Origin of the sequence: Pseudomonas sp. 1 R 17 (genome assembly GCF_900067035.1) — a bacterium.
In the GTDB taxonomy this organism is placed as follows: Bacteria; Pseudomonadota; Gammaproteobacteria; order Pseudomonadales; family Pseudomonadaceae; genus Aquipseudomonas; species Aquipseudomonas marginalis.
The window spans coordinates 1-112087 of sequence record NZ_FKLB01000060.1 but is presented as its reverse complement, the minus strand read 5'-3'; the positions used below and the strand labels follow the sequence as shown (position 1 = coordinate 112087).

The window sequence follows — 112087 nt, the reverse complement described above, 5'->3', positions numbered from 1 at the left end:
GGCGCGGTACTGCGCGACCGCGAACGTCGGATCTTCAGCGACCCGAGCAAGATCCACGAGATCCGCCACGTCGGCAAACACTTCCAGGTGCCCGGCATCCATCTGTGCGAACCCTCGCCGCAGCGCACGCCGGTGCTTTACCAGGCCGGTGCTTCCAGCCGTGGCAAGCAGTTCGCCGCCGAGCAGGCCGAATGCGTGTTCGTTGCCGCGCCGTCCAAGGTGCTGCTGAAAAAGACCGTCGCCGACATCCGCCGCCGTGCGGCCGAAGCCGGGCGCGACCCGAAGAAAATCCTGATTTTCAACTTGCAGACCGTGATCGTCGACGAGACCGACGCCAAGGCCAAGGCCAAATTCGACGAATACAAATCCTACGCCAGTTATGAAGGCGCGATGGCGCTGATCTCTGGTTGGACGGGCATCGATTTCAGCCAGTTCAAGCCGGATGAGCCGCTCAAGCACGTGCACACCAATGCGATTCAATCGGCGGTGGAAGCTTTCTCCACGGCGGACCCGAACAAGGTCTGGACCCCCAGCGAACTGGCCGATTGGGTCGGTATCGGCGGCTTTGGCCCGCTGTTCGTCGGCGGCCCGGAAACCGTGGCGGACCTGTTGCAGGAGTGGGTCGAAGAGACCGACGTGGACGGATTCAACCTCGCCTATGCGCTGACCCATGAAACCTTTGTCGACGCCGTCGAATGGCTGGTGCCGGAGTTGCAGAAGCGCGGCGTGTACAAGACCGAATACGCCCAGGGCACATTGCGCGAGAAGTTGTTTGGCGACGGTGCAAGGTTGGGTGCGAACCACCCGGGCGCTGGCTATCGCGATCTATCGAATGCACATAAATCCAATGTGGGAGGGGCGGTGCGACGATTCGACTTGCCCCCGATGGCGTTGGCTCAGTCAAAGGTGTTCTAACTGACACACCGCCATCGGGAGCAAGCCGAATCGTCGCACCGCCCCTCCCACAGTTGTCCTGTGTCGATCCAAATAATCAAGCCAGCGGACCACCGCACGCACACCCCCCAATAGGAGCAACCCCCTATGAGCGTGCACGAACCAACGGCCCTCCTGGAACACCTGCGCCACTGGGCGCAACTCACACCGTTGCACATCGCCCTGCGCCACAAGCGCCAGGGCCAGTGGTACGCCTGGCGCTGGATCGACACCTTGCGCGATGTCGAACGCCTGGCCGATGGTTTGCGCCAGCAAGGTTTCAATCAACAGTCACGCTTGGTGCTCAGCGGCGCCTTTGAGCCGAACCTGCTGTTGCTGGCGTTGGCGGCCCAGTCCGTCGGCGCACAGGTACTGACGCTGGCCGATAACCTCGAGCCGCAGGCCTTGGAGCAACAGCTGTGGCGTATTCATCCCAGCCATGCCTACGTTCAAGGTCGCCAGCGCGATTGGACCTTCACCCAGCGGTTGGATTTCGCCCAACTGCTCGGCCCCGTCGACCCGGCGCAACACCTGCAGCGCTGGTGGCAGCCCGCCGGTGAAACCGCGTTGTGGAGCGAGGAGGGCACCCACTGGCAAGGCGGCCTGGCCGTGGTGCTGGAGCAGTGGCTGAGCAGCGGCCACGGCCTGGCCTTCCCGGAAAGCCTGGCCTCGGCGCGACGTGATCGCAGCGACGTCGCGCCCACCGGCCTGCTGCTGTCGCCCGCCCATTTGCTGCACCTGGCCGACGAGATCGAAAGCCGTCTGCCACCCCACGGCACCTGGCGTCGACGCCTGTGCGACTGGGCCATTGCCCACCCGCACAGCGGCCTGCGCCGCCTGCTGAAAAACCGCGTGCGCACACTGTTGGGCTTCCAGCGCCTGGCCTATATCTGGCAGCCCCTCAAATCCAATGCCGAGCCGACGTGGCTCGCCGAATTCAAACGGGAACGTGCATGAGCCAAGCCATTCTCCAGGTGCGGGACATCTCGCTGTCGTTCAAGGGCGTCAAGGCGATCAATGGGTTGTCGTTCGAGGTGGCGCGCGGGGAAATCTGCGCGTTGATCGGGCCCAACGGTGCCGGCAAAAGTTCATTGCTCAACGTCCTCAACGGCGTGTATCGCTTCGATGCCGGCGAGATCGTGTTCGAGGCGCAGCATTTCCAGCGTATCGACCCCCTGGGCGCCGCGCGTCGAGGCATTGGCCGTACCTTCCAGAACAACGCCCTGTTCAAGAAAATGAGTGTGCTCGACAACATCCTCACCGGCCTGTCGCGGCATATGCACACCAGCCTTATCGAACAGGCCCTCGGCTTGCCCCGCGCACGCCGTGAAGCCGACGCCTTCCGCCTGCGCGCCCAGGGCATCCTTGAATTCCTGGAGCTGCAAGCCTACCGCGATGTGCTGGTGGGCAACCTGTCCTATGGCCTGCAAAAGCGTGTGGAACTGGGCCGTGCATTGATCGCCGGGCCCAGCCTGTTGCTGCTGGACGAACCCATGGCCGGCATGAACGCCGAGGAAAAACAGGAAATGGCGCGCTTTGTCGCCGACGTGAACCGCGACCTCGGCACCACCGTGGTGTTGATCGAGCATGACATGGGCGTGGTCATGGGGCTGTCCGACCATGTTGTGGTGCTCGACTACGGGCGCAAGGTCGGCGACGGCACCCCTGCCGAGGTGCAGGCCAATCCCGAGGTGATCGCGGCCTACCTGGGAGTGACGCACTGATGACGTTCTTCTTCGAAACCCTGCTCGGCGGCCTGCTCGCCGGCACCATGTATTCCCTGGTCGCCATCGGCTTCGTGCTGATCTACAAGGCCAGCGGCGTGTTCAATTTTGCCCAGGGCTCGATGCTGCTGTTTGCCGCGCTGACCTTCGTCAGCCTGCACGACCAGGGCGTGCCGTTTGCCCTGGCGTTGCTGTTGACGGTGATCGTGATGATTGTCGGCGCCTTGCTCATCGAGCGCCTGGTGCTGCGGCCGTTGGTGAACCGCTCGCAGATCACGCTGTTCATGGCGACGCTGGGCCTGTCGTTCATTATCGAAGGCCTGGCCCAGGGCGTGATGGGCTCGCAGGTGCGCGCTCTGGACCTGGGCATCGACGATGTACCGCTGTTCGTCGGGCCGCTGATGCTCAGCCAGTTCGACCTGATCGCCGCGGCCGTGGCCGTGGTGCTGGTGACGGTGCTGGCGCTGCTGTTCAACAAGACCCGTATCGGCGTGTCGCTGCGCGCGGTGGCGGATGACACCACGGCGGCGCTGTCCATCGGCATCAACCTCAACCGCATCTGGCAGATCGTCTGGGCGGTGGCCGGCATCGTCGGGCTGGTGGCGGGGTTGTTGTGGGGGGCGCGCCAGGGCGTGCAGTTTTCGCTGTCGCTGGTGGTGCTCAAGGCCTTGCCGGTGTTGATCATCGGCGGCTTCACCTCGATTGGCGGGGCGATTGTCGGCGGGCTGATTGTCGGCGCAGCGGAGAACCTCGCCGAGGTGTATATCGGTCCGCTGATCGGTGGCGGCATCACGCCGTGGTTCGCCTATGTGTTGGCGTTGTCCTTCCTGTATATCCGTCCCGCCGGCCTGTTCGGCGAGCGCGCCATCGAGCGAGTCTGAAAGCATGTCGATCCCTGTTGCTGAACACACCGCCCCCTTGCTGCTGGTCCAGCGGCGCGTGCCCTGGAGCCTGCTCGGCCTGCTGGCACTGGCGTTTATCGTGGTGCCGCTGTGGGGCAATGACTATTGGCTCAACGCGATCCTGATCCCGTTCCTGGTGCTGTCACTGGCCGGGCTGGGCCTGAATTTACTCACCGGCTATACCGGGCAAACCTCGGTCGGTGCCGCCGGGTTCATGGCCGTCGGTGCCTTCGCCACCTATGGGTTTTTGCTGCGCCTGCCTGAGCTGGGCCTGCCGGTGGCGCTGCTCGGCGGTGGGATCATCAGCGCGCTGGTCGGGCTGCTGTTTGGCTTGCCCAGCTCGCGGATCAAAGGCTTCTACCTGATGGTCACCACGCTGGCCGCGCAGTTTTTCCTGGAGTGGCTGTTCGTCAAATTCCCCTGGTTCTACAACTACGGTTCGTCCGGAACCATTTCGGCGCCGAAGCTGGCGTTGTTCGGCCATGACCTCAACACGCCGCTGGGCCGCTACTGGCTGACCCTGGTCACGGTGCTGTTGTTGACCTGGGCCGCGGTCAACCTGGTGCGCAGCCAGGTGGGCCGCAATTGGATGGCGATCCGCGACATGGACACCGCCGCCGCCGTGGTCGGCATCCCGGTGGTGCGCTACAAGCGCCTGGCGTTTGCGGTCAGTTCGTTCTACCTCGGCATCGCCGGCGCGTTGTGGGCGTTTGCCTACCTGGGCACGGCCAGCGCCAGCAGCTTCGACATCAACCGCTCATTCCAGATCCTGTTCATCATCATTATCGGCGGCATGGGCAGCATTGCCGGCAACTTCGTCGGCGCGGCATTCATCAGTTTGCTGCCGATCTTCCTCAGCCATGCCGGGCAGGCGTTGTTCGGTGGTGCGGTGGATGCCGGGCAGTTGCAGAACCTGCAGAAAATCATTTTTGGCGTGTTGATCATCGTGTTCCTGATCAAGGAACCCGAGGGCTTGATTCGCCTGTTGCATAACCTTCGCGATCGGCTGCGTCAGTGGCCCCTACGTTTCTGACTGAATAAGAGAATCCCTATGCGTGCATCCTTGAAACGTTCCCTGGCCGGCGCCGCCTTCGCGCTGGCTGCCCTGGCCGGTGCCGTGCCCCAGGCGGTAGCCTCGGCCGACCAGCAGTTCTTTCCCCTGGCCACCTACCGGGTGGGTGCCTACGCCTCCAGCGGCGTGCAGGTGTGGGCCGGGATGATCGACTACCTGCGCTATATCAACGAGGTCGAAGGCGGCATCAATGGCGTGAAGCTGGTGTGGCAGGAATGCGAGACCGAGTGGACGGCGGAGAAGGGCATCGAGTGCTACGAGCGCTTCAAGAACGGCCTGGATGGCGCGCCGGTCGCGGTGTACCAGCCCAACGGTGCACCGGCGGCCTATGCGCTCAGTGAAAGGGCTGAGGTGGACAAGATCCCGCTGATCACCCTCGGCTACGGTCGCACCGAAGCCACCGACGGCACGGTGTTCCCGTACAACTTCCCGGTGATGCTGACGTTCTACAGCGAGGCGTCGACCCTGGTGAACTACATCGCCCAGCGCGAAGGCGGCTTCGACAAACTCAAGGGCAAGAAGATCGCCACGGTCTACCACGACTCGGCCTACGGTCGCGAAACCCTTGGCCCGCTGAAATTGCTGGCGGAAAAATACGGTTTTGAAAACATCCAGATTCCGGTGGCCGACCCGGGCAATGAGCAGTCTGCGCAATGGCGCCAGGTACGCCAGGCCAACCCGGATTGGGTGTTCCTGCGCACCTGGGGCGTGTCCACCCCGGTGGCGGTGAAAACCGCCGCGCGCTTCGGCTTTCCGGTGGACCATATCATCGGCGATATATGGGCCAGTTCCAGCGAAGACGTATTGCCCGCAGGCGCCGCCGCCAAGGGCTACCTGGCACTCACGCCTTACCCGGCAGGTGCGGATTTCGAGATCCACAAACGCCTCAAGCAATACATCCTCGACAAGGGCCACAGCGACCTCAAGGACCTGAAAAACTTCGGCAGCGTCTACTACAACTCCGGCCTGGTGAACGCCGCCGTGGCTGTGGAAGCGATTCGCACCGGCCAGGCCAAGTTCGGCAAGCGTCCACTCAATGGCGAAGAAGGCCGCTGGGGCCTGGAACACCTGAATATCGATGACGCGCGCTTGAAGGACATGGGCTACCTGGGCTTGATGCAGAACCTCAAGTTGTCATGCCGCGACCACGAAGGCGGCGGCTCGGCGCGCGTGCAGCAATGGGACGGCGCCCACTGGACGCTGATCAGCGACTGGATCGCCGCCGACCGCGCCCTGTTGCGCCCGCTGATCGATGAAAAATCCGCGGCTTTCGCCAAGGAAAAAGGCCTGACGCCACGCACCTGCACCGGGGATGAATAAATCATGAGCCAGCTCGCCAGCGAAGCCATGCGCCCGTCGTTGTTGACGGTCAACGATATTGAAGTGATCTACGACGGCGCGATCCTCGCCGTGGCCGGGGTGTCGCTGAGCGTGCCCAAGGGCGCCATCGTCGCCTTGCTCGGGGCCAATGGCGCCGGCAAGAGCACCACCCTCAAGGCGATCTCCGGGCTGGTGCGTGCCGAGCGCGCTGAAGTCAGCCGGGGCGTGATCGAATATGCGGGCGTCGACCTGGCCGGCGTCGACCCCAGCCAGCGCGTGCGCCAAGGCATGGTGCATGTGCTGGAAGGCCGCCATGTCTTCGGCCAGCTCAGCGTCGAAGACAACCTGCGCAGCGGCGGCTTTGTGCGGCGCCTGAGCCGCAAGGCCATGGAGCAAGACCTGGAGCGCATCTACGCCTGGTTCCCGCGGCTCAAGACCAAGCGCCACACCCGTGCGGGTCTGACGTCCGGCGGCGAGCAACAGATGGTCGCCATCGGCCGCGCGTTGATGACCCGTCCTACTTTGGTACTGCTCGACGAGCCGTCCATGGGTTTGGCGCCTATGATCGTGCAGGAGATCTTCGAGATCATCGCGCAGCTCAACCGCGAGCAGCAGGTGAGCTTCCTGATCGCCGAGCAGAATATCAACGTCGCGCTTAACTATGCGTCCCAGGGCTACGTGCTGGATACTGGGCGCGTGGCCTTGAGTGGCAGCGCCGCCGAGCTGTTGGCGCGGGGCGATTTGCACGACATTTATCTGGGTAAACAGTAAAGGCGAATGTGCATGACTGAATCCCTCCGCAACGCTGATGTGGTGATCATCGGCGGCGGCCTGAGCGGCACCATGCTGGCGGTGCAACTGCTGCGCCGGCCTGGGCAGCGCCGGATCCTGGTGATCGAACCGCGCGCCGAACTCGGCCGTGGCGAGGCCTACAGCGCCGTCGAACTGGGCCACACCTTGAACGGCAACGCGGCGCGCATGAGCGTCGACCCGGACAACGCCGATGACCTGACCCAATGGCTCACCGACTACATCGGCGCCGGCGGTTGGCCCGAGTCGGATCAGCAGCACGTGCCCATCAGCGAACTGTTCCCGCCACGCGGGATTTTTGGCCTGTATGCACAGCAACGGCTGGCTGAAGCCAAGGCGTTGTCGGCGTCTACCGTCGAGCATATCCGCGCCGAAGTCGTCGACCTGCAGGTCGGCGACGATTCAGTGGTGCTGACCCTCGACAATGGCCAGCAACTGCGCGGCGCCCAGGCGGTGTTGGCCACCGGCATGTTCCCGGCGGCACGCACGCCGCAGACCCAGTCCAGCGGCTTGAACGCCGCCGCCGTGGACCCCTGGGACGTGCAGGCCATGACCCGGATCGACCCGCAGGCGCCGGTGCTGATCATCGGCTCCGGGTTGACCATGGTCGACGCTGTGGTGTCCCTGGAACAGGCCGGGCACCGTGGGCCCATCGAGGTGTTTTCACGCCACGGGTTGTTGCCCCATGTGCGCCGGCAGCCGCCGGGCTGGGACGATTTCCTCGCCGCCGACCACGCCTTGTGCAGCCCGCGACAACTGCTGCGCGAGGTGCGGCGTCAATGCCGCCTGGCACTGGCGCAGGGCATCGATTGGCAGGCGCCACTGGACACCGTGCGCGCCCATATCGGCCGGCTGTGGAGCCAGGCCAGCGAAGGCCAGAAACGTCAGTTCGTGCGGCATGTGCGGCCCTGGTGGGAAAGCCATCACCACCGCTCGCCGCCGTTGAGTGCCCAGTTGGTGGCCCGGCTGCATGAGCAAGGGCGGTTGCGCATTCGCGCGGCGTCGTTCAAGGGGCTGGAGCCTTCGGGCGAGGGCGTGACCATTCGCTTGCGTTACCGTGGCGAGCAGGTGATCAGCCAAGTGTCGGGGGCGGCGCTGATCAACTCCAGCGGTATCGAATACGACTGGCGCCGCGTGGCCCGGCCGTTGCCGCAGCAGTTGCTCAAGCGCGGGCTGATCACGCCTGGGCCGTTGGCGTTGGGGATTGCGGCGGATACGTGCGGCGCCGTGCTGGATGCCCAGGGCCGGGTCAGTGCGCGATTATTCGCCATGGGCCCGCCGTTGAGGGGGATGTGGTGGGAGAGCACGGCGGTGACGGATGTGGCGCTTCAGGCCAAGGCATTGGCATTGAAGTTGGCGCATTTCTAAATGTGGGAGGGGGCAAGCCCCAATGCCAGTCAGTTAAGGGACAGAACGGGCAACCCGTCACCTGTGGGAGGGGGCTTGCTCCCGATAGCGGTGTGTCAGACACAGGTTTTTAACTGATCCACCGCCATCGGGAGCAAGCCCCCTCCCACAGGGGATCTTCATTTATCTTGAGGTCTTTACGAAGCCGGGTTTTAGGCCGAATACTTCCACCCCCTGCGGCGTCGATTGCCCGGTAGTCACCTTCACCCGCTCCACCGGCTTATCCATCGCTTCTCGATACTCCACCGTCCTGTCCGCCTGGATCGCCTCGCTCGGAATCACCATCGCCTGTGCATTGTTGTAAGTGACGATGGTCAACCGCGCACTCATCCCCAGCCGCACCCGCTGCAACTGTTGCGGGGTCAGTTTGGGGATCGACAACGTCACCGGAAACTGCGCGCTGCCCTGGCTGTCGCTGGCAATCGCCAGGCCGCTGACCACGCTCACCGAGCCGCTCAGCCGTTCGCCGTCAAAACCATCGCCCAGCACTTCCACCGCCTGGCCCTGGTGCAGTTGGTTGATGTCCAGCTCAGAGACCTTGGCGACGATTTTCAGCCGCTCGATATTGGCCAGGCCGAACAGCACCTGGCCCTGGCTGACCTTGCTGCCGGCTTGAATCGGCGCGTTGGTGTTGCCGCCGCCTTGGGGCGCATTGTTACCGGGGGCGGGCACCACGATGCCGGCGAACGGCGCCTTCACCTCCTTGCCTGCGAGCAGGGTGCGCAGGGCCTCGTATTTCACCGTGGCGTTGGTCAGTTCCATGTCGGCGATCTGGCGGTACTCGCCCTTGCCCTGGTCGAGGGCCTGTTGCAGTTCGCTGCGGGCGGAGGCGAGGTCCAGTTGCTGTTGCTGGGCCTGTTGCTTGAGGTCGTCCAGCTCATTGCGCGGGATGATGCCGCGCTTGAACAGGTTTTCGCTTTCGGTGAGTTTGCGTTGGGTATTGCCGGCGGTCATTTCGGCAGTGCGCAGGCTGCGGCGCGCACGGCTGACGGTGGGGCCGCTGTCCCAGTCCTGCAGCTCTTGCACGGCGCGGCGGGCCTTGAGCTGGGCGGAGAGGGCGTCGCGCAACTGCACTTCAAGGGTGGCCGGGTCCATGCGCAGCAGGACCTGGCCAGCCTCGACCCGCTGGCCTTGCTCCACCAGATTGGCCTGCACGTTGCCGTCGAACGGCGCCGTGAGGGTTAGGGTGGTGTCGGGTTCGATCTTGCCCACCAGGCCGATCTGGTGCACCAGCGGGTCGGGCTTGACGGCCAGCCATTGCTCGCCGGTGGTAGCCGGGCCTTCGGCCGGGCTGCGCAGGACCAGCCCGGCGCCGGCCAGCAGCACGATCAATACAGCGCCCAGCAGGCCTTTGTGTTTAATAGTCATTGAGGGCGATTTCCCAACTTTCCAGCGTCATGCCCAGGGTCAAGTCGAGCTGGGTCTGGGCGTTCAAATAAGCGATCAGGGCGTTGAGCTGCGCGTTTTCGGCATTGCGCAGGTCGGTCTCGAAACTCAGCACCTGGAAGTTGGTGGAGCGCCCGGCGCTGAGTTTCTCGCGTTCGATCTCGATCTTGCGCCGCGACAACTCCACCGCGCGCTGGGAGATTTCATACTGGCGCCAGCGGGTGCCGAGGTCGCGTACCACGTCGTTGACGTTGCGTTCCAGTTCCTGGCGTGCGTCGGTGATGCGGATCTCCTGGTCCTCCACGTTGACCCGCGCGCGCACTTCGGCCTGGCGCGTGCTGATGTCGCCGATGGGGATCTGCACCTGCACCCCGGCGTAGCTGTCCCAGGTGCGGTTGTTGGTGCTGCCGGCATCGTTATTGTAGGCGTCGCGTATCTGGTTCGCGCCGGCCACCAGGTCCACCTGCCAGCGCCCGGAGTCCTTGGCGATCACCAGGTTGAGGTCGGCCTGCTGGCTGCCGAGCAGGGCGGCGAGGTATTCCGGTTGCTGGGTCTGCGCCAGGTTGAAGGCCTGGCGTTTGTCGATCTGCATGGGCTTGGCCTCCAGGGCTTCGGTGGCGCGAATCGGCGTGGACAGGTCCAGGGCCAGCAGGCGCAGCAAGGCCAGGCGGTTGGTGTCGAGCTGGTTCTGCGCTTCTTCCACGCCCAGTTGCTGGGTGGCGATGTCGGCTTCGGTCTGCACGATTTCGAATTCGGCCATGCGCCCGGCGCTGATCAAGGCCTTGTTCACCTCCAGCAAGGTGCCGGAGCGCTTGAGGGCGTCCTGCACGATGCTCAGTTGCTCCTGGGCCCGCAGCAGTTCGCGGTAGGTGGCGATGATCTGGCTGATGGTCTGCGCCACGGTCGCCTTGAGGTTCAGGCGGTTGGCCTGCTCCGACAGGCGCGACAGGCGCAACGGTGCGGTGGTGGCGTCCCAGCCGGCGCCGCGCATCAACGGCTGGATGATCGCCAGGTCGAGGCCGTCGCTGCGGTAGCGCCCGGCGCGGTCGGCGTTGTTCAGCTGCTGGGTCCAGGCCATGCTCAGGCGAGTGCCGTATTCACTGAGCAAGCTGGTGGCCGGCGCCACGTTGGCATTGCGCGCACTGTCCTGGGAGCCGCGGGTACTGCGGTAATAACTGTTGAGGGTGAGCTTGGGGTTGAACACGTCTTCGGCGACGCGCAGGTCGAACTTCTGCGCCACCCGTTGCAGGTAGGCGCTACGGATCGCCGGGTTGTTGCGCAGGCCCAGGTACACGGCGTCACCCAGGGTCATGGTGGTGACCTGGGCATTCAAGGACACGCCCCGGTCGTAACCGCTGCGCGTGCTGCTGGGGGCCGACGGCTTGATGACCACCTCGGCGGCCATGCCGTGCAGGCTGATCAACACGAGCAACCCCAGCCATTTACTCATCGCGCAAGGCCTCCACCGGCTGCAACCGTGAGGCCGATACCGCCGGGTAGATGCCAAAGAACAAGCCCACCAGCAACGTACTGCCCACCCCCAGGGGCAGGGCGGCGACGGCCAGGTCGAATAGCCAGCCCGACAGCCAGGCATAGAGCCAGGCGGCGGTCATGCCAAGTACCGCACCGCACAGCGCGCCGACGGCGGTGAGGGTGACGGCTTCGAGCAGGAACAGGTTGCGGATGTCGCGCTGGCGAGCGCCCAGGGCCATGCGAATGCCGATCTCACGACGGCGCTCCGACACGTTCATCAGCATCACATTCATCACGCCTACGCCGCCGCCGACCAGGGAAATGGCGCCGAGGGCCAGCAGCAGGTAGGCGAAGGTGCGGCTTTGCCGGGTCATGCCGTCGATCATTTGCTGGGGCACCTGGATGTCGACCGTGTGGTCGGTGAGCTGGGCCTGCAAGGCGCTGGCGGCTTCCCTGGCAATGTGTTCCATGTCCTGGCCGGGCGCGGCGCGGATAATTACATTGCCGATCTGCGGCATGGCATGGATGCGGCGCATGCCTTCGGCGGGAATGAACAACGACTCGTTGGCCTGTACCGGCATCAGCATTGCCCTGGGCTGGTTCTGCAGAATGCCCACCACCAGGAACAGGTAGTCGTTGATGCGCACGCGGTCGCCCAGTTGCAGCGGATCGCCCGGCGCGCCGAGGGCCTGGGCCAGCTGGTCACCGATCACGCCATAGGTTTCGTTGGCGTCGAAGCTCGACAGGAAGCGCCCCTGCCGTACCACCAGGCGCATCGCTGCCTGGATGTCCGGTGTGCTGCCGACGAGGTTGGCGTTGGTGGTGCGGCCATGGAACACGATGGGCCCGCTGAACAAGGTCAGCGCGCCGATATGGGCGATGCCCGGCACGGCCTGGCGCACGGCATCCAGGTCGAGCCTCGCAGGCGCGGGCACCGTGCTGTTGCCCTTGGGCGGGAACTGGGCGACCAGGGTGTCGGTGCCCATGTCCTTGAAAATCATCGCGGCATCCACCGCGGCGTTATGGCCGATATTGATCAGCGCCACCACTGACGAACTGCCGATGACGATGCCCAGCAGGGCCAGCACCGAGCGCTTGCCCAGGGTGCGCAGGCTGACGAAGGCTTCATGCAGCAGTTGGCTGAAGCTCTGTTCGACCCGCAGGCTCATAGGCGCCCGGCCTCGTGCACTAGGCCGTTGCGCACCAGGATCTTGCGCTCCAGGCGTTCGGCGATATGCGGGTCGTGGGTGACGATGATCAGCGTGACCTGTTGCTCGCGGTTCAATGCCAGCAGCAGGTCCATGATGTCCTGGGCGGTGCTGCTGTCGAGGTTGCCGGTGGGCTCGTCGGCCAGGATCACCGACGGCTTGCCCACCAATGCACGGGCAATCGCCACACGTTGGCGCTGGCCGCCGGAGAGGTCGGCGGGGCGATGGTGGGCGCGCTCCGCCAGCCCGACCTGTTCGAGCATGCGCAGGGCCTGCGCCACCGATTCATGCCGCGATACACCGCGGTAGCTCAGGGGCAGGGCGACGTTGTCCAGGGCGCTGAGGCGCGGCAGCAGGTTGAAGCTCTGGAACACAAAGCCGATCTGCTGGTTGCGGATCGCCGCCAGTTCGTCCGGGGATGCACTGAAAATATCGTGGCCGGCAAAGTGGTACTGGCCGCAATTGGGCAGGTCCAGCAGGCCGAGGATATTGAGCAGGGTGCTTTTGCCTGAGCCCGAGGCGCCGAGGATGCCGCAGCTGTCACCGCGCTCGATGGACAGGCACACCTCTTTGAGAATGGTCAGTTCCTGCCCGGCGAGCTGATAGCGCTTGCCGATGCCTTGCAGGGAAATCAAGCCTGGGTGCGCGGGGGTATCTGTCATCGTGACTACGCCTGCAGTCTCGACGCTGCCGTCATGCGCCCTTTGTAAATCTTTGTAACAAGTTCGGGGGCTATCTGGTTCGCGTCACGGACTGGTTTTATTTCTTGTTTTTAAAATATTGTTTGAATACTAACCGTGTTCCCGGTGCTTCGCCAGCCGTGGATGTAGAGCGGTTTTACGCTTTGAAAAGATTTCCCTCGCCGGTACGGGGGTCTACCGAAAGGTCCCTGGCTTGCCTGAGAATCCCCATGGGCAAAGGCTTTGGATAGTATGGCGGTGTGTCACTACTTGCTTTCGACCGGCCACACCGGTATAAAAAATCAAATTATTTTTTAAAACAATATTTCCGCCGTGGAACCCTTATGGTCGCGAAGAAACTCAGCGCTCCAAACGTTACCAAGACTCGATTGCTGGATGCGACAGAGGCTCTCTTCATCAAATACGGCTATGACGCCGTGCTGCTGCGGCAGATTACCGAGCGCGCCCAGGTGAACCTGGCTGCGGTGAACTACCACTTCGGGGACAAGGACTCCCTGATGAAGACCCTGCTGATGCAACGCCTGGAGCCGCTCAACGAGCAGCGCCTGGAATTGCTGGCGCGCTGTGAGGCCGAATCCGACGGCCCCCTCGACTGCGACACCTTGCTCGGCGTGCTCTTCGCCCCGGCCATGGGCCTGGAACGCAGCGACCCGGCGAGTGGGGAAGGGCGTTCGTTCATCCGTTTCCTTGGGCGGGTGTACAGCGACACCTCGCCGTTTATCCAGGAATACCTCAAGGTGCATTACCAGCCGGTGTTCCAACGCTTCTTCGAAGCCTTCGCCCTGGCCTTGCCGGACTTGCCGCGCAACGAGCTGGGGGTGCGCCTGCAATTTGCCCTCAAGGCGATTTCCGGGGTCATGGCCGGTACCGAACTGCGCCTGCTGATGAACTCCATGAGCCTGGGCCGCCCGGCGACGGATGCCGAGGTGATGGCCAAGCTGATCACCCTGGTCTCGGCGGCGATTCGTGTGCCGCAGCAAAGCCCCGAAGCCGAACACGCGCTGGCCAAGGTGCTGGATACCCAGCGTGCCATTCGTGAACAGGCGACAGCGCCGGCCGCCAAGGCCTCGCGCTGAGAAATCCCAGGCAAAAAAAAGCCCGCTGGGGCGGCGGGCTTGATGTGCAACGTTTGTAACGGATGAGGCTTCACCCTACGTCCCGGGATGTGAATAAAACGTGAAAAATATGTAAGAGAAAGTGTGAAAGTGTTGATGTGAGTAAACCGGTCAACGGGCCACCTTTCTAGATCTTCCAGCGCCCGGCGCTTTTAGCCAGGCGTTGGCGCATCGCGTCCACATTCGCCGCCAGTTGCACGGTCAACAATCGATACCCATCCAGCGCGCTGTAAACCGGCGCATCCAGGCTGGGCTCGCCGCCGCTGACAGGGCTGGGGCGCTCCAGCCGCTCCGTAACCCCCGACTTCAATGCCCGCGCCATCCCCACCAACTGCACGCGAATCTGCCGATGCTCGGCTTTCAACATCACTTGCATGCGCGCCATCGCCTGTTCGTCCCGCGGGTCCGGGCGGGTGTTGCCGAGAATCTCCAGGGTGCTGATGCACATGCGCAGGTGGCGTTGGATCGCGTCCAGCTCGGTCATGGAGATGCGCACCTCCTTGGACACCGACGGCATCAGCGAGCGCAATTGCAGCATTGCCGCATTCAGGCGGTTGAGCAGCTTCAGGTGTTCATCGTCGGTGACCGACTGGCCATTGATGATCCGGCTGTAGATCTGGGCGCAATCACGCAAGGCGCTGGCCAGGTTGTAGCGCCAGGAATACACGGCATACAGCGGCAGGGCGAAGGAAAACGCCAACGCCAAGGCAATGCCGATCAGGATATCCACGGTGCGCCACAGCCCGTCCGACAACGGGTTGTCACCGTGCCCCGCGACGATAAACACCGTGATCGCGGACAACAGCGCCGTGTACCCGCCCTTGCCGATGGCGTGATAGGAAAAGAACCCGCACACCACCGACATCAGCAGGTAGGTGAGCAACGGCTGGCCGACATACGCCTCCTGCACCACCAGCAGCAAACCGACGCTGGCACCGATCAGCGTGCCATAGGCGCGCTCAACGGCCTTCTTGCCGATATTGCCGTGGTGTTGCAAACCGCCGATCACCACCAGCATGGTCACCGATGCCCATTCACCATGGGGCAGGTTGATGCCGGTGGTCAGCAGGATCGTCGCCAGCAAGCCGATGGATACGCGCACGGCGTGGATCAGTTTGGCGTGACGATAGCGGCGGTAGGGGTCGAGCAAGGGGCGCAGCAGGCGCCGGGCGAAGAGTGGCAGGTTCATCGGTAATTAAAGTGGCCTCGGTTTTGGATATGTACACAATCCAAATGTGGGAGGGGGCGGTCCCCTCCCACATTGCGATCGGCATTGTGCTTAGAAGATATAGTCGGTGGTCAGGAAGCTTGAGTCACGGTTACGCAGGATATCGCTGACCAGCGCCTTGTTGCTGTCCTGGAACTTGGTCGCCACCAGGGTGCGGATCGAAAACACGCGCAGCGCATCATGTACCGACAGCGTGCCTTCGGCCGAGTTCTTGCGCCCGTTGAACGGGAAAGTGTCCGGGCCGCGCTGGCATTGGGCGTTGATATTGATGCGGCCGACCTGGTTGGCGAAGGTGTCCACCAGGCGTCCGACTTCCACGGCGTTGGTGCCGAAAATACTCAATTGCTGGCCGAAGTCCGAGTCGAGTACGTACTCGATCACCGTCTCCAGATCGCGGTAGGGCACGATGGGCACCACCGGGCCGAATTGTTCCTCGTGGTACACGCGCATCTGCGGGGTCACCGGGTACAGCACCGCCGGATAGAAGAACGAACCACGATGGGTACCGCCATTGGCATTCACCACGTGGGCGCCGTGTTGTTGGGCATCGGCCACCAGGTCGTTGAGGTAATCCACCTTGCCGACTTCCGGCAGCGGTGTCAGTGAAACCCCGTCTTCCCAGGGCATGCCGGGTTTGAGGGTCTCCAGCTTGCGGTTGAATTTCTCGATAAAGCTATCGACCACGTCCTCATGCACAAACAGGATTTTCAACGCGGTGCAGCGCTGGCCGTTGAAGGACAGCGAACCGGTGACAGCCTCGCTGACGGCGTTGTCCAGGTCCACCTCGGGCAGCACGATGCCGGGGTTTTTCGCATCCAGGCCCAGGGCCGCACGCAGGCGGTGCGGCTTGGGGTGCAGTTTTTTCAAGTCACTGGCGGCCTTGTTGGTGCCGATAAAGGCAAAGATGTCGATCTTGCCGCTGGCCATCAACGCACTGACGGTTTCGCGGCCGCTGCCGTAGATCACGTTGATCACCCCGGCCGGGAAGCTGTCGCGGAAGGCTTCCAGCAACGGACGGATCAGCAGCACACCGAGTTTGGCCGGCTTGAACACCACGGTATTGCCCATGATCAGCGCCGGGATCAGCGTGGTAAACGTCTCGTTGAGCGGGTAGTTGTAGGGGCCCATGCACAGCGCCACGCCCAGGGGCACGCGGCGGATTTGCCCGAGGGTGTCCTGTTCCAGCTCGAAGCGGCTGCTGCGGCGGTCGAGTTCCTTGAGGGCATTGATGGTGTCGGTGATGTAGTCGCAGGTGCGGTCGAATTCTTTCTGCGAGTCCTTGAGGTTCTTACCGATCTCCCACATCAGCAGGGTGACCACTGCGTCGCGCTGTTCGCGCATACGTCGCAAAAACGCCTCGACGTGCTGGATACGCTCCACCACGCGCATCGTCGGCCATTCACCCTGGCCACGATCATAAGCGCGCACGGCGGCATCGAGGGCGGTGAGGGCGGTGTCGGCGTCCAGCAACGGCGTGCTGCCGATCACCACGCGGCGGTCGCCCAATTGCACCGGGCTCTGCACCTGGGCCAAGGGGCCGTTCCACACCTGCAACTGGCCATCCACCAGGTAGTCACGCTGTTCGATGGGCGCCGCCAGGCGGTATTGCTCGGGAATATCGGCGACGCTGGTGGGAAACAGCTGGGCGAGCAGGTTGCTGGTGGTCATGGCACTACCCCTGAAATAGTTGCAAAACATGACGAGAGAGTCACCCAACACAGGGCTCTATGGCAAGGCTTGTGCGCGTTGCATACACACCTGGGCGTGTCGCCTGCTCTTCGAGATAGTAGACTGCGCGCCTTTCTTGAAGGAGTTCACATGAGTCAGTACCAGCCGGGCATTCTTGCCGCACCGGTGCCTTTGCAGGCACGCCATCTGTTTTTTGCCGTGGACACCCTGGCAGCCGTGCCCGCTGCGCTGGACGCGCTGGTGCAGTTGGCCGATTCGGCGGCAGTGGTCGGATTTGGCGAGCCGCTGGTCAACGCGCTGGGTGCAACGATTGATGGTTTGCGCAGCTTTCCTGCCGTGAGCGCACCGGGTGCGCACAACCCGTCCACCCAGCAGGCACTGTGGGTGTGGCTGCATGGCGTCGATCGCGGTGAGTTGCTGCTGCGCAGTCGCGCTTTCGAGAAGGCCCTGGCCCCGGCGTTTCGCCTGGTGCAGTCAACCGAAGGCTTCCGCTACAAGACCGGCTTCGACCTCACCGACTACGAAGACGGCACTGAAAACCCCCACGACGACGCTGCCGTTGAAGCCGCCCTGACCGACAGCGGTGCCAGCTTCGCCGCGATCCAGCAATGGCAGCACGACCTTGATGGCTTCGCCGCGTTGCCCGCCCAGGAGCGCGACCATATCATCGGCCGCCGCCATGGCGACAACGAAGAGCTTGAAGACGCTCCCGAATCCGCCCACACCAAACGTACCGCCCAGGAAAGCTTCACCCCGGAAGCCTTCGTGGTGCGCCGCTCCATGCCCTGGGCCGAAAATGGCCAGGCCGGGTTGATGTTCCTCGCATTCGGCCATTCCTTCGATGCGTTCGAAGCCCAACTGCGCCGCATGAGCGGGTTGGAGGACGGGATTGTCGATGGCCTGTATCGCATCAGCACGCCGTTGACCGGTGGTTACTACTGGTGCGCGCCGGTCAAGGACGGACGCCTGGACCTGAGTGCAATCCTTCAAGGACCGCGTATCTAACGCTGTCCGGACTTGGGTGGCGAAGCGGTTTTTGCGTACGACTGCGGAACCACCCTGGCGTGGGTCGCCACAGAGACAACAGTCTGCTTTGCATATCCGTTTTTCGACGGTATGTAGAGCGGATTTGTCGAGTAATCAAGGAAACTCACTCATGGCTATCATTCATCAGCACCACGTGTCTCTTGTCCATAGTGCATCTTTCGCCACCCATGCCCCTGTTGTTGCCCATTGGCACCCTGCCAACCCTTATGCGGGGCTGTCCGACGCCGCGCTGGCGCGGGAGTTTGACAAAAATTTCGATGCATTCAGGCCAGCAGGCTCGCCACATGCGACGCTGGGGAAAATTCGTGAGGTCGCGAGGCGCCCGCTGACGGGAGATGCGCAACAAAACAAGTTGACAATGTTGGCCAGGGAAGTGCTCAAGCGTGACCAGGTGATGAATCAGCTGGATACGGTGGATGTTGCGGGTCGGGACGGTATTATTGGCCGCTGGAATCCGAAGATGGCCGCCGCCAAGTTATCGGACGTTCCCCCACAATGCTCTGCTTCAACTCCAGAAGCTTGGCGTCCCAGTCCCATCATTGCTGCGAGCTTGATTGTTTACTAAGGGATGACAGGCAGGCGTGATGCGCGATGAGGCGCACATTCCATGTTCATCAACATGAAAATTTTGACAGCGGCGCCATGGGCCACTGAAATCAATCCCCGTTGATCGTATGCTAGTGGACTTTGTTACCTGTCCGGATGGTTCATGTCTTCTGTCGTCGATGGGCTGCCCCTCAATAAACGCCTGCCGGCCGTGATCGCGATCTCCCTGGGGATCGGCATGGCGACCCTGGACACGGCCATCGTCAACACGGCGTTGCCGACCCTGGCCGAAGGGATTGGCACCGATTCCGCCTCGGTGATCTGGGTGGTCAATGCCTACCAGTTGGCGATTATCGCCACGGTTCTGCCGTTTGCGTCCCTCAGCGATGTGCTCGGGCACCGCCGCGTGTATCTCGGCGGGTTGCTGCTGTTTATCGTCTCGTCGCTGTTTTGCGGGCTGGCCGGCTCGCTGGTCAGCCTGACCGCCGCCCGTGTGGTGCAGGGGCTGGGGGCGGCGGCGATCATGAGCGTCAATACGGCGTTGCTGCGGCATATCTACCCGTCAAAAATGCTCGGGCGTGGCCTGGGCTATAACTCGCTGGTGGTGGGGCTGGCGTTTACCCTGGGGCCCACGGCGGCGTCGGCGATTCTGTCGGTGGCGACCTGGCACTGGCTGTACCTGATCAATGTGCCGTTGGGGCTGTTGGCCCTGGGATTGGGCCTGCGTTCATTGCCGACCCTGCCGATGGCCGGGCATGCCTTCGACCGCCTCGCGGCTGCACTGTGTGCCGGGTTGTTCGCCTTGCTGGTGCTGGGGCTGGGCACGGCGGTGCATGGTGCGCAGGGGGCGTTGACCCTGGGCTTGATTGCGGTGGCGCTGCTGTGTGGCGCGTTGCTGCTGCGCCGACAGGCCGGTCACCCGGCGCCGATGCTGGCGTTGGATCTGTTCAAGCGGCCAGTGTTTGCCTTGTCTTCCTTGACGGCGATCTGCGCCTTCAGCGCCCAGGGCCTGGCCTTTGTGTCGCTGCCCTTTCTGTTGCAGGCGGTGTTGGGGCATAGCCAGGTGGAAACCGGGTTCCTGATGACGCCGTGGCCGGCGGTAGTGGCGGTGATGGCGCTGGTCGCTGGGCGCCTGGCCGACCGTGTGTCCCTGGGCCTACTGTGCGGTATCGGGCTGTTGATGTTGAGCGTGGGGATGGCCGCGTTGGCGACCTTGGGCCACGGCGCATCGGCCTTCGATATCGGCTGGCGCATGGCGCTGTGCGGTGCCGGGTTCGGGTTCTTCCAGTCGCCCAACCTCAAGGCGCTGATGACCAGTGCGCCGTTGGCGCGCAGCGGTGGGGCCAGCGGCATCGTGGCGATTTCGCGGTTGCTGGGGCAGACGCTGGGGGCGTCGTTGGTGGCGCTGTGTTTCCACCTGTCCCTGGGCAATGGCCCGCTGTATGCGCTGTGGCTGGGTTGCGTGTTTGCGCTGGTGGGCGCCGTGGCCAGTGGCCTGCGTTTGCTGCCCTACGGGAAAAAGCCGTTGTAAAACCTGCGGTGGGAGGGCTACCGTGGCGACCTGAATATTTCGGGATGTTTCAGATTTATGTCAAGCCTGGCCCTCCGCACTGCTGATACCCATTCCCGCCGCGCTGCGTTGACCCTGGCCTTATGCCTGCCCAGTGACGTGTTGCTCTATCTGCTGCTGCCCATGGAGTCCCAGGCCTTCGGCATCACGCTCGCCCAGGCCGGGGTGTTGCTGGCGGCCAACCGCCTGGTGCGGATTTTCGGCTATCGGCATGTGTTGAATTTCTACGCGCGCAACGGTGATCGCCTGACCTGCATGATTGCCGCCGGCGCCGCAACGCTGTGCGCCTTGGGTAATTCGGTGGTGTCGGGCTTTGCCGCGTTGTTGGGGCTGCGGCTGGTGTGGGGCCTGTGTTTTGCCGCGTTGAACCTGTCGACTCAGGTATTGGCCACCTCCGAACCGGAGGGCGCCGCGCGCCGGGCCGGGCGTTCGCGGGCCCTGATCGCCTGGGGGCCGATGCTGGCGTTGCCGTTCGGTGGTTGGCTGACGCTGTGGGCCGGGCCGCGTCCGATCTTTGTGATCCTCGCCGGCTGTTGCCTGGTGGGGCTGTGGATGGCGCGCGGCCTGCCCAGCGCCGGGCATGATTTGCACAGCACCCCGGGGCGCCGTTTCAAATGGCCCGACAGCGTGGCGCTGTGGTCGTTTATCGAAGGCGTGGCGCTGGACGGACTGTTTATTTTCGGCCTGTCGATCCAGGCGCAGAAGCTGCTCGGCGGTAATGCGGTGCTGATCGCCGGCGGCTTGATGGCCCTGCGTTATGTCTCGGAAATGCTCCTGAGCCCCCTGGGAGGTCACGCCGCCCAGTGCTTTGGCGCGACCTCGATGTTGTTGCTGTTTTCGTTCCTGAGTGCCTTGGCCTTGACGGCGTTCGGCAGCTATTGGGTGATTGTCGGCGCGGCGGCGGTGTTGGTGCTGCGCGCGTTGCAACTGCCCCTGGTGACCACCCTGGTCGCCGAGCGCAACCCCGGTTCGCTGCGGGTGTCGGCCCTGGCGTCGAATGCGGTATGGCGTGACATCGGTGCGGGCCTCGGGCCACTGCTGGCAGGCCTGCTGTTGCCGGTGGCCTCGGCACCCCTGGTGTTTGGCGTGGCGGGTGCGGCGATTGCGGTGAGTGCGTTGTTCTGCTGGCGCACCCGTGTGGCAGCAGACTGACTTACGTGCGTTTCAATCCTTCCAGCCAGGCGGGATCAAAGCGGGTTTGTTCGGTGTCGATCCCCAGTGCCAGCATCGTGTTCTTATGCGCGTCCATTTCACCGACCAACTGCGCCTGGGCACTGGAGTTGGCGTCCAGGGCGTGCATCTGCGTCAGCCCCAGGTGATAGAAACGCAGTATCTTCATGGCCGTCGGATCATTCGCCTGCACACGCTCGGTGACGGTGTGCATCACGTTGGTCACGCGCATCAGGGTGCGCTTGAGCTGCCAGCCATACACGGCCGGTGCCAGCCACGGTTGGGTGCGGAACGGGCCGCGCAGCAGGGCGACCGTTATCAACACCCCGGCGAATACGCCACCGACATTAAAGCGGAAGTTGTCACCGCCGGGTTCGCCGAACAGCATCACCGCCAGGCTCGACAGCAGCATGGCCAGGGCCACGAACAGCACGGCCACGATCAGCGTGCTGCGGCGCGTCTGTTGGCGGTAGGTGACGGGGTCGCAGGGTTTGAGCTCGAACATCCGGTCCAGGTCTCCAGGGCGGGTAGGGGGAAGGCATCTTCTCATGGTCAGCGGTCAGTGGTGGGGCAATCAAGTTGAACCATGATCTGGGGCAGTTTCTCTAAACCGGTGTAGTCCCTTTGAGGTCAACCACCATGCCCGAATACAAGCAGCCACCGCCCGGAACCCCCGACCCTGACCGCACGCCCGGTGAAGAGGAGCGCGACAACGATGCCTTGCGCCCCAATGACCCGAAAGAGCGTGACGCCCAGGATGATGTGGAGCGCGTCGAAGACGACCTGGAAAACCTCCACGACAAAGCTCGCCCGCTATAACAGGAGACCATGATGAACAAGCGCTCGGATGGACCGCCCTCCAATGAACACGCCAGCGGCAAGGATGAGCTGGGATTTGATCCGGACTCGCCCGATGTGGCTGATCCGCAGGTTGATCCCATCGGTCCGGCCATCGCCCCTCTGGATAAAAAGGCCAAGGACGACGGGAAAAAAAAGCCGCCCTACGATCCGTTGGGCGACTTGAAGAAATGAGCTGGGCCCCGCCAATGAGCGGGGCTTTTTGTTTATCTGGGCGGCATCCAGGTGACGTCGGTAATGCCGTACTTCTCGGCCCACGGGCGCGTGGTTTTTTTCACTTGCTCATGGCCGACCCGGCCGATACGGCTCACATGCGCAATGTCAGCGTCAACGGCTGCCCAGTGCCAGGCCTCGGCGTTGTTCATCACTTCGGCACGCACCACAAAGGACTTCGGTTGACCGTGCAGTTGGTAGTGGATGGTGTAGATTTTTGCGGTACTCATGTTGCCTCCCTGTCTTGTTATAGATGGATAGGGAACGGTTTAAAAAGGTTCACTCAAAATGACAATCTGCATGCTTGCGCGGCATAGTGACGCATTCCTCCCGCGCCCAAGGATCGCGCCATGACCCTCCTGAACCACAGCCGCCTGTACCTGCAACGCTTGGGTTACGACTCGCCACCACCGCCCACCCTGCAGACCCTGCGGGATTTGCAACTGCGTCATGTGTGCACCTTCGCCTTCGAAAGCCTGTCGACCCTGCTGCGCCTGCCGGTGCCGATCGACTTGCCCAGCGTCGAGCAGAAAGTCCTGTTCGATGGGCGGGGTGGGTATTGCTATGAGTTGAACCAGATGTTCCTGGCGCTGTTGCAGGAACTGGGGTTCGAGGCGCGCGGCATTACCGGGCGGGTTGTGATGGGTGGTCCGCCGGACGCACGTACGGCGCGCACCCATCGCCTGAGCCTGGTGACCCTGGACGGCGTGCGCTACATCACCGACGTCGGCTTTGGTGGCATGGTGCCCAGCAGTCCGTTGCAGTTGGACACGCAGGCCGTGCAGGCCACGGCCCATGAGCCGTATCGCCTGACACTCAATGAGCAGGAGGGCAGCTACACGTTGTGGGCCGAGGTCGCGGGGGAGTGGCGTGGCTTGTATGTGTTCGACCTGCAAGTGCAGGCAGACATCGACTACGAAATCGGTAACTGGTACGTCTCGACCCATCCAGGTTCGCCGTTCCTGGGCCAATTGAAAGTCGCACGCCTGGCAGCGGGCGAACGCCACACCTTGAACAACGCCCACTATGGGATTCACTACCTGGATCGGCCGAGTGACAAGCGTGTGATCCAGAGCGCCGACGAGCTGCTGGACGTACTGGGCACTACCTTTGGGATTCGCGTGCCGGTTCACCCTCAGCTTGATTCAACCCTTGAGGGCTTGGTAATGGCTGCACGCCAGGAGTATTGATCTAGAGCCATCGCTGAACCGTTTTACCTCCAAGTGGGGGCAAATTTTTTCGAACCTTTGGTGCCAGCCTGGGTTCGAAGCGTTTCCTGAATAATTTGCCCACCAGACAAGGAGATGTAAACGATGTCCAAACTATTCGGAAACCTCCTCAAGCATTCCTCACTGCTGGCGCTGGTCGCCGCGCCAGCAGTGGTGTTCGCCGCACCGTCCACTGACCCGATTTCTACCTTTGGGATTCTGGGCAGCTACAACGACTTCAAGCTCGAAGGCGGTAGTGAAAGTGATAAGGACCACATGCCCGAAGCCGGTCTTTTCTACAACTTCGGCAACAAGCTCACCGCCGAGTCGGGCTTTATCTACCAGGCAGGTGTGGAAGCCAAGTACGGTAAAAAGAGTGATAACAAACTCAAAGAAGGCCAGGCCGACCTGGATCTCGGCTGGCGTGCCGCGCTGGATGCGCGCAACTTCGTCGACGTGATCGTTGGCGGCGGTTACAGCTGGACCCGCTATGAGCTGGACTCGAACGACTACGACATGGAACTCACCAACAAGTCGCCCTTCGCCAAGGCAGCCCTGGGCTACAACCATCAGTTCGATGACATGACGCTGCGTTTCGAAGCCGGTGCGCGTCGCACCATTGATGGTCGTACCAAGCTCAAGGTGGACGGCGTGGGCAGCGACACCGTAGACCTCAAGGACCGCACTAACCCGTATGCGGAAGTCAGCCTGCTGATGAACCAGAAGGGCGACCTGCCGGTGATGGCGGGCCTTTACTACACCCGCACCGAATACAAGCTCGACGGTGATTCCGAAGTGGCCGATAACACTCGGCTCAAGCGGGATGAGTACGGGGTCAAGCTAGGCATCGCGTTCTGACGCGGTTGCAATGTAAAACGCCCCGAACATTCGGGGCGTTTTTTTGGGCTGTTGCAGGTCAGCCCAGAACGCAAAAACGGCGCCCTGGGGCGCCGTTTCTGTTGATTCGCATACCGCTAAGGGATCAAACCCCCAGCACCGCGTGCTGCACCAGGGTCAGCAACGGTTGTGGGTACACGCCGAGGAAGAAGGCGAGCAGGGCGATAGCCAGCAGCATCACGCCACCGGCTTTCTGTTCCCAGTGCAGCTCAGCATCCACACGGCGCAGGTTTGGCTCGATCAGGTACAGGGTGACCATCACGCGCAGGTAGTAGAACACGCCGATGGCACTGCCCAGCACCAGGGACGCAACCAGCCACCACTCGTGGGCTTCGACACCGGTCGCGACGATGTAGAACTTGCCGATAAAGCCCGCGGTCAGCGGGATACCGGCCAGGGACAGCATCATCACGGTGAGTACGGCGGTCAGGTACGGACGGCGCCAGAACAGGCCGCGGTATTCGTACAGGGCGTCGGCGTCACGGCCCTTGTAAGGCGAGGACATCAGGGTGATCACGCCGAACGCGCCGAGGCTGGTGATCACGTAGGTGACCAGGTACACGCCGATGGCTTCCACGGCCAGGCCTTTGCTCGCCACCAGGGCGATCAACAGGTAGCCGAAGTGGGCGATGGACGAGTAACCCAGCAGACGCTTGAGGTTGTTCTGGGTCAGCGCCAGCAGGTTGCCGAACAGGATCGACGCGATGGCGATCACGGTCAACACGTTGCTCAGCACGCCGGTGTTGGCGGCAGGCGAGATCTGGAACAGACGCACCATCACCGCAAACACAGCGACCTTGGACGCGGTCGCCAGGAACGCCGCCACCGGCGCCGGGGCGCCTTCGTACACGTCCGGGGTCCACAGGTGGAACGGCACCAGCGACAGCTTGAACGCCAGGCCGATCAGCATCATCGCCAGGCCCAGTTGGGCAATCGGCGCGGGGCTGTTGGTGGCGGCCAGGGCGTGACCGATACCGGTGAAGCTCAGGCTGCCGGCTTCGGCGTAGAGCAGGGCCATACCGAACAACAGGAACGCGGAACCGGCGGCCGACAGCACCATGTACTTGATGCCGGCTTCCAGGGAACGCTTGTTGAAGAAGGCGTAGGCCACCAGGCCGTAGGTCGGGATCGACAGCAGTTCCAGGCCGATGAACAAGCCGGCCAGGTGCTGCGCGCTGACCAGCACGATACCGCCGGCCGCAGCCAGCAGGATCAGCAGGTACAGCTCTTCGCGGTTGCCCGGGTAGCCGGTGCCGCCTTCGCCGAGGTAGGCGTGGGCGAGGGTGACGCAGGCGAGGGTGGCGACGAGGATCAGCGCGATATACAGCAGCGCGAAGTCATCGACCATCATCAGCGGGGTCACCGCCAGTGGCGCGACCTTGAGTGCCGGGATAATCGACAGCAAGGCCAGGTTCAAACCGGCGCAGGACAGCAGGAACGTTTGTGAGTGATTGCGGCGCCAGGCGATCGCCAGCATCACCACCACGATGGTGAGGCTGGTGATCAGCAGCGGCGCAAGCGCGATAAAGTGTTGGATCGTGAATTCCATAGCGCTCTTACCGGGCCGAAGCGAGTTGAGAGAAGGCGGTGCCGAACCACTGCTGCACGCCATGCATCGTCGCGGCAGAAGTGTCCAGGAACGGTTGCGGGTACACGCCGATGTAGATCAGCAATACCGCAAGGCCGAGCACCATGATCAGTTCGCGAGCATCCATCCCTTTCAGGACGGCGTCGGACTTGGCCGGGCCGAAGTAGGCGCGGTGGATCATGATCAGCGAGTAGACCGAACCGAATACCAGGCCGGAGGTAGCAATGGCGCTGATCCACGGTGTTTGCACGAAGGCACCCATCAGGATCAGGAACTCGCCGATGAAGTTACCGGTACCCGGCAAGCCCAGGGAAGCGGCGGCGAAGAACAGGCTGATCGCCGGCAGGTACGCAATGCGCGACCACACGCCGCCCATCTCGCGCATGTCACGGGTGTGCAGGCGCTCGTACAACTGGCCACTCAGGATAAACAGTGCCGCGGCCGAGACACCGTGGGCCAACATCTGGATCACCGCACCTTGCAACGCCAGCTGGCTGCCGGAGTAGATGCCGATCAGTACGAAGCCCATGTGGGAAACGGACGAGAAGGCAATCAGACGCTTGATGTCGGTTTGCGCGAATGCCAGGAACGCACCGTAGAAGATCCCGATCAGGCCGAGGGTCATGGCAATCGGCGCGAACTCGGCCGAGGCGTTCGGGAACAGCGGCAGGGCGAAACGCAGCAGGCCGTAGGCCGCCGTCTTCAGCAGGATACCGGCCAGGTCCACGGAGCCGGCGGTCGGCGCCTGGGCGTGAGCGTCAGGCAGCCAGGAGTGGAACGGCACCACCGGCAGCTTCACCGCGAAGGCGATGAAGAAGCCCAGCATCAGGATGTACTCGGTGGTCAGGGACATCTTGGTTTTCAACAGGTCGGCGTAGTTGAAGGTAATCACGCCAGTCGAGTTGAAGTTGACCAGTACCAGGCCCAGGATCGCCACCAACATGATCAGGCCGGAAGCCTGGGTGAAGATGAAGAACTTGGTCGCCGCGTAGATCCGGGTTTTCTTGCCGTCCGAAGAACTGTGACCCCAGAGCGCGATGAGGAAGTACATCGGCACCAGCATCATCTCCCAGAAGAAGAAGAACATGAACAGGTCGAGGGCGAGGAACACGCCGACAACGCCGCCCAGGATCCACATCAGGTTCAGGTGGAAGAAGCCCACGTGACGCTGGATCTCTTTCCAGGAGCAGAGTACCGAGAGGATACCCAGCAGGCCGGTCAGCAGGATCATCAACAGCGACAGGCCGTCGAGGGCCAGGTGCACGTTGATGCCGAAGCGCTGGATCCACACGTGCTTGAATTCAAGCGCGAACGTTGGATCGACACCCGGTGCCGGAGCGAATGAATAGTCGCCATGGGCCCACAGCCAGAGGCCGAGTGCGAGTTCCAGGGACATGGTCAGCAACGCAATCCAGCGGGGGAGGGTGGCGCCGAAGCGTTCACCCATCCAGCAGAGCAGGCCGCCGATAAAGGGGATCAGGATTAGCCAGGGCAGAATCATGACGGGCTCGTTTCCTTTCGCAAGTTCGCAAAGTTCATATCAGACCGCTACCACAACGATGGCGCCGATCACCAGCACGGCACCAGCAGCCATGGAAGCCGCATACCAACGCAACTGGCCGGTCTCGGTACGGCTCAGGGCGGTGTGACCGCCTTTGGCCGCGCGCGGGATCAAACCGATGGTCTGGTCGAGCGGGTCTTTACGCAGTACATGACTGATGGCCAGGTAGGGCTTGACGAACAGTTTGTCGTAGAGCCAGTCGAAGCCCCAGGCGGCGAACCACCAGGCCGAGAGGAAACGGCCGATGCCACTGTTGGCCACGGCGGTCACGAAGCGACGCTTGCCGAGGAACAGCAGGGCCGCCAGCAGGATGCCGGCGATGGCAATGGCGCCCGAGGCGATTTCCAGACTGTGCTTGGCGGCGCCGCCGGCATGGCCGGCGCTTTCCGGCAGTACACCGGCCAGTGGCGGGGTGATCAGCGCGCCGATGAAGGTCGACAGGATGATCAGCACCGACAGTGGCAGCCAGTGGGAGATACCATGGCCTGCGTGGGCTTCGGTCTTGGCTTCACCGTGGAAGGTGATGAAGATCAGGCGGAAGGTGTACAGCGAGGTCATGAACGCACCCACCAGGCCTGCGTACAGCAGGTTCTGGTTACCGCTGGCAAAGGCTTCCCAGAGGATTTCGTCCTTGGAGTAGAAACCGGCGGTCACCAGCGGCAGGGCGGCCAGGGCGGCACCACCGACGATGAAGCTGGCGTAGGCCAGTGGCAGTTTCTTCCACAGGCCGCCCATCTTGAAGATGTTCTGCTCGTGGTGGCAGGCCACGATCACCGCACCGGAGGCCAGGAACAGCAGGGCCTTGAAGAAGGCGTGGGTCATCAGGTGGAAGATCGCCGCGTCCCAGGCGCCGACGCCCAGGGCCAGGAACATGTAGCCAATCTGGCTCATGGTCGAGTAGGCGAGGATCCGCTTGATGTCGGTCTGCACCAGCGCGGCGAAGCCGGCCAGTACCAGGGTCACGCCGCCGACGATGCCCACCAGGTGCAGGATGTCCGGCGCCAGGGTGAACAGACCGTGGGTACGGGCGATCAGGTAGACACCGGCGGTAACCATGGTTGCGGCGTGGATCAGTGCCGACACCGGGGTAGGACCGGCCATGGCATCCGCCAGCCAGGTCTGCAGCGGCAGTTGCGCGGATTTACCCACGGCGCCGCCCAGCAGCATCAGGGTCGCCAGGGTGATCCAGAAGTCGCCGACCTGGAATTTCTGCGGTGCCAGCACCAGCAGTTCCTGGATGTTCAGCGTGCCCACCTGTTGGAACAGGATGAACAGGCCGATGGCCATGAACACGTCGCCGATACGGGTGACGATAAACGCCTTGAGTGCCGCGTTACCGTTGTTGCGGTTGCTGTAGTAGAAACCGATCAACAGGTACGAGCACAGGCCCACGCCCTCCCAGCCGAAGTACAGGAACAACAGGTTATCGCCGAGCACCAGGAACAGCATGCTGGCGATAAACAGGTTGGTGTACGAGAAGAAGCGCGAGTAGCCCGCTTCACCGCGCATGTACCAGGACGCGAACAGGTGGATCAGGAAGCCCACGCCCACCACCACGCCAAGCATGGTGATCGACAGGCCATCGACGTAGAGGGCGAAGTTGGGCTTGAAGCCTTCCACCGACATCCACTGCCACAGCACCAGGGTGTAGTGGCCGCCTTCCGGCGGTGCCACGTTGAATTGCCAGATGACGTAGGCGGCAACGATGGCCGACAGGCCAATGGAGCCCACACCGATCAGGGCCGAAAGGTTTTCCGACCAGCGTCCGCGAGAGAACGACAGCAGCAGGAAACCGATCAGGGGAAATACGAAAGTCAGAAAGATCATGTTCATCCGCGCATCTCACTGGCAGCGTCGATATCAAGCGTGTGGAAGCGACGATACAGTTGCAGCAGGATCGCCAGGCCGATACTGGCCTCGGCGGCTGCCAGGCTGATCACCAGGATGAACATGACTTGTCCATCCGGCTGGCCCCAACGTGCACCTGCAACGATGAACGCCAGTGCCGCAGCGTTCATCATGATTTCCAGGCTCATCAACACGAACAGAATGTTACGGCGAACCATCAGGCCGACCAGGCCAAGGCAGAACAGGATGCCGGCGACCGCCAGACCATGCTCCAAAGGGATAGCAGGCATCGTCATTGCTCCTTGGCTTCGTTGCGGCCCAAGTGGAAGGCAGTGATGGCTGCGGCGAGCAGCAGCATCGACGCCAGTTCGACCACCAGCAGGTACGGGCCGAACAGGCTGATGCCCACGGCTTTCGCGTCCACGGTGGTATGGCCGATGGCCTGGCCGCTCTGGTGAGCGAACAGCACATACAGCAGTTCACCCAGCAGCAGCGCTGCGAGGACAACCGGGCCGAGCCAGATGCCGGGCTTGAGCCAGACGCGTTCCTGGGCGACCGAGGCCGGCCCGAGGTTGAGCATCATCACCACAAACACGAACAGCACCATGATGGCGCCGGCGTAGGCGATCACTTCCAGCACACCGGCGAACGGTGCGCCGAGGCTGAAGAAGGTCATGGCCACGGCGATCAGCGAAATGATCAGGTAGAGCAGGGCGTGCACGGGGTTGGTGTTGGTGATCACGCGAAGCGTGGACACAACCGCGATACCCGATGCGAAATAGAAAGCGAATTCCATCTTTCTTCCTTAAGGCAGCAAGCTCTTCACGTTGATCGGCTCGGCTTCGTTTTGTGCGGCGCCTTTCGGCTTACCGGCAACGGCCATACCTGCAACACGATAGAAGTTGTAATCAGGGTTTTTACCGGGACCAGAGATCAGCAGATCTTCTTTCTCGTACACCAGGTCCTGACGTTTGAACTCGGCCATCTCGAAATCCGGTGTGAGCTGGATCGCGGTGGTCGGGCAAGCTTCCTCGCAGAGGCCGCAGAAAATGCAGCGCGAGAAGTTGATGCGGAAGAAGTCCGGGTACCAGCGACCGTCTTCGGTTTCAGCTTTCTGCAGGGAGATGCAACCCACCGGGCACGCCACGGCGCACAGGTTGCAGGCTACGCAACGCTCTTCGCCATCGGGGTCGCGGGTCAGCACGATGCGGCCGCGATAGCGCGGCGGCAGGTACACCGCTTCTTCCGGGTATTGCAGGGTGTCGCGTTTACGGAAGCCGTGACCGAACACCATCACCAGGCTTCGCAACTGGGTACCGGTACCCTTAACGATGTCGCCAATATATTTGAACATGGGTCAAATCCTCACTGAACCGCGCCCGCTGGCGTGTTCAACAACACAACGGCAGCAGTCACCAGCAAATTGATCAGGGTCAGCGGCAGGCAGAAACGCCAGCTGAAATCCATCACCTGGTCATATCGTGGACGCGGAATGGAAGCGCGCAGCAGGATAAACAGCATGATGAAGAACGCGGTCTTCAGGAAGAACCAGAAGAACGCCAGCTGCGGCAGGATGCCGAACGGACCGTGCCAGCCGCCGAAGAACAGCGTGACCAGCAGGGCCGAGATCAAGATGATGCCGATGTATTCACCGACGAAAAACATGCCCCATTTCATGCCGGCGTATTCAATGTGGTAACCGTCAGCCAGTTCCTGTTCCGCTTCCGGCTGGTCGAACGGGTGACGGTGAGTCACGGCGACGCCGGCGATGAAGAAGGTACAGAAGCCGAAGAACTGCGGAATGATGAACCACAGGTTCTGCGCCTGGTACTCGACGATGTCGCGCATGTTGAACGAGCCGACCTGCACCACGATGCCCATCAGCGCGAGGCCCATGAACACTTCGTAGGACACGGTCTGGGCCGAGGCCCGCAGGCTGCCCAGCAGGGCGAACTTGTTGTTGCTCGACCAGCCGGCGAACAGCACCGCGTAGACCGACAGGCCGGCCATGGCGAAGAAGAACAGCAAGCCGATGTTCAGGTCCGCCACGCCCCAGGTCGGGGTGATCGGGATGATCGCGAAGGCGATCAGCAAGGCGCTCATGGCCACGACCGGTGCCAGGGTGAAAATCACCTTGTCGGCAAACGGCGGGGTCCAGTCTTCCTTGAAGAACATCTTCAGCATGTCGGCGGCGATCTGGAACATACCGAACGGGCCAACGCGGTTCGGACCGTAACGGTCCTGCCACCAGCCCAGCAGGCGACGTTCGACGAAGCTGAGCAGGGCGCCCGCGACGACCACGGCCAACAGGATCACGATGGCCTTGACGACCGAGATGATCACGTCGATCACTTCAGGGGTGAACCAGGTCATTGCGCTGCCTCCTGCAGACCGTCAACGGTTTTGCCGAAGATCGCCGTCGGGATGCCGGCAAGGCCTTTAGGCAGGGCAACCAGGCCGGCACCCAGCTCTTCGTTGATACGCAGCGGCAGACGCAGGGTCTGGCCGGCCACGGTCACGCTGAGCAAGGCTCCGTCGTTGACGCCCAGGCGGTCGGCTTCGGACTTGGCCACGGACACGTAGGCCTCGGGAATGCGCTCTTGTACCGGCGCGGCCTTGGAAGAGGTCTCTTCGCTGCCGAACAGGTGGAAGAACGGCACGACCTGCCAGGTGCCCTGGGCCGGGTTGAACGGACGCGGGACCGCAGCGAACCAGTTCAGCGCGTCGCCCTGGGTTTCGATCAGGCGGGTGCCCGGGTCGCCGGCGCGGATGTGACCACCGACTTCGTCCTGGAACTTGTTCCAGGCCTGTGGCGAGTTCCAGCCCGGCGACCAGGCAAACGGCACTTGCTGACGTGGCTCGACCGAACCCGAATAACCTTCCATGGAGAAGGCAAACGCGGTGTCGTTGTCTTGCGGGGTACGTGGCTCGTGCACGCTGATGTCGGCGCGCATGGCGGTACGACCGGAGTAACGCAGCGGCTCACGGGCGAGCTTCATGCCCTTGATGCGGAACGCGGCGGACGGTGCGGCGTCGACGATACGCGCCAGCTGCGGCGCGCTCGCGGCGGCTGCGGCGGTGACGTGGTCGAGCTGGGTCCAGTCGATCGGCTGGTTCAGCAGGGTCGCGCGCAGGGCATGCAGCCAGCGCCAGCCTTCGTGAACCAGGATGCTGGCGTCCATGTACTTCGGATCGAACACCTGGAAGAAGCGCTGGGCACGGCCTTCCTGGCTGACCAGGGTGCCGTCGCCTTCGGCGAAGGTAGCGGCTGGCAGTACCAGGTCGGCACGCTCGCTGGTGGCGGTCTTCTGGTGGTCGGCGACGATCAGGACCTTGGCGGCGTTCAGCGCAGCGTCAACCTTGGCGGCGTCGGTGCGGGTGTACAGGTCGTTTTCCAGCACCACGATCGCATCGGCAGTGCCGTCGATCACGGTTTGCAGGGCGGCGTCCAGGGACTCGCCACCGAGCATGGCCAGGCCGAGGCTGTTGGCTTCCGGCACCACCAGGCTGATGGAACCGTTCTTGTCGCGCAGCTTCAAGGCCTTGGCGATGTTGGCGGCGGCTTCGATCAAGGCCTTGGAACCCAGCGAGGTACCGGCAATGATCAATGGACGCTTGGCTGCCAGCAGGGCGTCGGCAATGCGCTGGGCCAGTTCGACGGCTTCAGTGTCCAGGCCTTCGACTGCCGGCGCGCTGGCATCGAGGGCGTGGGCCACGGCGAAACCGATGCGGGCCAGGTCGTCCGGTGCGGCGTGGACGCATTCTTCGGCGATGTCGTCGAGCTTGGTTTCCGCCAGGCTGGCGATAAACAGCGGGTTCAGCGCGTGCTGGCCGATGTTTTTCACCGCAGCGTCGAGCCAAGGCTGGACGCGCATGGCGTCGGCCATGTCTTCGGCCTTGCCTTTGACCGACTGGCGCAGGGACAGCGCGATACGCGCGGCGGTCTGGGTCAGGTCTTCACCGAGCACGAAGATGGCATCGTGGTCTTCGATGTCACGCATGTTCGGCACCGGCAGCGGGCTGTCGTTCAGCACCTGCAGGACCAGGCGGATGCGCTCCAGCTCACCGGCTTCGATACCGGAGTAGAAGTGCTCGGCACCCACCAGCTCACGCAACGCGTAGTTGCTTTCGAGGCTGGCGCGGGGCGAGCCGATACCGACGATGTTGCGGCCGCGCAGCAGGTCGGCGGCTTTGTCCAGCGCCGCGTCCAGGCTCAGCTTGGCGCCATCGGCCAGCAGTGGCTGGCGTGGACGGTCTTCACGGTTGACGTAGCCATAGCCGAAACGACCACGGTCGCACAGGAAGTACTGGTTGACCGAACCGTTGAAGCGGTTTTCGATGCGACGCAGTTCGCCGTAGCGTTCGCCCGGGGAGATGTTGCAACCGCTCGAGCAGCCGTGGCAGATGCTCGGCGAGAACTGCATGTCCCACTTGCGGTTGTAGCGCTCGGAGTGGGTCTTGTCGGTGAACACACCGGTCGGGCAGACCTCGGTGAGGTTGCCGGAGAACTCGCTTTCGAGCACGCCGTCTTCAACGCGACCGAAGTACACGTTGTCGTGGGCGCCGAATACGCCGAGGTCGGTGCCGCCGGCGTAGTCTTTATAGAAGCGTACGCAGCGGTAGCAGGCGATGCAGCGGTTCATTTCGTGGGAAATGAACGGGCCCAGCTGCTGGTTCTGGTGGGTACGCTTGGTGAAGCGATAGCGGCGCTCGTTGTGGCCGGTCATCACCGTCATGTCTTGCAGGTGGCAGTGACCGCCTTCCTCACAGACCGGGCAGTCGTGGGGGTGGTTGGTCATCAGCCATTCGACAACGCTGGCGCGGAACGCCTTGGATTCTTCATCGTCGATGGAGATCCAGGTGTTGTCGGTGGCTGGGGTCATGCAGGACATGACGATACGACCACGGGTGTCGTTTTCGTCGGTGTACTGCTTGACCGCACACTGGCGACAGGCACCGACGCTACCAAGCGCGGGGTGCCAGCAGAAATACGGGATATCGAGGCCGAGTGACAGACACGCCTGTAACAGGTTGTCCGCCCCATCGACTTCGAGCGCTTTGCCGTCTACGTGGATAGTGGCCATGGTTCAAAGTTCTTCGTTGGCCCGTTGTCAGCGGGCGTGGCTAATGGAATCTTGTTATTCATGTGCATCTACACAGCCTTCACGGCGTCAGCACATGAGCAGGCGAAGGGCACGGACCCTTTGCCTGTTTAAGCGTTACGCGCCGACTACGATCGGCCTTGCCAGAGGCGGGACGGCGGCGCTGGTGGGCGCGATGCCGGCTTCGAACTCCGAGCGGAAGTATTTGATTGCGCTGCCCAATGGCTCCACGGCGCCCGGTGCGTGAGCACAGAAGGTCTTGCCTGGGCCGAGGAAACCGACCAGGCCCAGCAGGGTCTCGATGTCACCCTCGCGGCCTTCGCCATTTTCCAGGGCCATCAGCAGCTTGACGCTCCACGGCAGGCCGTCGCGGCATGGGGTACAGAAGCCGCAGGATTCACGGGCAAAGAACTGCTCCATGTTGCGCAGCAGCGAGACCATGTTCACGGTGTTGTCCACCGCCATCGCCAGGCCGGTACCCATCCGGGTGCCCACCTTGCCGATGCCGCCGGCATACATTTGTGCGTCGAGGTGCTCGGGGAGCAGGAAGCCGGTGCCGGCGCCGCCTGGCTGCCAGGCCTTGAGGGTGTAGCCGTCGCGCATGCCGCCGGCGTAGTCCTCGAACAGCTCGCGTGCGGTCACGCCGAACGGCAGTTCCCACAGGCCAGGGTTCTTGACCTTGCCGGAGAAGCCCATGAGCTTGGTGCCCATGTCTTCACTGCCTTCACGGGCCAACGATTTGTACCAGTCCACGCCGTCGGCGATGATCGCCGGCACGTTGCACAGGGTCTCGACGTTGTTCACGCAGGTCGGCTTGCCCCACACGCCCACGGCGGCAGGGAAGGGCGGCTTGGAGCGCGGGTTGGCGCGGCGGCCTTCGAGGGAGTTGATCAGTGCGGTTTCTTCACCGCAGATGTAACGCCCGGCGCCGGTGTGCACGAACAGTTCGAAGTCAAAACCCGAACCGAGGATGTTCTTGCCCAGCAGGCCTGCGGCCTTGGCTTCTGCCACGGCACGGTTGAGGTGCTTGGCGGCGGTGGTGTATTCGCCGCGCAGGAAGATGTAGCCACGGTAGGTTTTCAGCGCGCGGGCGCTGATCAGCATGCCTTCGATCAGCAGATGGGGCAGTTGCTCCATCAGCATGCGGTCTTTCCAGGTGTTGGGTTCCATTTCATCCGCGTTGCACAGCAGGTAGCGGATGTTGATGGATTCGTCTTTGGGCATCAGGCCCCACTTAACACCGGTGGGGAAGCCTGCACCGCCGCGACCCTTGAGGCCGGCGTCCTTCACGGTCTGGACGATGTCGTCCTGGGCCATGTCGGCGAAGGCCTTGCGCGCAGCGGCGTAGCCGTTCTTGGCCTGGTACTCGTCGAGCCATACCGGCTCGCCGTCGTCACGCAGGCGCCAGGTCAGCGGGTGGGTTTCGGCCGAACGCTTGATCAGGTTGGCCGGGCCGAAGGAAGTCAGGGTCATGGGTAGCCCTCGAGCAATTGGGTCACGCCAGCGGGCTGCACGTCACCGAATGTGTCGTCGTCGATCATCAACGCCGGCGCCTTGTCGCAGTTGCCCAGGCAGCACACCGGCAGCAGCGTGAAGCGGCCGTCCGGGGTGGTCTGGCCGAGGCCGATGCCCAGCTTGGCCTGGATCTCGCTGACCACCGACTCGTGGCCACCGATGTAGCAGACCATGCTGTCGCACACGCGAATGATGTGACGGCCCACCGGCTGGCGGAAGATCTGGCTGTAGAACGTCGCCACGCCTTCAACGTCGCTGGCGGGGATGCCGAGGATCTCGCCGATGGCGTAGAGGGCGCCGTCCGGCACCCAGCCACGTTCCTTCTGGACGATCTTCAAGGCCTCGATCGACGCCGCGCGCGGGTCTTCGTAGTGATGCAGCTCGTGCTCGATGGCCGAGCGCTCGGTTTCACTCAAGGTGAAACGGTCTGTCTGGATAAGCGTGCTGTTCATGCTTAGCGGTCCACGTCGGCCATAACGAAATCGATACTACCCAGGTACGCAATCAAGTCCGCGACCATCTCGCCTTTGATCACCGAAGGGATCTGCTGCAAGTGGGCGAAGCTTGGGGTACGAATCCGGGTGCGGTAGCTCATGGTGCCGCCATCGCTCGTCAGGTAATAACTGTTGATACCCTTGGTCGCTTCGATCATCTGGAAGGATTCGTTGGCCGGCATTACCGGGCCCCACGAAACCTGCAGGAAGTGCGTGATCAGGGTTTCGATGTGCTGCAGCGTGCGCTCTTTCGGCGGCGGCGTGGTCAGCGGGTGATCCGCCTTGTACGGGCCGGCCGGCATGTTGCGCATGCACTGCTCGATGATCTTCAGGCTCTGGCGCATTTCTTCGACACGCACGATGCAACGGTCGTAGGCATCGCCATTGGCGGCCAGCGGTACTTCGAACTCGAAGTTTTCGTAGCCCGAGTACGGACGCGCTTTGCGCAGGTCGAAATCGCAACCGGTGGAACGCAGGCCGGCACCGGTGACGCCCCATTCCAGGGCCTCTTTGGTGTTGTACTGGGCGACGCCGATGGTACGGCCCTTGAGGATGCTGTTATCCAACGCAGCCTTCTGGTACTCGTCCAGGCGCTTGGGCATCCAGTCGATGAATTCCTTGACCAGGCGTTCCCAGCCATTCGGCAGGTCGTGGGCGACGCCGCCGATACGGTACCAGGCCGGGTGCAGGCGGAAACCGGTGATGGCTTCGATGACCTTGTAGGCGCGCTGACGGTCGGTGAAGGTGAAGAACACCGGGGTCATGGCGCCGACGTCCTGGATATAGGTACCCAGGAACAGCAGGTGGCTGGTGATCCGGAAGAACTCGGCCATCATGATGCGGATGGTGTCGACGCGGTCCGGAACCTTGATGCCGGCCAGCTTCTCGACCGAGAGCACGTACGGCAGGTTGTTCATCACGCCGCCGAGGTAGTCGATACGGTCGGTGTACGGGATGAAGCTGTGCCACGACTGACGCTCGGCCATCTTCTCGGCACCACGGTGGTGGTAGCCGATGTCCGGCACGCAGTCGACGATTTCTTCGCCGTCCAGTTGCAGGATGATGCGGAAGGCACCGTGGGCCGAAGGGTGGTTCGGGCCCAGGTTGAGGAACATGTAGTCCTCGTTGGTGCCGGAGCGCTTCATGCCCCAGTCTTCCGGACGGAAGCGCGCGGCCTCTTCTTCAAGCTGCTGCTTGGCGAGGTTGAGGCTGAACGGGTCGAATTCGGTGGCGCGGGCAGGGAAGTCCTTGCGCAGCGGGTGACCCTCCCACGTTGGCGGCATCATGATGCGCGTCAGGTGCGGGTGGCCCGGGAAGTCGATACCGAACATGTCCCAGACTTCGCGCTCGTACCAGCTGGCGTTCGGCCAGATACCGGTCACGGTCGGCACGCTCAGGTCGCTCTCGGACAGTGCGACCTTGATCATCACGTCGCTGTTACGTTCCAGCGACAGCAGGTGATAGAACACGGTGAAATCGGCGCCGCTCGGCAGGCCCTGGCGCTTGGTGCGCAGGCGTTCGTCCACGCCATGCAGGTCATAGAGCATGACGTACGGCTTGGGCAGGTTGCGCAGGAAGGTCAGGACTTCGACGAGCCTGGCGCGCGCCACCCACAGCACCGGCATGCCGGTGCGTGTGGCCTGGGCGGTGAAGGCGTCAGGGCCAAAACGGTTATTGAGTTCGACGACCACATCCTGGTCGTCTGCCTTATAAGGCGGGATGCGTCGAGCACTGCCTGTAGTCATGGTTTTTTATCGCTTTCGGTCAACGTAAAGAATGAAGCCAGGTTTTCGTTCTATAAAAGAAGCGGTGCTGGATCAGACTTCGTCTGGGCTGCGCAGGTTGGTGACTGCGATTCGCTGTTCGCGGCGCTGTTCCTTTTGCGACGGCATCTCGGCGCGGTACACGCCTTGATCGCCGACGACCCAGGAAAGCGGGCGACGCTCCTTGCCAATCGATTCCTGCAACAGCATCAAGCCTTGCAGGAATGCTTCGGGGCGGGGCGGGCAGCCAGGCACGTAGACGTCCACGGGCAGGAACTTGTCCACCCCCTGAACCACGGAGTAGATGTCGTACATGCCACCGGAGTTGGCGCACGAACCCATGGAGATAACCCACTTTGGCTCGAGCATTTGCTCGTAGAGACGCTGAATGATCGGCGCCATCTTGATAAAGCAGGTACCGGCGATAACCATGAAATCCGCCTGGCGCGGTGATGCCCGGATAACTTCGGCGCCAAAGCGCGCGATGTCGTGGGGCGCCGTGAAGGCGGTGGTCATTTCCACGTAGCAGCACGAAAGGCCGAAGTTGTACGGCCACAGGGAGTTCTTACGTCCCCAGTTGACCGCGCCACTCAGCACGTCTTCGAGTTTGCCCATGTAGATGTTCTTGTGGACTTGGTCTTCTAACGGATCGGAAACGGTTTCCCGTTCGCCGATGGGGTACTGCTCGTTAGGAGCATCCGGGTCGATCCTGGTGAGATTGTATTGCATCGCCAAAGCCTCATTGTTTCAGCTTCGCTTGCCGCTTACGACGAGCTTCCGGAGCCCAGTCAAGGGCGCCCACTCGAAATAGGTAGACAAGGCCTGCCAACAGAATTGCTATGAAAACGAGGGCTTCGACGAATCCGGTCCAGCCGCTTTCGCGGACGGACACAGACCAGGCAAAGAGAAAGAGGGCTTCGATGTCGAAGATCACGAAGAGCATCGCGACCAGATAGAATTTGGCTGAGAGCCGCAAGCGGGCGCCACCTGTAGGCAGCATGCCGGATTCGAACGGTTCATTCTTGCTGCGGCCCCAGGCTTTTGACCCGAGGAGGCTGGACACACCGAGCATGAAGGCGCAAAGGCCGACAACACCGAGGAGGAAAATGGCAAAGCCCCAGTTGTGGGCCATGAGTCCTGTCGCTTCGGTCATGCTGGAAATCCTTAACAGAGAGCAAAGGTCTCTGAGCTCGAAAAAGTAACGATGCAGTGACGATATGTCGCACTGCAATCAATCGCGGTGATTTTATGGCTAAACACCGGGCAAGTAAAATTCCTAGGGCGAAATTATTCGATGGAATAAGCACATAGTGCACCTTCTTGGGGCTGTAGCCCTTGCGGAGCGGGCATTAGCGGGCATTTGATCAAATGTGTTTTGTTTAACCTGTAACGAAGTTTTTATGTTCTAAATGATAATGAATATTGTTTGCGTGGGGTTTAAGCGATTGTTTCTCATACAGCGGAGTAAGTTGCCGTTACTTGCCTGATTAGCGCGAGTTGTTGGAGCGGATCTTTTAACCGATTTATCTGCGGCAAATACCGCTCTGGATCAAGGTTTTGCACAAAATCTTCAGGCTGCAAGCGTTCCTCATGTGGGAGGGAGTTGCCTCCTCCCACATTTGGCTTTGGTGAACCAGCGTGATGTGTACCGGCAAAAAAACGCCCCGAACCAGTCGGGGCGTGATTGTCGTGCGGCACTGCGGTTAGCTCTTTAACGGGTCCGCCGTGGCCGTGTACTCACATCGATCAGTGGAACTGCTCTTCTTCGGTCGAACCGGTCAGCGCGGTCACGGACGAGGTGCCGCCCTGGATCACGGTGGTCATGTCGTCGAAGTAGCCGGTGCCGACTTCCTGCTGGTGGGCCACGAAGGTGTAGCCCTTGGCGGCGTCAGCGAATTCCTGCTCCTGCAGCTTCACGTAGGCGGTCATGTCGTTGCGGGCGTAGTCGTGCGCCAGGTTGAACATGCTGTGCCACATGTTGTGAATGCCGGCCAGGGTGATGAACTGATGCTTGTAGCCCATGGCGGACAGTTCGCGCTGGAACTTGGCGATGGTCGCGTCGTCCAGGTTCTTTTTCCAGTTGAAGGAAGGCGAGCAGTTGTAGGACAGCAGCTGGTCCGGGTATTCCTTCTTGATCGCTTCGGCAAAGCGACGCGCTTCGTCCAGGTCCGGCTTGGCGGTTTCGCACCAGATCAGGTCGGCGTACGGCGCGTAGGCCAGGCCGCGGGCGATGGCCTGGTCGAGACCGGCGCGCACTTTGTAGAAACCTTCCTGGGTGCGTTCGCCGGTTACGAACGGCTGGTCGTACGGGTCGCAGTCTGAAGTCAGCAGGTCCGCTGCGTTGGCGTCGGTACGGGCCAGGATGATGGTTGGCGTGCCGGCAACGTCAGCCGCCAGACGGGCAGCAGTCAGCTTCTGTACAGCTTCCTGGGTCGGTACCAATACCTTGCCGCCCATGTGGCCGCATTTCTTCACCGAAGCCAGTTGGTCTTCGAAGTGCACGCCGGCCGCGCCAGCCTCGATCATGCTCTTCATCAGCTCGTAGGCGTTCAGTACGCCGCCGAAACCGGCTTCGGCGTCGGCCACGATGGGCGCGAAGTAGTCGATGTAGCCTTCATCACCCGGGCCTTTACCGGCTTTCCACTGGATCTGGTCGGCACGACGGAACGAGTTGTTGATGCGCTTGACCACGGTAGGCACGGAGTCCACCGGGTACAGCGATTGGTCGGGGTACATGGATTCAGCGGAGTTGTTGTCCGCTGCCACTTGCCAGCCGGACAGGTAGATCGCCTGGATACCGGCTTTCACCTGTTGGACTGCCTGGCCGCCAGTGAGGGCGCCCATGCAGTTGACGAAATCTTTCTCGGGGCGGAAGGACGGCTTGGCACCTTGGGTGACCAGCTTCCACAGCTTCTCGGCGCCGAGTTTTGCAAAGGTGTGCTCAGGTTGAACCGAGCCACGCAGGCGGACGACGTCAGCAGCGGAATAAGCGCGGGTTACGCCTTTCCAGCGTGGGTTTTCAGCCCAGTCTTTCTCGAGGGCTGCAATTTGCTGTTCGCGTGTCAGTGCCATGGGGGAAAACCTCGTCGCATAGGTCTAGGTGGAAAATTCCATTTGCCAGCCACGTAGTGAATGCGTGGTTATGGCTGCTCGCTGACCAGAAGCTCAGGTGTTCAAGTCAAGTTCGGCGGGGCAGGCGACGGGATGAACGATGGCTCAAGGGGGGAGTTGAGCAGGTAAGGGCGAACTGCGAACGGTCTTCGGGCATCGTGGGCCTTTGTACGATCCATCAGTGTGTAGCCGGGTTACCTGGTTAGCTTCCGTCCCTCGGGACAACTTCGTTCCAGTCGCAACCTCGTCAAACACACCTTGTGGGCGGTACAGACACGAATCGGCTCGGGTGGGTAGCTTGGAGCGTCGATCCGAAGGCCCTTGCCAGGGCCCCTGATTAGCGGGAGCGAGGCCATCATGCCCATGCTTTTTTGGATCGTCAAATGTTTTGTAGTGCTTTTTTTCAGGCACTACATCTTTAGTCTAATACGACTCATCAGTCAGTTTTTGGTGCTTCAGTTCAGGGTGTCGACCTTAACCCGCAACGTCAGGTCATCGCGGCCCTGGGTAGAGTAGCTGCGGGTTGTGGAGGATTTGTCGGCCTGGGTCTCGCGGTTGATGCCGGCCAGGGGGATCCATTCGCCAAGGCGCCCGCTGACGGTTGTGTCGGTGCTTTGCACATTCACTACATCGGGACGTTCCTGGCTCATGCGGTCACGGTTGGTACTGATCGCCAGATGCACGGTCTCGCCGGTGACGCTGGCGGTGACATAGAAGCCCTGGGTGACGTTGCGGTACTGGGTCTGGTTCTGCGGGCGACCGTAGGCGTCAGGCTGAGTGGTGGTCATTGGCACGCTCTGGCCGACCTGGATCAGCGCGGGCACGCCTTCGCTGGCCTGAATCTGCTGGATGCCGCCGTCGCGGCTGGCGGTGCCGTAGCTGATGATGCGGGTCTGGCTGTCGCCGCTGTTCTGCTGGTTGTTTTCATTGGTATCGACGGTGATCAGCAGACGTTTGGCTGGTGTATCCAGCTGGGCGAGCAGCGTGCGCAGGTCCTGGATCTTGCCGGGGGCAGCGTTAACGATAAGCTGGTTGCCGTAGGCGCTGACGGTGCCGTCCTTGCCGATGAAGTTCTGCGCAACCGGGAGCAGGTCGGTGCTGGTGCGGTTGCTCAGGTTGACGACTTCGGTGTCGGCCATTGCCGAGCAACTGGCGGTGAGGAGGAGGGCGGTGAGCAGGGTGCGTAGGGACATGTCCGTGATCTCTGCGAGTCATTTGGGCTTGATAGTGCCAGTTTGTCGGCCTGGAGTGTAGTAAGCGGACTTGCCTGTGGTGAGCGGGCTTGCCCCGCGCTGGGCTGCGTAGCAGCCCCTATAAAAAACGCCGCGTTCTTACGGAAAGAATGCGGCGTTTGGTTTGGGGCTGCTGCGCAGCCCAGCGCGGGGCAAGCCCGCTCACCACAGGACCACAGGCAAGCTGGCTCACCACAGGCAAGCCCTTACAGCAGGGATCAGGCCCCGCGCACCATATCGACATGGGGAATCCCGACTTCCAGGAATTCCTCGCTGACGATCTTGAAGCCCAGTCGCTCATAGAACGGCGCCGCATACACCTGCGCGCTCAGGAACTGCTTGGTCTGGCCACGTTGCTCGGCCACGCCAATCACCGCTTCCATCAGCTTGTCGCCGACCTTCAGCCCGCGCCAGTCCTTGAGCACCGACACCCGGCCGATCTCGCCGCTGGGCAGCAGGCGCGCGGTACCAATCGGAAAGTCGCCTTCGAATGCAAGGAAATGCACTGCGTCTGCGTCGTCCGCATCCCACTCAAGCTCAGGTGGAACCGATTGTTCAGCGATAAATACCGCTTCACGAATGCGCCGAATCTCGGCGATATCCTTATGCCAGTCCGCGACACCTACGTGAATCCTATTCATCGGCAAACCCCAGGCTTCCTTGCTTGACCAGCTCGCACAGCAGGTCACGGGCGTCTTCGTCCAACAGCCATTCGCCAAGGTTTTCGGCGTGCAGGGCATCGGCGGCGCAGACCAGTTTCAGCAGTTCGCGCAGTTTGCCCGGCAGGTAACGGCTCTGGCCGCTGGCGAACAGCAGGACGTCATCGTCGACTTCCGACCAGGCCATGCGCGCGCTTGGGTTGCGCACCAGGATCGCACCGTCCTGCAGGCTGTTGATGAAGTCGTCTTCGCCCAGTTCTTCGCCTGCTACCAGTTCCGGGTAGCGCGGCTCGGTCATGAATTGGCCGAACCAGGTCAGCAGCATGCGCTCGTCGCTCATGTGCTCGGCCAGCAGGCTCTTGAGGCGGTCGAGGGCGTCGCTCTGGATCTGGTGCGGGTCGCTGACCGGCTGCGCGTCGGCGTCGGTGTAGCGCTCTTCGTCGGTCAGGTACTGGGCGAGGAAGTCGGTGAAGTGGGTCAGCACTTCGGCGGCGCTTGGGGCGCGAAAGCCCACCGAGTACGTCATGCAGTCATCTTCGGCGATGCCGAAATGCGCCAGGCGTGGCGGCAGGTAGAGCATGTCGCCCGGTTCCAGCACCCATTCGGCGCTTTCTTCGAATTCGGCGAGGATGCGCAGGTCGGCGTGTTGCAGCAGCGGGCTTTCGGAGCTGCACATCTGGCCGATCTTCCAGTTGCGCTTGCCCTGGGCCTGCAGCAGGAACACGTCGTAGTTGTCGAAGTGCGGGCCTACGCTGCCGCCGGGTGCGGCAAAGCTGATCATTACATCGTCGATGCGCCAGCTTGGCAGGAAGCGGAACTGCTCCAGCAACTCGGCCACTTCCGGCACGAACTGGTCGACCGCCTGTACCAGCAGGGTCCACTCACGCTCAGGCAGGGTGCTGAAGGCGTCTTCGGCGAAGGGGCCGCGGCGCAGTTCCCACGGGCGTTCGCCGTGTTCGATCACCAGGCGCGATTCGACTTCTTCTTCCAGGGCCAGGCCGGCGAGTTCGTCGGCGTCGATCGGGCTTTCGAAGTCAGGGATCGCCTGGCGGATCAGCAGTGGTTTTTTCTGCCAGTAGTCGCGCAGGAATTCCCGTGCCGTGATGCCGCCCAGAAGTTGAAGAGGGATATCAGGATTCATGTGTAACCTATTGAAAAAAAGCACTTTTCAGACTGAAATAAAAACGCCCGGCGCGGCCGGGCGTCTCAAGGGGGCTTGCGCTAATCAGATGCGCTTGGCTTGCTCTACAGCGTTGCCGATGTAGTTGGCCGGGGTGAGCAGTTTCAGCTCGGCCTTGGCCGCGGCTGGCATGTCCAGGCCGTCGATGAAAGTTTGCAGTGCTTCAGGGCTGATGCCCTTGCCACGGGTCAACTCTTTCAGCTTCTCGTAAGGGTTTTCGATGTTGTAGCGGCGCATCACGGTCTGGATCGGCTCGGCCAGCACTTCCCAGCACGCGTCCAGGTCAGCGGCGATTTTCTGCGCGTTGAGCTCCAGTTTGCTGATGCCTTTGAGGCTGGCTTCGTACGCGATCACGCTGTGGGCAAAGCCCACGCCGAGGTTGCGCAGTACGGTGGAGTCGGTCAGGTCGCGCTGCCAGCGGGAGATCGGCAACTTGCTGGCCAGGTGCTGGAACAGGGCGTTGGCGATACCGAGGTTGCCTTCGGAGTTTTCGAAGTCGATCGGGTTGACCTTGTGCGGCATGGTCGACGAACCGATTTCACCGGCAATGGTGCGCTGCTTGAAGTAGCCCAGGGAGATGTAGCCCCAGATATCGCGATCGAAGTCGATCAGGATGGTGTTGAAGCGCGCAATGGCGTCGAACAACTCGGCGATGTAGTCGTGCGGTTCGATCTGCGTGGTGTACGGGTTGAAGCCCAGGCCCAGCTCGTCTTCGATGAAGGCGCGGGCGTTGGCTTCCCAGTCGATCTCCGGGTAGGCCGACAGGTGGGCGTTGTAGTTGCCGACAGCGCCGTTGATCTTGCCCAGCAGTGGGACTGCGGCGACTTGAGCGATCTGGCGCTCCAGGCGGTACACCACGTTGGCGAGTTCCTTGCCCAGGGTAGTCGGCGACGCCGGCTGGCCGTGGGTGCGCGACAGCATCGGCACGTCGGCGAAACGGATGGCCAGCTCGCGGATGGCTTCGGCGGTCTGGCGCATCAGCGGCAGCATCACGTCATCACGGCCTTCGCGCAGCATCAAGGCGTGGGACAGGTTGTTGATGTCCTCGCTGGTGCAGGCAAAGTGGATGAATTCGCTGACCTTGGCCAGTTCCGGCAGCTTGGCCGCCTGCTCCTTGAGCAGGTATTCGATGGCCTTGACGTCGTGGTTGGTGGTGCGCTCGATCTCTTTCACACGCTCGGCGTGCTCCAGGGAGAAGTTGTCCGCCAGGGCATCGAGTACAGCGTTGGCTTCGGCGGAGAACGCCGGTACTTCGCTGATGGCGGGGTGAGCGGCCAGGCGCTGGAGCCAGCGCACTTCAACCAGTACGCGTGCACGGATCAGGCCGTATTCGCTGAAAATAGGGCGCAGGGCCTGGGTTTTGCCGGCGTAGCGGCCGTCAACAGGGGAAACCGCAGTGAGCGAAGAGAGCTGCATGGGGTGTTCTCGGACAGTCGGGCAACGAAATGGGGCGCGTATCATACATGAAAAAATTCGCCGGTCCGTTGCCAACTGACCGGCGTATTACGCGTAACGGCTTGAAAATAGCCTGTCGGTGCGACTTATTCGTTGCGCATCAACGGGTAAAGCTCTTTGAGCAATTTGCGTCGGCTGATCACCAGCTGCCAACGATGACCGCCCAATTGCCGCCACAACCGCGCCGACCGAATACCGGCCAGCAGCAGTGCGCGGATTTTCGAGGCGTTGTTCGGTTGCTGCAGGTTGCGCATGTCGCCGTGCACCTGGATGCGTTGGCGCAAGGTGCTCAAGGTGTCCTGGTACAGCGCACCGCAGGCGGCGATCACGTTTTCGTGGGCCGGGCCGAAGTGTTCTACCTGGGACTGGATCTGTGGCAGGCGTTTGCCGATGGTTTCCAGCATGTCTTCGCGCTTGGCCAACTGGCGCTCGAGGCCGAGCATCGACAGGGCGTAGCGCAGCGGCTCGCGCTGCAAGGTGCTGGGGTCGCGCTCCAGGGCGCCGATCAGGGCGCGATAACCTTCACGCAGTGCGAGGTCGTCGCCGCCGTAGACTTCCAGGGTGTCCTTGGGGTCGCGGATCAGCAGGCTGCCGAGCATGCAGGTCAGGCCGGCTTCGGTGACCTGGCCGGTCTTGGCGATCTTGTCCACCAGCACGGCGGAGAGAAATACCCCGCCGAGTGCCGTCAATTGCTCCTGGGTCGGGCTCATGCCGGGTTGCTCCAGGCTTCGGCGACTTCAATCACGCCGCCGCCCAGGCAGATTTCGCCGTCATAGAACACCACGGACTGGCCAGGAGTGACCGCACGTTGCGGGTCATCAAAGGTGGCGCGGTAGCCCGTCGCGGTTTTTTCCAGGGTGCAGGGCTGGTCGCCCTGGCGATAGCGCACCTTGGCCGTCAGGCGGCGCGGGGTGCTCAGGTCGATCGGGTTGACCCAATAGATCTCCGAGGCCAGCAGCGCGCCCGAGAACAGCAGCGGGTGTTCATTGCCCTGGCCGACGATCAGCACGTTGTGCTCCAGGTCCTTGACCAGCACGTACCACGGCTCTTCGCCGGCATCCTTCAAGCCGCCGATGCCCAGGCCCTGGCGCTGGCCGATGGTGTGGTACATCAAGCCATGGTGACGGCCGATCACTTCGCCGTCGGTGGTCTTGATCTCGCCCGGTTGCGCCGGCAGGTACTGCTTGAGGAAGTCGCTGAAACGGCGCTCGCCGATAAAACAGATCCCGGTGGAATCCTTCTTCTTGGCGGTCGCCAGGCCGTGTTGCTCGGCGATCCTGCGCACTTCTGGCTTTTCCAGCTTGCCCACCGGGAACAGGGTCTTGGCGATCTGTTCACCGCCGACGGCGTGCAGGAAGTAGCTCTGGTCCTTGTTCGGGTCCAGGCCCTTGAGCAGTTCGGTACGGCCATCGATGTCGCGGCGACGCACGTAGTGGCCAGTGGCAATCAGGTCGGCGCCAAGGATCATGGCGTAGTCGAGGAACGCCTTGAACTTGATTTCGCGGTTGCACAGGATGTCCGGGTTCGGCGTGCGACCAGCCTTGTATTCGGCCAGGAAGTGCTCGAACACGTTGTCCCAGTACTCGGCGGCGAAGTTGGCGGTGTGCAGCTTGATGCCAATTTTGTCGCACACGGCCTGGGCGTCCGCGAGGTCGTCCATGGCGGTGCAATATTCCGTTCCATCGTCTTCTTCCCAGTTCTTCATGAACAGGCCTTCCACCTCATAACCCTGCTCCATGAGCAGAACGGCGGAAACGGAAGAATCCACGCCGCCGGACATGCCGACGATGACGCGCTTCTTTTGTGTGTCAGAAGGGGCTGGATCACGCATAGGGTTTCAACGGGTGTCTTGAAAAAGGACGCGATTCTAACAGGCCTGGGCCCGCAAGGCTAAAGAGAAGGGCGGATCAATTCCAGGCTGTGACGCTGGCCGGCCAGATAATCATCGATACAGCGGATGATCAGCTCGCTACGCCAGTCGTCGCGCACGGCCATCAGCTCGTCACGGCTCAGCCAGCGGGCGCGCAGGATGCCTTCGTCCAGTTGATAGTCCGGGTGGTGTTTCAGTGCCTTGGCAATAAAGCAGACGCGTTGATAGGTAACCCCGTTGCTGGGTGCGGTGTACAGGTAGATGCCGACGATGCCGGTGGCTTCCACGTCCCAGCCGGTTTCCTCGAGGGTTTCGCGCACGGCGGCCTCGATCAGGGTCTCGTCTGGGTCGAGGTGGCCGGCAGGCTGGTTGAGCACGGCGCGGCCGCCCTTGAGTTCTTCGACCATCAGGAACTTGCCGTTGTCTTCGACGATGGTGGCGACGGTGATGTGGGGTTGCCAGGTCATGGGATGCCTCTCGATTCTGAATGCAGCGCAGTCTTGGAGCAGGATTACAGCAGTGTGGGAGGGGGCAATCCCCCCTCCCACAAGGATGATGCATAAGCAATCTGCATGATGCGCCTGACATTTTATGATTTTACCGATTTCAGCGCCTGGCGCAGCTTATCTCTCCAGAACCCTCAGTTTGGAGAGTGTCATGAACCCTATTGCCGATAAAAGCTACGAAGTACGCCTTACATCGCCACTGCCCATTGTCTTCATCCTGCTGTGGAGTTCCGGCTACATCGGCGGTGCGTACGGTGTGCGTTATGGCGAGCCCTTCACCATGACGTTCTATCGGTTTGCCCTGGCTGCCCTGGTGTTCCTGGGCGTTGCACTCGCCATCAAGGCGCAATGGCCGAAACGACTTGCACCCTACTTCCATGCTGCGACAGTGGGACTGCTGTTGCAGGCCCTGCAGTTCGGCGGCCTTTACGCCGGCATCAGCCAAGGCGTTCCCGCAGGGCAGGCGGCATTGATCGTCGGGCTGATGCCGGTGTTCGTGGTGATCGGTGCCTATTTCTGCCTGGGTGAACAATTGAGCTGGCGCGACCTGCCGGGTTCGATCCTGGGTGTTGGCGGCGTGGCCATCGTCGTGGCCAGCAGCTTTTTTGGCTCCGAGGCGTCAGTGGGTGGTTACGGCGCGGTGGGCTTGGCGCTATTGGGTATCACGCTTGGCACGCTCTACCAGAAGCGCTTTCTTGGCGGGGTGAATCTATGGGTGGGGTGTTTCATTCAGATGGTCACCGCGTCGTTGGTCATGTTGCTGCTGGCATACACCACTGAAACCATGCAGGTCACCGAGTGGGTTCCATTCGTAGCGTCGGTGGCCTGGATCACGCTGATGAACTCCGTGGGTGCGCTGACGCTGCTGTATTTGATGATTCGACGCGGGGAGGCGAGTAAGGCGACGAACTTGTTTCATGTGATTCCGGCGGTCACGCAGATCATGGCGTCGTTGGTGTTGGGTGAGGTGCCGAGTGGGGTGGCGATTTTAGGGTTTGTTGTTTCAGGGGCGGGGGTTTATTGGATGAATCATGTGCGCGCCAAGTAGGTAGTCTTGACAGGTATAGCGGGCGCCTTGCACTAATGGCAGGGAATAATTACTCACTCCCATGGGTGTGGCATGAGAGTCAATCTTGATATTCAGTCGCTGCGCAGTTTCCTCAAGGTCGCAGAACTGGGCAGTTTCACCCGGGCCGCGCAAGCGTTGAGCCTGACCCAGCCGGCAATCAGCCAGCAAATTCGACGACTTGAGGATTTGCTGGGTGTCGAGCTTTTTGCCCGCGACAATCGGCAGGTGTTGCTCACCCTCGAAGGAGAGCGCTTGACCGGCTATGCCCAGCAGATGGTCAGCGTCAACGACAAAGTGGGGAGCCTGTTTGATGCCAGTCGCACTCAAGAGTCCGTGACGCTGGGTATTCCCGAATATTTCAGCGAGGAAATCCTGCAGCGCGTTATTCCTGCTCTGGCGCTTGAATTACCTTCAGTGCGAATTGTGGTCAAGGTCGCGCGTTCCCTGTTGCTCGCGGAGGCGTTCAGTGAGGGACGAATCGATATTGGCCTGATGATTGATGAGTTGCCAAAAGTCGCTGGCGTGCCTTTGCATGCACTTTCGTTGATGTGGCTGGGTGGCGAGTGTGCGGCAGCCCCCATGGAAGGGCAGGAAGTTTCGCTGGCGCTGTTCAAGGCGCCCTGCGTGTTCAGGAGCCTGGCGATTCGGCGTTTGGAGGAGAGTGGCATCAGGTGGCGCTGCGTGTATGAGTCTGAAGACTTGATGTCGCTGCGTTCAGCGGTTCAGGCGGGAGTCGGTGTGACGCTTTTACCCTGGTTTGCCCAGGTGCCGGGCTTGAAAAACGTCGAAGCGCTCGCGCATTTGCCTGCGCTGCCGGGGTTTGGGGTTGAACTCAAGCAGCGGCCGGGCTGGGAGCCTTGGTACAAACCGCAGTTCCTGGCGATTATCGAGGCCGCATGGCGCGAGGAATACGGTGTTGCATAAACCCTGAAAACACAAACCCCGGCACGTGGCCGGGGTTTGTGATGCATCCCTACAACCTTACTTCAACTTGGCAATCGCCGCATTGAGGGTGTTGCTTGGGCGCATGGCCTTGCTGGTCAGCTCCGGGTTCGGCGCGTAGTAGCCGCCGATGTCCACTGGCTTGCCCTGTACGGCATTGAGCTCGGCAACGATGGTTGCTTCGTTCGCGGCCAGGGTCTTGGCCAGTTCGCTGAATTGACCTTGCAGTGCAGTGTCTTCGGTCTGGGCGGCCAGGGCCTGGGCCCAGTACAGCGCCAGGTAGAAGTGGCTGCCGCGGTTGTCGATGTTGCCGACTTTGCGCGATGGCGACTTGTTGTTGTCGAGGAACTGGCCGGTGGCCTGGTCCAGGGTCTTGGACAGCACCAGGGCTTTCGGGTTGTTGTATGTCACACCCAAATGCTCGAGGGAAGCGGCCAGGGCCAGGAACTCGCCCAGGGAGTCCCAGCGCAGGAAGTTCTCTTCCAGCAGCTGTTGCACGTGCTTCGGTGCCGAGCCGCCGGCGCCGGTTTCGAACAGGCCGCCGCCATTCATCAGCGGCACGATCGACAGCATCTTGGCGCTGGTGCCCAGTTCCATGATCGGGAACAGGTCGGTCAGATAGTCGCGCAGTACGTTGCCGGTCACCGAGATGGTGTCCAGGCCTTTGCGGGTACGTTCCAGGGTGAACTTCATCGCGTCGACCGGCGACATGATGCGGATGTCCAGGCCTTCGGTGTTGTGGTCTTTCAGGTAGGCCTGGACTTTCTCGACCACGACGCCGTCGTGTGCACGCTTGGGGTCCAGCCAGAAGATGGCCGGGGTGTTGCTGGCGCGGGCACGGTTGACGGCCAGCTTGACCCAGTCCTGGATCGGCGCGTCTTGGGTCTGGCACATGCGGAAGATGTCGCCGGCTTCGACTTTCTGTTCCATCAGCAGGTTGCCCTTGCTGTCGGTCACGCGGACGACGCCGTCAGCCTTGACCTGGAACGTCTTGTCGTGGGAGCCGTACTCTTCGGCTTTTTTCGCCATCAGGCCAACGTTTGGCACGCTGCCCATGGTGGTAGGGTCGAAGGCGCCGTTGGCCTTGCACTCTTCGATCACCGCCTGGTAGATGGTGGCGTAGCAGCGATCCGGGATCACGGCCTTGGTGTCGTGCAGCTGGCCGTCGGTGCCCCACATCTTGCCTGAGTCACGGATCATGGCCGGCATCGAGGCGTCGACGATCACGTCGCTCGGCACGTGCAGGTTGGTGATGCCTTTGTCGGAGTTGACCATCGCCAGGGAAGGGCGAGCGGCGTAGACCGCCTGGATGTCAGCTTCGATCTGCGCCTGCTGCTCGGCCGGCAGGGCCTTGATGCGGGCGTACAGGTCGCCGATGCCGTTGTTCAGGTTGAAGCCGATTTGTGCCAGCACGTCTGCGTGCTTGGCCAGGGCGTCTTTATAGAATTCGGCAACGATCTGGCCGAACATGATCGGGTCGGAGACCTTCATCATGGTGGCTTTCAGGTGGACCGACAGCAGCACGCCTTGTTTCTTGGCGTCTTCAATTTCAGCGGCGATGAAGCTGCGCAGGGCGTTCTTGCTCAGTACTGCGCTGTCGATGATTTCGCCGGCCTTGACGCTGGTCTTTTCTTTCAGGACGGTGGTGGTGCCGTCCTGGGCGACCAGCTCGATCTTGACAGCGTCAGCGGCTTCGATCTGCACGGCTTTTTCGCTGCCGTAGAAGTCGCCGTTGCTCATGTGGGCAACGTGGGACTTGGAGTCTGCAGCCCAGGCGCCCATCTTGTGCGGGTGCTTGCGAGCGTAGTTCTTGACCGACAGCGGCGCGCGGCGGTCGGAGTTGCCTTCGCGCAGTACCGGGTTCACGGCGCTGCCCTTGACCTTGTCGTAACGTGCACGGGTTTCTTTTTCCGCGTCGGTGGTTACGGTTTCCGGGTAGTCCGGCAGGGCGTAGCCCTGGGCCTGCAGTTCCTTGATCGCCGCTTGCAGCTGCGGGGTCGAGGCGCTGATGTTAGGCAGCTTGATGATGTTGGCTTCAGGGGTAACGGCCAGGTCGCCCAGTTCGGCGAGGTGGTCCGGTACGGCCTTGGTGCCCAGTTGCTCGGGGAAGCTTGCGAGGATGCGCCCTGCGAGGGAGATGTCGCGGGTTTCCACGGCAATATCAGCGGAAGCGGTGAAGGCCTCTACGATAGGCAGCAGTGAATAGGTGGCGAGGGCTGGGGCTTCGTCGGTGAAGGTGTAGATGATCTTCGAGCGGGTGGGCATATTCGGATTAACTCTCTTCTTTGCTGAAAGCGTGCGCAGAAACTCGAGATGCGCCGGGTGGAGCGCGTTCGTTCAAAGTCATCCATGAGCGAAAGGTCGAGGTTTCTTCGCGGTGATGTTGGGTTGCATCAGTCGAGCGTCAAGCGGGTGGACTATTGTATTAGTCCTGCTTTGTAGCGGAGGGCCCTGTTCCAGAGCGGTCTGCCATCGTGACTCTTTGGTCAGCGGCGGCATTATACATAGGTCGCTATGCTTACGCCGAGCCTTCATACAAAAGGTGTGTCGTCCATTGGTCTAAAGGTCGCAGGTACCGGGTTACGCCTAAAGTCGCACGAAGTGCTCAAGATTGGCGCTTTTCCCTTTGCTTTCAGGCTTGTAGGCGACAATTTATGCTGTTTTCGATGCAAATGAGCATGGCGCGAGGTTTCAGTCGCCATTTATCTGGAGTAGGCTCGAACGCAGCCAGATGTTCAATCCATAGATGGAGTTCAGCATGGGATACAAGAAGATTCAGGTTCCGGCAGTCGGCGACAAAATCACCGTCAATGCAGACCATTCTCTCAATGTTCCTGACCAACCGATCATCCCGTATATCGAAGGTGATGGTATTGGCGTCGACATCAGCCCGGTGATGATCAAGGTGGTCGACGCAGCTGTTGAAAAGGCCTACGGCGGCAAGCGCAAGATCTCGTGGATGGAGGTGTACGCCGGCGAGAAAGCGACCCAGGTCTACGACCAGGACACCTGGCTGCCCCAGGAAACCCTGGATGCGGTCAAGGATTACGTGGTGTCCATCAAGGGCCCGCTGACCACTCCGGTAGGGGGCGGCATTCGTTCGCTGAACGTGGCCCTGCGTCAGCAACTCGACCTCTACGTGTGCCTGCGCCCGGTGCGCTGGTTCGAAGGTGTGCCCAGCCCGGTCAAGAAACCAGGCGATGTGGACATGACCATCTTTCGCGAAAACTCCGAAGATATTTACGCCGGGATCGAGTGGAAGGCCGGCTCGCCGGAAGCGACAAAGGTCATCAAGTTCCTCAAGGAGGAAATGGGCGTCACCAAGATTCGTTTCGATCAGGATTGCGGCATTGGTATCAAGCCGGTATCGCTGGAAGGCACCAAGCGCCTGGCGCGCAAGGCCCTGCAATATGTAGTGGATAACGATCGCGACTCGCTGACTATCGTGCACAAAGGCAACATCATGAAGTTCACCGAAGGGGCCTTCAAGGAATGGGCCTACGAAGTGGCGGCTGAAGAGTTCGGTGCGACCCTGCTGGATGGCGGCCCGTGGATGCAGTTCAAGAACCCGAAGACCGGCAAGAATGTAGTGGTCAAGGATGCTATCGCCGATGCCATGCTCCAGCAGATCCTGTTGCGTCCGGCCGAGTATGACGTGATCGCGACCCTCAACCTGAACGGCGACTACCTGTCCGACGCCCTGGCGGCAGAGGTGGGCGGTATCGGGATTGCGCCGGGTGCCAATCTGTCCGACACCGTTGCCATGTTCGAGGCGACCCACGGTACTGCGCCCAAGTATGCGGGCAAGGACCAGGTCAACCCGGGTTCATTGATCCTGTCGGCGGAAATGATGCTGCGTCATATGGGCTGGACCGAAGCGGCCGACTTGATCATCAAGGGCACCAACGGTGCTATCTCGGCCAAGACCGTGACTTATGACTTCGAACGCCTGATGGATGGCGCGAAGCTGGTGTCTTCGTCGGGCTTTGGGGATGCATTGATTTCGCACATGTAAAAGCCCGGTACAAAAAAACCGGCCAACCCAAGTCGATCGGGTGGCCGGTTTTTTATCGCATGTCACTCGCTTCGCGGGGTGTCAGGCCGTTTGTTTCTTTTCGTTATGAGCGGTTGATGGCGTGTTTTTTTCATGTGTTTCGGCTTTCACTGCACCGATATTCACGGCGTGCAGCCCTTTCGGTCCTTGAATGATTTCAAAGCTCACAGCTTGGCCCGCCTTCAGCGTTTTGTACCCATCCATGTTAATCGCTGAATAGTGCGCAAAAAGGTCCTCGGTTTTACCGTCTTCATTAACAAAGCCATATCCCTTGGCATTGTTGAACCACTTGACCTTGCCACTGATCTTGACGCCAGACATACCCATATCCCTCTGCACCAGACTCCATCACTGGAGTATCATCCAGTTTATCCGTCCTAACCCGAATAAATAAGGTTGACTGCGCGGACCTTTTTTACCCACTGTGGGTTCTATTGGTTGTAACACCGATTTGCCGATAGTCAAGGCGACTGAGCGGTCAGAGTTGAAATTCTGACAGGTCGCCCCCACCACTGTATTTGAACCACTGACGAACCTTTCTTTCCATGCATGCAATCAGCCAGATTCGACTAACATTCAATCAGGATCGACCGGATCACGAACACGATGACGACGGTTCTGCAGGCATTGCTGTTCAGGAGGCCAAGCCTGCTTTACAGGCGCCGCCGATGTACAAGGTGGTTTTGTTCAACGATGACTACACACCGATGGATTTCGTGGTCGAAGTGCTCGAGGTGTTTTTTAACCTGAACCGCGAGTTGGCGACCAAGGTAATGCTGGCCGTTCACACAGAAGGACGGGCAGTATGTGGAGTGTTTACCCGTGACATCGCCGAGACAAAGGCCATGCAGGTCAACCAGTACGCCAGGGAAAGCCAGCATCCGCTACTCTGTGAAATCGAGAAGGACGGTTAACGCCGACCACTTGGGTATGAGGTGAAGCTATGTTAAACCGCGAGCTCGAAGTCACCCTCAATCTTGCCTTCAAGGAGGCTCGTTCGAAGCGTCATGAATTCATGACCGTCGAACACCTGCTGCTGGCACTTTTGGATAACGAAGCTGCCGCCACGGTACTACGTGCGTGCGGCGCCAATCTCGACAAGCTCAAGCATGACCTGCAGGAGTTTATCGACTCCACCACGCCACTGATCCCCGTGCATGACGAGGACCGTGAGACCCAGCCAACCCTGGGCTTCCAGCGGGTATTGCAGCGTGCTGTTTTCCACGTACAGAGCTCCGGTAAGCGTGAAGTCACAGGCGCCAATGTGCTTGTGGCGATCTTCAGCGAACAGGAAAGCCAGGCAGTGTTCCTGCTCAAGCAGCAAAGCGTTGCCCGTATCGATGTCGTCAACTACATCGCCCACGGTATCTCCAAGGTGCCTGGGCACGGCGATCATTCCGAGGGTGAGCAGGATATGCAGGACGACGAGGGCGGTGAGTCTTCTTCTTCAAGCAACCCGCTGGATGCCTATGCCAGCAACCTCAATGAGCTGGCGCGCCAGGGGCGGATCGATCCGTTGGTGGGGCGTGAGCTTGAGGTGGAGCGCGTAGCGCAGATCCTGGCGCGCCGTCGCAAGAACAACCCGTTGCTGGTGGGTGAGGCGGGCGTGGGCAAGACCGCGATTGCCGAAGGCCTGGCCAAGCGCATCGTCGACAACCAGGTGCCGGACCTGCTGGCCAATAGTGTCGTCTACTCCCTTGACCTGGGCGCGTTGCTCGCCGGGACCAAGTACCGTGGCGATTTCGAGAAGCGCTTCAAGGCCCTGCTCGGCGAGCTGAAAAAACGCCCGCAGGCGATCCTGTTCATCGACGAGATCCACACCATCATTGGTGCCGGTGCGGCATCCGGTGGTGTGATGGACGCCTCCAACCTGCTCAAGCCGTTACTGTCGTCGGGTGATATCCGCTGCATCGGTTCGACCACCTTCCAGGAATTCCGCGGCATCTTCGAGAAAGATCGTGCCTTGGCGCGTCGCTTCCAGAAAGTCGACGTGTCCGAGCCGTCGGTCGAAGACACCATCGGCATCCTGCGCGGGCTCAAGGGGCGGTTTGAAGCGCACCACGGCATCGAGTACACCGATGAGGCGCTGCGTGCGGCCGCCGAGTTGGCGTCGCGCTACATCAATGACCGGCACATGCCGGACAAGGCCATCGATGTGATCGACGAGGCAGGGGCCTACCAGCGCCTGCAGCCGGTCGAGAAGCGTGTGAAGCGCATCGACGTGCCTCAGGTCGAGGACATTGTCGCGAAGATCGCGCGGATTCCGCCAAAACACGTCAACAGTTCCGACAAGGAGCTGCTGCGTAACCTGGAGCGCGACCTCAAGCTCACCGTGTTCGGCCAGGACGCAGCGATCGACGCGCTGTCCACCGCGATCAAGCTGTCGCGTGCGGGCCTCAAGTCGCCGGACAAGCCTGTCGGTTCGTTCCTGTTCGCCGGTCCTACCGGTGTCGGCAAGACCGAGGCGGCGCGGCAATTGGCCAAGGCCATGGGGATCGAGCTGGTGCGCTTCGACATGTCCGAATATATGGAGCGTCACACCGTGTCGCGCCTGATCGGTGCGCCTCCGGGCTATGTCGGTTTCGACCAGGGCGGCCTGTTGACCGAGGCGATTACCAAGCAGCCCCATTGCGTACTGCTGCTCGATGAAATCGAGAAGGCCCACCCGGAAGTCTTCAACCTGCTGCTGCAGGTAATGGACCACGGGACCCTGACCGACAATAACGGGCGCAAGGCGGACTTCCGCAATGTCATCCTGATCATGACCACCAACGCCGGTGCCGAGACGGCCGCGCGGGCTTCGATCGGCTTTACCCACCAGGATCACTCGTCCGATGCGATGGAAGTGATCAAGAAGAGCTTCACGCCGGAGTTCCGCAACCGCCTGGATACCATTATCCAGTTTGGTCGCCTCAGCCATGAGGTCATCAAGAGTGTGGTGGACAAGTTCCTTACCGAGCTTCAGGCGCAGTTGGAAGACAAGCGCGTGCAACTGGATGTCACGGAAGCGGCACGCAGCTGGATCGCCGAAGGTGGCTACGACGCGGCAATGGGCGCTCGCCCGATGGCGCGCCTGATCCAGGACAAGATCAAGCGGCCGCTGGCCGAAGAGATCCTGTTTGGCGAGCTTTCCGACCATGGTGGCGTGGTGCATATCGACCTGAAGGATGGCGAGCTGACCTTCGAGTTCGAAACCACGGCTGAAATGGCCTGATCGTTCTGCAATAACGCAAAAGGCGCCGAAAGGCGCCTTTTTGCTGTCTTGAAATGCAATTCTCAGAATGGGGCTTGCCCCCTCCCACAGGATCCCTTGGTGTTGGAGAAATCCCATGCACACAAAAACGCCCGGCATAACCGGGCGTTTTGTATTGACTTGCTTAGCGAGCGCGGTAAGTGATGCGCCCTTTGCTCAAGTCATAGGGCGTCAGCTCGACGCGCACTTTGTCACCGGTAAGAATACGAATGTAGTTCTTGCGCATCTTGCCGGAGATATGCGCGGTTACGACGTGCCCATTTTCCAACTCCACACGAAACATGGTGTTGGGCAGGGTGTCGACGACAGTGCCTTCCATTTCGAAGCTGTCTTCTTTCGACATGCAGTAAAGCCCTCGGTATCCAGTGAATGGCCCGGTGCAACTGCGCCAGGCAAAAGCGGCGTGCATTGTGCCCGAAAAAGGGTGTTTAAGCCAAGGGGTTCTAGTTAAGCGTGACCCATCTTTGATTAATCAGCAGTTCTATGGGGCGATATTGGGTCTTGTAGTTCATTTTTTTGCAGTTCTTGATCCAGTATCCGAGGTACACCGCCTCCAGTTCCAGGCGCAGTGCTTCACCGATTTGCCAGAGGATCGCGAAACGCCCGAGGCTGCGCCGCTCTTCGGCTGGCTCGTAGAAGGTGTAGACCGCTGATAGGCCGTTAGGCAGCAAATCGGTCACGGCGACGGCCACCAGACGGCCGTCCGCGCGAAATTCGTAAAAGCGCGAGAACGGCAGGTCACGCACCAGGAAGGTGGAAAACTGGTCGCGGCTGGGTGGGAACATATCGCCGTCGGCGTGGCGCTGCTCGATATAGCGCTGGTACAGGTCGAAATACTCTTCGGTGAATCGTGGCTTGGCAGCTGCCACCGTCAGGTCGGCATTGCGCTTGAGGATGCGCTTCTGATTGCGGTCCGGCAGAAACTGCGCCACGGGGATGCGTGCCGGCACGCAGGCATTGCAGTTCTGGCAGTGGGGCCGGTACAGATGATCGCCGCTGCGTCGAAAACCCATTTCCGAGAGATCGGCATACACGTGCACATCCATTGGCTGGCTGGGGTCGAGGAACAGCGTGGTGGCCTGCTCGTCGGGCAGATAGCTGCAAGAGTGGGGTTGAGTGGCATAAAACTTCAAGCGCGCCAACTCGGTCATGATCAACCCTCGGATAAGCTTTGAAATAAGTGTAAGCCAGGTGTGCGGATGTCGCCTAAGAAACCCATGGCCCGGAATTGCGTTGGTCCAGGTGGTCTTGTAGGAAATCGGCAAATTCACTGCGAGGAATGGCGCGAGCACCCAGGCTATGCAGGTGATCATTGGGCATCTGGCAGTCGATCAGTACAAAGCCCCAGGCCTGCAATTGCCGGGTCAATGTAGCAAAGCCGAATTTCGAGGCATTGTCGGCACGGCTGAACATGGATTCGCCAAAAAACAGCTGGCCCATCGCCAGGCCATACAGTCCGCCCACCAGCACGCCTTCGTCCCATACCTCAACCGAATGTGCATAGCCGCGCTGATGCAGTTCCAGATAGGCGCGCTGGATACCTTCGGTGATCCAAGTGCCATCGGCATACGCACGCGGCGCGGCGCACGCCTGGATGACGGCGGCAAAGTCCTGGTCGAAGGTCACGGTATAGCGCTGCTGGCGCAATAGTTTGCCCAGGCTGCGGGAGACATGCAGCTCGTCGGGGAATATCACGGTGCGCGGGTCCGGCGACCACCAGAGGATCGGCTGGCCCTCCGAGAACCAGGGAAAGCAACCGTGGCGGTAGGCTTGCACCAGTCGCTCGGCCGACAGGTCGCCACCGGCGGCGAGCAGGCCATTGGGTTCACGCATGGCCTTGGCCAGCGGGGGAAATGTCAGTGAGTCGCGTTGTAACCAGGTCAGCATGGCATCCAGGCTTGCGGAAGGGGAGGGGAGTGGCAGGCGGATCGCCTGCCCCAAGGGGTGTGATTATTGTCGACGCAGCGCTGTGGGGCCAGCCCGAATCGGCTGTTGGCGTGCATAAGCGTGAGCGGGTGTTTCTGCAACTCTCTGCGTGAGGCGTGGTCGTAATCGGGTCTGGCCCATGCAGGCCATTTGCCAAGCTTGCCTGGATTGGTAAAAACAGCTCATAAGCCTTTGTCAGCAAAGACAATGCATGCTCAAATTGAACATGTTGTGACACACAATTGGCTATGCTGCCTGAAGAAAGCCAAGTGGCGTGGCAACCGCAACACAAACCCGTACAATGCGGCCATTGTGGCGTTATCGCCATTTCATCCAGCAATCGCCCAGTGTTAAAAGTAGATTCCACGACGTTCGTTCATTTTTCAGCTGCTCGGATTGGGCAGTATTTGCACTTATTCAACAGATGGACGCGCTAACAGGCGCAGGAAAAGACCCGTTTTGAAGAAATCCGCCGCAACACCTAAAGCAGCCGTCGTGCCGGCCTGGCGCCAGCACCTGCACTATCGACTCAAGGAAGGCGCGCTGATCGCTATCGGCGCGCTGTGCCTGTTCCTGATGATGGCCTTGCTCACCTATGGCAAGGACGATCCGGGCTGGAGCCACAACAGCAAGATCGAAGACGTGCAGAACTTCGGTGGGCCTGCCGGTTCCTACAGCGCCGATATCCTGTTCATGGTGCTGGGTTACTTCGCCTATATCTTCCCGCTGTTACTGGCGATCAAGACCTGGCAGATCTTCCGCCAGCGTCATGAGCCGTGGCAGTGGAGCGGCTGGCTGTTTTCGTGGCGCCTGATCGGCCTGGTATTCCTGGTGCTGTCCGGTGCCGCCCTGGCGCATATTCATTTCCACGCACCCACCGGCCTGCCGGCGGGCGCGGGTGGGGCGCTGGGCGAGAGCCTCGGCGACCTGGCGCGCAAGACCCTGAATATCCAGGGCAGCACCCTGATGTTTATCGCGCTGTTCCTGTTTGGCCTCACCGTGTTCACCGACCTGTCGTGGTTCAAGGTGATGGACGTGACGGGCAAGATCACCCTCGACCTGCTGGAGCTGTTCCAGGGCGCTGCCAACCGCTGGTGGGCCGCCCGGGTCGAACGCAAGCGCATGGTGGCCCAGTTGCGCGAGGTGGATACCCGCGTCAACGAAGTGGTGGCCCCAAGCACACCGGACCGCCGTGAGCAGGCCAAGGTCAAGGAACGCCTGATCGAACGCGAGCAGGCCCTGAGCAAGCACATGTCGGACCGCGAGAAGCAGGTGCCGCCGGTGATCGCCCCGGCGCCGCCCAAGCCGGCCGAGCCAAGCCATCGCGTGCAGAAAGAGAAACAGGCGCCGTTGTTTGTCGACAGCGCCGTGGAAGGCACCTTGCCGCCGATCTCGATCCTCGACCCGGCCGAAAAGAAACAGCTCAACTATTCCCCTGAGTCCCTGGCGGCCGTCGGCCATCTGCTGGAAATCAAACTCAAGGAATTCGGCGTCGAGGTGTCGGTGGACTCGATCCATCCCGGCCCGGTGATTACCCGTTACGAAATCCAGCCGGCTGCCGGCGTCAAGGTCAGCCGCATTTCCAACCTGGCCAAGGACCTGGCGCGCTCCCTGGCCGTGACCAGCGTGCGCGTGGTGGAAGTGATCCCGGGCAAGACGACCGTGGGTATCGAGATTCCCAACGAAGATCGCCAGATCGTGCGCTTCTCCGAAGTGCTGTCGACGCCCGAATACGACAACTTCAAGTCGCCGGTCACCCTGGCCCTGGGCCACGACATCGGCGGCAAGCCGGTGATCACCGACCTCGCCAAAATGCCTCACCTGCTGGTGGCCGGTACCACCGGTTCGGGTAAATCGGTGGGCGTGAACGCGATGATCCTGTCGATCCTGTTCAAGTCCGGCCCGGAAGACGCCAAGCTGATCATGATCGACCCGAAGATGCTCGAACTGTCGATCTATGAAGGCATTCCGCACCTGCTCTGCCCGGTGGTCACTGACATGAAGGACGCCGCCAACGCCCTGCGCTGGAGCGTTGCCGAGATGGAGCGCCGCTACAAGCTGATGGCGAAGATGGGCGTGCGTAACCTGTCGGGCTTCAACGCCAAGGTCAAGGAAGCCCAGGACGCCGGCACGCCGCTGACCGACCCGCTGTACAAGCGCGAAAGTATCCACGACGAAGCACCGCTGTTGAGCAAGCTGCCGACCATCGTGGTGGTGGTCGACGAGTTTGCCGACATGATGATGATCGTCGGCAAGAAGGTCGAAGAGCTGATCGCGCGTATCGCCCAGAAGGCGCGGGCGGCCGGTATTCACTTGATCCTCGCCACCCAGCGTCCGTCGGTGGACGTGATCACCGGCCTGATCAAGGCCAACATCCCGACCCGCATGGCGTTCCAGGTGTCGAGCAAGATCGACTCACGGACCATCATCGACCAGGGCGGTGCCGAGCAACTGCTGGGCCACGGTGACATGCTCTACATGCCGCCGGGTACCAGCCTGCCGATCCGGGTCCACGGCGCCTTCGTCTCCGACGATGAAGTGCACCGCGTGGTGGAGGCCTGGAAGCTGCGTGGCGCGCCCGAATACAACGACGACATCCTCGCCGGTGTCGAAGAGGCCGGCAGCGGCTTCGACGGTGGTAGCAGCGGTGGCGACGATGATGCCGAAACCGACGCGCTGTATGACGAAGCCGTGGCGTTCGTGCTGGAAAGCCGCCGCGCCTCGATTTCTGCGGTGCAGCGCAAGCTGAAGATCGGCTATAACCGCGCTGCGCGCATGATCGAAGCCATGGAAAACGCTGGCGTCGTCACTGCAATGAACACCAACGGCTCGCGCGAAGTCATCGCCCCCGGGCAGATGCGCGACTGATTCCGTGCCGCGTGGCAGCACGCGGCGCGCCCTTACGACTCAATGAGGACTCCCATGCGTCTTATCCGCATGCTGTTGTTGCCGGCACTGGCCCTGACCGCTGTTTCGGCCCACGCTGACCCGGCCTCCGTCGCCAGCCTGAAAAACCTGTTGGACAAATCCCAGACCCTGACTGCGCGCTTCTCCCAGCTCACCCTGGATGCCGGTGGCACCCAGTTGCAGGAAACCGCCGGCGAGATGGCCGTGCAGCGCCCAGGGTTGTTCTACTGGCACACCGAAGGCAAGGCCGAGCAGACCATCGTCTCGGACGGCCAGAAAGTCACCCTGTGGGACCCGGACCTGGAGCAGGCGACCATCAAGAAGCTCGACCCGCGCCTGAACCAGACGCCGGCGCTGCTGCTGTCGGGCGATGTGTCGAAAATCAACGACAGCTTCGACATCACCTCCAAGCAAACCAGCAACGTGATCGAGTTCACCCTCAAGCCGAAATCCAAGGACACGTTGTTTGACACGCTGTCCCTGTCGTTCGGCAACGGCGTGATCAATAACATGCGCCTGGTCGACAGCGTCGGCCAGCGCACCGATATCCTGTTCTCCGGGGTCAAGGCCAACCAGCCGGTACCGGCGTCCAAGTTCAAGTTCGACATCCCCAAGGGTGCCGACGTGATCCAGGAATAAACTGCCCAGAGGTTTCAAACGCTGCCCATGGATCTGTTTCGAAGTGACCCGATTGCCCAGCCTTTGGCCGCGCGCCTGCGCTCGACCAACCTGGATGAGTACGTCGGTCAGGAACACCTGCTCGCTCGCGGCAAGCCTTTGCGCGAAGCCCTGGAGCAGGGTGCGCTGCACTCGATGATTTTCTGGGGGCCGCCGGGCGTGGGTAAGACCACCCTGGCGCGGCTGCTGGCAAAAGTCTCGGATGCACACTTCGAAACGGTCTCGGCCGTGCTGGCCGGGGTCAAGGAGATCCGCCAGGCCGTCGAGGTGGCCAAGCAGCAGGCCGGACAGTACGGCAAGCGCACCATCCTGTTTGTCGACGAAGTGCATCGCTTCAACAAGTCGCAGCAGGATGCGTTTTTGCCCTACGTCGAGGATGGCACGCTGATTTTTATCGGTGCCACCACCGAAAACCCTTCGTTTGAATTGAACAATGCGTTGCTCTCGCGGGCGCGGGTCTATGTGCTCAAGAGCCTCGATGAAGCCGCGATGCAAAAGCTGTTGCACCGCGCCCTGAGCGAAGACAAGGGCTTGGGCAAGCGCCAACTGAGCCTCAGCGATGAAGGCTTCAAGATTCTGCTAAGCGCCGCCGATGGTGATGGCCGGCGCTTTCTCAACCTGCTGGAGAACGCCTCCGACCTGGCCGAAGACGGCAGCGAGATTGGCGTCGACCTGCTGCAAAGCCTGCTCGGCGATACGCGTCGGCGTTTCGACAAGGGCGGCGAAGCCTTCTACGACCAGATTTCGGCGCTGCACAAATCCGTGCGCGGCTCCAACCCGGACGGCGCGCTGTATTGGTTTGCGCGCATGATCGACGGCGGCTGCGACCCGCTGTACCTGGCGCGCCGCGTGGTGCGCATGGCCAGTGAAGACATCGGCAACGCCGACCCGCGCGCCCTGAGCCTGTGCCTGGCGGCCTGGGAAGTGCAGGAGCGCCTCGGCAGCCCGGAAGGTGAGCTGGCGGTGGCCCAGGCCATCACGTACCTGGCCTGCGCGCCGAAAAGCAACGCGGTGTACATGGGCTTCAAGTCCGCCCTGCGTGCGGCCGCCGAACACGGCTCCCTCGAAGTGCCGCTGCACCTGCGCAATGCGCCGACCAAGTTGATGAAACAACTGGGCTACGGTGATGAATACCGCTATGCCCATGATGAGCCGGACGCCTATGCCGCCGGCGAAGACTATTTCCCCGACGAGCTTGAGCCGCAGCCGTTCTACCAGCCGGTGCCCCGTGGCCTGGAGCTGAAGATCGGTGAAAAGCTCAATCACCTCGCCCAACTCGACCGCCTCAGCCCAAAACAGCGGAGAAAGTAGTGTTCAAGACGATTCTTGCCGTGTCCGCAGCCGGCATCGCTGGTACATTATTGCGTTTCGCCACCGGTACTTGGGTGAGCGCCCATTGGCCGAAGCATTTTTATGCGGCGACCCTGGCGGTCAACCTGGTGGGTTGCCTGATCATCGGGTTGTTGTACGGCTGGTTCCTGTTGCGCCCGGAAGTACCGATTGAAATTCGCGCCGGCTTGATTGTCGGCTTTGTAGGCGGTCTGACGACCTTTTCATCCTTTTCACTGGATACGCTGCGCCTGCTGGAAAGCGGGCAGGCCCTGGTCGCCTTCGGGTACCTCGGCATCAGCGTGTTCGGCGGGCTGCTCGCCACCTGGGCCGGCCTGTCCTTGACCAAACTTTGATAAACGAGAGACCGACATGCTCGATTCCAAACTGTTACGTAGCAACCTTCAGGACGTAGCGGACCGCCTGGCATCCCGTGGCTTTGCCTTGGATGTTGCGCGCATCGAAGCGCTGGAAGAACAGCGCAAGACCGTCCAGACCCGCACCGAAGCACTGCAGGCTGAGCGGAATGCGCGTTCCAAATCCATCGGTCAGGCCAAGCAACGTGGCGAAGACATCGCGCCGTTGATGGCGGACGTCGAGCGCATGGGCACCGAGCTGTCCGACGGCAAGGTCGAGCTGGAAGGCATTCAGTCCGAGCTGGATTCGATCCTGTTGGGTATTCCCAACCTGCCGCACGAGTCCGTGCCGATTGGCGAAGACGAAGACGGCAACGTCGAAGTGCGTCGCTGGGGCACGCCAAAAGCGTTTGATTTCGAGATCAAGGACCACGTCGCCCTGGGCGAATTGACTGGCGGCCTGGATTTCGAAACCGCCGCCAAGATGTCCGGTGCACGCTTTGCCTTGCTGCGCGGCCCGATCGCACGCATGCACCGTGCCCTGGCGCAGTTCATGATCAACCTGCACACCGGCGAGCACGGTTACGAAGAGGCCTACACCCCGTACCTGGTACAGGCGCCGGCGCTGATGGGCACCAGCCAGCTGCCGAAGTTCGAGGAGGACCTGTTCAAGATCAGCCGCGATGGCGAAGCCGATCTGTACCTGATCCCGACCGCCGAAGTGTCGCTGACCAATATCGTTGCGGGCGAGATCCTCGATGCCAAGCAACTGCCGCTCAAGTTCGTCGCCCACAGCCCGTGCTTCCGCAGTGAAGCCGGGGCGTCGGGTCGTGACACCCGCGGCATGATCCGCCAGCACCAGTTCGACAAGGTCGAGATGGTGCAAGTGGTTGAGCCGTCGACCTCCATGGACGCCCTGGAAGGCCTGACCGCCAACGCCGAACGCGTCTTGCAGCTGCTGGAGCTGCCGTACCGCGTCCTGGCGCTGTGCACCGGCGACATGGGTTTCAGCGCCGTGAAGACCTACGACCTCGAAGTGTGGGTACCCAGCCAGGACAAATACCGCGAGATTTCCTCGTGCTCCAACTGCGGTGATTTCCAGGCCCGGCGCATGCAGGCGCGTTTCCGTAACCCGGAAACCGGCAAGCCGGAGCTGGTGCACACCCTCAACGGTTCGGGCCTGGCTGTAGGTCGTACCCTGGTGGCGGTGCTGGAAAACTACCAGCAGGCTGACGGTTCGATCCGCGTACCTGAAGTGCTCAAGCCTTACATGGCGGGCGTCGAGGTCATCCGCTAAATGGAATTCCTGCCGCTGTTTCATAACCTGCGCGGCAGTCGTGTGCTGGTCGTCGGTGGGGGGGAGATTGCCTTGCGCAAATCCCGCCTGCTGGCTGACGCCGGCGCAGTGCTGCGGGTGGTTGCTCCCCAGATCGAAGACCAGTTGCGTGAGTTGGTGCATGGCAGTGGCGGGGAAATGATTCTGCGCGGTTATCAGGAGGCCGACCTGGAAGGCTGCACCCTGATCATCGCGGCGACCGACGACGAGCCACTGAACGCGCAAGTGTCCAGTGACGCCAAGCGTCGTTGCGTTCCGGTCAATGTGGTGGACGCGCCGGCCTTGTGCAGCGTGATTTTCCCGGCGATTGTCGACCGTTCGCCCTTGGTGATCGCGGTGTCCAGCGGCGGCGATGCGCCGGTGCTGGCGCGCTTGATCCGCGCCAAGCTGGAAACCTGGATTCCGTCCACCTACGGCCAGTTGGCCGGGCTGGCGGCGCGCTTTCGTGCCCAGGTCAAAGGTTTGTACCCGGATGTGCAGCAGCGTCGGGCGTTCTGGGAAGAAGTGTTCCAAGGGCCGATTGCCGACCGTCAGTTGGCCGGGCAGGGCGATGAGGCTGAGCGTCTGTTGATCGAAAAGGTCAACGGCGCACCGCCTTATGCGCCGGGCGAGGTGTACCTGGTCGGTGCCGGCCCGGGCGACCCGGACCTGCTGACCTTCCGTGCCCTGCGCCTGATGCAGCAAGCCGACGTGGTGCTGTACGACCGTTTGGTGGCGCCGGCGATTCTGGAGCTGTGCCGTCGTGATGCCGAGCGCATCTACGTCGGCAAGCGCCGCGCCGACCACGCCGTGCCGCAAGACCAGATCAACCAGCAACTGGTGGACCTGGCCAAGCAAGGCAAGCGCGTGCTGCGCCTCAAGGGGGGCGATCCGTTCATCTTTGGTCGTGGCGGTGAAGAAATCGAGGAACTGGCGGCTCATGGCATCCCGTTCCAGGTGGTGCCGGGGATCACCGCAGCCAGTGGTTGCGCGGCGTACGCCGGGATTCCGCTGACCCATCGCGACTACGCACAGTCGGTACGCTTTATCACCGGGCACTTGAAGAACGGGACGTCGGACCTGCCTTGGAGTGACCTGGTAGGGCCGTCGCAGACCCTGGTGTTCTACATGGGCTTGATTGGCTTGCCGATCATCTGTGAGCAACTGATCAAGCATGGGCGTGCCGCGGATACCCCGGCGGCGTTGATCCAGCAGGGCACCACGTCCAACCAGCGCGTGTTTACCGGCACCCTGGCGGACTTGCCGCGCATGGTGGCGGAGCATGAAGTGCATGCGCCGACGCTGGTGATCGTCGGTGAGGTGGTGGTGCTGCGCGAGAAGCTGAAGTGGTTTGAAGGCGCCCAGTCACAAGTCTGAGCACCTGCGCACACATCGACTGTAGGAGCGAGCTTGCTCGCGAAAATCGTCAACGATAACGCGCCCATCCTGAATGCACGCGGTGTTTTTGAGTTCTTCGCGAGCAAGCTCGCTCCTACGGGTTTTGTATCAGCTCCAAATGCCTTTGCTGGTTAGCCGCGCTCGATCATGCCCGGCATCAAACGCCTGCAACGGCCCCTTCGGCACGATCGCCGTCGGGTTGATGGTGCGGTGGCTCCCATAGTAATGCCCCTTGATGTGTGTGAAATCCACCGTCTCGGCCACGCCCGGCCACTGATACATCTCCCTCAGCCAATTCGACAGGTTCGAATAATCGGCAATCCGCCGCAGATTGCATTTGAAGTGGCTGTAATACACCGCATCAAAACGAATCAGCGTGGTGAACAAGCGCACATCCGCCTCGGTCAGGTACTCGCCGGCCAGGTAGCGATGGTCGCCCAGGTGCTGCTCCAGGTGATCCAGTTCGGCAAACACATCATCAAACGCGCTTTCATACGCTTTTTGTGAGGTGGCAAAGCCTGCGCGGTACACGCCATTGTTCACGGCCGGGTAGATCCGCTCGTTGAGCCCATCGATGGTCGCGCGCAGCGGCTCAGGGTAGAAGTCCAGGGTGTTGCCGGTCAGGCCGTTGAACGCGCTGTTGAACATGCGGATGATCTCCGCCGATTCATTGCTGACGATGCGGTTGAGCTGCTTGTCCCACAGCACCGGCACGGTGACGCGGCCGGTGTAGTCGGCGGTGTCGGCGGTATAGCGCTGGTGCATGAATTCGAAACCATCGAGCTTATCGCCGGTGGAGCCGTGGGCCTTGTCGAAGGTCCAGCCGTTTTCCAGCATCAGCCAGCTGACCACGGACACGTCGATCACGCTTTCCAGGCCCTTGAGCTTGCGCAGGATCAGGGTGCGGTGGGCCCAGGGGCAGGCCAGGGACACATAAAGGTGATAACGACCGGCCTCGGCCTTGAAGCCGCCTTCGCCGCTGGGCCCCGGCTGGCCATCGGCGGTCACCCAGTGGCGGCGCTGGGCCTGTTCGCGCTGGAAAGCGCCATCTGCGCTACTTTCGTACCACTGGTCTTTCCAGTGTCCTTCGATCAGCAAACCCATGACTGGCTCCTTGGCTAATAAGCGTTGGAGCCCAGTCTAAAGGGATGAGTTCGAACTAAAAGCGCAAAGACCGGGCGTGAATGATCGATTAAATCGATTTGTCCCGTGCATCCCAGTATTGCCGGGCTAATTCGAACGCCTGTTCCCGTGGGTGGCCGAGGCCGCGCAAGGCCAGGGCCATGGTGGCGATCAGCGCCAGTTGCGGGTAGCTGTCTTCTACGTCGCCGCGCCACACGGCCTTCAAGTGATCAGGCTCCAGGGTTGCCGGCTTGACGTGGCGCTGGTCGGAGAGGGCAGGCCATTCTTCATCCCAGCTTTCGCCACCGGTGGTGCCATAGAGGTGGCTGATCGTGTCGGGGTTGATCTCGACTTCGCCGCCGTCGCCCTTGACCACGATCACATGATCGCCAAGCAGGCCGCTGGCATCGCGGTGCACGCCCTGGTAACCGGGGTGGAAAATGCTTTGCAGGCCGCAGCGCGCATTCAGCGGGTTGAGCAGGCGCGCCAGGGAGTGGATCGGCGAGCGCAGGCCGAGGGTGTTGCGCAGGTCGATCATGCGTTGCAGTTGCGGCGCCCAATCGCCCAGCGGGATAAACGCCAGGTTGCCTTGTTCAAACGCGGTCCCGACCTGCTGCCAATTACGGCACAGCGGGATGTGCAGGGTTTGCAGCAATTGTTCGGTGTACAGCCGGCCCGCCGTGTGTGCGCCGCCGCCGTGCATGAGGATGCGCACGCCATGTTGCGCCAGGCACTTGGCCGCCAGCAGGAACCACGGCAGGTGGCGCTTCTTGCCGGCGTAGGTCGGCCAGTCGACATCCACATTCAGTGCCGGGGCGTTCAAGCGTTCACGCACGGCTTCGGTAAAGCCGGCGAGTTCTTCCGGGCTTTCTTCCTTGTGGCGCAGCAGCATCAGGAAGGCGCCGAGCTGGGTGTCTTCGACTTTTTCGTCGAGCAGCATGCCCATGGCTTCGCGGGCCTCTTCGCGGGTGAGGTTGCGCGCGCCGCGCTTGCCTTTGCCCAGGATGCGCACGAACTGCGCAAACGGATGCTCGGCAGGGGTTTCAAGGGTCAGTGGGGCAAAGTCGGTCATAAGCAATTCGTCGGCCGGGGCAGGCCCGCCAGCTTGGCGGCGAGTTTGGCGGGAGTGCCGTTGAACAGTGTGTTGAGGTGCAGGCTGTTGCCCTTTTGCGGGCCGAGCTTCAAGGCGGTGTACTTGATCAGCGGGCGCGTGGCGGGGGACAGCTGGAATTCGGCGTAGAACTGGCGCAGCAGTTCGAGGATCTGCCAATGATCCGGGGTCAGCACCAGGGCCTCGGCGGCGGCCAGGGCATCGGCCACCTCAGGGGACCATTCGTTCAGGTCGACGAGGTAACCGTCCTTGTCCAGCTCGAGGGTGCGCGCGCCTACGGTCAGGGTGTTCATAGCCAGGTGTTGACCTTGCTGTAGTCGAGCGACAGCTGCACGAAACCCGGGTAGTCCACGCTGTCGGCCCAATCCGGCAGCGGCAGATTGCGCGCCTGCATGTCTTCCGCCAGCACGAACACCTTCACGCCCTTGGTGCGCAGGGCCGGGTCGTGCAGCCCGTAAGCGCCATCGCCGCAGAGCAGGATCGCATCCTCGGCGCTACAGATACGCAGGCAACTGGCGAGGCGGCTATCGGTAAAAGGAGAGTGAGACACCACATGTAAAGTCGACATCAGAGGGTCATCACCTGGTCGTAACGGTCAATCAGCTTGGCGATCGCTTCGCTGTCCAGCGACTGGGCATTGGCCGGCTGCGTCAGCCCGCGCTCACCCAGGCTATGGCTGCAGGCGAATACGTCATCGATGCCGAACAGGCCCAACGCCTGCAAGTTAGCGCTGAGGTCCTTTTGCTGCACGGCCTTGGCATCCTGGTGCGGCGCCAGTTGGAACACGCCGTCATCCATGAACAGCACGCCGATCGGCAGATCAAACGCGCCCCCGGCCAGCACGATATCCAGCGCTTCGCGCGCGCTCGGCCCGGACCAGGGCGCCTGGCGGCTGATCACTAACAAGGATTTTGACATGTCACGGCCCTCCAAAACAGATCAGGCGGTCGGCGGCCTGGGTGGCGTCGTGCAATTGCCCCAGGCCAGACAATGCCCAGGGCGCATCCAGGTTGGCCGCGCTGCGTTGATAGCGCGTGGCTTCCTCGGCATTAAGCACGCCACGACGCAAGGCGGCAGCGATGCACACCACGCCGTCGAGTTGATGCACATTGACCAACTCGCGCCATTGGCGGGCAATGTCCTGCTCATCCTGGGGTGCAACGATGTTATTGGAGGCGCCGTAGACGCCGTCCTGATAGAAAAACAGCCGCACAATCTCATGCCCGCCGGCCAACGCCGCCTGTGCAAACAGCAGGGCGCGGCGCGAGGAGGGCGCATGGGCGGCGGAAAACACTGCAATCGCAAACTTCATGGAACACTCTGCAAGCAAACGTGGGCCAATGATAAAGCCGCCGCCACGAAAAAGCCCGCCATGATCAAAACGGTCACCCTCGATGATCGTTCTGACGATTGCCGGTAGGCGCCAGGCTGCCTAGTCTGTGGGAATCCGAAACCCAAATGGAGTCTCCATGTCAGGTCCCTTGGCGTCCCTCAAAGTGCTGGATTTTTCCACCTTGCTGCCCGGCCCGTTTGCTTCCTTGATGCTGGCGGACATGGGCGCGGAGGTACTGCGTATCGAGTCCCCCACGCGCATCGACCTGCTGCGGGTGCTGCCGCCCCATGACCAGGGGACTTCCGCCAGCCATGCCTATCTCAACCGCAACAAACGCAGCCTGGCGCTGGATTTGAAGCAGGCCCAGGCGCTGGAGATCGTGCGCGAACTGGTCAAGGACTACGACATTGTCCTCGAACAATTCCGCCCCGGCGTGATGGAACGCCTGGGTCTGGGGTACGAGGCGCTGAAGGCGATCAACCCGCGGCTGATTTATGTGTCGATCACCGGGTATGGCCAGACCGGGCCCTATAAGGACCGCGCCGGGCATGACATCAACTACCTGGCGCTGGCCGGGGTCGCCAGTTACACCGGGCGCCGGGACAGCGGGCCACTGCCCTTGGGCGTGCAGTTGGCGGACGTGGGCGGCGGTTCGCTGCATGCGGTGGTGGGGCTGCTGGCGGCCGTTATCGCCCGGCAGCAGAGCGGGGTCGGCCAATACCTGGATGTCAGCATGACCGATTGCTCGTTCAGCCTGAACGCCATGGCCGGCGCGGGTTACCTGGCGTGTGGTGTGGAGCCTGAGCGGGAGGGCCATGTGCTCAATGGCGGGAGTTTCTACGATTACTACCGCTCCCGAGATGGGCGCTGGATGTCGGTCGGCAGCCTGGAACCGGCTTTCATGCAGCAGTTGTGTGAAGCGTTGGGCCGCCCGGAGTTGGCCGCGCAGGGCTTGAAGCCTGAGCAGCAGCCGGCGCTTAAGCAGGCCTTGCAGGTGGAGTTCGAGAAGCGCAGTTTCGAGCAATTGTGCGAGCTGTTTACCGGGGTGGATGCCTGCGTGGAGCCGGTGCTGACGCTCAGCGAAGCCGTGGCCCATCCGCAGTTGAAGGCGCGGGCGCTGGTCAGCCAGGTGCCCAGGGGTGATGGCTCTAGCCAGGCGCAGATAGCCTGCCCGTTGAAGTTTTCGGAAGGGTTGCCAGCGCCCCGGCACATTGGCGTCGCCGTGGGTGCGCACAGTGATGAAGTGTTGGCGGAGCTGGGCTTGAGCCCCCAGCGCATCAGCGAGCTGCGCAGCTCCAAGGTGATTATGTAGTGGCTGGGCGGACGCTATCGGGAGCAAGCCCCCTCCCACATTAGGCCTGTGAATACGATCAAAATGTGGGAGGGGGCTTGCTCCCGATGAGGCCTTTATTCCACTCTGGTTTCGCCGGTAAACACCAATGTCTGCCGACAGCGCCGACACAGGTACCGCCGCCCCTGAGCCACCATGCCATGGCGTTGCGACGAAAACGGAAAGTCACTGTCGGCACACGGGCAACGATAAATATAGCGGGTTACCTGGCGACGCTTCACGGCATAGGTGTGGCAGCGGTCCGGCGGCAGTTCATAGACCCCACGCATGATCAGTTGCCATTCCTCGCCATGGGGCTGGATGCGTTCGCCGAACAATTGGTGGGCAATCAGGTGCGCCACCTCATGGGCCACGGTCTGTTTCAGGAAGTGTTGGCTGTTTTCTCGGTACAACTGTGGGTTGAAGCGCAGCAGGTTCTCGTGCAAATGCGCGACACCGGCCTTCTGGCCCCGCAGCTTGAGGCTGACCTGGGGGCGTTTGAAGCTTCGTTTGAAAAAGGATTCGGCTTGCAGGAAACAATCTTCGACGCGGGTATTGAGTTGCTCGGGCATGCTGTACATATCTCCAGAGGCGTCCAGTATGCCGCAAAGCGGGGTGTTTCCGAATCTGTCAGGCGCCGAATGGTCATGCATAACGCACAAGGCCACCTTGCGGTGGCCTTTCCTTCACGATTGAACGGGTCAGTTAGTGTAAATCGGTCCTACGCCCAGCCCCCAGACAATCACGGTAAACGCCATGATCGCCACCAGCACCACCAGCCCTACGGCCAGTATCGAGCTGGAAAACAGGAAACCTTCATCCGGATCGATGCTCATGAAGGTCGGTACGCCGACATACAGCAGGTACACCGTGTAGCAGATCGCCGCAGTGCCCACCACCATGCCCAGCCACATATGCGGGTAGAGCGCCGCCAGCCCGCCGATAAACAGAGGTGTCGCGGTATAGGTGGCAAACGCCACGCACCGCGCCATGCTGGGGTTGGCGTCGTAGGTGCGGGCCATCCAGTGGATGAACGCGCCCATCACTGCCACGCCGCCGAGCATGGCCGCGTAGGACATGAGAGTCATCCACAGCGCACTTTCCTGGGTCAGCATGACCGGGGAGCGGTTGCCGATGACCCAGCCGACCTGGGTGGTGCCGATAAAAGCCGATACGGCGGGGATCGCCGCGAGAATCAGGGTGTGAGTGAGGTACATGTGGCCGATGCTTTCTTCTTTATCGCCACGAATTTCCCGCCATTCCTGGTCGGGATGGGTAAACAGCCCCACGACGTGATGGATCATGCCAGTCACTCCTGTCGTTATTACCATCGCCCCCCATCGGAGCGCCCACGGGCCAGATGGCCACAAAGGTCTGGATATATGTGTGCGACCTCAAGTCGCAGTATAGGAAGGGATGACCGGAATAACCGTAGGGCCTTTAGAGCAAATTGCGCTGTAAACAGGGGGCCTAATCGCGGCGGGGTCTTTTACTGTTAGCCCTTTAGCTGTTTTTTTTGCGTAAAATACCCGGCTTTTCGTCACACACCTCCAGCGGATCCAAGCGCCATGGGCACTCTTACGGTCAACCAGAACAAACTGCAAAAACGCCTGCGCCGCCTGGCCGGTGAGGCAGTCGCCGATTTCAACATGATCGAGGACGGCGACAAGGTCATGGTCTGCCTCTCCGGCGGCAAAGACAGCTACACCATGCTCGACGTGCTGCTGCACCTGCAAAAGGTCGCGCCGATCAAGTTCGACATCGTTGCGGTCAATATGGACCAGAAACAACCGGGCTTCCCCGAGCACGTGCTGCCGGCCTACCTCAAGGCGCTGGGCGTCGAGTACCACATCGTCGAAAAAGACACCTATTCGGTGGTCAAGGAACTGATCCCTGAAGGCAAGACCACCTGCTCGCTATGCTCGCGCCTGCGCCGTGGAACGCTCTACACCTTTGCCGATGAGATCGGGGCGACCAAGATGGCCCTGGGTCACCACCGCGACGATATTGTCGAGACCTTCTTCCTCAATATGTTCTTCAACGGTTCGCTCAAGGCCATGCCGCCCAAGCTGCGTGCCGATGACGGGCGCAACGTGGTGATCCGCCCGCTGGCGTATTGCAACGAGAAGGACATCCAGGCCTACTCCGACTTCAAGCAATTCCCGATCATCCCGTGCAACCTGTGCGGCTCCCAGGAAAACCTGCAGCGCCAGGTGGTCAAGGACATGCTGGTGGATTGGGAGCGCAAGACCCCCGGGCGTACCGAAAGTATCTTCCGCAGCCTGCAGAACGTGCAGCCGTCGCAATTGGCCGACCGCAACCTGTTCGACTTCACCAGCCTTAAAATCGATGAGAGCGCCGCGCCGCGTTTCGTCAATGTTGTGAACCTCTGAGCTCATTCAACGCTCTGACACACGGCGCTCGCGGGCGCCGTTTTCAATTCCATTGCCAGCATTCAACAGCAGGAGAGGGCATGCGCGATTACAAGTGGCTGCACGAATATTGTCTGAATCGCTTCGGTTCAGCGGCCGAGCTGGACGCCCACCTGCCGGTGCCCAAGACTCCGGCGCAGTTACGCAAGATCAGTGATGATCGCTACCTGTCGACCTTGGCGTTGCGCGTGTTTCGCGCCGGCTTGAAACACAGCGTGGTGGATGCCAAGTGGCCGGCCTTCGAGCAGGTGTTCTTCGGCTTCGACCCGGAAAAAGTCGTGTTGATGGGGGCCGAGCACCTGGAGCGGCTGATGCAGGACGCGCGCATCATCCGTCACCTGGGCAAGCTCAAGAGTGTGCCGCGCAATGCGCAGATGATCCTGGACATCGAGCAGGAAAAAGGCAGCTTCGGCGCATTTATCGCCGACTGGCCGGTGACCGATATCGTCGGGTTATGGAAATACCTGAGCAAGCACGGTCATCAGCTGGGCGGGCTGTCGGCCCCGCGCTTTTTGCGGATGGTGGGCAAGGATACCTTTGTGCCGAGCGATGACGTGGTCGCGGCATTGAATGCGCAGAAGATTGTCGACAAGGCACCCACCAGCCTGCGCGACCTGGCCACGGTGCAGGCTGCGTTCAACCAGTGGCATGCCGAGAGTGGGCGGCCGATGTGCCAGCTGTCGATGATGCTGGCCTATACGGTGAATCACTGACCGGGTTCTAGGGTGTGGCCAACCGGCGGTTCAACTGGTGCCGCCAGCGCACATACAGCAGCGCCGTGCAAAACACCGCCAGGCTGGCCAGCATCTCCAGCACCCCGAACCACTGCCGGTTCGGGTCATACGCCGCCAGCGCGCCCTTGATGAAATACAGGTTCACCGCAAAGCACATCCACGAATGCCCGCGCGCGCTGCCGATGATCATCCCCGGCGCCAGCACCAGCAGCGGCACCAGTTCGATCAGCAGGATCACCCACGGGCGTGCGCCGTGCAGGTCGGCGACGAACAGGTAGTACCCGCACAACAAACCCACCAGGGCGAAAAACGCCAGCAGGCTTAACGCGCGTGCCGCCTTGACCCGTGGCTCCAGCCACGCTTGCGGCGGTAGAACCTTAGGCTTCCTGGCCACGGCCGTTCTCCAGCAGCGTGGCGGTCTTGGCCAGGCGCAGGCCCAGGGCCCGGCACAGGGTGATTTCATGCGGGTCGAGCAGGCGCTTGCCATCCGGCCCGGCATGGTGGCTGGCGCCATACGGCGTGCCGCCGCCCTGGGTGTCGAGCAGCGCCTGTTCGCTGTAGGGCAGGCCAGTGATCAGCATGCCGTGGTGCAGCAGCGGCAGCAGCATCGACATCAGCGTGGTTTCCTGGCCGCCATGCAGGCTGGCGGTGGAGGTGAACACCCCGGCCGGCTTGCCGACCAACGCACCGGTGAGCCACAGGTTGCTGGTGCCGTCGAGGAAGTACTTGAGCGGCGCGGCCATGTTGCCGAAGCGCGTCGGGCTGCCCAGGGCCAGGCCCGAGCAGTTTTTCAAGTCATCGAGGCTGGCGTACAGCGCGCCTTCGTCCGGGATGCTCGGCGCCACGGCTTCGCATTCGGTGGAGATCGCCGGTACGGTGCGCAGCCGCGCTTCCATCCCGCCTTGCTCGATGCCACGGGCAATCTGCCGAGCCATTTCGCTCACCGAGCCATTGCGGCTGTAATACAACACCAGTACATACGGCGCAGTCACGGCAGGATCTCCAGCACGTTCTCTGGCGGACGGCCAATGATGGCTTTATTGGCGGTTTCCAGGATCGGGCGTTCCATCAGCTTGGGGTGTTCGGCGATCGCGGCGATCAACTGCGCTTCGCTGAGGCTGGCGTCGGCCAGGTTGAGGGCCTTGTATTCGTCTTCGCCGGTGCGCATCAGTTGGCGGGCGCTGATGCCCAGCTTGGCCAGCAGTACCTTCAATTGCGCGGCATTCAGCGGGTTTTCCAGGTAACGCACCACGGTGGGGGCGAGGCCTCGGGCTTCCAGCAGTTCGAGCGCACCGCGGGATTTCGAGCAGCGCGGGTTGTGATAAAGCGTCAGATCGGTCATGTGCGGGTCGCATCTTGCGTAAGGTGGCGGGTATTCTACCTGCGCGGCGTCCTGTCCTTAAACCGTAAGAGGCGATAGGTCGCAGCCAACGTTCATTTTTGCGAAGGAATACCCCATGACAAGGCGACTGATCGGTGCATTGGCGATCATTACAACCCTGCTGCTCAGCGGCTGCGGCAATGACTACGGCGTTGACCAGTACGGCCAGAAGGTCGCGGCCGAGCGCCTGGACAAACAGTGGCTGGTGGTCAACTACTGGGCGGAATGGTGTGGCCCATGCCGTACGGAAATCCCCGAACTCAACGCCCTGGCGGAACAGTTGAAGGGGCAGGGCGTGGGGGTGTTCGGGGTTAACTTCGACAATGTGCAGGGTGCAGAGCTGAAAGAGGCCAGCGACAAACTGGGGATCAAGTTCACCGTGCTGGCACAGAACCCGGACGGGATCTTCGAGATTCCGCGCAGCGAAGCGTTGCCGGTGACCTATATCATTGATGACAAGGGCAAGGTGCGCGAGCAGTTGATGGGTGAGCAGACGGCGGAAGGGGTGTTGGCCAAGCTCAAGGCCTTGCGCGGCTAGAGTATTGCCCCCGATCAAATGTGGGAGGGGCGGTGCGACGATTCGACTTGCCCCGATAGCGGTGTGTCAGCCGACACACCTGCCAACCATGCCGCCGCCATCGAAGCCTCGCTAAAGCTCGACATCTCCCACAGGGGCCCAGCGGTGCCCACGAGATCTACAGCCGAGCAACTTCCCACCTGCCAACCCATCTCATTATTTAAATCTCACCAACCTGTAGGTCGGTGGAATCAGCCCTCTTCGAGCCATAGGCGAATCGGCTTGCCTTCGGTCGGCCAGAAGCGGGTCTGCTCGATCGGCGAGATGTCCCAGCGCTGTACGCCTTGCAGGGCCTGGAAGAAGCGCTGTTCCTGCTCCATCAGGGCCTCGGCGCAGAGCTTGCGGGTGCTGCCGAGCTTGCCGAAGCTGAGTTTGTCGCCCTCAAGGGTGTACGGCGCGAACCAGTGGTTGCAACCGCCGTTGCCGTAGGCACGCCCATCGGCGCCGAGGGTGACGGTCAGGTGTGCGTAATCCATCAACGGCCGCTCACCAATCCACTCCACCACGTAGCTGTGATCCTGCTTGAGCTTGGCAGCGTCACCGGCGCAGCCACTCAGGGCCGCACCGACGGCGGCGAGCAGAAGCAGGCCTTTCATTGCCCGGCCTTCTGGCATTTCGGGCAACGATGTTTGTCGCCTTCGCTGGCCCAACCCAACTCGGCAATGCGTGCATTGGCGGCCGGTTGCAGCGGCTCCTTGGTCAGCTTGGTTTCCACCGCGAATTCAAACTCCAGCACGGTGTCGCAGCTGTCGCAGTTGACCTTCCAGGTGTGAATCTCCAGCTCGCCGAACTTCGGCCCGCGGGCCATGGCGACCCACTGGCCGGCAGGGCGGATGGAGTAGCGCGCGTCACCTTCGACGGTAAGGCGCATGGACAAGGTTTTACTGCCGCGCAGAGTGACGATCAGCACGTCGTCATGCTTGATCGAGCCACCGTTGCCGGTGACCTGGTAACGGCCCGGCACCAGGGCACGGCATTCGATCAGGGTGTGTTGCGGGCTCAGCAAGCTGAAGCGGAAATCGTGTTCGGCCATGGATCCTCCAAATAGGCGCGGCATCCTATCACGGGTGCCTGCTGATCATGAGCCTGGTATGTGACCGCTGATCATCCTTCGACGAGGTTCTGCGCCCGGCCATCGGCCCATGCCGCAATATTGGCCAATGTGGTGCCGGCAATCGCCGCCAGGGCTTCGCGGGTAAGGAACGCCTGGTGTGCGGTGACGATCACGTTGGGGAAGGTCAGCAGGCGCGCGAGCACGTCGTCCTGCAGGGGCAGGTCGGAGCGGTCCTCGAAAAACAGCTGGGCTTCCTCCTCGTACACATCCAGCCCCAGGTAGCCGAGCTGGCCGTCCTTGAGTGCTTCGATCAGCGCTGGCGTGTCGACCAGGCCACCGCGACCGGTGTTGATCAGCATGGCGCCGGGTTGCATCCGCGCCAGGGAGTGCGCATTGATCAGGTGCTTGCTGTCGGCGGTCAGCGGGCAGTGCAGGCTGATGATCTGGGCCTGGGCCAAGAGCTCCGGCAGGCTCACATAGTCAGCGCCGAGGGCCTGGACCTGGGGGTTGGGGAACGGGTCGTAGGCGAGCAGCCGGCAACCGAAGCCCGCCATGATCCTGGCGAACGTGGCGCCGATCTGGCCGGTGCCGACCACGCCGACGGTCTTGCCCACCAGGTCGAAGCCGGTGAGGCCATGCAGGCTGAAATCGCCGTCGCGGGTGCGGTTGTAGGCGCGATGCAGGCGGCGGTTGAGGGCGAGGATCAGGGCCACCGCGTGTTCGGCGATCGCATGGGGCGAATAGGCCGGGACGCGCACGATGGTCAGGCCCAGACGTTTGGCGGCAGGCAGGTCCACATGGTTGTAGCCGGCCGAACGCAACGCGATCAACCGCGTGCCGCCCTTGGCCAGGTGTTCCAGCACCGGGGCGCTGAGGTCATCGTTGATAAAGGCGCAGACTACCTCGTGGTGTTCGGCCAGGGCGACGGTGTCGAGGTTGAGCCGGGCGGGTTGGAATTGCAGTTCCAGGCCGCGCGGCAAGGGTTCGCCGAGGAAACTGTCGCGGTCGTAGGTCTGGCTGCTGAAAAGAATCACACGCATCAAAGGCGTCCTTTTTGATGAGTTCAGGCGCTGACCCGCGCTTCACTGGCCAGCCGTGCAATGGCCATGTCCAGCTCGTCCAGCGCGGTCATGGCCTTGGCGTCGTCCTGCTTGAGCAGGGTTTCGGCGCGCTGGCAGGCGGCGCGCAGTTGCGGCACGCCACAGTAGCGGGTGGCGCCGTGCAGACGGTGGACGCGTTCGATCAGGGCCAGGTTGTCCTTGGCCTCGCGGGCGACGTGAATGGCCTGGCGATCGGCTTCCAGGGAGGCCAGCAGCATGGCCAGCATGTCGGCCGCCAGGTCCATCTTGCCGGCGGCCAGGCGCAGGCCTTCCTCGTGGTCCAGCACCGGCAATTGCACCCCGGGGCCCAGGCCTTCGACGGCGCGCTCCGGCACCTGGTTGCGCAGGGCCAGGCCGGTCCATTTCAGCACCACCTGGGCCAGTTGCCGTTCGCTGATGGGTTTGGTCAGGTAGTCGTCCATACCACTTTGCAGCAGGGCGCGCTTTTCGTTGGCCATGGCGTGGGCGGTGAGGGCGACCACCGGCAAGGGCGTGCCATGGCGCTCGCTTTCCCACTGGCGGATCGCCTCGGTGCTCTGGCGTCCGTCCATGCCCGGCATCTGCACGTCCATCAGCACCAGGTCGAAGGTGTCCTGTTTCACCGCGTCGACCGCCGCGTAGCCGCTTTCCACTGCCCGGACCTGCGCGCCCATGTCTTCCAGCAGGGTTTGCACCAACAGCAGGTTTGCCGGGTTGTCGTCGACACACAGCACACGCGGCGCACGGCTGGACAACGGCTCACCCGGTTCACTGCGGGAGGGCCGCGGGCTGATCAGGTCGGACAGGGCACGGCGCAGCTTGCGGGTACACGCCGGCTTGGCCTGCAACTGGCTGTTGGGGTTGGGTACCGACTCGTTGAACAGCATCTGTTCGGTGGTGGGGCACAGCACCAGCACTTTGCAACCCAGGTGTTCGAGGTCCCACAGGTGCTGGTTGAGGCGCTCGGGCGGAATATCGTTGGCGGTCACGCCGAGTACCGCGAGGTCGATAGCCTGCTCGGTCTGGTGAGCGCTGGTGATGCCGTTGGTCAGGCTTTCCAGGGTATTGAACGGCGTTACTTCCAGGCCACAGTCTTCCAATTGGTGCTGCAGGGCCTGGCGCGCCAGGTCGTGGTTTTCCAGCACCGCTACACGATGGCCCAACAACGGCGCGCAGGGCAGGTCTTCGACGTCGTCGCGGGTCTTGGGCAGGTTCAGGCTGATCCAGAATTCAGAGCCTTCGCCCGGCGTGCTGTCGACGCCGATTTCACCGCCCATTTGTTCGATCAGGCGCTTGGATATCACCAGGCCAAGCCCCGTGCCGCCGGGCTGGCGCGACAGTGAATTGTCGGCCTGGCTGAACGCCTGGAACAACGCCCGCACGTCCTGGCTGGACAGGCCGATGCCGGTGTCCTGCACGCTGATGCGCAGTTGCACGCTGTCTTCCTGCTCGTCCTCGATCATCGCCCGGGCCACGATGGTGCCTTCGCGGGTGAACTTGATCGCATTGCTGATCAGGTTGGTCAGGATCTGCTTGAGCCGCAGCGGGTCGCCCACCAGCGCCAGCGGCGTGTCGCGGTACACCAGGCTGACCAGTTCCAGCTGCTTGGCATGGGCGGCGGGGGCGAGGATGGTGAGGGTGTCTTGCAGCAGATCCCGCAGGTTGAACGGGATGCTGTCGAGCACCAGCTTGCCGGCCTCGATCTTCGAGAAATCGAGGATCTCGTTGATGATGCCCAGCAGGTTGTCGGCGGATTTTTCGATGGTGCCCAGGTAGTCCAGCTGGCGCGGGGTCAGCTCGCTTTTTTGCAGCAGGTGGGTAAAGCCGAGTATGCCGTTGAGCGGCGTACGGATTTCATGGCTCATGTTCGCCAGGAACTCGGACTTGATGCGGCTGGCCTCCAGGGCCTCCTTGCGCGCCAGGTCCAGCTCGATGTTCTGGATCTCGATGGTTTCCAGGTTCTGGCGCACGTCTTCGGTGGCCTGGTCGATGCTGTGCTGCAATTCTTCCCGGGCGTTTTGCAGGGTTTCGGCCATGCGGTTGATGCCCGATGCGAGTTGATCCAGCTCCTGGCTGCCCAAGGGTGGCAGGCGGGTTTCCAGGTTGCCGTCCTTGAGTTGGGCCACCGCTTGCTTGATCAGGCCAATCGGCGCGTTGATCGTACGGCTGATGCGCAAGGCCAGGGCTGCGGTGCAGATCAGGCCGATGGCAATCAGCAGCAGGCTGGCGAACAGGCTGCGATAGCCGCGCAGCAACATACCGTTGTGGGACAACTCCACCTCGACCCAGCCGAGCAGGCGATCGGCTTCATCGGGGATCAAATCGCCCGCCAGGTTGCGATGGCGACCAAACACCGGCAGCAGGTAGCGCGTGGCGTCGTTGCCGGTGCGCTGCAGCAGGTGGGAACTGTTACCCACCGGCGGCTGGTTGAGCATGGTCGGGCCGGCGTGGGCCAGGGGCGTGCGGTCCGGCGCGAGGAACGCCACGGTGCGTACGTCCGTCTGTTCCAGGGATTGGGTGGCGATACGCTCCAGCAGGTCGGTATTCCTGCTGCCCATGGCCGGAGCCACCAGGGGCGCCAGCTGCTCGGCGATCATTTCGCCGCGTTGCAGCAGTTGGGCCTGCAACTCCGAGAGCTGCATCCAGGTGAAGTACCCTCCCAACAACAAGGCCATCAGGCTGGTCGGTAATAAGGTCAGCAACAGTACGCGGCCTTTTATCCCCATTCTTTTAAGCACGCCACTCTCCTGCTACCACACTGATATCAATCTTCCGCGCCGGCATCCGGCCCGCGCCACCTGCGCAGTGTAGCCATTTGCGCGGCCTGGAATCTTGCAAATTAATGACAGAGGGCAATCTTCGGGCCGTTGGACGCCGTGTGGCGATTGCCTGCGGCGGGGTTATCTTGAATAATCAGTGATTGAGAATGACTTGCAGACGCTAATGAATCCCGCAGCAGTTGGCCTACCCCGTATCCTCACAATTGAAGATGACCCCGTGCTGGGTGCCTATGTGCATGAGCATTTGGGGCGCTGTGGCTTCCAGGTCACCTGGTGCCAGAACGGTCAGCAGGGCTTGGAGATGGCGCGCGACCAGGCATTCGACGTGGTGTTGATGGATATTCTGCTGCCGGGCCTGGATGGCTTGTCGATCCTCACCCATCTGCGCCGGAGCCATTCGATTCCGGTGATCCTGATGTCGGCCCTGGGCGCTGAAACCGATCGCGTCAGCGGTTTTCGCCTGGGTGCCGATGATTACCTGCCAAAGCCCTTCAGCATGGTAGAGCTGCGCGTGCGTATCGAAGCCATCCTGCGGCGGGTGGCCCTGGATCGGCGCCCGTTGCCGACGCTTGAGCCCGTGCGCGAGGATACCCGCACCCTGCGTTTCGACGATGAACTGTGCGATGTTTTTCATCAAGGCCACTGGGCGGGCCTGACCCGCAGCGAATATCGCCTGCTGGAAACCCTGCATCGCAACGCTGAAGAAGTCCTCAGCAAAGCCTTCCTCTACCAGCACGTGTTGCAACGGGGTTATGCGCCCCATGATCGCAGCCTCGACATGCATATCAGCCAGATCCGCCGCAAGCTCAAGGCCATCGGCTACGGCGAGCGTGAGGTGCGCACGGTGTGGGGCAAGGGCTATGTGCTGAGCGGTCACGACGATGGGCTTTGAGGCATCACTGAAACGGCTGCCGGGCAGGCACTCGTTATTCTGGAAGCTCGCCTGCCTGCTGATCGCCTTCTGTTTGCTGATGATCTGGCTCAGTTGGTCCTGGGGCCGGTACATGGAGCAAAAGAACGCCTACCTGTCCGATGAGGCCAGGAGCACCTTGAGTGGTTATGCGGTCGGCGCCGAGCAGGCCTGGAACCAGAGCGGCAATGCCGGCGTTGATGCGTGGCTGCAGGCAATGGGCAAGCGCGAAAGCACGTGGATCGGGGTGATCGGCAATGACTTGCAGTCGTTGAGCAGCTACCCGCTGACCGACACGGAAAGCCAGCGCCTGACCTTTCTGCGGGGCCTGGATTGGCCGGTCAGCCGCCACGTCAAGGGGTTGCCGTGGTTGAAGATCCCGTTTGCGGTGGATCCGGGCGCCGGTTCGCTGGTGATTGAACTGCCGCAGCGTTTTATGCCGGGGCGCTACCAACTGTTCTGGCGGGTGCTGACCAACGGCGTGATTCCCGGCCTCTTTACCTTGTTGCTGTGCATCGGCCTCTATCGGTTGCTGATCATGCCCCTCAATCAACTGCGCGAGCAGGCCAACGCATGGCGTGCCGATCAATTGAATACGCGGATGTCCCACGACGCCACCAGCCGCCAGGACGAATTGGGCGAGCTGGGGCGCGCGTTTGATCATATGTCCGAGCGCTTGCAGGGTACGGTGATGCTGCAACAGCAGCTGTTAAGGGACATGTCCCATGAACTGCGCACGCCCTTGAGCCGTTTGCGGGTGGCCTGTGACAGTGAGCAGGATCTTGCGCGCCTGCGTGAGCGGCTGGGGCGGGAGATCGATGCCATGCAGCGCCTGGTGGAAGACAGCCTGCAACTGGCCTGGCTGGATACCGAGCGGGCGCCGCTGCCCAAAGAAGATATTCAGGTGCAGGCGCTGTGGGACATGCTGCGCGAGAACGCGTGCTTTGAAAGCGGTTGGCCGGCGTCGCGGCTGCCCTGCCTTCTGGGCGCCGACAGTTGGGTACGGGGCAACCTGAATGCCCTGGCCCAGGCCCTGGAGAATATCCTGCGCAACGCCATACGCCATTCCCCGGCGGAGGGGGTCGTGTGCCTGGATGGATGCCGCGAGGGGGAGTATTGGCACCTTTGGTTGGAAGACCAGGGCGGGGGAATCGATGAGCAGGATCTGGAGCGAATCTTTGCGCCGTTTACGCGGCTGGACGGTTCGAGGCCCGGCGATGGTGGCTTCGGGCTGGGCCTGAGCATCGCGCGCAATGCCGTGCAACGCCAGGACGGCAGCCTGTGGGCGGAAAATACCGGCCAGGGCCTGCGTGTGCACCTGCGGTTGCCGGCGCGATAGGTCTCAGCCTCGGCGCTGCTTGCGCTTTTTCCATTGGTGCGCGACCCACCAGCGCCAGTACCCCATGGTCAGGCAGTAGGCCAGTGCGCCCAGCACCAGCCCCAACACCACCGAACCCAGCAGGAAGGGCTGCCACAGCGTGCTCAACTGGCCGCTGATCCACTCCCAGGTCAGGTCGTCGGGCAGGCTGCGCGGTGGCACATTCATCAGCCAGGCGCCGGTCATGTAGGTGCAGATGAACACCACCGGCATGGTGATCGGGTTGGTCAGCCATACCAGGCTGATGGCGATGGGCATATTGCCGCGCACGGTGATCGCCAGCACTGCCGCCAGCAGCATCTGCAATGGGATCGGGATAAACGCCGCGAACAAACCCACGGCCATGGCGCGTGCCACGGAGTGCCGATTCAGGTGCCAGAGGTTCGGGTCGTGCAGCAACGTGCCAAGAAACTGTAATGACTTGTGTTCCCTGATACTGGTGGGGTCGGGCATGTACCGTTTGAATAAGCGCCGAGGCATAGGGGGTCCAGGTCAGTTCGAGGGGCAAGTATGCCCGCATTCTATAAACAGAAAATTCAGACTTTGTGACAAAACATCATAGGACACGCTGGGCCCTCGTCTAAGACTGAGTGGATCACTTGAAAAGGAGGGGTCATGAAGACAGGGATGTTCGCGCTCGCGCTGGGGTTGCTTGCCTTGCGCTTTCTACCGGCGTTGCCGTCGACGGGGTGGCTGATAGCCATGTTGGTGCTGGCATTGATGCTATTGCCTTTTCGTACGTCGCCACTGGCATTTTTCCTGCTGGGTTTGAGCTGGGCCTGCATCAGCGCGCAGTGGGCGCTGGATGATCGACTACGGCCGGTGCTGGATGGCCAGACGCGATGGCTGGAAGGCCGTGTAACCGGGTTGCCGCAGCAGACAGGGACGGGCGTGCGTTTTGAGCTGGCCGACAGCCAGGCGCGCAACGCCCGGTTGCCCAAGCGCATCCGGGTGTTTTGGCACGGCGGGCCGCCGGTACGCAGTGACGAGCGCTGGCGTCTGGCCTTGACGCTGAAACGGCCTGCCGGGCTGCTCAATTTTCACGGTTTCGATCAGGAGGCCTGGCTGCTGGCCCAGCGCATTGGCGCCACCGGCTCGGTGAAGGATGGTGAGCGCCTGGCGCCGGCGCGTCATGCCTGGCGTGACACGGTCCGCCAACGCCTGATGGCGGTGGATGCCCAAGGCCGCGAGGCGGGCCTGGCGGCTTTGGTGCTGGGGGATGGCTCCGGGCTGGCGGCCGAAGACTGGCAGGTGTTGCAGGACACTGGCACGGTGCACCTGTTGGTGATTTCCGGCCAGCACATTGGCTTGCTGGCGGGGTTGATCTACGGCTTGGTCGCGCTACTTGCACGCTACGGCTGCTGGCCCCGCACCTGGCCGTGGCTGCCGTGGGCGTGCGGCCTGGCGTTTGCCGCCGCGCTGGGGTACGGCCTGCTGGCAGGGTTTGGCGTGCCGGTGCAACGGGCCTGCGTCATGGTGGGGCTGGTGTTGTTGTGGCGCCTGCGCTTTCGTCATCTGGGCTTCTGGTGGCCGTTGTTGCTGGCACTCAATGGCGTGCTGATCCTGGAGCCACTGGCCAGCCTGCAACCCGGATTCTGGCTGTCCTTCATGGCTGTCGCGGTGCTGGTCCTGGGATTTGGTGGGCGCTTGGGGCCGTGGAGTGTCTGGCAGGCATGGACACGCCCCCAGTGCTTGATTGCCGTTGGTCTGTTTCCTGTGTTGCTGGTGCTCGGCTTGCCCGTCAGCGTCAGTGCGCCGCTGGCCAACCTGGTTGCCGTGCCGTGGATCAGCCTGGTGGTGTTGCCCCTGGCGTTGCTGGGGAGCACATTGTTGCCGCTGCCGTATGCGGGTGAGGGCTTGTTGTGGCTGGCGGGTGGGGCGCTTGACGAGTTGTTCCGGGGCTTGGCATGGCTCGCTGGGCTAATGCCTGCCTGGATACCGGCCGAAGTGCCCCTGGGTTACTGGCTGATCAGCCTGGTCGGCGCGGTGCTGTTATTGCTGCCCAGCGGCGTGCCGTTTCGGCCACTGGGCTTGCCGCTGCTGTTGTTGGCCGTGTTTCCACCCCGCGAGCTCGTGCCCCATGGGCGGGTGGAGGTGGTGCAGCTGGATGTCGGGCAGGGTCAGGCCTTGATCCTGCGTACCCGCCATCACACGTTGCTCTACGATGCCGGCCCGCGTTCGGGGACGGTTGACCTCGGTGCCCGTGTGGTAGTGCCCGCGTTGAAAAAGCTCGGCGTCGGGACGCTGGATATGATGCTGCTGAGCCACGCCGACGCCGATCATGCCGGTGGGGCGTCGGCTGTTGCCCGAGGGTTGCCGATCCGGCGTGTCGTGGGCGGTGAAACCGAAGGGTTGCCCGCGTTTCTCGCCACCCAGCCCTGTGTCAGCGGCGAACGGTGGGAGTGGGACGGTGTGGCATTCGAGCTGTGGCAGTGGCCTGATGCGATTGATGGCAACCCCAAGTCCTGTGTTCTGCAGGTCCAGGCCAATGGTGAGCGGCTGCTGCTCACGGGGGATATTGATCGGGCTGCCGAGCGAGCATTTCTCGCGTCTTCGTTGGCCGTGCACACCGACTGGCTGCAATCCCCTCACCATGGCAGCCGCAGTTCGTCGTCCTGGCCTTTTCTACAGCGGCTGGCGCCCACGTCGGTGCTGATTTCCCGTGGGCGTGGCAATGCGTTCGGCCATCCTCACCCGCAGGTGGTGGAGCGCTACCAGCGACTGGGCAGCCAGATATACGACAGTGCCGAGCTGGGCGCGGTGCGCGTGCAATTAGGGGCTTTCCAGCCACCCACTGTTGCGCGTAGTCAACGCCGTTTTTGGCGCGAAACGTTACCCTGAGCCGGCCATGCCAAAGGCCGGCGCCTGGGACAGACGGGTCCATGGCCGACGAACCCCGCCGCCGAACCTATATGGTAAAGTGGCGCACTTTTTCGAGGGGACATTCACTGTGTGGGAATTGGTCAAATCTGGCGGCTGGATGATGTTGCCCATCATCCTGAGCTCCATCGCCGCACTCGGCATCGTTGCCGAACGTTTGTGGACCCTGCGCGCCAGTCGCGTCACCCCCGAGCATCTGCTGGGGCAGGTCTGGAGCTGGATCAAGAACAAGCAGCTGGACAAGGACAAACTCAAGGAACTGCGCGCCAACTCGCCCCTGGGTGAAATCCTCGCCGCCGGCCTGGCCAACTCCAAGCATGGTCGCGAGATCATGAAGGAGTGCATCGAAGAGGCCGCCGCCCGGGTCATCCATGAACTGGAACGCTATATCAACGCCCTCGGCACCATCGCCGCCATGGCGCCGTTGCTCGGTTTGCTGGGGACGGTACTGGGCATGATCGATATTTTCAGCTCGTTCATGGGCTCGGGCATGACCACCAACGCGGCCGTGCTGGCCGGCGGTATCTCCAAGGCCCTGATTACCACGGCGGCGGGCCTGATGGTCGGTATTCCTTCGGTGTTCTTCCATCGTTTCCTGCAGCGGCGCATCGATGAACTGGTGGTCGGTATGGAGCAGGAAGCCATCAAGCTGGTGGAAGTGGTGCAGGGCGACCGTGATGTGGACCTGGTTGGGGGCAAAGCGTGAAATTTCGCCGCAAGCAACGGGAAAATGTCGACATCAACCTCGCGTCGTTGATCGACGTGGTGTTTATCCTGCTGCTGTTTTTTGTCGTCACCACCACCTTCACCCGGCAGACCGAACTGCGCGTCGACCTGCCGGAAGCCGTGAGTGGTTCGCCGGCCGAAGACCAGGAAGTCAAGCAACTGGACATCGCCATCAGCGCCGACGGCGCGTTTTCGGTGAATAACCAGGTGCTCGAGAAAAACGACCTCGCCAGCCTCATGGCGGCCCTGGAGAAAGAGTCCGGCGGCGATACCAAGATGCCGTTGTCCATCAGTGCCGATGGCAAGACCCAGCACCAGGCCGTGATCACTGCGATGGACGCTGCCGGCAAGCTCGGTTTCAGCCATCTGCGCATGAGCACTGTCGAGGCGGCGAGCCAACCCTGATGGCCATGTCCGATCGTTTGCTCAAGGCCTGGTACGAGGGCCATCCGGCACTGGCGTTGTTGCGTCCGCTGGAATCGTTGTATCGCCGGGTGGTGCAGCGCAAGCGCGCGCGGTTCCTGGCGGGAGAGGGCGAGATCTATCAATCGCCGGTGCCGGTGGTGGTGGTCGGTAATATCACCGTGGGCGGCACCGGCAAGACGCCGTTGATCCTGTGGTTGATCGAACACTGTCGGCGCAGTGGCCTGCGGGTGGGTGTGGTCAGTCGCGGGTATGGCGCCAAGCCGCCGCAGTTGCCATGGCGCGTCGAGGCGAGCCACAGCGCCACGGTGGCGGGCGACGAGCCTTTGCTGATCGTGCAGCGCTGCGGCGTGCCGCTGATGATCGATCCCGACCGCAGTCGTGCGGTGCAGGCCTTGTTTGCCAGCGAGACCCTCGACCTGATCCTCTCCGACGACGGGCTGCAACACTACCGCCTGGCCCGTGACCTGGAACTGGTGCTGATCGACGCCGCCCGGGGCCTGGGCAATCGCCGTTGCCTGCCGGCGGGGCCGTTGCGCGAACCGGTTGAGCGTTTGCACAGTGTGGATGCACTGCTCTACAACGGTGCTGGCTCGGATCGCGACGACGGCTTTGGATTTCGCCTGCAACCTACCGCATTGGTCAACCTGCACAGCGGCGAGCGCCAGTCGCTGGCGTATTTTCCTGAGGGGCAGCAGGTACATGCGGTTGCCGGTATCGGCAACCCGCAACGTTTCTTCAACACCCTCGAAACGCTACACTGGCAGCCGATTCCCCATGCTTTCGCCGACCATGCGCCCTACAGTGCCGAGGTCTTGAGTTTTACCCCGTCATTGCCACTGGTCATGACCGAGAAGGACGCGGTGAAGTGCCGCGCCTTTGCCCAGCCCGACTGGTGGTACCTTGCGGTGGATGCGGTGCCGTCGCCGGCGTTCGTCGCCTGGTTCGACACGCAGCTGATGCGCCTGCTGCCCGCCCGTCTTTTGCCTTAAACGCTTTTTTCCAGGAAACACTCATGGACACCAAACTGCTCGACATCCTCGCTTGCCCGATCTGCAAAGGCCCGCTCAAGCTCAGCGCCGATAAAACCGAGCTGATCAGCAAGGGCGCCGGCCTGGCGTACCCGATCCGTGATGGCATCCCGGTAATGCTGGAAAGCGAAGCCCGCACCCTGACCACCGACGAGCGCCTGGATAAATGACCACAGCCTTTACCGTTGTCATTCCTTCCCGCTACGCCTCGACACGCCTGCCGGGCAAGCCGCTGCAACTGATCGGCAGCAAGCCGATGATCCAGCTGGTGTGGGAGCAGGCCTGCAAAAGCAGCGCTGAGCGTGTCGTGGTGGCCACTGATGACCCGCGCATCATCGAAGCCTGCAAAGGGTTCGGCGCCGAAGCGGTGCTGACCCGTGAAGATCACAACTCCGGCACCGATCGCCTGGCCGAAGTGGCCACGCAGTTGGGCCTGGCGCCAGACGCCATCGTGGTCAATGTGCAAGGCGACGAGCCGTTGATCCCGCCGGGCGTGATCGACCAGGTGGCCGCCAACCTGGCCGCCCACGGTGAAGCGCGTATGGCGACCCTGGCTGAGCCGATTGAAGACATCGACACCCTGTTCAACCCGAACGTGGTCAAGGTGGTCAGTGATGTCAACGGCCTGGCGCTGACCTTCAGCCGTTCGACCTTGCCCTGGGCGCGCGACGCCTTCGCCAGGAACCCTGACCTGCTGCCGGAAGGCGTGCCGTATCGTCGCCATATAGGTATCTACGCCTATCGTGCGGGGTTTCTGCATGACTTCGTCAGCTGGGGGCCGTGCTGGTTGGAAAATACCGAATCCCTGGAGCAACTCCGAGCCCTTTGGCACGGCGTACGCATCCACGTGGGCGATGCTCTGGAAGCACCGCCTGCGGGTGTCGATACCCCGGAAGACCTTGAGCGCGTCCGTCGCCTGCTGGGGGCCTGATGGAGGTTCTGTTTGTCTGCCTGGGCAATATCTGCCGCTCGCCCACCGCTGAGGGCGTACTGCGCCATAAATTGCGCGAAGCCGGGTTGGCGGGGCAGGTCGACGTAGCGTCCGCCGGCACCGGCGAGTGGCATGTCGGCAACCCGCCGGACCAGCGCAGCCAACGTGCGGCGCTGGTGCGCGGCTACGATTTGTCGGCCCAGAGGGCCCGGCAGGTCTCCCGCGCCGACTTTGCGCGCTACGACCTGATCCTGGCCATGGACCACAGCAACCTGCGCAACCTCAAGGCCATGCAGCCCGGCCAGGGCAAGGCGGAGTTGGACCTGTTCCTGCGGCGCTATGAGGCTGAAGTGGACGAGGTGCCGGATCCCTACTACGAAGGCGAACAAGGCTTCGAACGGGTCCTGGACCTGATCGAGCGGGCGTGTGATTTACTGGTGATCGAATTGAAGGGGCGGTTATGACCTTGCAAGTGCGGGCGCAGGTGTCGCTCAAGCCATTCAACAGCTTTGGCATTGATGTGCGTGCCCGACTGTTCGCCGAGGCCCGCAGTGACGCCGATGTGCGCGAGGCACTGGCCTATGCGTCGACCCAGGCGTTGCCCTTGCTGGTGATCGGCGGTGGCAGCAACTTGCTGCTGACCCAGGACATTCCTGCCCTGGTGTTGCGCATGGCCACCCAGGGTATTCGCGTGCTGCAGGATGATGGCGTGCAGGTGGTGGTCGAAGCCGAAGCAGGCGAGGCCTGGCACCCGTTTGTGCTGTGGACCCTGGAGCAGGGCTTCTGTGGTCTGGAAAACCTCAGCCTGATCCCCGGCACCGTCGGTGCCGCCCCCATGCAGAACATCGGTGCCTACGGTGTGGAGATCAAGGACGTCTTTGCCGGCTTGACCGCCCTCGATCGCCAGACGGGCGAGTTGCGCGATTTCAGCCTGGAAGAATGCAACTTTGCCTACCGCGACAGCCTGTTCAAGCACGAAACCGGGCGCTGGTTGATCCTGCGGGTACGCTTTGCCCTGAGCCGCGCCAGCCACCTCAAGCTCGACTACGGCCCAGTGCAGCAGCGCCTGGCAGGGCAGGGGATCACCGAGGCGACACCGAGCGATGTCAGTCGCGCGATTTGCAGCATCCGTAGCGAAAAATTGCCCGACCCGGCAGTGCTTGGCAATGCCGGCAGCTTCTTCAAGAACCCGTTGGTGTCCAAAGCCCTGGCTGAAGAGTTACAGGCACAGTATCCGGACCTGGTGGCTTACCCTCAGGCGGATGGGCAGATGAAGCTGGCCGCTGGCTGGCTGATCGACAAGGCCGGCTGGAAGGGCTTTCGTGACGGCGATGCCGGCGTGCATGCCCTGCAGGCGCTGGTGCTGGTCAACTATGGCGGCGCCACAGGGCACGATATTGCCAACTTGGCCCAGCGTATCCAGCGCGACATCGCCCAGCGTTTCAAGGTCGAGCTGGAAATGGAACCCAACCAGTACTGATACCCCGAAAACAAAAATGCCCCGCATCTTTCGATACGGGGCATTTTTTATGCAGCGAGTAAATCAGTCGTCGCGGCTCATGATGCCGAAGATCTGCAACAGGCTGATAAACAGGTTGTAGATCGACACATACAGGCTGACGGTCGCCATGATGTAGTTGCGTTCACCGCCGTGGATGATGGCGCTGGTCTGGAACAGGATGCACACGGAGGAGAACAGCACAAAACCCGCGCTGATCGCCAGTTGCAGGCCGCTGATCTGGAAGAACATGCCCGCCACCACCGCCGCCAGCAACACGAAGAAGCCCGCGGTGATGAAGCCACCCAGGAAGCTCATGTCCTTGCGTGTGACCAGCACGTAGGCCGACAGACCACCAAACACCAAGGCGGTCATGGCAAACGCCGAGCTGACCACTTCCGCACCACCGGCCATGCCGAGGTAACGGTTGAGGATCGGGCCGAGGATAAAGCCCATGAAACCGGTCAAGGCAAACGCCGACACCAGGCCCCAGGCCGAGTCACGCAGCTTGTTGGTCAGGAAGAACAGGCCATAGAAACCGATCAGTACGACAAAGATATTCGGGTAGCCGACGTGCATCTGTTGGGCCACGAACGCCATTAAGCCGCTGAATGCGAGGGTAAGGGCGAGCAGGCCATAGGTGTTGCGCAACACGCGGCTGACTTCAAGCTGCTCAGCCTGCGCGTTACCATTCACTGCGTAATTCTGTTCGCGCATGGCGACACTCCTTCGGTTTTGAAACGTTCAGTCGCAAAGATCATAACAGACGCTCTGTAACAAGCGATGGCGAGAGTTTGACAGTGTGTTTCATTCGGGTATTATGGCGCCCGCTGAGACAGGATGGGCTACCCTAATCCTGTGATGCACAAGGGAAATTGGCAGAGTGGTTGAATGCACCGGTCTTGAAAACCGGCGAACGTTAATAGCGTTCCCAGGGTTCGAATCCCTGGTTTCCCGCCAAGATTCAAACGAAAGCCCCGCTATGCGGGGCTTTTGCGTTTCTGGGGTTTGGCGATCTTCTGATTACTGTGCCCTGTAGCAGACTCGCGCAGCCAATACTGATGATTGCCGATGCAGCCCGGGACCTGAATCAAGCAACTGAAGCCACTTCCACTGGCTCATTTAATTCGTGGTTTTTCCAGTCAGCTTTTGCTCGTCATCTTTTTATTTTTTTACTACTATCGTTCATCTGCGCACTCAAGGAAGAGAGGCTGAGCGCCTTGAGGCTGGTAGAAAAATTACACTCGATCATTGAATGAGTTATTACTTTTACCCAGAACCTAACGACTCAGCCATCCGTAATTACCTCTTGGTGGAACCGATGGATAAAATGTGTGGCATCGTTGTAGTGGTAGGGCTTGCCCTCTCTGGATGCGCTACGAAAACTCCCGAAAAACCTGATGTGACTCCACCTCCTGCCGTCGTCCGGGAAGCACCGCCTGAGGTCGCACCTTCGACTCCAGAAAAGTGGACTGTGCGATACGAGGCTGCACCTGCGAACGCCAGTGCTGACGCCCCAAAAGCAGCTTCTCTGGAGTCTGCTCAGTCAGAAACAGAAACAAATTTGAACCAAAATCGCGCTGAGCAATGCCGTAAAGAACTGGATGTTTTAAAGGTCTACAACAAAGCGTCTTACGATAAATACGAGGCGCAATACCAGGCCATTGCTGCCAAGACTGCCAAATACATGGAAATTAAAGACTCATTGGGTCCCGATTTAAACTACATGGTTATGCCCGCTTATCAATTTCAAATTCGTGAGTTCTGCTTCCGAGTTAAGACCCGTCTGTCGGAGCTTGTGCTTCGCCAAGCCCGATAATGATTCCACGTCCGGGGACGTCTTTTGCCAGCTGGTGAAACAAGCGCTGCACTGTCCGAAAGATGACGAGGGTCCCAGGCGTGGTTTCCCGCCAGGACTTAAACGAAAGCCCCGCCTTAGCGGGGCTTTCGTGTTTCCGGCCCCAATGTCGCGAACGTTGTGAACCCGTTGGCATTAACCCATATGCACGGGGAACGATGTTAATGGGCCATGTTCCAACCTGCCGTGCCAAGCCCGCCCAATGACGGCAGGGTTCAATCGGCCCCGCATAAACAGCGGTGCGCGCAACCCCATTACAAGGACGCAAGCGTTATGCAGTCATCCCCCTCCCAAGCGCCTTCCGCCACCGGCGAACTGATCGCCAGTTTCCGTCACGGCAAGGGTTTTCTGATTTTCAGTTTGATATTTGGCGTTGTGTTGTTAGGTCTCGCCGGGTTTGTGTTGTATCTGGGCACGATCCTGCCACCGGGCAATGAAGGGCCGGTCAGCCTCCAGACGTCCCGTGGCATGGCCTTCAGCTTCAGCAGCCCCCATACCTTGATTTACGCCACCAGCGCTTTGCTGGCGGTTCTCGGGCTGGGTGTATTTGCCGCTTACGCCTGGCACAGGAAACTGCGTGCGCCGCGTTACGACGTGTATGAGCATGGTATCGAGCGCATCATCAACGATCAGCGTGAATACACCGCCTTTGCCGAGATCGATGACTTGTATCTGTTTGGCTCCGGGCAAACTGTGCTGACCGGCATGATCACCAACGTGGCCTACCGTCGTAATGCCACGGAGCCGTTTCATCGAGTGATCGAGAGCCTCAAGGGTTTTCACGATTTCCAGCGGTTGGTCCGTGAGCTGCACGTACGTGCACGTCTGCCGGGGGTGCTGGCGACGCTGGAGTCGGGTGGGGCAGTCAGGTTCAATTGCATCAGCTCCGGGCAGGTCTGGGGCAAGCGCGTCAGCGGCAACTTCCTCAAAATCACCACGACGCCGATTGTGGTGAGCCAGGATCTCCTCGAATACCAAGGGCGCAAGGTGCCGATGTCGTCGCTGCGTACCGTCGACCTCAACGCCTGGACCGAAAAGGTGGTGATCAAGGACGAGAGCGGCAAACCCGTGTTGTCGACCATCGCCACCGGCATTCTGAGCCATGACCTGTTCCTCAACACGCTCGATGCCGTGTTTGCGGCTGAAGAGCAAGCACGCGAACCGGCTTGAGCCAATCGTGTCATTCATGAGGATTAAACGATGATCTATCGCGGCGCAGGCTGGCTGACACTGTTCACGCCGGTGGCCATGGTGTTGCTGCTGATGGGGGTGTGGCCCGACCCCAGCGTCAAACCCGGCAATACCTCACTGATGCAACTGTTGATGGGTGTGGGGATTGGCTCGGCCATCAATACCGTGCTGGGCTTTGTCCTGAATCGGCAGGTGCATGAAGATGGCGTGCGCCATCACTTCTTTTTCATGCCCATGCAGTGGCCGGCGCTGGCGATCATGATTGTCTGCGCGGTGATTGCCCTGCTCAAGTAAGGCCGCCCGTAGGCGGGCGTCCAACTAACGGTTTGAGGGGAACGCAAAGGTTCCTGGCTTTTCGCCCATTATTGAACGCTGCAACCCCTGGAGCCTGTTGGATGAACCGTCAAGACCCACCTCACCTCGTCGCCACGCTTCCCGGAGCGCCAAGCACTGGAAGCCCTGTCGCGCACCCACCCACCTGGTATTACGGCCCGGATCTACCGAGCGTTGGCGGCAGTGGTCGGGGGATCCTGGGGTTCTACATTGCGCTACTGATGCTGTTGCCGGGCTATGGGCTGGTGATGTTGCTCCTGGCCGGGCTCGGAGCGCTGCAGGGCACGCCGCCCAGCGCTGAATCGAGTTTTACGACGTCGGCGCTCATCCTGTTCATGCTCGGTACCGCAGTGCTCATCGGTGCGATGTTTGCCTGGATGGCCTCTACGCCTCATGTGGAGGCCTTCACGTTCGATGAAAACCAGCAACTGCTTAGCCTCACGGTTATCCGTCGTGGCCGCAGGCCCTACGAAGTGCGGGTGCCATTCAGCAACATCATTTACGTCTGCCCCTACGTCCTCGCCCGGTTTGATCGCTGTGGGCATTTCCACCTCGTGGGTCAGGTACCCAAGGACAAGGTTTTCGAATATCGGTTGGGTGAGGGTATCTCTCTGGACGAAATGGCGTTTCACGCTGAATGGTTGCGGGGAATGATAGGGGCGCGGATGCACGAGCTGGTGAATCTGGATAAATGAAACATTCGCGTTAATACCAGACGCGTAGTGTCGGGCCGTCCGCGCTTGAAACCCGCGCGAACGCTACTGCGGCAGCAATGGCATTTAAGTTGATGGGCCCAAATACAGGGCGAAAACTGCCCCAGCCACACTCGCAGCTGATCTTAAAGGCAGTGACCCATGGCTCAGCAGAAAAGCTGAGCCACCGAAAGCAGGCATATCACCTGGACAAAAATCTGAGCTCGAATGGGATGTTTCATCTGTGCGACCCTCCTGTACAGCTGCGGGGGAAGTGCCATACGCGATGTAGATCCTCCCTGGATCGCCCACAACACTCGCAACTGTTCCATGGAGTATAGGCCCTGAAACGAATCTTTCACGATTGGGCCGATTCAGTCCCCGGCGGGCTCTGCTTACAACTAAATGCCCAACCCATTGCACTTTTTTTCATTTATCCAATCTATCTTTGTCCCAGCCCTGCCGATTTCCCGCGTGGGCAAAAGAACCAGATCGGGTGCCGATGGATCGCACGTTACTTTTATTCAAGACTCGACGAGTGCCTCGGCCCCTGTGGCTGGCCGTGGTGTTGATACTCTGCGCCAGTGGCTGTACCCAGCAGCAGGGGCGGGACATCGCCAAGCAGTTCAGTGATGGCAAACCCGATGAATTCTTTCAGACCAGTGTCGATCGCATGGCGACCCTGGGCATGCGCGACAACTTGCAAAGCCTGTATTTGCTCATGAACAAGCTCTACCTGCGTAACCCCAACCAGTGGCGCCAGTCGGGTTATCCGGATGCGGTGAGCGCTGCGCGGGAGATCCGCCTGGCCATTGAGCAGCGCCGCTCATTACCCGCCCTCGGGGAGCGTCGCGACCTGGCGGCGCTGAGCTACTCCTTGAGCCCTGAGTTTCAGGGCGATCGGGTCGGGGCGTTTATCTATGCCATCGGCAGTATGATCGTGACCGCCCACGGTGGGCGTACCGAGTTCTACATTACCGACTCGATCAACCCGCAGTTCGTCAGCAATGCCGCGCGCAATATCGAGAAGGCCACCTGGCTGCTCAGCAAGCGTCAGGATGCAAACGGTGTCCTGCTCCTGTTTTCCAATGAGATCTCGGAGGAGGGCAGCAACCTGAGTTTCGCCGTCGAATTCGGCAAGATTGTTGCGCGTCTGGACCTGTTGACCCAGATGCTCGATGAGCGCTACCGCCGTATTGGCCTTAACTATGCACAAAGCTTGTTGCTGATGAATTTCCTGCCCGTGCAGTAATTGGGTTGTTCGGTATGCTGTTTCTGCTTTGGATGTAGGAAGCGGCCTATCTTGCATTCCGATGCTTGAAACACCTCCCTGTGCGCAATAGCCTCGGATTTTTCTGAAAAAACGAGGCCCTACCTTGGGTAAGCGAAAAACGGCTTGGCCGACGGACCGCGAAATACGCCTGCGCTTTATCCTCTTTGCTGTGATCGACGCCGCGAGCGTTCACGGCGTTCCCTCTGAGCTGTTGCTGCCCGCGCATAAATTGCTGCGAGACTCGCCGACAGAGGCGCAGTTGCTCGCTGCTCTGGGGGAAATTCTGGCCACTGATGAAATGCATGGGTTCAGGCTACCACCAGGGTCGGAGGCCGATGAATTGATGCAGTCGCTGGAAAAGCCCGACGGCTAGCGTCATCCGTTAGACCGTTTATTTCCTTAAGATTGGACGAGATTCCTCAATCGAATATCCATGACGTCCATATCCGCAAGGTAACGGATATAAGTAACGCAATAGCGTCCTAATCACTGTTATCACGCAAAATACAGCTGTCTTGTTCGACTAAGCGTGCCTGGGAACACCCATTCCTGCTGCTCTGCCGGCGTCTTGCGCAGCCCTCCGGTCTCTCTAGAATCGGCGCCAGAACCTAGCCATTTCCTGTCGATTACGGAGTTTCGAACATGATGAATGCAATGCAGATGCCGATGAACACCTCCATGCCAATGATGCCGATGATGGGCATGCCGATGATGATGGCAACCATGAAATGCGAAATGGCCGCTGACGCCATGATGTGCACCATGAAGCCGGCAGCCGGCATGGACATGGCCCAGTTCAAGACCAATGCCGAAATGATGGCGATGATGATGAACTGCGGCATGCCGATGATGATGCAGTGCGCCAACATGTCGATGATGTGCATGTCGGCCGACGCCATGGCCATGATGACCGGCATGAACATGATGCCGATGATGGGCATGCCGATGCCGATGATGAAGTGCGTCATGGAATGCACCATGATGGCTGACGGCATGATGTGCAAAATGATGCCGATGCCGGGCATGAGCATGGACATGATGAACAACTGCTGCATGCTCATGAACAAAATGATGAATGACTGCGCCATGCCCATGATGATGAGCTGCAACGGCATGCCGATGATGTGCTGCACCTGCTGACAGGTCCCGCGCGATGAAAAAACGCCCCGATAAGTCGGGGCGTTTTTTTTGCCGTGATTAGTCCAGCCGCTCGGGGTAGGTGATCACCAGGAACGCCACGGCTTCGCTGTCCGCCGGGTTGCGGTAGCGGTGGGGCTGGTCGGCGTAGAACAGGATTGAATCGCCGGTGGACAGCAGGTAGCGCTCGTCATTGACGCTGACTTCCAGTACGCCTTGGGCCACCACCAGGTTTTCCTGGATGCCCGGGCCGTGGCCTTGGGAGACTTCCTCGCCGAGTGCCCGCAGGCGAATCTCGTAGAACTCGGACTGGCGTGCCGTATCGTAGGGAAACAATGCGCGGCTGATAAACGCGCCATCGGCACTCACCAGTCGCTTGCTCTGCTGCGCCGGCAACACTTCCACCCCTTCGAACGCGCGGTCTTCCAGGAACGCCGCCACCGACACCTTCAAGCCCTTGGCAATTTTGCACAACACCTTGATCGACGGCACGCTGCGCCCGGATTCGATCTGCGCCAGCATTGCCCGGCTCACGCTGCAGGCGCGTGCCAGGGCGTCCAGTGACAAGTGCCGTTTGCTGCGCAGGCGTTGCAGGTTATGCGCAACGCACAGGCTGATCACATCGTCATCGGTGTTGGGCTTGGGCAGCGGTTCGGGCGGTTCGGGAATCACATGCAGGAAATTCATTGGCCTACGCCCGGCGTGTATCGCTGGGCGTTGCGGCGTGGGTGGTAAACACCGCCAACCCTGCGCGCGCTGCGTACATCGCCCACATCAACTCGGCCGCAGCACGTGCCTGGCGGCGTTTGCGGTGGAGGGTAAAGTCGATGACGGTGGCGGATGCAGGCATGGGAGGCGATCTCGTAGGTGACTCGATGGCTCCACAGTAATGCGTACTGGTTATTTCTTTAAATACTGAGTTTGCATGTATTAATTCGATTTTGGACTTAAAAAATAAATCCGGTCCGACGCTGTTGTGGGAAGCGTCTGGTCCGTTATTAAGGCGTGACTTGGCGGGCATCGTTGTCTTCCCATCACTGTTCGCGTGACGGCCCAGCCTTTCACGCCCCCGAATTCCAAGGATCCGCCCATGCTGCTGCGCCCACCTCCGTTCCTGTTCGCCGCCCTGACCTTTAGCTCCCTGGTGCACGCCGAAGACCTGCAATTGGCGCCGGTCGAAGTTACCACGCCCGAGGCCGGCGCCGGCGAAGTCGCCCAGGCGCAGCTCAAGAGCGTGCCCGGTGCTACCAATTACATCGACATGAGCAGCGTGCAGCAGGGGCGGGTGAGCACCAATGAAGACGTGTTCAAGTACCAGCCTGGGGTGTATGCCAAGGCGGCAAACAATGAAGGGGTGAAGCTGTCCATTCGTGGTTCGGGCCTGAACCGCAGCCCAGGCGCCCATGCTTCAGGGCTGTACGAAATGTTCGATGGCTTGCCGCTGACCGGCCCCGGCGGCACCCCTTATGAACTCAAGGACCCGCTGTGGCAAAGCCGCGTCGAGGTGCTGCGTGGCGCCAACGGTTTTGATCAAGGCGCGTTGGCTCTGGGGGGCGCGGTCAACTACGTGACCCATACCGGCTACGATGCGCCCAAGCTGCAAGTGCGCTATGAAGCCGGCAGCCGTGGCTATGCCCAGCGCGAGATCAGTTCGGGCCAGGTGCTGGGGGATGCCGACTACTACATCAGCCTCACCGACTCGGAATCCGACGGCTACCAGCGCCAGAGCGCCGCCACCGGCAAGGGCATGGCCGCCAACTTCGGCTACCGCTTCAACCCGGACCTGGAAACCCGCTTCTATTTCCGCTACCGCGAAACCACCAACGACACCCCCGGCAAACTCACCCGCGCCCAGATCAGCCACGACCCGCGTGCCGCCAACAGTCTCAACGCTGCCCGCGATTCCAAGCGCCTGCAACCGGGTTCCACCTGGATCGCCAACAAGACCACCTTGCAGTTGGACGACAATTCGCGCCTGGAAGTCGGGCTGGCCTATCACGATTACCCGATGGACCTGCGCGAAGGCACCAACCGACTCAAGGTGGCCTACACCGATATCAGCAGCACCTTGAATTACATCCGCCAGGACACGCTGTTCGGCCACGACAGCAAAACCACCCTCGGCCTGCGCACCACCCAGGCGATGCCCAACAACGGCACATCGGAATACGTGCGCACGCCAGCCGGCAACACCGCAACCTATGCCCCCGGCACCAAGACCCGCGACTACAGCTACCTGGGGTCAGACACCGTGCTGCATATCGGCAATGACCTGGAGCTGGTCCAGGACCTGTGGCTGACCACCGGCCTGGCCGCGATCTACACCCGCCGTGAAACCCAGGTCACCTATCCCGAAGGCCAGGCGCCGCTCAGCCAGCATGACTGGGACTACGCACCGCGCATCGGCCTGCGCTATGACTTCACCCCGCAGTTGCAGGTGTACGGCAACCTGAGCCGCTCGGTCGAGCCGCCGCATGCGTGGTCGATGATCTGGGGTTCCAACAAATACTTTCCAGCGGGCAGCGGCCCGGCCACTGGATTACAGCGCGAAGGCGTCAGCCTGAAAAACCAGACTGCCACCACTCTGGAAATCGGTGGCCGTGGCGACGCATGGCTCGGCCAGTGGGACCTGGCGCTGTACCGCTCCGAAGTGCGCCACGAACTGCTCACCGTGGAAACCCAGGCCCAGACCTCGACCAGCAATGCCATCGTCGCCGAATCCAATGCCAGCCCCACCGTGCATCAGGGCGTGGAGCTGGGCCTGCTCAGCCCGCTGTGGGACGGCGGCCGCAGCGGTAAGCTCGACCTGCGCCAGGCCTATACCTTCAGCGACTTCCACTACCGCGACGACGACCGTTTCGGCGGCAACCGCTTGCCGGGCATCCCCCAGCACTACTATCAGGCGCAACTGCGCTACGGCCACCCGACGGGCTTCTACACCAGCCTCAATACCGAGCATTCCTCGCGGGTGGCGGTGGATTACGCCAATTCCTATTACGCCGCGTCCTACACCCTTCTGGGCGCGACCTTCGGCTACGACGCACCCAAGCAGGACTGGCAAGCCTGGGTCGACCTGCGCAACCTCACCAACCGCCGCTACGCCAACACCGTCACGCCGGGCTACGACGACAAGGGCCTGGATGTCGCACGCTCCACCCCGGCGGACGGACGCGGGATCTACACCGGTGTCTCATGGAGCTGGCGCTAAGCCGCAGCTATCCAGCCCCCTGTGGCGAGCGGGCTGCGACGGGGAGGGCCTTGCTCCTACACCGTTTTACTGGCATTGTTTGCGCAATTGGTAACTCTTCCCATTTGAGACTCTTTTGCGCATGCATGACATTCCGGCCGCGCTGGGCGATTCAGTGCGTCAGCAGACCCTTACGGCGATGTACCGCGAGCACCACGGCTGGTTGCAGGGCTGGCTGCGCCGAAAACTGGGGTGTTCCCAGCACGCCGCCGACCTGGCCCACGATGCCTTCATCCGCGTGCTGATGCTGGCCGAGCCGCAAAATATCCAGGAACCCCGGGCCTTCCTGGCCACCACGGCGGGGCGTTTGCTGATCGATGGCGCCCGGCGTCGACGCATTGAAAAAGCCTACATGGAAGCCCTGGTGATCCAGAGCGAGGACGCCGGCATGCCCGACCCGGCCGCGATCCATATCGCCCTGCAAGCCCTGGAACGCATCGCCGAAATGCTTGCCGGCTTGTCCGCCAAGGCCCGCGAAGCCTTCCTGTTGAGTCGCTTGGACGGGTTGACCTACAGCGAAATCGCCACGCGCCTGGACGTGTCTGCCAGTACCGTCAAAAACTACATCTCCAGCGCCCTGGTGCACTGCTATCACAGCCTGCACGCGGCAGACCCGCTGGCATGAACTCCGAACAGATCATCCAGCAAGCGGCAAATTGGCTGACCCGCCTGCACGACGACGAGGTCAGCGACGCCGAGCGTCAGGCCTTCAACGCCTGGTGCCAGGCAGACCCTCGTCACGCCGTCGCCATCGACCGCATGCGCGCGCTGTGGGGAAGCCTCGACGCCTTGCCTGCACAACCCGCACGCGTGGCCCTGAACCGCGCATTTGCCCCGCGTCGCGCGCGCGGTGCCCAGGCGATGGGCGTGCTCGGCGTATTACTCTGCGGCTGGCTGGGCCTTACGCACCTGCCGGTGTGGATGGCCGACCAGCGCACCGACGTGGGCGAGCGGCGCCAGATCGTCCTTGAAGACGGCAGCCAGTTGCAACTCAACAGCAACTCGGCGGTGGACGTGAAATTCGACGGCCACCAACGGGTGATCGAACTGCTGCAAGGCGAGCTCTGGGTCGACGTGGCCAAGGATGCGACGCGGCCCTTCGTGGTGCGTACCGACCAAGGCACGGCGACGGCACTGGGCACGCGTTATTTGGTCAAGCGCGCGCCAGACGGCACGACGGTGGTGACGGTGATCGAGTCCACCGTGGCAGTCAAAGGGGACAGCAGCGAAGGGGTCAAGGTCACTGCCGGCCAGCGTTCGATCCTCGACCATGGTCGCGCCCAATCGCCCCAGGCCACCGACGACACCGACCCGGACGCCTGGACCCGTGGCCTGCTCAAGGTCAACGACCAACCCCTGAGCGAAGTGCTGCAAACCCTGGCCAGCTACCGCCACGGCCTGCTGCGCTTCGACCCCCAGGCCTTGCAGAACCTGCGGGTGACGGGGGTGTTCAAGCTGGATGACACGGCGGCGGCGCTGTCGACCCTGGCGGATAACCTGCCGATCCAGGTGGAGTACTTCACCGACCTGCTGGTGGTGGTCAAGCCGCGCTAGCGTTCGTTCTGGCGCAGGCGCTTGTACAGGGTGTTGCGGCTCACCCCCAGCTCCCGCGCCAGGTGGGAAATATTCCCGCCAGCGGCCTTCAAGCGCTGGGTCAGGTCGATGCTGGCATCCAGGTGTTCACTGTCGGGCAGTGGCGCCGTCACGTTCAAATCGACAAAAAAATCGTCCGGCAGATGCTCCGGGCGGATCGGCTGTTCCTCGGCCATCGCCAGTGCCACCTGCAACACGCTGCTCACCTGGCGCAGGTTGCCGGGCCACGGGTGCTGTTCGAACAGTGCCAGCACCTCGGCGCTGAGCCCGGCCCACTGGCCTGGCTCCCGGTGTTGCTGCCACAGTTGCTGGAACAGCGCACGCTTGTCGCTGCGCTCGCGTAACGGTGGCAATTCAAGGGTCAGGCCGCCGATGCGGTAGTACAAGTCCTCGCGAAAGCGCCCGGCCTGGACCTGCTCGCGCAAGGCCCGGTTAGTGGCCGAGATGATGCGCAAATCCACCGGGAACAACTCGCTGCTGCCCACCGGCTGCACACAACGCTCCTGCAATACCCGCAACAGGCGCGCTTGCGTCGGCAGCGGCATATCGCCGATTTCATCGAGGAACAGCGTGCCCTTGTCGGCCTTGCGGATCAGGCCAATGCTGCCTTTCTGGTTGGCGCCGGTGAACGCGCCTTTTTCGTAGCCGAACAGTTCCGATTCCACCAGCTCGGCGGGAATCGCCGCACAGTTCACCGCGATAAACGCCTGCTGGCTGCGGGAACTGGCCTGGTGCAGGGCCTTGACGAAGACTTCCTTGCCCACGCCGGTTTCGCCGTGGATCAGCAGCGGGATGTCCTTCTCCAGCAGGCGCTCGGCCTGGCGCACGGCTTTTTCCACGCGCACATCGCCAAAGTGCAGGGTCTTCAAACCAATCGCGGCGGGCTTTGGCGCAACGGGTTCGCTGAACACGCGGGCCTGCACCGGCATCTGCTTCGGTCGCTTCAGCAGGCACTGGAAGCGATTGCGTCCCGCCGCCTGCAACGAAAAGGGCAGGCCCTCCGGTTGATTGAGCAACTCCAGCAGCGACACCTTGAACAAACTGTCGATCATCACCCGCGACAGGCTGATGCCCAACAGGTTGTCGGCCCGGCGGTTGGCCGAGAGCACCTGGCCGCTCTCGTCAAAGATCAGCAGGCCCGCCCATTGGCTGTCGAGGTTGCTCAGGCCGGTGTTGAAGGTCAGTTGGAAATGCTCACCTCGAAACAGGTTGAGGATCAGCCGATTCTCCACGGTCTGGCTCATCATCTTGACCATGCCCAGGGTGTGGGAGGGCGGCAGGTAGCTGTCACTGGAGACATCCAGCACCGCGATGATTTCGCGCTGGGCATCGAAGATCGGTGCTGCCGAGCCGGTCATGAAGCGGTTGGCCTTGAGGAAGTGTTCGTCATGTTCGATATGCACCGCCTGGGCACAGGCCAGTGCGGTGCCGATGGCATTGGTGCCGCTGGAACGCTCCATCCAGCTGGCGCCGGCGCTGAACCCTCGGGCCAGCTTGGGCTCGATAAAGCGCTGGGTGCCCCAACTGGTCAGCACCTGGCCCTGGTTGTCGGCCAGCATGATCAGGCAGTTGGAATTGCTCAGGATGTTTTCGTAGTAGGGCAGGACTTCCTCGTGCGTGGTCTGCACCAGGGAATGCTGGCTTTCCAGCAATTGGCTGATGCCCTCGGCGGGCAGTTGATCGAAGCTGGGCGTGCTCTGGTGGTCCAGGCCGAAGGCGCGGCAACGGCGCCAGGATTCCTGGATAAGGGTGTCGTGAGCCAGGGGTTCGGCCATGGGGCGACCTTCTTTTTATTGTTTTGGGGTCTTGCACAATCAACGGATGCAACCACGTCAATCGGGTTCAAAGAGTGTTGTTCATAACTGTTCATTGTCAACCCCCGGATTGTTCAGTTGTTCAGCCAGACCTGTTCATTTCTGTTCGCTCCTGAATATCCCGTTTCACCCATTTCCTTGCGGATCAAGCACCTGCCGTTTTTGGCATGAAACTCGCTCTGACGACTGGCCAGATTCATTCCAATAATAAAAAGGTCGTGTCATGTCATTGACCCTGGAACATGTCTCCCGCGTCGTCGAAGGCCAAACCTGGATCGACGACGCCAACCTGCGCTTCGAAGCCGGCTCCTTCAACGTCTTGCTTGGTCGCACCCTGTCCGGCAAGACCAGCCTGATGCGCCTGATGGCGGGCCTGGACAAGCCCGACAGCGGGCGCATCCTGATGAACGGCGTGGATGTCACCCACAAACCGGTGCGCCTGCGCAACGTGTCGATGGTGTATCAGCAGTTCATCAACTACCCGACCATGACCGTGTTCGAAAACATCGCCTCGCCGTTGCGCCAGGCCGGTGTGTCCAACGAGCTGATCCAGAGCAAGGTGCTGGAAACCGCGCGGATGCTGCGCATCGAGAAATTCCTGCAACGCCACCCGTTGGAGTTGTCCGGTGGCCAGCAGCAACGCACGGCCATGGCCCGCGCGTTGGTGAAAGACGCCGAACTGATCCTGTTCGATGAGCCGCTGGTGAACCTGGACTACAAATTGCGCGAAGAGCTGCGTCAGGAAATGCGCGAGCTGTTCAAGGCGCGGCATACCATTGCCATCTACGCCACCACCGAGCCCAACGAGGCCCTGGCCCTGGGCGGCACCACCACCATTCTTCACGAGGGCCGGGTGATCCAGAGCGGCAAGGCTGCCGAGGTGTATCACCAGCCACAGACCGTGTTGGCCGCCGAGCTGTTTTCCGAGCCGCCGATCAACCTGATGCCGGGGCGTATCAGCGGTAACGAGGTGAGCTTCGCCAATTTCGTGCACTTCCCGCTGAACGTTGACCTGCGTCCCATCGGCGAAGGCGAATTCCGCTTTGGTGTGCGCCCCAGCCATATCAGCCTGGTGCCGAGCAACGACGACGACCTCGAACTGGCGGTGACCGTGGAAGTCGCCGAGATCAGCGGCTCGGAAACCTTCCTGCATGTGCGCAGCGAGCATTTCCTGCTGGTGCTGCACCTGCCGGGGGTGCATGAGTACGACGTCGACGCGCCGATCCGCGTGTACATCCCCACCCATAAACTGTTTGTGTTCGATGGCCAGGGCCGTTTGGTCCAGGCCCCCGGGCGCCGCGTCGCGAGGGTTGCCTGATGGCCGAGATCCATTTGCAGAACCTGGCGCACAGCTACAGTCCCACGCCGAGCGGCCCTGAGGACTACGCCATCCGGGCAATGAACCACGTGTGGGAGCAGGGCGGTGCCTACGCCTTGCTCGGGCCGTCGGGCTGCGGCAAGTCGACGTTGCTCAATATCATCTCCGGCCTGCTGAGCCCGTCCGAAGGGCAGGTGCTGTTCGATAGCAAAGTGGTCAATGACCTCACCCCGGAAAAACGCAACATCGCCCAGGTGTTCCAGTTCCCGGTGGTGTACGACACCATGACCGTGTTCGATAACCTGGCCTTTCCCCTGCGAAACCAAGGCATGGCCGAGGCGAAAATTCACAGCAAGGTGCAGGAAATTGCCGAAGTCCTCGACCTGCAAAACCTGCTGAGCAAAAAAGCCCGCAACCTTACCGCCGACGAAAAACAGAAAGTCTCCATGGGCCGTGGCCTGGTGCGGGATGACGTGTCGGCCATCCTCTTTGACGAACCGCTGACGGTGATCGACCCGCACCTGAAGTGGAAGCTGCGGCGCAAGCTCAAGCAGATCCATGAGCAGTTCAATATCACCATGGTCTACGTCACCCATGACCAGCTTGAGGCCTCGACTTTCGCCGACAAGATCGCGGTGATGTACGGCGGGCAGATCGTGCAGTTCGGCACGCCCCGTGAGTTGTTCGAACGGCCCAGCCACACCTTTGTCGGCTATTTCATCGGTAGCCCTGGGATGAATCTGATCGAAGTGCAGGCCGAGGCCGGCGGTGTGCGCTTTGCCGGTACGCTTCTGCCGTTATCCGAGGCCTTGCAGCAACGCATTGCCGGCAGCGACTACAAGACGCTGCAGGTGGGGATCCGCCCGGAATTCATTCACGTGTGGGACGAGTACAACCCTGACGCCCTGCAGGCCGATGTCACTCACCTCGAAGACCTCGGCACCTACAAGATCATGACCCTCAACCTTGACGGCGCCACCCTCAAGGTGCGCCTGGCCGAAGACAAACCGGTGCCCGAGGGCAGGGCGTCCATCAGCTTTCCCGCGCAGTGGCTGATGGTGTATGCCGACGACTACCTGCTGGAGGTGCAGCCATGAACAAGGTGCAGAACAACAAGGCCTGGTGGCTGGTGTTGCCGGTGTTCCTGCTGGTGGCGTTCAGTGCGGTGATCCCGATGATGACGGTGGTCAACTATTCGGTGCAGGACATCTTCGACCAGTCCAGCCGCTACTTCGTCGGCGCCGACTGGTACAAGCAGGTGCTGCTCGACCCACGCCTGCATGACTCGCTGCTGCGCCAGTTCATCTATTCGGCTTGCGTGCTGCTGATCGAAATCCCCCTGGGTATCGCCATCGCCCTGACCATGCCGACCAAGGGCCGCTGGTCGTCGCTGGTGCTGATCATCCTGGCCATTCCGTTGCTGATTCCGTGGAACGTGGTGGGCACCATCTGGCAGATTTTCGGCCGTGCCGATATCGGCCTGTTGGGCTACAGCCTCAACGCCCTGGGCATCAGCTACAACTATGCGGCCAACACCATGGACGCCTGGGTCACCGTGCTGGTGATGGATGTGTGGCACTGGACCTCACTGGTGGCGCTGCTGTGTTATTCCGGGCTGCGAGCGATCCCGGATGTGTACTACCAGGCCGCACGTATCGATCGGGCTTCGGCGTGGGCGGTGTTCCGGCATATCCAGTTGCCGAAGATGAAAAGCGTGCTGCTGATCGCGGTGATGCTGCGCTTCATGGACAGTTTCATGATCTACACCGAGCCCTTCGTCCTCACGGGGGGCGGGCCGGGGAATGCCACGACGTTCCTCAGTCAGACGCTGACCCAGATGGCCGTAGGCCAATTCGACCTGGGCCCGGCGGCGGCGTTTTCCCTGGTGTACTTCCTGATCATCCTGTTGGTGTCCTGGCTGTTCTACACCGCCATGACCCACTCCGACGCCAACCGCTGAGGCCGCCAACATGAGCAAGCGCAAGGTTATTCCGCTGCTGATCTACATCCTGTTCCTGCTGGTGCCGATCTACTGGCTGCTGAACATGTCCTTCAAGAGCAACACCGAAATCCTCGGCGGGCTGACCCTGTTTCCGCAGGATTTCACCCTGGCCAACTACAAGGTGATCTTCACCGACCCCAGCTGGTACACCGGTTACCTCAACTCGCTGTACTACGTGAGCCTGAACACGGTGATTTCCCTGAGCGTGGCGTTGCCGGCAGCCTATGCCTTCTCGCGCTACCGCTTCCTGGGTGACAAGCACCTGTTCTTCTGGCTGCTGACCAACCGCATGGCGCCACCCGCGGTGTTCCTGCTGCCGTTTTTCCAGCTGTATTCGTCCATCGGCCTGTTCGACACGCACATCGCCGTGGCCTTGGCCCACTGCCTGTTCAACGTACCGCTGGCGGTGTGGATCCTGGAGGGCTTCATGTCGGGGGTGCCCAAGGAAATCGACGAAACCGCCTACATCGACGGCTATAGTTTTCCCAAGTTCTTCGTGAAGATTTTTATCCCGTTGATCGGCTCCGGCATCGGTGTGACCGCGTTTTTCTGCTTCATGTTTTCCTGGGTCGAGCTGCTGCTGGCGCGCACCCTGACCTCGGTCAACGCCAAGCCCATCGCCGCGGTGATGACCCGCACGGTGTCGGCGTCGGGTATCGATTGGGGGGTGCTGGCAGCGGCGGGGGTGTTGACCATCCTGCCCGGCATGCTGGTGATCTGGTTTGTTCGCAACCATGTGGCCAAGGGCTTTGCCCTGGGCCGGGTCTGAGGAGTCGATGATGGAATGGATGGCCTGGACCACCCCCACTGCACTGTTCTTTGGCGGCATTGCCCTGATTCTGGCGGGCATGACCACCTGGGAGCTGCGCTCGCCGAGCATTCCGCGGCGCGGCGTCCTGCCGATCAGCACCACCCGTGGTGATCGCTTGTTTATCGGTCTTCTCGGCAGCGCCTACCTGCATTTGCTGGTGATCGGCGTTACCGACTGGAGCATCTGGGTAGCGTCCGCGCTCTCCCTGGTATGGCTGTTGAGTGTGATGCGTTGGGGCTAGTGCCCCGACACCTTGTAGGAGCGAGCTTGCTCGCGAAAATCGCCAACGATAACGCGGGCATTCTGGATGTACGCGGTGTCCTCGGGTTTTTCGCGAGCAAACTCGCTCCTACAGAGGGTTGTGGCGTTTGTAGTCCTTTTTGAAATTAACCAGGAGGTCTCTATGTTGAATAAAAACAATAAGCTGCGACATAGCATTTCATTGGCCGCCGTACTGGCCCTCAGCGGTTTGAGCGCTTCGGCCTGGGCTGATGCGTATGAAGATGCGGCGAAGAAATGGATCGGCAGCGAGTTCAAGCCGTCGACCCTCACGGCCGACCAGCAGTTGGAGGAGTTGAAGTGGTTTATCAAAGCCTCGGAACCGTTCCGTGGGATGAAGATCAACGTGGTGTCGGAAACCCTCACCACCCACGAGTACGAATCCAAGGTGCTGGCCAAGGCCTTCAGCGAAATCACCGGCATCAAGCTGACCCACGACCTGCTGCAGGAAGGCGACGTGGTGGAGAAACTGCAAACCCAGATGCAGTCCGACAAGAATATCTATGACGGCTGGGTCAACGATTCCGACTTGATCGGTACGCACTTTCGTTATGGCAAGACCGAATCCATCACCGACCTGATGGCCAACGAAGGCAAGGCCTTTACCTCGCCAACCCTGGATATCAAGGACTTTATCGGCATCTCCTTCACCACCGCGCCGGACGGCAAGATCTACCAGCTGCCCGACCAGCAGTTTGCCAACCTCTACTGGTTCCGCGCCGACTGGTTCGAGCGTCCCGAACTGAAAGCCAAGTTCAAGGAAAAATACGGCTATGACCTCGGCGTGCCGGTGAATTGGTCGGCTTATGAAGACATCGCCAAATTCTTCAGTGAAGACGTCAAGGAAATCGACGGCAAGCGCATCTATGGGCACATGGACTACGGCAAGAAAGACCCGTCCCTGGGCTGGCGCTTCACCGATGCCTGGTTCTCCATGGCCGGTGGCGGCGACAAGGGCCTGCCCAACGGCTTGCCGGTGGACGAGTGGGGCATCCGCGTGGAGGACTGCCACCCGGTGGGCTCCAGCGTCACCCGTGGCGGCGACACCAACGGCCCGGCGGCGGTGTTCGCCACGCAGAAATACGTGGACTGGATGAAAGCCTACGCCCCCCCGGAAGCGGCGGGCATGACCTTCTCCGAATCCGGCCCGGTGCCGTCCCAGGGCAACATCGCCCAGCAGATATTCTGGTACACCGCGTTTACCGCCGACATGACCAAGCCGGGCCTGCCGGTGGTGAACGCCGACGGCACGCCGAAATGGCGCATGGCGCCGTCGCCGGTCGGACCGTATTGGGAAAAAGGCATGAAGAAGGGGTACCAGGACGTGGGTTCCTGGACTTTCCTCAAGTCGACGCCGGAGAAGCAGAAACTCGCGGCCTGGTTGTACGCGCAGTTCGTCACCTCGAAAACCGTGTCCCTGAAGAAAACCATCGTCGGCCTGACGCCGATTCGTGAGTCCGATATCAACTCCCAGGCCATGACCGACATGGCGCCGAAACTCGGTGGCCTGGTGGAGTTCTACCGCAGCCCGGCGCGGGTCGAGTGGACCCCGACCGGCACCAACGTGCCGGACTACCCACGTCTGGCGCAACTGTGGTGGAGCAACATCGCCGCCGCCGCCAGCGGCGAGAAAACCCCGCAACAGGCCCTCGACAACCTGGCCAAGGAGCAGGACGCGATCATGACGCGCCTGGAGCGCTCCAAGGTGCAACCGGTGTGCGGCCCGAAAATGAACCCCGAGCGTGACGCGCAATACTGGTTCGACCAGCCGGGCGCGCCGAAACCGAAACTGGCCAACGAGAAACCGAAAGGCGAGACCGTGGCCTACGGCGACCTGCTCAAGCAGTGGGAGGCAGCGCGTAAGTAAACGTGCCGGGGCGTGGAACACAAAACGGCACCCAGGTGCCGTTTTGTTTTGGTGCAAACATGAAGGCGCAGCTCTGTGACCGATGACGCGCGGTGGTCAGGCAATCCTGAGTATGGGCAGCTTACTTTCGTGGCGGCCTTCGGGCCGACCATGTCGTTGGAGTTGACCGAGTACATATCCGTTGCTGCGGTCACGGCTGCCTACGGTTCCGCTCTTACAGCGGGTCACTTTTGGAAAGACCCAAAAGTAACACACATAACTCTGTGGTGAGCGGGCTTGCCCCGCGCTGGGCTGCGAAGCAGCCCCAAAACCTTCACCTCGATTGATTCTGGCACTCTGCGGTGACCTTATTGGGGCCGCTTCGCAGCCCAGCG

General features: G+C 61.6%; 112 protein-coding genes and 1 tRNA gene (1 of these 113 cut by a window edge). 58 read left to right on the top strand and 55 right to left on the bottom strand.

The window, feature by feature from the left end; translation table 11 throughout:
* The 8 genes from BFP99_RS23920 to BFP99_RS23885 form a co-directional block, all read left to right on the top strand.
* A protein-coding gene (locus BFP99_RS23920) for an LLM class flavin-dependent oxidoreductase (RefSeq protein WP_065948367.1) crosses the window boundary here: on the top strand, positions 1 to 915 show its 3' portion. It extends 534 nt beyond the left edge of the window; the window shows 915 of its 1449 coding nt (coding positions 535–1449); its start codon lies beyond the left edge, outside the window; it ends in the stop codon at positions 913 to 915.
* A gap of 126 nt (positions 916 to 1041) precedes the next feature.
* Complete coding sequence (locus BFP99_RS23915) at positions 1042 to 1890, top strand: AMP-binding protein (RefSeq protein WP_065948366.1); 849 nt, start codon at positions 1042 to 1044, stop codon at positions 1888 to 1890.
* Entirely contained in the window at positions 1887 to 2657 is a 771-nt protein-coding gene (locus BFP99_RS23910) for an ABC transporter ATP-binding protein (RefSeq protein ID WP_065927043.1), read from the top strand. The genes BFP99_RS23915 and BFP99_RS23910 overlap by 4 nt, the downstream gene beginning before the upstream one ends.
* Positions 2657 to 3538: a branched-chain amino acid ABC transporter permease gene (locus BFP99_RS23905; protein ID WP_027606301.1), complete on the top strand. Its 882-nt coding sequence runs from the start codon at positions 2657 to 2659 to the stop codon at positions 3536 to 3538. The genes BFP99_RS23910 and BFP99_RS23905 overlap by 1 nt, the downstream gene beginning before the upstream one ends.
* Positions 3539 to 3542: 4 nt before the next feature.
* Positions 3543 to 4592: a branched-chain amino acid ABC transporter permease gene (locus tag BFP99_RS23900; RefSeq protein ID WP_065948365.1), complete on the top strand. Its 1050-nt coding sequence runs from the start codon at positions 3543 to 3545 to the stop codon at positions 4590 to 4592.
* Positions 4593 to 4610: 18 nt separating this feature from the next.
* Complete coding sequence (locus tag BFP99_RS23895; RefSeq protein ID WP_065948364.1) at positions 4611 to 5951, top strand: ABC transporter substrate-binding protein; 1341 nt, start codon at positions 4611 to 4613, stop codon at positions 5949 to 5951.
* A 3-nt stretch (positions 5952 to 5954) separates the two neighbouring features.
* A complete protein-coding gene (locus BFP99_RS23890) occupies positions 5955 to 6722 on the top strand; it encodes an ABC transporter ATP-binding protein (protein WP_065927046.1) in 768 nt (255 codons plus the stop codon).
* A 12-nt stretch (positions 6723 to 6734) separates the two neighbouring features.
* Positions 6735 to 8129, top strand: coding sequence for an FAD/NAD(P)-binding protein (locus BFP99_RS23885; protein ID WP_065948363.1), 1395 nt, complete (start codon positions 6735 to 6737; stop codon positions 8127 to 8129).
* Between the two features lie 162 nt (positions 8130 to 8291).
* On the opposite strand, the gene BFP99_RS23880 is transcribed toward BFP99_RS23885, so the two are convergent.
* From BFP99_RS23880 to BFP99_RS23865, 4 genes are read right to left on the bottom strand one after another with little or no spacing between them, the layout of a single operon-like run.
* Positions 8292 to 9536: an efflux RND transporter periplasmic adaptor subunit gene (locus BFP99_RS23880; RefSeq protein ID WP_065948362.1), complete on the bottom strand. Its 1245-nt coding sequence runs from the start codon at positions 9534 to 9536 to the stop codon at positions 8292 to 8294.
* Positions 9526 to 11004 carry a TolC family protein gene (locus BFP99_RS23875; protein ID WP_065927049.1) on the bottom strand — a complete coding sequence of 493 codons (1479 nt, stop codon included), beginning with the start codon at positions 11002 to 11004 and terminating at the stop codon, positions 9526 to 9528. Before BFP99_RS23875 ends, BFP99_RS23880 begins: the two co-directional genes overlap by 11 nt.
* Positions 10997 to 12196 (bottom strand): ABC transporter permease, encoded by a 1200-nt coding sequence (locus BFP99_RS23870; protein ID WP_065948361.1) that lies wholly within the window; start codon positions 12194 to 12196, stop codon positions 10997 to 10999. The genes BFP99_RS23875 and BFP99_RS23870 overlap by 8 nt, the downstream gene beginning before the upstream one ends.
* Positions 12193 to 12897: an ABC transporter ATP-binding protein gene (locus tag BFP99_RS23865; protein WP_065948360.1), complete on the bottom strand. Its 705-nt coding sequence runs from the start codon at positions 12895 to 12897 to the stop codon at positions 12193 to 12195. Before BFP99_RS23865 ends, BFP99_RS23870 begins: the two co-directional genes overlap by 4 nt.
* A 362-nt stretch (positions 12898 to 13259) precedes the next feature.
* On the opposite strand from BFP99_RS23865, the gene BFP99_RS23860 reads away from it, so the two are divergent.
* Positions 13260 to 14012 (top strand): TetR/AcrR family transcriptional regulator, encoded by a 753-nt coding sequence (locus BFP99_RS23860; RefSeq protein WP_065927052.1) that lies wholly within the window; start codon positions 13260 to 13262, stop codon positions 14010 to 14012.
* Between the two features lie 166 nt (positions 14013 to 14178).
* On the opposite strand, the gene BFP99_RS23855 is transcribed toward BFP99_RS23860, so the two are convergent.
* On the bottom strand, positions 14179 to 15240 hold the full coding sequence (locus BFP99_RS23855; protein WP_065927053.1) for an FUSC family protein: 1062 nt from the start codon (positions 15238 to 15240) through the stop codon (positions 14179 to 14181).
* 90 nt (positions 15241 to 15330) lie between these two features.
* Positions 15331 to 16947 (bottom strand): NADP-dependent glyceraldehyde-3-phosphate dehydrogenase, encoded by a 1617-nt coding sequence (locus tag BFP99_RS23850; RefSeq protein ID WP_065927054.1) that lies wholly within the window; start codon positions 16945 to 16947, stop codon positions 15331 to 15333.
* Between the two features lie 150 nt (positions 16948 to 17097).
* Between BFP99_RS23850 and BFP99_RS23845 the strand changes: the two genes are divergently transcribed.
* The 4 genes from BFP99_RS23845 to BFP99_RS23830 all read left to right on the top strand — a co-directional run bounded on the left by BFP99_RS23845 (position 17098) and on the right by BFP99_RS23830 (position 21283).
* Positions 17098 to 17973, top strand: coding sequence for a Dyp-type peroxidase (locus BFP99_RS23845; protein ID WP_065948359.1), 876 nt, complete (start codon positions 17098 to 17100; stop codon positions 17971 to 17973).
* Between the two features lie 151 nt (positions 17974 to 18124).
* Positions 18125 to 18580 carry a hypothetical protein gene (locus BFP99_RS23840; protein ID WP_065948358.1) on the top strand — a complete coding sequence of 152 codons (456 nt, stop codon included), beginning with the start codon at positions 18125 to 18127 and terminating at the stop codon, positions 18578 to 18580.
* Positions 18581 to 18724: 144 nt separating this feature from the next.
* The gene (locus BFP99_RS23835; protein WP_065948357.1) at positions 18725 to 20092 is read left to right on the top strand and encodes an MFS transporter; all 1368 of its coding nucleotides are present in this window, start codon (positions 18725 to 18727) and stop codon (positions 20090 to 20092) included.
* Positions 20093 to 20149: 57 nt separating this feature from the next.
* On the top strand, positions 20150 to 21283 hold the full coding sequence (locus BFP99_RS23830) for an MFS transporter (RefSeq protein WP_065948356.1): 1134 nt from the start codon (positions 20150 to 20152) through the stop codon (positions 21281 to 21283).
* 1 nt (position 21284) lies between these two features.
* On the opposite strand, the gene BFP99_RS23825 is transcribed toward BFP99_RS23830, so the two are convergent.
* Complete coding sequence (locus BFP99_RS23825) at positions 21285 to 21806, bottom strand: DUF3087 domain-containing protein (RefSeq protein WP_065927058.1); 522 nt, start codon at positions 21804 to 21806, stop codon at positions 21285 to 21287.
* 134 nt (positions 21807 to 21940) lie between these two features.
* Between BFP99_RS23825 and BFP99_RS23820 the strand changes: the two genes are divergently transcribed.
* Both BFP99_RS23820 and BFP99_RS23815 read left to right on the top strand, forming a co-directional pair.
* Positions 21941 to 22120 (top strand): hypothetical protein, encoded by a 180-nt coding sequence (locus BFP99_RS23820; protein WP_027606318.1) that lies wholly within the window; start codon positions 21941 to 21943, stop codon positions 22118 to 22120.
* A 12-nt stretch (positions 22121 to 22132) separates the two neighbouring features.
* On the top strand, positions 22133 to 22333 hold the full coding sequence (locus tag BFP99_RS23815; RefSeq protein ID WP_027606319.1) for a DUF6021 family protein: 201 nt from the start codon (positions 22133 to 22135) through the stop codon (positions 22331 to 22333).
* 32 nt (positions 22334 to 22365) lie between these two features.
* Here the strand turns inward: BFP99_RS23815 and BFP99_RS23810 are convergent, their stop codons facing one another.
* Positions 22366 to 22602, bottom strand: coding sequence for a DUF6555 family protein (locus BFP99_RS23810; RefSeq protein WP_027606320.1), 237 nt, complete (start codon positions 22600 to 22602; stop codon positions 22366 to 22368).
* 120 nt (positions 22603 to 22722) lie between these two features.
* Between BFP99_RS23810 and BFP99_RS23805 the strand changes: the two genes are divergently transcribed.
* Both BFP99_RS23805 and BFP99_RS23800 read left to right on the top strand, forming a co-directional pair.
* Complete coding sequence (locus BFP99_RS23805) at positions 22723 to 23562, top strand: arylamine N-acetyltransferase family protein (RefSeq protein WP_065927060.1); 840 nt, start codon at positions 22723 to 22725, stop codon at positions 23560 to 23562.
* A 123-nt stretch (positions 23563 to 23685) separates the two neighbouring features.
* Positions 23686 to 24438, top strand: coding sequence for an outer membrane beta-barrel protein (locus BFP99_RS23800; RefSeq protein WP_065948355.1), 753 nt, complete (start codon positions 23686 to 23688; stop codon positions 24436 to 24438).
* Between the two features lie 124 nt (positions 24439 to 24562).
* Here BFP99_RS23800 and nuoN read toward each other — a convergent pair whose 3' ends face one another.
* The 21 genes from nuoN to BFP99_RS23695 all read right to left on the bottom strand — a co-directional run bounded on the left by nuoN (position 24563) and on the right by BFP99_RS23695 (position 48322).
* Positions 24563 to 26026, bottom strand: coding sequence for an NADH-quinone oxidoreductase subunit NuoN (gene nuoN, locus BFP99_RS23795; protein WP_003174731.1), 1464 nt, complete (start codon positions 26024 to 26026; stop codon positions 24563 to 24565).
* A 7-nt stretch (positions 26027 to 26033) separates the two neighbouring features.
* Positions 26034 to 27566, bottom strand: coding sequence for an NADH-quinone oxidoreductase subunit M (gene nuoM / locus BFP99_RS23790; protein ID WP_048728604.1), 1533 nt, complete (start codon positions 27564 to 27566; stop codon positions 26034 to 26036).
* Positions 27567 to 27605: 39 nt separating this feature from the next.
* On the bottom strand, positions 27606 to 29459 hold the full coding sequence (gene nuoL / locus BFP99_RS23785) for an NADH-quinone oxidoreductase subunit L (RefSeq protein WP_065927062.1): 1854 nt from the start codon (positions 29457 to 29459) through the stop codon (positions 27606 to 27608).
* Complete coding sequence (gene nuoK / locus BFP99_RS23780; protein WP_003174727.1) at positions 29456 to 29764, bottom strand: NADH-quinone oxidoreductase subunit NuoK; 309 nt, start codon at positions 29762 to 29764, stop codon at positions 29456 to 29458. The genes nuoL and nuoK overlap by 4 nt, the downstream gene beginning before the upstream one ends.
* 2 nt (positions 29765 to 29766) lie before the next feature.
* Positions 29767 to 30270 carry an NADH-quinone oxidoreductase subunit J gene (gene nuoJ / locus BFP99_RS23775; protein ID WP_003174726.1) on the bottom strand — a complete coding sequence of 168 codons (504 nt, stop codon included), beginning with the start codon at positions 30268 to 30270 and terminating at the stop codon, positions 29767 to 29769.
* A 9-nt stretch (positions 30271 to 30279) separates the two neighbouring features.
* Complete coding sequence (gene nuoI / locus BFP99_RS23770; protein ID WP_003174725.1) at positions 30280 to 30828, bottom strand: NADH-quinone oxidoreductase subunit NuoI; 549 nt, start codon at positions 30826 to 30828, stop codon at positions 30280 to 30282.
* Positions 30829 to 30839: 11 nt separating this feature from the next.
* Positions 30840 to 31847 carry an NADH-quinone oxidoreductase subunit NuoH gene (gene nuoH, locus BFP99_RS23765; RefSeq protein WP_017137518.1) on the bottom strand — a complete coding sequence of 336 codons (1008 nt, stop codon included), beginning with the start codon at positions 31845 to 31847 and terminating at the stop codon, positions 30840 to 30842.
* Positions 31844 to 34558: an NADH-quinone oxidoreductase subunit NuoG gene (gene nuoG, locus BFP99_RS23760; protein ID WP_065948354.1), complete on the bottom strand. Its 2715-nt coding sequence runs from the start codon at positions 34556 to 34558 to the stop codon at positions 31844 to 31846. The genes nuoH and nuoG overlap by 4 nt, the downstream gene beginning before the upstream one ends.
* Positions 34559 to 34693: 135 nt before the next feature.
* Positions 34694 to 36049, bottom strand: coding sequence for an NADH-quinone oxidoreductase subunit NuoF (nuoF, locus tag BFP99_RS23755; RefSeq protein ID WP_027606325.1), 1356 nt, complete (start codon positions 36047 to 36049; stop codon positions 34694 to 34696).
* Positions 36046 to 36543 (bottom strand): NADH-quinone oxidoreductase subunit NuoE, encoded by a 498-nt coding sequence (nuoE, locus tag BFP99_RS23750; protein WP_010566874.1) that lies wholly within the window; start codon positions 36541 to 36543, stop codon positions 36046 to 36048. Before nuoE ends, nuoF begins: the two co-directional genes overlap by 4 nt.
* Positions 36544 to 36545: 2 nt before the next feature.
* Positions 36546 to 38330, bottom strand: coding sequence for an NADH-quinone oxidoreductase subunit C/D (gene nuoC, locus BFP99_RS23745; protein WP_065927064.1), 1785 nt, complete (start codon positions 38328 to 38330; stop codon positions 36546 to 36548).
* A 72-nt stretch (positions 38331 to 38402) separates the two neighbouring features.
* Positions 38403 to 39077 (bottom strand): NuoB/complex I 20 kDa subunit family protein, encoded by a 675-nt coding sequence (locus BFP99_RS23740; RefSeq protein WP_003174719.1) that lies wholly within the window; start codon positions 39075 to 39077, stop codon positions 38403 to 38405.
* Positions 39078 to 39087: 10 nt separating this feature from the next.
* A complete protein-coding gene (locus BFP99_RS23735) occupies positions 39088 to 39501 on the bottom strand; it encodes an NADH-quinone oxidoreductase subunit A (RefSeq protein ID WP_003219575.1) in 414 nt (137 codons plus the stop codon).
* Between the two features lie 593 nt (positions 39502 to 40094).
* On the bottom strand, positions 40095 to 41420 hold the full coding sequence (aceA, locus tag BFP99_RS23730) for an isocitrate lyase (protein ID WP_003219577.1): 1326 nt from the start codon (positions 41418 to 41420) through the stop codon (positions 40095 to 40097).
* 494 nt (positions 41421 to 41914) lie between these two features.
* Positions 41915 to 42652 carry a secretin N-terminal domain-containing protein gene (locus BFP99_RS23725; protein WP_065927065.1) on the bottom strand — a complete coding sequence of 246 codons (738 nt, stop codon included), beginning with the start codon at positions 42650 to 42652 and terminating at the stop codon, positions 41915 to 41917.
* 257 nt (positions 42653 to 42909) lie between these two features.
* The gene (locus tag BFP99_RS23720; protein ID WP_065927066.1) at positions 42910 to 43332 is read right to left on the bottom strand and encodes a GNAT family N-acetyltransferase; all 423 of its coding nucleotides are present in this window, start codon (positions 43330 to 43332) and stop codon (positions 42910 to 42912) included.
* The gene (locus BFP99_RS23715) at positions 43325 to 44491 is read right to left on the bottom strand and encodes a ribosomal protein uL16 3-hydroxylase (protein WP_027606329.1); all 1167 of its coding nucleotides are present in this window, start codon (positions 44489 to 44491) and stop codon (positions 43325 to 43327) included. The genes BFP99_RS23720 and BFP99_RS23715 overlap by 8 nt, the downstream gene beginning before the upstream one ends.
* Before the next feature lie 84 nt (positions 44492 to 44575).
* Positions 44576 to 45946 (bottom strand): adenylosuccinate lyase, encoded by a 1371-nt coding sequence (gene purB / locus BFP99_RS23710; protein ID WP_065927067.1) that lies wholly within the window; start codon positions 45944 to 45946, stop codon positions 44576 to 44578.
* A gap of 125 nt (positions 45947 to 46071) precedes the next feature.
* On the bottom strand, positions 46072 to 46695 hold the full coding sequence (gene hflD / locus BFP99_RS23705; RefSeq protein WP_027606331.1) for a high frequency lysogenization protein HflD: 624 nt from the start codon (positions 46693 to 46695) through the stop codon (positions 46072 to 46074).
* Entirely contained in the window at positions 46692 to 47816 is a 1125-nt protein-coding gene (mnmA, locus tag BFP99_RS23700) for a tRNA 2-thiouridine(34) synthase MnmA (protein WP_065948353.1), read from the bottom strand. Before mnmA ends, hflD begins: the two co-directional genes overlap by 4 nt.
* Positions 47817 to 47875: 59 nt before the next feature.
* Positions 47876 to 48322: an NUDIX hydrolase gene (locus BFP99_RS23695; RefSeq protein ID WP_065948352.1), complete on the bottom strand. Its 447-nt coding sequence runs from the start codon at positions 48320 to 48322 to the stop codon at positions 47876 to 47878.
* Between the two features lie 190 nt (positions 48323 to 48512).
* Between BFP99_RS23695 and BFP99_RS23690 the strand changes: the two genes are divergently transcribed.
* Both BFP99_RS23690 and BFP99_RS23685 read left to right on the top strand, forming a co-directional pair.
* Positions 48513 to 49409: a DMT family transporter gene (locus BFP99_RS23690; RefSeq protein ID WP_065948351.1), complete on the top strand. Its 897-nt coding sequence runs from the start codon at positions 48513 to 48515 to the stop codon at positions 49407 to 49409.
* A 72-nt stretch (positions 49410 to 49481) separates the two neighbouring features.
* Positions 49482 to 50354 (top strand): LysR family transcriptional regulator, encoded by an 873-nt coding sequence (locus BFP99_RS23685; RefSeq protein WP_065927071.1) that lies wholly within the window; start codon positions 49482 to 49484, stop codon positions 50352 to 50354.
* A gap of 57 nt (positions 50355 to 50411) precedes the next feature.
* Here BFP99_RS23685 and BFP99_RS23680 read toward each other — a convergent pair whose 3' ends face one another.
* The gene (locus BFP99_RS23680; protein ID WP_065948350.1) at positions 50412 to 52637 is read right to left on the bottom strand and encodes an NADP-dependent isocitrate dehydrogenase; all 2226 of its coding nucleotides are present in this window, start codon (positions 52635 to 52637) and stop codon (positions 50412 to 50414) included.
* 493 nt (positions 52638 to 53130) lie between these two features.
* Between BFP99_RS23680 and icd the strand changes: the two genes are divergently transcribed.
* Entirely contained in the window at positions 53131 to 54387 is a 1257-nt protein-coding gene (icd, locus tag BFP99_RS23675; protein ID WP_027606337.1) for an NADP-dependent isocitrate dehydrogenase, read from the top strand.
* A gap of 81 nt (positions 54388 to 54468) precedes the next feature.
* Here icd and cspD read toward each other — a convergent pair whose 3' ends face one another.
* A complete protein-coding gene (cspD, locus tag BFP99_RS23670; protein WP_043293603.1) occupies positions 54469 to 54747 on the bottom strand; it encodes a cold shock domain-containing protein CspD in 279 nt (92 codons plus the stop codon).
* A 224-nt stretch (positions 54748 to 54971) separates the two neighbouring features.
* Between cspD and clpS the strand changes: the two genes are divergently transcribed.
* Positions 54972 to 55340 carry an ATP-dependent Clp protease adapter ClpS gene (clpS, locus tag BFP99_RS23665; RefSeq protein WP_010567912.1) on the top strand — a complete coding sequence of 123 codons (369 nt, stop codon included), beginning with the start codon at positions 54972 to 54974 and terminating at the stop codon, positions 55338 to 55340.
* 29 nt (positions 55341 to 55369) lie between these two features.
* Positions 55370 to 57640 (top strand): ATP-dependent Clp protease ATP-binding subunit ClpA, encoded by a 2271-nt coding sequence (clpA, locus tag BFP99_RS23660; RefSeq protein ID WP_027606339.1) that lies wholly within the window; start codon positions 55370 to 55372, stop codon positions 57638 to 57640.
* A gap of 163 nt (positions 57641 to 57803) precedes the next feature.
* On the opposite strand, the gene infA is transcribed toward clpA, so the two are convergent.
* From infA to aat, 3 genes are all read right to left on the bottom strand, one after another.
* Positions 57804 to 58022 (bottom strand): translation initiation factor IF-1, encoded by a 219-nt coding sequence (gene infA / locus BFP99_RS23655; RefSeq protein WP_002553999.1) that lies wholly within the window; start codon positions 58020 to 58022, stop codon positions 57804 to 57806.
* Positions 58023 to 58122: 100 nt separating this feature from the next.
* A complete protein-coding gene (locus tag BFP99_RS23650; RefSeq protein WP_027606340.1) occupies positions 58123 to 58830 on the bottom strand; it encodes an arginyltransferase in 708 nt (235 codons plus the stop codon).
* A 55-nt stretch (positions 58831 to 58885) separates the two neighbouring features.
* Positions 58886 to 59566 (bottom strand): leucyl/phenylalanyl-tRNA--protein transferase, encoded by a 681-nt coding sequence (gene aat, locus BFP99_RS23645; RefSeq protein ID WP_065927073.1) that lies wholly within the window; start codon positions 59564 to 59566, stop codon positions 58886 to 58888.
* A 498-nt stretch (positions 59567 to 60064) separates the two neighbouring features.
* Between aat and BFP99_RS23640 the strand changes: the two genes are divergently transcribed.
* The 6 genes from BFP99_RS23640 to cysG are packed head-to-tail and all read left to right on the top strand — an operon-like array spanning position 60065 to position 67567.
* On the top strand, positions 60065 to 62473 hold the full coding sequence (locus BFP99_RS23640; RefSeq protein WP_065927074.1) for a DNA translocase FtsK: 2409 nt from the start codon (positions 60065 to 60067) through the stop codon (positions 62471 to 62473).
* A 54-nt stretch (positions 62474 to 62527) separates the two neighbouring features.
* Positions 62528 to 63151 (top strand): outer membrane lipoprotein chaperone LolA, encoded by a 624-nt coding sequence (gene lolA / locus BFP99_RS23635; RefSeq protein ID WP_016975527.1) that lies wholly within the window; start codon positions 62528 to 62530, stop codon positions 63149 to 63151.
* A gap of 27 nt (positions 63152 to 63178) precedes the next feature.
* Positions 63179 to 64501: a replication-associated recombination protein A gene (locus BFP99_RS23630; RefSeq protein ID WP_027606344.1), complete on the top strand. Its 1323-nt coding sequence runs from the start codon at positions 63179 to 63181 to the stop codon at positions 64499 to 64501.
* Positions 64501 to 64875: a fluoride efflux transporter CrcB gene (gene crcB / locus BFP99_RS23625; protein WP_065948349.1), complete on the top strand. Its 375-nt coding sequence runs from the start codon at positions 64501 to 64503 to the stop codon at positions 64873 to 64875. Before BFP99_RS23630 ends, crcB begins: the two co-directional genes overlap by 1 nt.
* 16 nt (positions 64876 to 64891) lie before the next feature.
* Complete coding sequence (gene serS / locus BFP99_RS23620) at positions 64892 to 66172, top strand: serine--tRNA ligase (RefSeq protein ID WP_065948348.1); 1281 nt, start codon at positions 64892 to 64894, stop codon at positions 66170 to 66172.
* Positions 66173 to 67567 (top strand): siroheme synthase CysG, encoded by a 1395-nt coding sequence (cysG, locus tag BFP99_RS23615; RefSeq protein ID WP_065948347.1) that lies wholly within the window; start codon positions 66173 to 66175, stop codon positions 67565 to 67567.
* A 129-nt stretch (positions 67568 to 67696) separates the two neighbouring features.
* Here the strand turns inward: cysG and BFP99_RS23610 are convergent, their stop codons facing one another.
* From BFP99_RS23610 to tusD, 6 genes are all read right to left on the bottom strand, one after another.
* Positions 67697 to 68692: a glutathione S-transferase family protein gene (locus BFP99_RS23610; RefSeq protein WP_065927077.1), complete on the bottom strand. Its 996-nt coding sequence runs from the start codon at positions 68690 to 68692 to the stop codon at positions 67697 to 67699.
* Between the two features lie 88 nt (positions 68693 to 68780).
* A complete protein-coding gene (locus tag BFP99_RS23605) occupies positions 68781 to 69782 on the bottom strand; it encodes a glycosyl transferase family protein (RefSeq protein WP_065927078.1) in 1002 nt (333 codons plus the stop codon).
* The gene (locus BFP99_RS23600; protein WP_065927079.1) at positions 69779 to 70114 is read right to left on the bottom strand and encodes a TusE/DsrC/DsvC family sulfur relay protein; all 336 of its coding nucleotides are present in this window, start codon (positions 70112 to 70114) and stop codon (positions 69779 to 69781) included. The genes BFP99_RS23605 and BFP99_RS23600 overlap by 4 nt, the downstream gene beginning before the upstream one ends.
* On the bottom strand, positions 70111 to 70389 hold the full coding sequence (gene tusB, locus BFP99_RS23595; protein ID WP_065948346.1) for a sulfurtransferase complex subunit TusB: 279 nt from the start codon (positions 70387 to 70389) through the stop codon (positions 70111 to 70113). The genes BFP99_RS23600 and tusB overlap by 4 nt, the downstream gene beginning before the upstream one ends.
* Complete coding sequence (gene tusC / locus BFP99_RS23590) at positions 70389 to 70739, bottom strand: sulfurtransferase complex subunit TusC (protein WP_065948345.1); 351 nt, start codon at positions 70737 to 70739, stop codon at positions 70389 to 70391. Before tusC ends, tusB begins: the two co-directional genes overlap by 1 nt.
* 1 nt (position 70740) lies before the next feature.
* Entirely contained in the window at positions 70741 to 71133 is a 393-nt protein-coding gene (gene tusD / locus BFP99_RS23585; protein WP_065948344.1) for a sulfurtransferase complex subunit TusD, read from the bottom strand.
* A gap of 157 nt (positions 71134 to 71290) precedes the next feature.
* Between tusD and BFP99_RS23580 the strand changes: the two genes are divergently transcribed.
* Positions 71291 to 72466 (top strand): CaiB/BaiF CoA transferase family protein, encoded by a 1176-nt coding sequence (locus tag BFP99_RS23580; protein WP_065948343.1) that lies wholly within the window; start codon positions 71291 to 71293, stop codon positions 72464 to 72466.
* A 95-nt stretch (positions 72467 to 72561) separates the two neighbouring features.
* On the opposite strand, the gene BFP99_RS23575 is transcribed toward BFP99_RS23580, so the two are convergent.
* Entirely contained in the window at positions 72562 to 73056 is a 495-nt protein-coding gene (locus BFP99_RS23575; protein WP_027606355.1) for a SprT family zinc-dependent metalloprotease, read from the bottom strand.
* Positions 73057 to 73185: 129 nt separating this feature from the next.
* Positions 73186 to 73788 carry a Yip1 family protein gene (locus BFP99_RS23570; protein WP_027606356.1) on the bottom strand — a complete coding sequence of 201 codons (603 nt, stop codon included), beginning with the start codon at positions 73786 to 73788 and terminating at the stop codon, positions 73186 to 73188.
* A gap of 264 nt (positions 73789 to 74052) precedes the next feature.
* Here BFP99_RS23570 and ttcA point away from each other — a divergent pair, with 264 nt between their 5' ends.
* Entirely contained in the window at positions 74053 to 74877 is an 825-nt protein-coding gene (gene ttcA, locus BFP99_RS23565; RefSeq protein ID WP_065948342.1) for a tRNA 2-thiocytidine(32) synthetase TtcA, read from the top strand.
* An 80-nt stretch (positions 74878 to 74957) separates the two neighbouring features.
* Positions 74958 to 75629, top strand: a complete 672-nt coding sequence (locus BFP99_RS23560) for a DNA-3-methyladenine glycosylase I (protein ID WP_065948341.1) — start codon at positions 74958 to 74960, stop codon at positions 75627 to 75629.
* Between the two features lie 7 nt (positions 75630 to 75636).
* Here BFP99_RS23560 and BFP99_RS23555 read toward each other — a convergent pair whose 3' ends face one another.
* The 3 genes from BFP99_RS23555 to arsC are packed head-to-tail and all read right to left on the bottom strand — an operon-like array spanning position 75637 to position 76992.
* Positions 75637 to 76044, bottom strand: coding sequence for a DUF2069 domain-containing protein (locus BFP99_RS23555; RefSeq protein WP_065940056.1), 408 nt, complete (start codon positions 76042 to 76044; stop codon positions 75637 to 75639).
* Complete coding sequence (gene wrbA, locus BFP99_RS23550) at positions 76028 to 76642, bottom strand: NAD(P)H:quinone oxidoreductase (protein ID WP_027606360.1); 615 nt, start codon at positions 76640 to 76642, stop codon at positions 76028 to 76030. The genes BFP99_RS23555 and wrbA overlap by 17 nt, the downstream gene beginning before the upstream one ends.
* Entirely contained in the window at positions 76639 to 76992 is a 354-nt protein-coding gene (arsC, locus tag BFP99_RS23545; RefSeq protein ID WP_065948340.1) for an arsenate reductase (glutaredoxin), read from the bottom strand. Before arsC ends, wrbA begins: the two co-directional genes overlap by 4 nt.
* A 115-nt stretch (positions 76993 to 77107) precedes the next feature.
* On the opposite strand from arsC, the gene BFP99_RS23540 reads away from it, so the two are divergent.
* Positions 77108 to 77569 carry a TlpA disulfide reductase family protein gene (locus BFP99_RS23540; RefSeq protein WP_032889653.1) on the top strand — a complete coding sequence of 154 codons (462 nt, stop codon included), beginning with the start codon at positions 77108 to 77110 and terminating at the stop codon, positions 77567 to 77569.
* Positions 77570 to 77799: 230 nt separating this feature from the next.
* Here BFP99_RS23540 and BFP99_RS23535 read toward each other — a convergent pair whose 3' ends face one another.
* From BFP99_RS23535 to BFP99_RS23520, 4 genes are all read right to left on the bottom strand, one after another.
* Positions 77800 to 78204, bottom strand: coding sequence for an META domain-containing protein (locus BFP99_RS23535; protein ID WP_065927086.1), 405 nt, complete (start codon positions 78202 to 78204; stop codon positions 77800 to 77802).
* Positions 78201 to 78641 carry a hypothetical protein gene (locus tag BFP99_RS23530; RefSeq protein ID WP_027607327.1) on the bottom strand — a complete coding sequence of 147 codons (441 nt, stop codon included), beginning with the start codon at positions 78639 to 78641 and terminating at the stop codon, positions 78201 to 78203. Before BFP99_RS23530 ends, BFP99_RS23535 begins: the two co-directional genes overlap by 4 nt.
* 71 nt (positions 78642 to 78712) lie before the next feature.
* Entirely contained in the window at positions 78713 to 79702 is a 990-nt protein-coding gene (locus BFP99_RS23525; protein WP_065940052.1) for a 2-hydroxyacid dehydrogenase, read from the bottom strand.
* A 23-nt stretch (positions 79703 to 79725) separates the two neighbouring features.
* Complete coding sequence (locus BFP99_RS23520; RefSeq protein ID WP_065948339.1) at positions 79726 to 82479, bottom strand: response regulator; 2754 nt, start codon at positions 82477 to 82479, stop codon at positions 79726 to 79728.
* Positions 82480 to 82684: 205 nt separating this feature from the next.
* On the opposite strand from BFP99_RS23520, the gene BFP99_RS23515 reads away from it, so the two are divergent.
* Together BFP99_RS23515 and BFP99_RS23510 are read left to right on the top strand one after the other, a co-directional pair.
* Positions 82685 to 83413 (top strand): response regulator transcription factor, encoded by a 729-nt coding sequence (locus tag BFP99_RS23515; protein ID WP_065948338.1) that lies wholly within the window; start codon positions 82685 to 82687, stop codon positions 83411 to 83413.
* The gene (locus BFP99_RS23510; protein ID WP_065927090.1) at positions 83403 to 84770 is read left to right on the top strand and encodes a sensor histidine kinase; all 1368 of its coding nucleotides are present in this window, start codon (positions 83403 to 83405) and stop codon (positions 84768 to 84770) included. Before BFP99_RS23515 ends, BFP99_RS23510 begins: the two co-directional genes overlap by 11 nt.
* A 3-nt stretch (positions 84771 to 84773) precedes the next feature.
* Here the strand turns inward: BFP99_RS23510 and BFP99_RS23505 are convergent, their stop codons facing one another.
* Entirely contained in the window at positions 84774 to 85289 is a 516-nt protein-coding gene (locus BFP99_RS23505; RefSeq protein ID WP_027607322.1) for a DUF2062 domain-containing protein, read from the bottom strand.
* 135 nt (positions 85290 to 85424) lie between these two features.
* On the opposite strand from BFP99_RS23505, the gene BFP99_RS23500 reads away from it, so the two are divergent.
* The 8 genes from BFP99_RS23500 to murB all read left to right on the top strand — a co-directional run bounded on the left by BFP99_RS23500 (position 85425) and on the right by murB (position 92280).
* Positions 85425 to 87650: a ComEC/Rec2 family competence protein gene (locus BFP99_RS23500; RefSeq protein ID WP_256097773.1), complete on the top strand. Its 2226-nt coding sequence runs from the start codon at positions 85425 to 85427 to the stop codon at positions 87648 to 87650.
* Positions 87651 to 87759: 109 nt separating this feature from the next.
* On the top strand, positions 87760 to 88395 hold the full coding sequence (locus tag BFP99_RS23495; protein ID WP_027607320.1) for a MotA/TolQ/ExbB proton channel family protein: 636 nt from the start codon (positions 87760 to 87762) through the stop codon (positions 88393 to 88395).
* A complete protein-coding gene (locus BFP99_RS23490) occupies positions 88392 to 88820 on the top strand; it encodes an ExbD/TolR family protein (RefSeq protein WP_027607319.1) in 429 nt (142 codons plus the stop codon). The genes BFP99_RS23495 and BFP99_RS23490 overlap by 4 nt, the downstream gene beginning before the upstream one ends.
* Positions 88820 to 89830 carry a tetraacyldisaccharide 4'-kinase gene (gene lpxK / locus BFP99_RS23485; RefSeq protein ID WP_065927092.1) on the top strand — a complete coding sequence of 337 codons (1011 nt, stop codon included), beginning with the start codon at positions 88820 to 88822 and terminating at the stop codon, positions 89828 to 89830. Before BFP99_RS23490 ends, lpxK begins: the two co-directional genes overlap by 1 nt.
* Before the next feature lie 23 nt (positions 89831 to 89853).
* Positions 89854 to 90039, top strand: coding sequence for a Trm112 family protein (locus tag BFP99_RS23480; protein WP_003174668.1), 186 nt, complete (start codon positions 89854 to 89856; stop codon positions 90037 to 90039).
* Positions 90036 to 90800, top strand: coding sequence for a 3-deoxy-manno-octulosonate cytidylyltransferase (gene kdsB, locus BFP99_RS23475; RefSeq protein WP_065927093.1), 765 nt, complete (start codon positions 90036 to 90038; stop codon positions 90798 to 90800). Before BFP99_RS23480 ends, kdsB begins: the two co-directional genes overlap by 4 nt.
* Positions 90800 to 91264 (top strand): low molecular weight protein-tyrosine-phosphatase, encoded by a 465-nt coding sequence (locus BFP99_RS23470; protein WP_065948337.1) that lies wholly within the window; start codon positions 90800 to 90802, stop codon positions 91262 to 91264. The genes kdsB and BFP99_RS23470 overlap by 1 nt, the downstream gene beginning before the upstream one ends.
* The gene (gene murB, locus BFP99_RS23465) at positions 91261 to 92280 is read left to right on the top strand and encodes a UDP-N-acetylmuramate dehydrogenase (protein WP_065927095.1); all 1020 of its coding nucleotides are present in this window, start codon (positions 91261 to 91263) and stop codon (positions 92278 to 92280) included. Before BFP99_RS23470 ends, murB begins: the two co-directional genes overlap by 4 nt.
* Positions 92281 to 92343: 63 nt before the next feature.
* Here murB and BFP99_RS23460 read toward each other — a convergent pair whose 3' ends face one another.
* Positions 92344 to 93015, bottom strand: a complete 672-nt coding sequence (locus BFP99_RS23460; RefSeq protein ID WP_027607314.1) for a Bax inhibitor-1/YccA family protein — start codon at positions 93013 to 93015, stop codon at positions 92344 to 92346.
* Between the two features lie 152 nt (positions 93016 to 93167).
* Between BFP99_RS23460 and BFP99_RS23455 the strand changes: the two genes are divergently transcribed.
* From BFP99_RS23455 to BFP99_RS23425, 7 genes are all read left to right on the top strand, one after another.
* Positions 93168 to 93258: transfer RNA gene (locus tag BFP99_RS23455), tRNA-Ser, on the top strand.
* Between the two features lie 295 nt (positions 93259 to 93553).
* Positions 93554 to 94117, top strand: coding sequence for a hypothetical protein (locus tag BFP99_RS33775; RefSeq protein WP_235865594.1), 564 nt, complete (start codon positions 93554 to 93556; stop codon positions 94115 to 94117).
* Between the two features lie 312 nt (positions 94118 to 94429).
* Positions 94430 to 95326: a hypothetical protein gene (locus tag BFP99_RS23445; protein ID WP_065948336.1), complete on the top strand. Its 897-nt coding sequence runs from the start codon at positions 94430 to 94432 to the stop codon at positions 95324 to 95326.
* A 30-nt stretch (positions 95327 to 95356) separates the two neighbouring features.
* Complete coding sequence (locus BFP99_RS23440) at positions 95357 to 95641, top strand: hypothetical protein (protein WP_027607310.1); 285 nt, start codon at positions 95357 to 95359, stop codon at positions 95639 to 95641.
* Between the two features lie 101 nt (positions 95642 to 95742).
* Positions 95743 to 96375, top strand: coding sequence for a hypothetical protein (locus BFP99_RS23435; RefSeq protein ID WP_065948335.1), 633 nt, complete (start codon positions 95743 to 95745; stop codon positions 96373 to 96375).
* Between the two features lie 499 nt (positions 96376 to 96874).
* The gene (locus BFP99_RS23430; RefSeq protein WP_027607308.1) at positions 96875 to 97624 is read left to right on the top strand and encodes a hypothetical protein; all 750 of its coding nucleotides are present in this window, start codon (positions 96875 to 96877) and stop codon (positions 97622 to 97624) included.
* Between the two features lie 124 nt (positions 97625 to 97748).
* Entirely contained in the window at positions 97749 to 98018 is a 270-nt protein-coding gene (locus BFP99_RS23425; protein WP_065927112.1) for a hypothetical protein, read from the top strand.
* Between the two features lie 253 nt (positions 98019 to 98271).
* On the opposite strand, the gene BFP99_RS33350 is transcribed toward BFP99_RS23425, so the two are convergent.
* From BFP99_RS33350 to BFP99_RS33345, 3 genes are all read right to left on the bottom strand, one after another.
* Positions 98272 to 98778, bottom strand: coding sequence for a hypothetical protein (locus BFP99_RS33350; RefSeq protein WP_065927113.1), 507 nt, complete (start codon positions 98776 to 98778; stop codon positions 98272 to 98274).
* Between the two features lie 64 nt (positions 98779 to 98842).
* Entirely contained in the window at positions 98843 to 99469 is a 627-nt protein-coding gene (locus tag BFP99_RS23415) for a helix-turn-helix domain-containing protein (protein WP_065927114.1), read from the bottom strand.
* A gap of 4 nt (positions 99470 to 99473) precedes the next feature.
* Positions 99474 to 99632 (bottom strand): hypothetical protein, encoded by a 159-nt coding sequence (locus tag BFP99_RS33345; RefSeq protein WP_162844266.1) that lies wholly within the window; start codon positions 99630 to 99632, stop codon positions 99474 to 99476.
* 240 nt (positions 99633 to 99872) lie between these two features.
* Between BFP99_RS33345 and BFP99_RS23405 the strand changes: the two genes are divergently transcribed.
* From BFP99_RS23405 to BFP99_RS23395, 3 genes are all read left to right on the top strand, one after another.
* Positions 99873 to 101990 carry a TonB-dependent receptor family protein gene (locus tag BFP99_RS23405; RefSeq protein ID WP_065948334.1) on the top strand — a complete coding sequence of 706 codons (2118 nt, stop codon included), beginning with the start codon at positions 99873 to 99875 and terminating at the stop codon, positions 101988 to 101990.
* 121 nt (positions 101991 to 102111) lie between these two features.
* A complete protein-coding gene (locus tag BFP99_RS23400; protein WP_065948333.1) occupies positions 102112 to 102654 on the top strand; it encodes a sigma-70 family RNA polymerase sigma factor in 543 nt (180 codons plus the stop codon).
* Positions 102651 to 103583: a FecR family protein gene (locus BFP99_RS23395; RefSeq protein WP_065927117.1), complete on the top strand. Its 933-nt coding sequence runs from the start codon at positions 102651 to 102653 to the stop codon at positions 103581 to 103583. Before BFP99_RS23400 ends, BFP99_RS23395 begins: the two co-directional genes overlap by 4 nt.
* On the opposite strand, the gene BFP99_RS23390 is transcribed toward BFP99_RS23395, so the two are convergent.
* Positions 103580 to 105397 (bottom strand): sigma-54-dependent Fis family transcriptional regulator, encoded by a 1818-nt coding sequence (locus BFP99_RS23390; RefSeq protein ID WP_065948332.1) that lies wholly within the window; start codon positions 105395 to 105397, stop codon positions 103580 to 103582. The two genes, BFP99_RS23395 and BFP99_RS23390, sit on opposite strands and share 4 nt — an antisense overlap.
* Before the next feature lie 262 nt (positions 105398 to 105659).
* Here BFP99_RS23390 and BFP99_RS23385 point away from each other — a divergent pair, with 262 nt between their 5' ends.
* The 6 genes from BFP99_RS23385 to BFP99_RS23360 all read left to right on the top strand — a co-directional run bounded on the left by BFP99_RS23385 (position 105660) and on the right by BFP99_RS23360 (position 111713).
* Positions 105660 to 106754 (top strand): ABC transporter ATP-binding protein, encoded by a 1095-nt coding sequence (locus BFP99_RS23385; protein ID WP_027607299.1) that lies wholly within the window; start codon positions 105660 to 105662, stop codon positions 106752 to 106754.
* Positions 106754 to 107851: an ABC transporter ATP-binding protein gene (locus tag BFP99_RS23380; RefSeq protein ID WP_065927119.1), complete on the top strand. Its 1098-nt coding sequence runs from the start codon at positions 106754 to 106756 to the stop codon at positions 107849 to 107851. The genes BFP99_RS23385 and BFP99_RS23380 overlap by 1 nt, the downstream gene beginning before the upstream one ends.
* The gene (locus BFP99_RS23375; protein ID WP_025858174.1) at positions 107848 to 108714 is read left to right on the top strand and encodes a carbohydrate ABC transporter permease; all 867 of its coding nucleotides are present in this window, start codon (positions 107848 to 107850) and stop codon (positions 108712 to 108714) included. Before BFP99_RS23380 ends, BFP99_RS23375 begins: the two co-directional genes overlap by 4 nt.
* 10 nt (positions 108715 to 108724) lie before the next feature.
* Positions 108725 to 109525 (top strand): carbohydrate ABC transporter permease, encoded by an 801-nt coding sequence (locus BFP99_RS23370; protein WP_003174634.1) that lies wholly within the window; start codon positions 108725 to 108727, stop codon positions 109523 to 109525.
* 10 nt (positions 109526 to 109535) lie between these two features.
* Positions 109536 to 109808, top strand: a complete 273-nt coding sequence (locus BFP99_RS23365) for a DUF2160 domain-containing protein (RefSeq protein WP_027607297.1) — start codon at positions 109536 to 109538, stop codon at positions 109806 to 109808.
* Positions 109809 to 109970: 162 nt separating this feature from the next.
* Positions 109971 to 111713 carry an ABC transporter substrate-binding protein gene (locus tag BFP99_RS23360; protein WP_065927121.1) on the top strand — a complete coding sequence of 581 codons (1743 nt, stop codon included), beginning with the start codon at positions 109971 to 109973 and terminating at the stop codon, positions 111711 to 111713.
* The last annotated feature ends 374 nt before the right edge of the window (positions 111714 to 112087 follow it).

Coding starts and splice junctions, on each gene's coding strand:
- cspD (WP_043293603.1), bottom strand. CDS start 54,747: ATGTCTGGCGTCAAGATCAGTGGCAAGGTCAAGTGGTTCAACAATGCC.
- purB (WP_065927067.1), bottom strand. CDS start 45,946: ATGCAGCTCTCTTCGCTCACTGCGGTTTCCCCTGTTGACGGCCGCTAC.
- BFP99_RS23460 (WP_027607314.1), bottom strand. CDS start 93,015: ATGCGCGAACAGAATTACGCAGTGAATGGTAACGCGCAGGCTGAGCAG.
- BFP99_RS23365 (WP_027607297.1), top strand. CDS start 109,536: ATGGAATGGATGGCCTGGACCACCCCCACTGCACTGTTCTTTGGCGGC.
- BFP99_RS23895 (WP_065948364.1), top strand. CDS start 4,611: ATGCGTGCATCCTTGAAACGTTCCCTGGCCGGCGCCGCCTTCGCGCTG.
- BFP99_RS23370 (WP_003174634.1), top strand. CDS start 108,725: ATGAGCAAGCGCAAGGTTATTCCGCTGCTGATCTACATCCTGTTCCTG.
- BFP99_RS23800 (WP_065948355.1), top strand. CDS start 23,686: ATGTCCAAACTATTCGGAAACCTCCTCAAGCATTCCTCACTGCTGGCG.
- BFP99_RS23740 (WP_003174719.1), bottom strand. CDS start 39,077: ATGCAATACAATCTCACCAGGATCGACCCGGATGCTCCTAACGAGCAG.
- BFP99_RS23580 (WP_065948343.1), top strand. CDS start 71,291: ATGTCAGGTCCCTTGGCGTCCCTCAAAGTGCTGGATTTTTCCACCTTG.
- BFP99_RS23445 (WP_065948336.1), top strand. CDS start 94,430: ATGCAGTCATCCCCCTCCCAAGCGCCTTCCGCCACCGGCGAACTGATC.
- BFP99_RS23820 (WP_027606318.1), top strand. CDS start 21,941: ATGCCCGAATACAAGCAGCCACCGCCCGGAACCCCCGACCCTGACCGC.
- infA (WP_002553999.1), bottom strand. CDS start 58,022: ATGTCGAAAGAAGACAGCTTCGAAATGGAAGGCACTGTCGTCGACACC.
- BFP99_RS23850 (WP_065927054.1), bottom strand. CDS start 16,947: ATGACCACCAGCAACCTGCTCGCCCAGCTGTTTCCCACCAGCGTCGCC.
- BFP99_RS23530 (WP_027607327.1), bottom strand. CDS start 78,641: ATGGCCGAACACGATTTCCGCTTCAGCTTGCTGAGCCCGCAACACACC.
- BFP99_RS23815 (WP_027606319.1), top strand. CDS start 22,133: ATGAACAAGCGCTCGGATGGACCGCCCTCCAATGAACACGCCAGCGGC.
- nuoC (WP_065927064.1), bottom strand. CDS start 38,330: ATGACTACAGGCAGTGCTCGACGCATCCCGCCTTATAAGGCAGACGAC.
- kdsB (WP_065927093.1), top strand. CDS start 90,036: ATGACCACAGCCTTTACCGTTGTCATTCCTTCCCGCTACGCCTCGACA.
- BFP99_RS23405 (WP_065948334.1), top strand. CDS start 99,873: ATGCTGCTGCGCCCACCTCCGTTCCTGTTCGCCGCCCTGACCTTTAGC.
- BFP99_RS23375 (WP_025858174.1), top strand. CDS start 107,848: ATGAACAAGGTGCAGAACAACAAGGCCTGGTGGCTGGTGTTGCCGGTG.
- BFP99_RS23835 (WP_065948357.1), top strand. CDS start 18,725: ATGTCTTCTGTCGTCGATGGGCTGCCCCTCAATAAACGCCTGCCGGCC.
- BFP99_RS23435 (WP_065948335.1), top strand. CDS start 95,743: ATGAACCGTCAAGACCCACCTCACCTCGTCGCCACGCTTCCCGGAGCG.
- BFP99_RS23430 (WP_027607308.1), top strand. CDS start 96,875: ATGGATCGCACGTTACTTTTATTCAAGACTCGACGAGTGCCTCGGCCC.
- BFP99_RS23385 (WP_027607299.1), top strand. CDS start 105,660: ATGTCATTGACCCTGGAACATGTCTCCCGCGTCGTCGAAGGCCAAACC.
- nuoF (WP_027606325.1), bottom strand. CDS start 36,049: ATGACCCTGACTTCCTTCGGCCCGGCCAACCTGATCAAGCGTTCGGCC.
- nuoJ (WP_003174726.1), bottom strand. CDS start 30,270: ATGGAATTCGCTTTCTATTTCGCATCGGGTATCGCGGTTGTGTCCACG.
- BFP99_RS23390 (WP_065948332.1), bottom strand. CDS start 105,397: ATGGCCGAACCCCTGGCTCACGACACCCTTATCCAGGAATCCTGGCGC.
- arsC (WP_065948340.1), bottom strand. CDS start 76,992: ATGACCGATCTGACGCTTTATCACAACCCGCGCTGCTCGAAATCCCGC.
- serS (WP_065948348.1), top strand. CDS start 64,892: ATGCTCGATTCCAAACTGTTACGTAGCAACCTTCAGGACGTAGCGGAC.
- BFP99_RS23395 (WP_065927117.1), top strand. CDS start 102,651: ATGAACTCCGAACAGATCATCCAGCAAGCGGCAAATTGGCTGACCCGC.
- lpxK (WP_065927092.1), top strand. CDS start 88,820: ATGGCCATGTCCGATCGTTTGCTCAAGGCCTGGTACGAGGGCCATCCG.
- tusC (WP_065948345.1), bottom strand. CDS start 70,739: ATGTCAAAATCCTTGTTAGTGATCAGCCGCCAGGCGCCCTGGTCCGGG.
- BFP99_RS23400 (WP_065948333.1), top strand. CDS start 102,112: ATGCATGACATTCCGGCCGCGCTGGGCGATTCAGTGCGTCAGCAGACC.
- BFP99_RS23855 (WP_065927053.1), bottom strand. CDS start 15,240: ATGAACCTGCCACTCTTCGCCCGGCGCCTGCTGCGCCCCTTGCTCGAC.
- nuoH (WP_017137518.1), bottom strand. CDS start 31,847: ATGACCTGGTTCACCCCTGAAGTGATCGACGTGATCATCTCGGTCGTC.
- BFP99_RS23610 (WP_065927077.1), bottom strand. CDS start 68,692: ATGGGTTTGCTGATCGAAGGACACTGGAAAGACCAGTGGTACGAAAGT.
- tusB (WP_065948346.1), bottom strand. CDS start 70,389: ATGTCGACTTTACATGTGGTGTCTCACTCTCCTTTTACCGATAGCCGC.
- BFP99_RS23720 (WP_065927066.1), bottom strand. CDS start 43,332: ATGAATAGGATTCACGTAGGTGTCGCGGACTGGCATAAGGATATCGCC.
- BFP99_RS23910 (WP_065927043.1), top strand. CDS start 1,887: ATGAGCCAAGCCATTCTCCAGGTGCGGGACATCTCGCTGTCGTTCAAG.
- murB (WP_065927095.1), top strand. CDS start 91,261: ATGACCTTGCAAGTGCGGGCGCAGGTGTCGCTCAAGCCATTCAACAGC.
- icd (WP_027606337.1), top strand. CDS start 53,131: ATGGGATACAAGAAGATTCAGGTTCCGGCAGTCGGCGACAAAATCACC.
- BFP99_RS33345 (WP_162844266.1), bottom strand. CDS start 99,632: ATGCCTGCATCCGCCACCGTCATCGACTTTACCCTCCACCGCAAACGC.
- BFP99_RS23600 (WP_065927079.1), bottom strand. CDS start 70,114: ATGAACACCCTGACCGTAGGCGCGCGCACCCTCGAGCTGGACAAGGAC.
- nuoN (WP_003174731.1), bottom strand. CDS start 26,026: ATGGAATTCACGATCCAACACTTTATCGCGCTTGCGCCGCTGCTGATC.
- BFP99_RS23505 (WP_027607322.1), bottom strand. CDS start 85,289: ATGCCTCGGCGCTTATTCAAACGGTACATGCCCGACCCCACCAGTATC.
- BFP99_RS23695 (WP_065948352.1), bottom strand. CDS start 48,322: ATGACCTGGCAACCCCACATCACCGTCGCCACCATCGTCGAAGACAAC.
- BFP99_RS23875 (WP_065927049.1), bottom strand. CDS start 11,004: ATGAGTAAATGGCTGGGGTTGCTCGTGTTGATCAGCCTGCACGGCATG.
- tusD (WP_065948344.1), bottom strand. CDS start 71,133: ATGAAGTTTGCGATTGCAGTGTTTTCCGCCGCCCATGCGCCCTCCTCG.
- BFP99_RS23830 (WP_065948356.1), top strand. CDS start 20,150: ATGTCAAGCCTGGCCCTCCGCACTGCTGATACCCATTCCCGCCGCGCT.
- nuoI (WP_003174725.1), bottom strand. CDS start 30,828: ATGTTCAAATATATTGGCGACATCGTTAAGGGTACCGGTACCCAGTTG.
- BFP99_RS23480 (WP_003174668.1), top strand. CDS start 89,854: ATGGACACCAAACTGCTCGACATCCTCGCTTGCCCGATCTGCAAAGGC.
- BFP99_RS23865 (WP_065948360.1), bottom strand. CDS start 12,897: ATGACAGATACCCCCGCGCACCCAGGCTTGATTTCCCTGCAAGGCATC.
- BFP99_RS23510 (WP_065927090.1), top strand. CDS start 83,403: ATGGGCTTTGAGGCATCACTGAAACGGCTGCCGGGCAGGCACTCGTTA.
- BFP99_RS23885 (WP_065948363.1), top strand. CDS start 6,735: ATGACTGAATCCCTCCGCAACGCTGATGTGGTGATCATCGGCGGCGGC.
- nuoE (WP_010566874.1), bottom strand. CDS start 36,543: ATGAACAGCACGCTTATCCAGACAGACCGTTTCACCTTGAGTGAAACC.
- clpS (WP_010567912.1), top strand. CDS start 54,972: ATGCATGCAATCAGCCAGATTCGACTAACATTCAATCAGGATCGACCG.
- BFP99_RS23415 (WP_065927114.1), bottom strand. CDS start 99,469: ATGAATTTCCTGCATGTGATTCCCGAACCGCCCGAACCGCTGCCCAAG.
- BFP99_RS23890 (WP_065927046.1), top strand. CDS start 5,955: ATGAGCCAGCTCGCCAGCGAAGCCATGCGCCCGTCGTTGTTGACGGTC.
- BFP99_RS23575 (WP_027606355.1), bottom strand. CDS start 73,056: ATGCCCGAGCAACTCAATACCCGCGTCGAAGATTGTTTCCTGCAAGCC.
- mnmA (WP_065948353.1), bottom strand. CDS start 47,816: ATGCGTGATCCAGCCCCTTCTGACACACAAAAGAAGCGCGTCATCGTC.
- nuoG (WP_065948354.1), bottom strand. CDS start 34,558: ATGGCCACTATCCACGTAGACGGCAAAGCGCTCGAAGTCGATGGGGCG.
- BFP99_RS23810 (WP_027606320.1), bottom strand. CDS start 22,602: ATGAGTACCGCAAAAATCTACACCATCCACTACCAACTGCACGGTCAA.
- lolA (WP_016975527.1), top strand. CDS start 62,528: ATGCGTCTTATCCGCATGCTGTTGTTGCCGGCACTGGCCCTGACCGCT.
- BFP99_RS23825 (WP_065927058.1), bottom strand. CDS start 21,806: ATGTTCGAGCTCAAACCCTGCGACCCCGTCACCTACCGCCAACAGACG.
- BFP99_RS23380 (WP_065927119.1), top strand. CDS start 106,754: ATGGCCGAGATCCATTTGCAGAACCTGGCGCACAGCTACAGTCCCACG.
- hflD (WP_027606331.1), bottom strand. CDS start 46,695: ATGAGCCCGACCCAGGAGCAATTGACGGCACTCGGCGGGGTATTTCTC.
- BFP99_RS23440 (WP_027607310.1), top strand. CDS start 95,357: ATGATCTATCGCGGCGCAGGCTGGCTGACACTGTTCACGCCGGTGGCC.
- cysG (WP_065948347.1), top strand. CDS start 66,173: ATGGAATTCCTGCCGCTGTTTCATAACCTGCGCGGCAGTCGTGTGCTG.
- nuoL (WP_065927062.1), bottom strand. CDS start 29,459: ATGAACATGATCTTTCTGACTTTCGTATTTCCCCTGATCGGTTTCCTG.
- BFP99_RS23715 (WP_027606329.1), bottom strand. CDS start 44,491: ATGAATCCTGATATCCCTCTTCAACTTCTGGGCGGCATCACGGCACGG.
- BFP99_RS23605 (WP_065927078.1), bottom strand. CDS start 69,782: ATGACCGACTTTGCCCCACTGACCCTTGAAACCCCTGCCGAGCATCCG.
- BFP99_RS23870 (WP_065948361.1), bottom strand. CDS start 12,196: ATGAGCCTGCGGGTCGAACAGAGCTTCAGCCAACTGCTGCATGAAGCC.
- BFP99_RS23560 (WP_065948341.1), top strand. CDS start 74,958: ATGCGCGATTACAAGTGGCTGCACGAATATTGTCTGAATCGCTTCGGT.
- aceA (WP_003219577.1), bottom strand. CDS start 41,420: ATGGCACTGACACGCGAACAGCAAATTGCAGCCCTCGAGAAAGACTGG.
- BFP99_RS23845 (WP_065948359.1), top strand. CDS start 17,098: ATGAGTCAGTACCAGCCGGGCATTCTTGCCGCACCGGTGCCTTTGCAG.
- BFP99_RS23805 (WP_065927060.1), top strand. CDS start 22,723: ATGACCCTCCTGAACCACAGCCGCCTGTACCTGCAACGCTTGGGTTAC.
- BFP99_RS23470 (WP_065948337.1), top strand. CDS start 90,800: ATGGAGGTTCTGTTTGTCTGCCTGGGCAATATCTGCCGCTCGCCCACC.
- BFP99_RS33775 (WP_235865594.1), top strand. CDS start 93,554: ATGAGTTATTACTTTTACCCAGAACCTAACGACTCAGCCATCCGTAAT.
- BFP99_RS23515 (WP_065948338.1), top strand. CDS start 82,685: ATGAATCCCGCAGCAGTTGGCCTACCCCGTATCCTCACAATTGAAGAT.
- BFP99_RS23535 (WP_065927086.1), bottom strand. CDS start 78,204: ATGAAAGGCCTGCTTCTGCTCGCCGCCGTCGGTGCGGCCCTGAGTGGC.
- BFP99_RS23360 (WP_065927121.1), top strand. CDS start 109,971: ATGTTGAATAAAAACAATAAGCTGCGACATAGCATTTCATTGGCCGCC.
- BFP99_RS23915 (WP_065948366.1), top strand. CDS start 1,042: ATGAGCGTGCACGAACCAACGGCCCTCCTGGAACACCTGCGCCACTGG.
- BFP99_RS23570 (WP_027606356.1), bottom strand. CDS start 73,788: ATGATCCATCACGTCGTGGGGCTGTTTACCCATCCCGACCAGGAATGG.
- BFP99_RS23525 (WP_065940052.1), bottom strand. CDS start 79,702: ATGCGTGTGATTCTTTTCAGCAGCCAGACCTACGACCGCGACAGTTTC.
- BFP99_RS23650 (WP_027606340.1), bottom strand. CDS start 58,830: ATGACCGAGTTGGCGCGCTTGAAGTTTTATGCCACTCAACCCCACTCT.
- BFP99_RS23630 (WP_027606344.1), top strand. CDS start 63,179: ATGGATCTGTTTCGAAGTGACCCGATTGCCCAGCCTTTGGCCGCGCGC.
- aat (WP_065927073.1), bottom strand. CDS start 59,566: ATGCTGACCTGGTTACAACGCGACTCACTGACATTTCCCCCGCTGGCC.
- nuoM (WP_048728604.1), bottom strand. CDS start 27,566: ATGATTCTGCCCTGGCTAATCCTGATCCCCTTTATCGGCGGCCTGCTC.
- BFP99_RS23860 (WP_065927052.1), top strand. CDS start 13,260: ATGGTCGCGAAGAAACTCAGCGCTCCAAACGTTACCAAGACTCGATTG.
- BFP99_RS23880 (WP_065948362.1), bottom strand. CDS start 9,536: ATGACTATTAAACACAAAGGCCTGCTGGGCGCTGTATTGATCGTGCTG.
- BFP99_RS23900 (WP_065948365.1), top strand. CDS start 3,543: ATGTCGATCCCTGTTGCTGAACACACCGCCCCCTTGCTGCTGGTCCAG.
- BFP99_RS23725 (WP_065927065.1), bottom strand. CDS start 42,652: ATGTCCCTACGCACCCTGCTCACCGCCCTCCTCCTCACCGCCAGTTGC.
- clpA (WP_027606339.1), top strand. CDS start 55,370: ATGTTAAACCGCGAGCTCGAAGTCACCCTCAATCTTGCCTTCAAGGAG.
- BFP99_RS23540 (WP_032889653.1), top strand. CDS start 77,108: ATGACAAGGCGACTGATCGGTGCATTGGCGATCATTACAACCCTGCTG.
- BFP99_RS23735 (WP_003219575.1), bottom strand. CDS start 39,501: ATGACCGAAGCGACAGGACTCATGGCCCACAACTGGGGCTTTGCCATT.
- BFP99_RS23690 (WP_065948351.1), top strand. CDS start 48,513: ATGAACCCTATTGCCGATAAAAGCTACGAAGTACGCCTTACATCGCCA.
- BFP99_RS23500 (WP_256097773.1), top strand. CDS start 85,425: ATGAAGACAGGGATGTTCGCGCTCGCGCTGGGGTTGCTTGCCTTGCGC.
- BFP99_RS23680 (WP_065948350.1), bottom strand. CDS start 52,637: ATGCCCACCCGCTCGAAGATCATCTACACCTTCACCGACGAAGCCCCA.
- BFP99_RS23840 (WP_065948358.1), top strand. CDS start 18,125: ATGGCTATCATTCATCAGCACCACGTGTCTCTTGTCCATAGTGCATCT.
- BFP99_RS23905 (WP_027606301.1), top strand. CDS start 2,657: ATGACGTTCTTCTTCGAAACCCTGCTCGGCGGCCTGCTCGCCGGCACC.
- BFP99_RS23685 (WP_065927071.1), top strand. CDS start 49,482: ATGAGAGTCAATCTTGATATTCAGTCGCTGCGCAGTTTCCTCAAGGTC.
- nuoK (WP_003174727.1), bottom strand. CDS start 29,764: ATGCCTGCTATCCCTTTGGAGCATGGTCTGGCGGTCGCCGGCATCCTG.
- ttcA (WP_065948342.1), top strand. CDS start 74,053: ATGGGCACTCTTACGGTCAACCAGAACAAACTGCAAAAACGCCTGCGC.